The organism is Zobellia uliginosa (assembly GCF_900156625.1).
In the GTDB taxonomy this organism is placed as follows: Bacteria; Bacteroidota; Bacteroidia; order Flavobacteriales; family Flavobacteriaceae; genus Zobellia; species Zobellia uliginosa.
In genome coordinates this window covers 461,372-576,714 of record NZ_FTOB01000004.1, presented here as the reverse complement: position 1 = coordinate 576,714, position 115,343 = coordinate 461,372, and the positions used below count along the sequence as shown (strand labels likewise).

Here is a 115,343-nt window from a genome sequence, read left to right as displayed (position 1 = left end):
TGGATACATATTGAAAACGGACAGATACTTTGCTTAAAAAAGGCGGACGAGGACCTTTATTTCATTCCCAAAGGAATACGCACCATAGGCGAGAACGACGCCTTAAGCCTAGCGAAGCATACCAAGAGCATCCTCAATATAGAAATTGACATGCCCTCTATGCAATTCGTCGGGATCTTCGAAGCCCAAGCCAGCGGAAAGAAACCGGGTATTTTATCGCGAATGACCTGCTATACCGCCCAATACAAAGGTGAGCCACATACCGACCCAAAAATCAACCAAATAGCTTGGCTAAGCTATAAAGATAAACATCAACTGAGCGAAGTAGACCAATTGATTTTTGATATTCTGCACCGGAACGGTGAGCTTGCCTAAAATTGGTATATTTAGCTCTCATTCACCAAACCCGTTCAAATGTTCAGATATTTTTCCGCCCTGTATCTCTTATTGGGCCTTACCAACTTATCGGCCCAAACCCAAGACAGACCCAATGTATTGTTTATTTGCGTTGACGACCTCCGCACCGAACTGGGCGCCTACGGAAAGCACTATGTAAAATCGCCCCATATAGATGCCTTGGCCAAAACCGGGGCCCTATTTACCAACCACTATGTTCAAGTACCTACCTGCGGCGCATCGAGGCACGCTATACTTACGGGTATGCGTCCCTCAAAACCCATCCACCTATCGAACAACTCCATTGTTGAGGAAATTTCGGGCCAACCTGAAAAGGAGACTCCCGAAACCTTTATCCATAGATTCAAACAAGACGGATACCATACCGTAGGAATCGGAAAGATCAGCCATTCGGCAGACGGACTCGTATATGGCTACGAAGCGCAACCTTCGGAACAGAGGGAACTCCCCCATAGCTGGAGTGAACTTCTTTTTGACCCGGGCAAATGGAAAACCGGCTGGAATTCCTTTTTTGCCTATGCGAACGGAGAGAACAGGCAAAGCCTAAAAAAACAGGTAAAACCTTACGAAGCCGGTGAAACGGATGACCAAGGCTATCCCGATGGCCTAACGGCCGATCTTGCCATTTCAAAATTGAAGGAATTAAAAAAGAAGGGGCAACCCTTTTTTATGGGCGTAGGTTTTTTCAAGCCCCACCTTCCTTTTAATGCCCCCAAAAAATATTGGGACCTTTATGATGAAAACAGAATTCCCTTGTCCCCAAACCCGGACACTCCTAAAAACATCAACTTAAAAAGCCTGCACGGCAGCGGGGAGTTCAACCAATACGCCCTTGGCGAAGAAAAGGCAGGCCTCGATACACAGGTATCGGATGCCTATGCGCGAAAACTAAGACACGGCTACCTAGCGTCCATTAGCTATATAGATGCACAAATCGGTAAACTCTATCAAGAATTGAAGGCCTTGGAACTCGACCAAAATACCATTATCGTTATCTGGGGCGACCACGGTTGGCATTTGGGAGACCAACGGGTTTGGGGCAAACACACCCTTTTTGAAAACGCCCTGAAAAGCACGCTCATCATTAACTCCCCCCTACGCCAACACAAAGCGAAAAAAGTCCGTGCCATAGTCGAAAGTGTGGACGTCTATCCTACCCTTTTGGATATGTGCGGCATCGACCAAATAAAACCCACCGATGGCGAAAGTTTTGAAAAACATATGAAATATAACATTCCCGATACCGAGGAGGTTGCCTATAGCTATTTCAAGAACGGGATCTCAATGCGCACCAAAGACTATAGGCTGACCAAGTATTTCAGGAAAGACCAACCTATCATTGAACTATATGATCACCATAAGGCCAATGCCATAGAAAATAAAAATATAGCCGATGAAAAGCCCGAGATCGTAAAAAAATTGATGCCACTTTTGAACGTAGGCGATACCGGACTGTACAATGCTTCCGAATAAAACGGTTACACGGCCCGATCCTTCGATTACTCTCGAAACTTTTTGTTACTTTGCCCTCAAATAATCTAAAAAAACAAATAATGGAAGTTCTTGGTATAGATGTAGGTGGTTCGGGCATAAAAGGTGCCTTAGTGAACATAGAAACCGGCAAATTGGTTTCTAAACGCCATCGTATACCTACGCCTGTCGGGCGCAAGCCGGAAGACATGGCCAGCGTTATCGCTCAAATCGTAACGCATTTCGATTATAAAGGAAAAGTAGGTTGCGGTTTTCCGACCGTAATCAAAAAAGGAATCTGTAAATCGCCCGGAAACCTACATAAAAGTTGGTTAAACGTCAATGTTGAAAAACTCTTCGAAGAAAAAACCGGATTGGATTTTACCGTAGTAAACGATGCCGATATTGCGGGCTATGCCTGTATGAACTACGGTATAGGAAAAGGCATGGAAGGCTTGGTCATTATGATCACCATTGGTACCGGCCTTGGTAGCGGTGCTTTTTTAGACGGCAGGTTGATCCCTAATTTTGAACTAGGGCAAATTCCTTATAAAAAATACAAAAAAATAGAGCTTTGGGCCGCAGGATCGGCCAAAGACCGAGAAGGACTATCCTATAAAAAATGGGGAAAGCGTTTCAACAAGTTCTTAAAATATGTTGAATTACTGGTAGCTCCCGACACCATTCTTATCGGTGGGGGCGCGTCTAAGGATTTTGACCAGTTCAGGGAGTGCATAACGATAGAAACTCCGGTCATTCCTGCAGAGTTGCAGAACCATGCCGGTATTATAGGTGCGGCCGCCGCAGCCTTTCACACGGTGCCCAAGCACTAAATTGCACAACCTTTCGGATAAAAAAAGGCCTTGATCAAAGGCCTTTTATAATTTTTGCATCTTCCGGAACCTCGAAGAAGTCCTTGTCGATATCCTTTACAAAATGGATATCGGTGATATCGATTTGAGTGATATATTCGCCGGGCATACCTCCTTTAACCGTCCAATGGGTCTTGAGTTCCTTAGGCAACAATACCCCACTTACATTGACCAACTCCCCTACTTCCATGAATTTTTCAGGATTGTGACCGCCATCCTTAAAATAGGCCGGATAGGAAACGATATAGCGATTGGCCGTCAACAAATGTGTTTCTTTATCGAACTGTAAAATATAATAGTCATCGGGAGCATCGCCCGTACCTTCGGCGAAAGTCACTTTTACCACCTCGTTCACTTTGTCCTTATACTTTGTTTCGGGCAGCAACTCTAGGTGCACTCCCTCTCCATCCAACACAAACGGATGTCCAAAAAGATAAAGGGGCGTCAGTGCCCAAAATCGGGTATCATAGGCAAAGGCCGTAGAGTCTTTAGCCTGTACCCAAGCGGTGGCCCCATCCCAACCGAATTTTGCGGTGCTATCGACGGCACTGGTATGCACCGCCTTATTGCGCCATACATCTACCACCTGATAACTATCGCGTTGTGTACTCCCGTCTAAGGGCTGGTAATTAAAACGGAAGGCCAAAGCCCCGTTGCCGTACCAGTTTTTGAGTCCGCCATGGGCTTCCATAGCCGCCCAGACCACTTTGCCCGCGTCTGTTTTTTCAAGTTTGGCCTTAGCCTTTTCCACACGCTTGTTGACCCAAGCTTCGGGTATGGTATAATCGACCGCCTTTTCTTCCTTGGCCGTATCTACGATTTCCTTCTTGGCTTTCGGTTTCTCATTACAGGCCGATAACAAAAGGCCCGCCAATAAAAATCCTGCTATTCGAATATTTAATTTCATAGACATTGTTTTAGATTAAAAGCTATAGTCGCCCAAATTTACCCCTCCTTTCAAAAAGGGCAAAAAAAAAGCCCTGAACAACAATTCAGGGCTTTCGTATTATGCAATTTTATTTCTTTTCCGATCAACTTCCTTCAGATATATTTTTCTGAGTCGCAGAAAGTTCGGCGTTACCTCAACATACTCATCTTTCTGAATATATTCCAAGGCCTCCTCCAATGAGAATTTGATAGCAGGAACAATCTTAGCCTTATCATCGGCACCTGATGAACGTACGTTGGAAAGTTTTTTGGTCTTTGTAATGTTCACCGTCATATCATCTCCACGGGAATTCTCACCAATAACCTGTCCTTCGTAAATATCTTCACCCGGATCAACGAAAAACTTACCACGATCCTGAAGTTTATCGATAGAATAAGGAATAGCTTTTCCGTTCTCCATAGAAACCAAAGAACCGTTCTGACGTTGTGGAATATCACCCTTCATCGGTTGGTACTCTAAAAATCGGTGGGCCATAATAGCTTCACCTGCAGTAGCGGTCAACAATTGGTTACGAAGACCGATGATACCTCTTGATGGAATCAAGAACTCACAGACCATACGTTCGCCTTTCGCTTCCATACTGGTCATTTCACCCTTACGCATAGAAACCATTTCTACAGCTTTTCCAGAAACTGCTTCCGGTAGATCTATAGTAAGAGATTCAACCGGCTCACATTTAACACCATCGATTTCTTTAATGATAACCTGTGGCTGACCGATTTGAAGTTCGTAACCTTCACGTCTCATAGTCTCGATCAATACGGAAAGGTGCAATACCCCTCGACCGAAGACCAAAAATTTATCGGCACTATCGGTCTCGTTTACACGCAAGGCCAAGTTCTTTTCAAGTTCTCGCTCCAAGCGCTCCTTGATGTGTCTTGAAGTTACGAATTTACCATCCTTACCAAAAAATGGGCTGTCGTTAATGGTAAACAACATACTCATCGTTGGCTCATCGATAGCAATGGTCTTTAAGCCTTCAGGGTTTTCTATATCGGCAACGGTATCACCGATTTCAAAACCTTCAATACCCGTAATCGCACAGATATCACCGGTTGCGACTTCCTGAACCTTAAGCCTTCCCAGTCCTTCAAAGGTAAAAAGCTCTTTTACTTTTGATTTTACGATAGACCCATCCCTTTTAACCAAGGCAATTTGCTGTCCTTCTTTCAAGCTACCCCTTTGTAATCTTCCGATGGCGATACGGCCCGTAAAGGAAGAGAAATCCAAAGATGTAATCAACATTTGCGTATTTCCCTCGTTTGGCTCAAAAGTAGGAATATGCTCAATGACCATATCGAGAAGCGGTTCGATGTTTTCAGTCTCATTCTGCCAATCGTCACTCATCCAGTTATTCTTTGCCGAACCGTAAACGGTAGGGAAATCTAACTGCCATTCTTCCGCACCCAATTCGAACATAAGGTCAAATACCTTTTCGTGAACTTCTTCCGGAGTACAGTTTTCTTTATCTACTTTATTGATTACCACACAAGGTTTCAGACCTAGGTCAATAGCCTTTTGCAATACAAAACGCGTTTGGGGCATAGGGCCTTCAAAAGCATCTACCAACAATAGCACACCATCGGCCATGTTGAGAACACGCTCTACTTCACCACCAAAATCGGCGTGACCAGGGGTATCGATTATATTGATCTTGGTACCTTTATAAACTACGGAAACGTTCTTTGAAGTAATGGTAATACCACGTTCGCGTTCCAAATCGTTATTATCCAAAATTAGGTCTCCTGTGTTTTGGTTCTCGCGAAACAATTGACAGTGATACATAATTTTATCTACCAAGGTTGTTTTACCGTGGTCTACGTGTGCGATGATCGCAATGTTTTTAGTTATTGACATATGTAATTATTTAATAGCAGTCCGCCGCTATTTTGAGCGTGCAAAGATACTGCTATTTTTCTGCGCATAACACAAACTTATGTTATTTTTATCTTGTTGATTTCTAGCAAGTTCGACCCAAATACGCTCAAAAGCTTTAGGCACTGCCCTTTTCAAGGTAAAAAGGGGGTGTAAAAAAGTGGAATGCCGATCAACGCCGTTTTCCAAACGCCCAACCCACACGTGCCGCCAATAACAAGGCCAAACCATTTTCATTCTGAGTTTCAGAATACCCCAAACCACCTTCCAAACGATAGAAAAACCCTCGTTTATAGGTACGTTGAATTCCATAAACCGGCCCTACGGCAAGAATACTTTCGGACAAGGTTAAATCGCCAATAAAAGGATTTTGGTCTTGATATGCCATTAATACAGCAATATAGTTTCCTGAATTACCAGAAATATTTTTCCCTTTATCTAAACGCCTGTCCATGTTGTAATAATAACGGAACTGCCCTCTTAGAATGGGATAAATACCAAATTCGGTCTCGCAACCGGTACAACCTCTTAAACCAAATCCCGAAACAAACTCCACAGTAGCTGTTGTATTCCTACCCAATCCTTTCTCATAAAGGATGGCGGGCATGGGCAATCCTAACTGAATTTGATGGTTTTCTACATTTTTTTGGTGCTGTGCGTTTGCAAAAATTGTAAAAACGAAAAAAACGACTACGATATTGATGGTTTTCATAAGATGTTCAGCTATGATTTAAGTGCAAACAAGCATCAAATATCAGACCTAAAATAGATTTTTCCTAAACAATTTGTAAGAAAACAAAATTACAGCCTTGTTAAAATGACATCAACGCCCTACACACCATCGTTTTTCACTAATAATCCAGCCAATACTTAAGTTGGCTACAGGATAAACCCCACCTTCAAACTGCCCTGAATAGTAGGCTGCACCAACATCTACGGAAAAATTAAAACCAGAATCATAACTGCGCTGCAAACCTGTCACCAACCCCGCATAACCAAAAGCTCCTTTTACTTTTTCTTCATTAATTGTTCGAGAAGCAGGAAAAAAAACCGCTACAGCAGGTGCTACATAATTTGCAGAGTTACCATAAATCTGTCTTCTGTTTTGTTGCCTTTTTTCAAAGTTGTAGTAATACCGATACTGACCAGCGACGGCAGGGAAAAAACCTAATTCTTCGTAAACATTGGACCGTAACGGATCTAAACCCACTTGCATTCCTGCCTTAACATCAAAAGTAGTGTTCGTGCCAAGTGCCATTTCATACTCAAAACCAGGGTTTAAAAGATTGACTTTCATTTGTCTCAATTCACAATTTTTGCCGAATTGGGCATTGGCTTGGCAAATAAGTAATAGCAGTAAAAACAAGGGTAGGCATTGTTTAAGATACATGTAGATCTGGTTTTTATACAATCTTATGTAAAGACAACAGTTAGCCCCATAAAATAGTATCTTTGCTTAAAAATATTCGACGAATGGACTTATCCTTAATTCCTCAAATAAAACATACTGATAGCAATAACTTTTTTTTACTTGCTGGCCCTTGTGCCATAGAAGGTGAAGATATGGCACTGCGCATTGCAGAACATGTCGTAACAATTACCAGCGATTTAAAAATCCCATACGTATTTAAAGGCAGTTTCAAAAAAGCAAATAGAAGCAGGCTTGACTCTTTTACAGGTATTGGGGATGAAAAAGCTTTAAGGATATTAAAGAAAGTTTCTGAAACTTTTCAAGTACCTACGGTTACCGATATTCATACGGAACAAGATGCCGTTATGGCTGCTGAATACGTAGATGTATTACAAATTCCTGCTTTTTTAGCCCGACAAACGGATTTAGTAGTTGCCGCTGCGAATACAGGAAAAACCGTGAATATCAAAAAAGGACAATTCATGAGTCCGGAGAGCATGAAACACGCGGTTAATAAAGTTACCGAAACAGGTAACCAACAAGCTATTATTACCGATCGTGGCACCATGTTCGGCTATCAAGATATGATCGTTGATTTTAGGGGAGTACCTACCATGAAACAATTTGCCCCTGTTGTGCTGGATGTAACCCATTCCTTACAACAACCAAACCAATCTTCAGGAGTAACGGGTGGTAGACCTTCATTAATAGGTACCATGGCAAGAGCAGGAATTGCAGCTGGGGTAGATGGGCTTTTTATAGAAACTCACTTTGATTGCGCCAATGCAAAAAGTGATGGTGCCAATATGCTAGATTTAGGGCTAATGAAAAAATTGTTGACCGATTTGACAGCTATTAGAAAAACGATAAACGGCTTGCAGTAGATACAACAGTTGACCTAAACTACATTCTTGTATTGCTTGGGAGTCTTTCCGAAATGACGTTTAAAGGCCGCGCAGAAATGCGTAGCGTTTTTATACCCTACCTCTTCGGCTACCTCATAGACCAGAAGTTCGGTATTATCTAAAAGCATCTGTGCCTTTTCCATTTTTTTGGTGTGGAAATAGACCGTGACCGAAGCCCCGAAAATCCGTTTGAAATCGGCCTTCAAACTTTGGCCGTTCAACCCGAAAGTGATGCACAGTTCCTGTACCGAAAAGTTTTTGTGGAGGTTGTTTTCCAAATACCGCTTCACCGCATAAATTTTTTTTAGGGACTCTCCCAACCTTGGGGTTTCAGGAAGGGAGCGAAATCGGGTGTAATTGTTGAACTGTTCGGCCAATAATTCCAAAACCTTCGCTTTTAGAAAAAGCCTATCGGCCGGCCCCTTTATTTGATGTGACTCCAACACCTTTAAAGTCGCCTGTATACTAGGCGTAATGGGCACCATACGCACCTTGTCCCGAAACACCATAAACGCTTCATCCTTTAAAAATTCATTATCCTCTAAAAACGATCGGGACAACAAAACCACTATTTCTTTGTAATTCTTGTTTCCGGCAATACGCACAAAACCTTCAAAATTTCGAAAGCAGGTCATATAACAGTCATGACCTTCTTGGTAGAAATCTTCATGCCCTGTAACTTCCGAAAAGATCTTTTGTCCTTTTAACAAAAACGAAAGACGTATGCCTTTTCCATTTTGCTTCGGATAGCAGATAATATCTTTTATGAATTTACAACGCGCAGTGACCACCGAAAAGTCGGGAAAGGTTTTACAGCTTATCCGCCCCACACCAAACTCAGCCTTGATATGAGCCTTCCAAAGATGAACACCACACACCGTACACCCCTCTTTATCCCCGGTCAGATAAGCCGCCATCTTAGCCTCCGAATCGAGGTTTTTCGGTAAAATCTCACAGTTGGCAAATCGCGTCTTTTTTTCTCCATTTGGCGTCATTCCTTATAGCATTTCACAACTTACATTTGCATCAAATTTATTTAGACTAAATTTAAATAGCAATATTTTATGAAAAAGATTTACATGCTCCAATTATTCCTCACCCTAACCTTTGGAGCATTTGCCCAGACCGGTTCCCTAGAGGGAACCCTAGGCGTGAGCGACGGAAATCCCTTGCCCTATGCCCATGTGATGCTCGTAAAAACAAACTACGGCACTACATCTGACATTAACGGTCATTTTGTTCTAAAAAACATCCCTTCAGGAAGCTATACTTTGAAGATATCGGAACTCGGCTACCAAACCTTCAAAAAGAACATTTCGATACAAGCGAACACGACGACTTCCTTGCCAAAAATCGTTTTGGAAGAATTGATAGAGTCATTGGACGAGGTAGTGGTCAACGGTAACGGCAATAACAAATACGTCAACCGCGAACCTTCCACTTCATTGCGATTAAAAACCGAACTCGCCAAACTACCGCAAAATATACAGGTCATTAACTCCGACTTACTAAAAGACCAACAGGCCACCAATATCATGGAAGGCGTAACCAGAAATGTCAGCGGTGTGACCATGATCGAACACTGGGGACATTTTGCCCGTGTCAATATGAGGGGGTTTCGTTTACCCGCATTCAGGAACGGCATTAACGTTCAGGACACTTGGGGACCTTTATCGGAAGACATGAATACGGTAGACCGTATAGAATTTGTAAAAGGCCCCGCCGGTTTTATGATGTCGGCCGGCGAGCCTGGCGGATTTTACAATGTAGTCACCAAAAAGCCCACTGCCAACAAAATTGCCGAGTTATCATTTACTGCCGGAAGTTTTGACAACTACCGCGGAACGATCGACCTAGGAGGCAAACTGACCGACGACGAAAAACTATTGTTCCGTTTAAACGGCATGTACCAAACTTCCGATTCGCACCGAGGGAATGAAGATGCATCACGCTATGGTATAGCGCCCTCGTTAAGCTACCGCTTTTCCGACAAAACCATTATTACCACCGAACTGAACCTACAACAGGCGGAAAGTTTTATCGGGTCGTCTTACGTCTTTGCCCCTACCCCAGATGGTTATGCAAGCCTTGACCGCGACTTTAAGTATACCGATAACAATTATCCGGTAACCGACATTCAAGAAGTAACCTTCTTCACCAACCTAAGTCATAGCCTATCGGACCATTGGACCATAGAAAGTCAATTTGCCTATTTGCGTTATGACCAAGAAGGAAATTCCTTTTGGATAAGGGATATAGCGGAGAATGGTGATGTCCATCGATACATCAGCCTTTGGGACGCCCTCTCCACCGGCAAATACTTTCAGGCCTACCTTTATGGCGATTTTAAAACAGGGGCCATAAACCACTCGGTTCTAGGGGGCTTCGATTATACCCAAAAACATTACCTAGCCGATTTTTACCAAGCTTTCGATATCGACACGGCTACACCTTTCAATATCTACAACCCGGTTTATGACAATACCCCATCGCCCAGTTTTGACCGCTCATTGGCCTTACAAAACAGAAATGGCGGGCAACCCTATATGTATGGGGCGATCACAAAGGCCTATTATGCCCAAGATGAAATCGGGTTTCTCGATAACCGAATTCGCCTGACCCTTGCCGGAAGATATACCCAACTGGCCACCGAAGGCAAAGACGAACAAGACGAAAAATTCACCCCTCGGGCCGGAATAAGCATCGACATTCTACCATCACTTGCCGTATACGGCCTTTACGACCAATCTTTTATCGGCCAAAGCGGGGTGAGCTTTGCCGGCGAAACCTTTGACCCCGTAGATGCCATTGATATTGAAGGGGGACTTAAAAAGTCGTTTTTTGACGGAAGGCTAAAAACCTCGCTAGGGGCCTACCAAATAACCAAACAAAATGTATTGGTCGGCGACCCGGAAAACCCCAATTTCTCCATTCAACTCGGCAAGATACAATCCAAGGGAATCGAATTTGACCTTCAAGGCCAAGTAAGCCCCGAACTGAACGTGGTGCTCAATTACGCCAATACCAATGTTGAAATAACGGAAGACACCAACACCGACAACATCGGTAAGAGAATGGCCGGCCATGCCAAGCACGTGACCAATGGCTGGTTGAACTACCAGTTCAATCCCTCTTCTTCCCTAAAGGGCTTCGGTATTTCACTGGGTTACCAGTACCAAGTTGACCGCTCGTCATGGTCATGGGGTGCTGACAACCAAACCGACTTGCCCGATTACTTCAGATTAGACGGGGCACTATCGTGGAAAAACAACAAATTGAAGGTTCAACTGAACATCAACAACCTATTGGACGAATATCTGTATTCCGGTTCTAACTACGGCAGCTATCTGTACTGGCAATCAGAGCCCGGTATCAATGGACGCCTTACGGTAACCTACAAGCTTTTTTGAGTTGAGTTAGTTTGTTTGCAGTGCCCTTGAACGTCATTTTCGTCAAGGGCACTTTATCCCTTTTTCCAGTAACCTTTAATCCCTATAAAATGAAAAAAATCATCACCTTACTCGTATTGTTTTTATCGACCTCCCCTATCTTTTCGCACTATTTATGGATTGAAGCCGCACCACAGGGGCAATTGAACCAAGAGCACCAGATAAAAGTGCGTTTCGGGGAATACACCTATGGTGTGATCGAAAAAGTTGAAGGAGACGCCTTTAAGGGCGTCAGCAACTTTAGCTTATGGCTTATCTCTCCCGACGGCACCAAAACCGCCCTACCGGTTTCTGCCAAAGACGACTTTTACGCGGCCAGTTTTACCCCTAGCCAAAAAGGCACCTACACCTTGGCATTGGACAATAAGGATATGAAGGTATTGGACTTTACCCAGTACGATTTCGGCATATTCAAACCACAATATCACGCCAAGGCCAAAGTTGTTGTGGGCGATCGACCCGCTGCTATTGCCAAAACCAATATAGACGGTATTGAAATTATAGATGTCAGTCCTGATTCCTTTGGGGTTTCGAAGGAAGTCAGCCTTCAATTGCTTTTCAAGGGCAAGCCCTTGGCCAAAAACGAAGTAAGCGTCTTTGTCTCCGACCTATGGTCAAAAAAACTGAGCACGGACAAAGACGGAAAGATTTCATTTCAACTGCCATGGCCTACAAAATATACGGTCGAGGCAACCTATAACGAAACCGTACCCGGAACGTACAAAGAACTTGATTACGAATTCATTTGGCATTGTGCCACCTATTGTATTCCCCTAAAAAACAATAGCCAAAAACTATGATCACTTTATTGAGTCTACTCTTTTTTCTAGGTTTTTTTCAATTGTACGCCTCTTCCGAAAGGATGCCCCACAACCAACAAATGTTGGGAATCACATGGGTACAACAACACAAGTTGACCGCTAAGACCGTGGGAAGTTCCCTTGTGGTTCTTTCCCTTCTTCTTACGGGCATCCAATACGGTTGGGGGGCAGGACTTTTACTTGGATCGATCATGTTGATGACCATTGGAAGCCTTACCATATGCATCACCCCCTTACGGGTCATCGGAAGGTGGGGCATGCTGGCCTTGTTTTCAATTTCATTCAGCCTAGAATTACTAATCTTTTAACCCATGCCGGCAAACCCCAAATATCTCACTACATCAAAATGGCAGCGATTCGCCAAGATAAGCGCTGCCATTCTAGGTGGCTATCTTGTTTCCGTATCGATTCATTTATCCTTGGCCGCATGGCTCGACCGGGCCACCGTGCTTATTACCGGTAGCTATACCATATTCCTGTTATGGACGGCCTTGATGATCTTGTCCTTTTTGGCCAAGAACGGCTGGAAGTTATGGGGATTATACCTCATCGTTATTCTTATTTGCGGTATTGCCATCTACATTGGGCAGTCGCTTTATCCCCTAACCTCATAAAATTTATGGGCCAAAGAACTTACAACATTTTACTTCACACCCATACGGTAAGCGGCATAGTTATCAGTGTAGCGCTTTACGTCATTTTTTTCGCGGGGTCCTTTTCCTTTTTCAGGGACGAGATCGCCAATTGGCAACGCGGCCATAAAGTAAGTGTCAAAGACGAAATATCGGTACCCATAGGCCCCGTTCTCGACAGTCTGGCCTCGGAAAGGACTTTACTCGGCAGGGATATTGAATTTCGGCACTATTACAACGAACGCAAAATAAGCGTAAACCTAGGGGCTTCAAAAGACACCCTGTTGTCTGAGACCGAAAGGGCCAGGGCATTTTTTTATTTAGACACCCATGATCTGGGCACAACGGATTATATCGGCAATTATTCATTAGGTGAATTCTTGTACCGCCTGCATTTCTTTGCCCAAATCCCCTATCCCTTCGGGTATTACCTTTCAGGGTTTGTGGCTTTCTTTTTTCTCTTTGCCATCGTTACGGGCATAATCGTACACTGGAAAAAAATCATTCCGAACTTTTATCTTTTCAGGCCATGGACCAAAATGAAAACGCTGTGGACCGACGCCCATACCGCCCTTGGTGTCATTGGCCTTCCCTTTCAACTGGTCTATGCGGTAACCGGGGCCTTTTTTATGCTAAAGCTCATAGTAGTGGCCCCCAGTGTACTCACCCTCTATAAGGGAGACCAAACAAAAATGTACGAGGAACTCGAATACAGCCACCCCGTATTTGAAGCCGACCATAAACCCTTACAGTTCATTCCGAATATTGATGGCTTCGTAGCCAAGACCCAAGAGAAATGGAAGGATTTCAAGGTCACCGAAGTACATATTTTCAACTATGGCGACACCAACATGCAGGTTTCGATAAACGGGCAAATGGACTATAAGAGTAAACTAAACGGCGTGGGCCACATTATTTTCAAAGTCCTTGACGGAAGCAGTACGGTTGTCAAAGACCCCATGGGCACAAGCTCGTATCTAGACGGGGTAAAGAACATGCTCTTCAGGCTTCATTTTGGCGACTATGCCGGCTATGGCCTAAGGGTGATTTCATTTATTTTAGGGTTGGTTTCCTGTTTTGTGATCATCTCGGGAGTTTTAATATGGCTTACGGCCCGCGACAAAAAGAACGTTCCGGAAAAGAAAAGACGTTTTAACGAAGGCGTGGTACGCTACTATTTGGCCATTTGCCTAAGTATGTACCCTATAACCGCCTTCACTTTTATTATGGTAAAGGCCTTTAATGCCGAGGGAAAAACAATGATCTATTACTGCTATTTCTTAGGATGGTTGCTTTTATCGGTTTATTTTATCTTAAGGAAAAACAACGGCCTCACCCATAGGTATTGTTTATTATGGGGAAGCATTTTAGGCTTCTTTGTTCCTATAAGCAACGGTATGGTTTCGGGCAACTGGCCCTGGGTAGCCATGGCCGAGGGAAAGCATGATATCTTACTAGTCGATTTACTATGGGTTTTCCTGTCGGCCGCAGGGCTATGGGTCTATATGAAATCACTACAAAAACCCAAAAAAGTCCGTCTCAAAAAAGCTAAAACCAATACCATTGCGGTAAATTGATCACTTATAAAATTTAGCGTTGCGTACGGCATATGCTTCCTTTAGGACTTCCGTAAGCACGGAATCGTTTATACTTTCCAACGAGGTATAGCGCAAGGACTTCATGACTTTGCGCCCCTCGGTAACCATATGTTCTTGATGAACGGTCAGGTGGGCCGCCTTCCAAAACCCCAGATCAATATAATTTTTACTTTGGTTCAAATAACAAAAGGGACTTCCATTGATGTAATAGAAGGGAATTTTATATTTGAACTTTAAATCGGCATCGGGAACAGTTCGCTCTATGACCGATTGCAAATGCAACAAAATACCCCTAAAAGGTTCCGGTTGATCGAGGATATAGTTTTCTGCAGGGTTCATGGGCCAAAATTCGTAGTATCAACAACAAATATAGTTCGTTCCCGTTCTATAACATAGACCAAATCCCTTTTTTGTCCCATGATTCCCAGCGCTTTAAAAAACAATCTATTCCACAAAAAACTCCTCTTATTGACCGCATTGGGTACGGCACTTTTAGCCCTAAGGGTATATTGGACCCAATCTATCGACTTTACCTTTTTGTTGTGGAACCTTTTTTTGGCGCTCGTTCCCCTTTTTTTATCGAAGCAATTCCTGTTCAACGTACAGGTACAAAAGTCGAGGGCCTTACGAATTGTCATCTTGTTCCTATGGGTGCTTTTCTTGCCCAACAGCCCCTATATCATTACCGACTTTGTGCATTTAGACTCCGCTAGGCCTACCTTTTGGCTTGACCTTTTGTTGTTTTTTGTTTTTTCGCTAAACGGATTGATATTAGGGGTGCTCTCTATGATGGACGTTTTTAGCTATCTGAGAAAGAGGAACCACCCCGTTCTGGCCAACGGCATTCTACTCTTTGTGAGCTTGCTGAGCGGTTACGGTATTTTTCTAGGCCGCTTTCTGCGTTTTAACTCGTGGGACATTGTGACCAAGCCCTTGGTCTTGGCCGAAAGCCTTTTCAACTCCTTGTTCTTAGTCGATGCCTGGTTATGGATATTTGGTTTCGGAAGTTTTATTTGGGTCTCGTTCTGGGCGCTCAAACCATTTTTACGGGGTCACGGCACCTTAACCATAAACAACCCGAAAATTTAAGTTTACTTAATACCAGAGGTAATAGGACGCGATTCTTGTTGTATATTTTAGCAACATAAATCCACACCATGAAAAAACTGGCCCTTGTAGTCCTTCTGATCACGTTTCAACAAAGCTATTCGCAAACACATTCGCACGCCGGGGCAAAACCCATGAGCTACCCGGATATAGAAGGTTACAAAACCCTAAAGACCGATTTGCACCAGCATACCGTTTTTTCGGATGGAAAGGTGTGGCCGACCATTCGCGTACAGGAAGCCCTAAGGGAAAACCTAGATGCCATATCACTGACCGAACACTTGGAATACCAGCCCCATAAAGAAGATATTCCACACCCCGACCGGAACCGTTCTTACGCCCTGGCCCTGGCCGAAGCCAAATCACACAAGCTATTGATCGTACATGGTTCCGAAATTACCCGTTCGGCTCCCGTAGGCCATAACAATGCGATCTTTATAAAGGATGCCAACCAATTGAATGTAGACAAGGCCGAAAAAGCCTTTTCAGAAGCCAAAAAACAAGAGGCCTTTGTCTTTTGGAACCACCCTGCGTGGTACGCCCAAAGTCCTAAAGGAACCCCAATCTTAAGCGACTTTCAGAAAAAACGCATCAAGAAGGGCGAACTACATGGCATTGAGGTCATAAATACCGTAGATTATTCGGAGGAGGCCCTGACCTTGGCCCTAGAGAACGACCTGACCATTATGGGCACCAGTGATATTCACGGGATCATTGATTGGGACTATACCGAAAAAGGAAACCACAGGCCCATTACCTTGGTCTTTGCCCAAGACAAAACCATGGAAGGTTTAAAGGAAGCCCTATTCGCCGGCAGAACCGTTGCCGTTTACAACGACCTTATGGTGGGCAAGGCCGAATTTCTAAAGCCTTTATTACAGAAAAGTATAGCGATCGTTAAAGCGGAATACCGTGCAAAATCGCAAGTACTGGAACTTCAGTTAAAAAACATCAGCAGCAGCGACCTGCTTTTTGAGAACCAAATGGCATATAGCTTTTACGACAGTTCACCAGTGTTTGAAGTACCGGCAGGTGAAACCAAGCGATTGCTGGTAAAAACCTTGGAAACCAAAACCGAGATCGTTTTAAAGCTGAAGGCCTTGGGTTGTTTTATCGCACCGAGACAACAACCGATCATTGATTGGAAGATCGTCATCGATTAAGAACCTGATTATTTTTCGGGAGACATTGGGATTTATACTTTTCGCAAAGACCGCAATGGCGTATCGTCTGACAGGCTTACCTTTTTGGCCACTAGGTCTACATTGAAGTGAAAACAGGAAAAGTCGGAGCAAGCCTCCATATCGAAATTATCGATTAAGAACCTGATTATTTTTGGTCGAAATTCATATTCAAGCTCGATACATAGGCGGTGTAGTCTTTCATCGATCTCTCGCCCGGCAATCCAATTGAAGGTCATGTGTTTTGGTTTTAAACGCATGACAAGGTAGGCAATATTAACACTAAATTAACAAAAACGAAACCTTTTTTTAATCTTGGGTCAGTGCGACACGTAATCGGACAAATAGGCGTAACGCGCTGTAAGCTTTCCGTTTTTCGTCATTCTTGCCCGTTCTAAGACGCCATCTTTATCCCCATTGAAAAAGGCGGGAATCACGTTTTTTATAAATGCCTGCCCAAACCCTTCGCTAGCATCTTGTGGGATTTCGCAGGGCAAGTTATCAACGGCCATAACCGCTATGGCCGATTCGTTTTTAAAGTCGGTTTCAGACTCCGAAACGGGATCATAGCCATAGATGGGGTCCGCAATGGTCGAAGGTCTGATGGTGGTAGCCACGGGCCCATCGATATCGCAGCTTATATCGGCGACCACCTTTATTTTAAAATCGCTTCTCTTGGCCTCTTCACGGGTAAAAAGATAGGGTGCCCCCTGACCGTAAAAGTGTCCGGCTATAAAAAAATCGGAAACCTGTGCAAACCGGTAAAAGTTGCTTTTATACGCTTCGGGATTGGCGAAAAAATCGGCCTTATTGCCCCGTACCCCGTCTTTACGCCTGTTGTAATCGGAGGCATCTATCTGGCAATACACCGGCTCATTAAAAGTTTCTTCTAGGTATTGGGTAACGTTTACTTTTCTGATATTCATGGCATCGAGCATTTCCCGTGCGCCGTTGCCTACCCTGCCCCTACCCGTCAAGATGATCTTGATGTTGGGCAGCTGTATTTTTTTTAGTTCTTGGATCAGTTCTTGCTGATTGGCCAAGTTTTCGGCCTTAGGCAATTGATACAGGTCGTATTTGAGTCCGTATGTACGGAGTCCGTTATACGCCCCGACAATACCGGCATAGCGACCGAAGGCCACTAGGCGTTGTTCTTTGGCATTAGTAATGACCTCATGGTCGTAGAGTTCTATGTTCTTTTCGAGTACGGCCCGAAGCAAGTCTTTATTGTAGGGCTGTTGTTTGATGGTATGTGAAAAGAAAAAGTATTTTTTATTGGGAATCAAGTTGATGATGGGTACTTCCTTTACGCCCAGAAGCACGTCGCATTCTTCCATTTTGGAAGCTACCTCGATGCCTTGGGCCCTATAATCGTCATCGGAAAAAACGCGGATAGGTGAAGGTTCTACGACAATTTGGGCTTTGGGCTGTTGGGCCAGGACTTTTTGGCAGGCCTGGGGCGATAGTACCACACGGCGATCGGGCGGGTTTTTGCGCTCTCGAATGATTCCGAACTTCATGATCATGGGCTTTTATAACTTATAGGTCGACTGCGGTTTCAAATGTAACTTATGATTAGAGCCTATCAAAACTTTTTTTGGAATACTTTTTGGGGTATCTTTGCCGACCGTGGTGGTTTTTTCCCTAGTAGATTTTTGCGTTAGGGATAGTAGCGGTTACCCCACAGGTCCTATTGGCTTTTGCGAATTGGGCCGAGGAGTAAAAGCGGATAGCCCGCCCCTTTTGAGCCAAGAGCGAAAAAGGGAAACGCCACCGTTGAACTTCGCCGAGTATGACGAAGTAGTTCTTTGAAAAAGTAATTAAAAATAAGGTCCCGAAGTGAATTCGGGACGTAATTCGACTACGCAAATCGGAGATTTGCTGTCTCATTACGGGGCCGACTGGTTTTGACAGCGAGACCAATGGCATTGTAAGCATGTCGAGCGCTGGGGTACAGCTCGTTAATATCATACTTCACACTTTTAATTGGCGAAAATAATTACGCTCTTGCCGCTTAATCTGAATTATAGTAGGATTTAGCCTCGTTCCGACCAGGTCGGAAAGCGAGATGTCTCTGAACAGCCCTTGTTGGCGGCGGTTCATTTAGAGGCACCAGAAAAGTCAACATAAGGCCACTATTGCTTCGGTAGTGGCACCAAAACCTTAAGAAGCTAAGTGTATATTAGGCCGTTTCCGGTCAGGTATACATCGAAAACCAAGCGGAAACTAAACATGTAGAAAGCTCTGTTATTGCTTGTTTGGACGAGGGTTCGAATCCCTCCGGCTCCACAAAATAAAGCCACCTTCTGGGTGGCTTTTTTTGTTTCGCCTACGGGATATGAAGGCAAGCCTGCCATCTCGTCCCCGAAGCCTAGATTGTTTCTCCCAATAACCCATCCCTATTTTTTTCATCTACACGTTAACCTTTACCGCTTTTCTTGATTAATTGACAAAGAACAATTACGAATTAAACCATTTTATTATGAAAACTATGAAATTAAGTATGCTGTTATTTTTTGCTCTTGGAACTGTCCTTATTTCCTGTGACAAGGAAGGTCCCGAGGGCCCCATGGGACCTGAAGGTCCCCAAGGTGAACAGGGAGTGGCCGGATCTCAAGGGGAACAAGGCCCCCAAGGTGAATCCGGTGAAGATGGGAATGCCAATGTTTTATCTTCAGATTGGTTTGATGTTTCCTGGTCGTCTAGCCCCTCAACTTTTGGTTATCATGACCAAACCGCCATGGATATAACAGCCCAAGACTTAGAAGATTCGGTCATCCTTGTATATTTTGAAAATGCATCTTACGTTTACCCGCTTCCCATGGCTTGGTCAGCAACCTTAACAGTAAATTACGCTTTTCAAGCCGGGCGGATTAGAATTTATTTCAGGACGGAGACTAGTAGTACGCCGCCAGAAGGGCGGGCAAGGTATATTATTATACCCTCATCTACGGTGAGCAGCAAAGCGGAAAGCCTGAACTACTACAAAATGTCCTATCAAGAGGTAATGGACCACTTTGGGCTTAACTATTAGAGGCGGAATATCAACACACACGATAACCGGGGCGAAAGCCTCGGTTGTTTTTGGTATTGAAGGCTTTCCTGTTTTTAAAGGCTACACCTTCGCTAAAAAGGTCTACCAGACCTTTTTTTTAACGCTCGGGCGTCTCCGGCTCCACGACACTCAAGAAACCACGCCCAAAGGCGTGGTTTTGTGTTTTATGAAATGTCAAAACGAAGTTTTATAAATGAATAAAATACAAAACTGGAAGCGATAGCTTCGTGGTTTCTTATTTGCAACATTGGTCAGGAGGGAACACCGCAGGTAATCCTCCGGCTCCACAAAATAAAGCCACCAAATCAATACATGATTTTTCCGATGACCTGAACAAATCCGATGTAAACGGAACCATCGATAACGACCACTCCCAGGGCCTAAAGATGCCCTTTATCACTTCAATGGATTCTTTGAACAGCATCCGAAGACTAGAAAGAAATACTTAAAATGGAATACCTACAAAGACGAGGAATGGCTAAAATTATATGTATTAGCCGTCAAAAGAGTGGTCTAGGAGCAAGCCATTTAACTTCTGAATAACTTGAAATTGTGAATCGATATGGCCTTGTAAAAGATGGCTTTTTCCTAGAAAAATAGAAACAGGGCCGATGGACCTCTGCATATCCGAATCATATCAAAACTTGAAAAATGCATTTCTTAGCATATTTACGACCATCTCATGACTTTGTCCTCTCCCACATCAAAAGCTAACTTTTGCCCCTGGCTATACCTTTGTCCAGATTCGGTTACTGATATTCAGCTCGGTTATGAGGTTTTTGATTACGTTCAAGTCGTTATGGATATCTTCGATCGTATTCACTTGTATATCATCTTCACCGATAATGATATTTTCAAAGAAGTCTTTGCTCATGGGTGCTATCAAGTAAAGTTTTCCATCCTTTAAGGTCATCGACAAATCCCTTCCCAATCGTTTGTTGAGATTTTCTATAGCCTCTATAATCGAGGGACTTAAAACGTAGTATCCCATTTGGGTGTCTGATGCCTCTACGATATATTTTTTGTTTACAGACCTATTTTCAATACGCAGTCGTTTCAATTTCTTTGAAAAATTGAACATTTTTCTGGAAGCGAATTTCTTCTTGGTTCGAATATGTACGGTTCCTTCAAAATTCTTGTGGAAATCGGCATATAGGAAGAAGCCTTTGAAGTTCGTTTGAGTCCCGTAAAAAAAGGCTTTTTCGTCTACTTTAACATGGCCTCTGCCCTTTCCGAGGGATTGCCCATGGGAAACCGAATTCTTATCGCTAAAATCTAAATCACCAATAGAACCAAAAAAGTCTAAAAAACCCATAATAAAGTCTAAATTGGTTCTGAATGCAATGGCAAATATGAGTCCGATAACAGCCCAACCACCGGGTTTTATGCCTGTGGTCTTATAATAGAGCTCACAGAACTGAAATTCAACATTTTCGAGGTTTCCACTAAAATAGTCGTCCCCAAAAAACCAACGTTCCTTTAAGGACGAAAGCAGTGAAGGCGAAAAGAAATCCGATTCTAAAATATGCGCCTCATCTACAATACCATCAAACCTGTAGTCAAGATTGCTGTATTTCTCCGTGATTATCTCTGGTAAGATATCGAGTTTAAAATCTCTACGCAGTATTTCCGTATTCTTAAACCTGCCCAATTGTTTTTTATAGGAACTAATCAGGTAAAAGAAAAAAAACCACCCAATACAACTCGACCAAAACGAGAATTTTGCCATGCCGTACAAAAAACCGGAACCTACATGAAAAATAAAGAGAATAATGAAAATTACAAATGAAACCAAAGCCACCACAAAGGCCAACAGCGAAAAAAGCCCTAAAAAAGAAGCTCCTACCAAGCGTAATTTAGAGGGGGGTTTGATGTTGACCGCTTTGGCCCTTACGGCATCAAAGTGTTCGGAATAAGTAGTCATGAAATTATAAAATAGCGTTTAAGTCGGGATTTCTTCTTTCTTCTTCGTTGGCGATAATGGAAATATATTCTTCCTTAGAAAACCCGAATAATTTTGCCACAATGTTATTGGGAAAAACGGTAATGGAATCATTATAACTCAAAACCGCCCCGTTATAAGCTCTTTGGGAGGCCGAGATTTGCTCGGCATATTCGTTAATACTACGTTGGAGATGGATTACGGATTCGTTCGTTTTCAATTCGGGATAGTTTTCGACCGTAAGGTTAATGCCGCCAAGTAAATTAGACAATGCTTGTTCGGCCTCTAACTTTTCATTTCTATTCTTGCTGTTTTCTATCGCCGCGCGTAGTTCCGCTATTTTTTCGAATATTCCCTTCTCATGCGACATGTACTTTTTTAGAACCGCGACCAGGTTCGGCAAGGCTTCAAATCTCTTTTTTAACTGAACGTCAATATTCTTTAACGCAAAATCGATCTGGTTTTTGTTTTTAACAATCTTGTTATAGGTGAAAATCATACCTCTTTTATAATAAATATATTAATACCCAAATAATGAAGCTGTTCACGATGCCGTACAATACCAAGGCCAACCTGAACGGAAACTTCAAGGTTATAAAAGTGGCATTTACGATCTTGGCCCCTATTCCGTTCGTATCCATCTCCCCGGTTTCTTTATCCGATTCCACCTCATTGGCCATATCTTCCTTTACCAAAGCGGCCTGGGCCGACTTGCTCAAGAATATTTTCTTGAAAATAATATCGATCAACCAAGTAAAAGGCAGGGCAAACCATTTGATCCTTTTCGACAAAACCCCTTTTAAGGTCGGCCTTATCACATATAACGCCACCCCTTTAAAAACATCGGCAAAGGAATATTTTAACGCTACATTGTTCGTTCGCTGTTCTTTGAGTTTGTTCGCGTCATTATACACGTGTAATGCCGTATCCAATGTAATCGCATATACTTTTTCGAGATCCGATTTTATAGTACTAAAAAGGCGTATAACCGAAAATAGGATTACACTGGGCATTGTAACGACCAATGCTATTACAAAAAACAGAAAACCGGTAAACCAGTGATAGGTGCCATAAACCGTTAAAACCAACAACATGAGCAATACCGTAAGCAATACACTTCCTACTACCTTCGCTATATATAAGGGGAAAAAGACAGCATCTGAAACGGTCTCTACAAGTTCGTCTACTTCATATTTACTATAATCTAGACGTAAATCTTCTATTTTTTCACTACTCACTTCAAGACTACCCATAATATTGTATACATAAGAAAATCGCTTCAATAATAAAGCATATTTTCTACAAATAAAGTTGTAATATTCGATTCAATTCATCGTATACCATAACGACAATTCTAATATCTCAGTATATCCATCATTGATTATTGCGACTCCCCCCTTATATCAAGCCCCAAAAAACGCCTTACTAACACAAGGAGATTTTAAAAAGGAGACAATGGTCCCGATAGAGAAATGGCTCCAGAAATTTTGATTCAAAAAATTCAGTCCTGAAAATGAAGACATCGATGATCAACATAGGCAAGGGCCATACACTTGGCCCGAATGTAAAAGTTGCAGCCCAATCACAGCGCTACTTGAAGCATAAAACACCAGATAAGTATCCATCCACACTGCTTTTACGCCATTCTATACATAGAAGTCAAGGAACTGGTGATTTCCACCTATTTTCATGACATAAAGCATATAAAGATTATATTATGAAAATCAATTTAAAAATTACGCTGTTCCTACTCGTAGGAAGTGCCATTACCCTCATTGGGTGCTCTAAAGATGGTGAAACAGGGCCCCAGGGCGAACAAGGAATTCAGGGCATCGAAGGTGAACAGGGCACAAAAGGCGACCCAGGAAACGCGAACGTAGAACAATATAATTTTGTGGTGGCAACTGCGGATTGGAGTCCGAACCTTCACTTTGGGGCACAAAATATATATCGATATTATCAAGTTTCTACAGATAGTATCGGGGGGAGAGCCATAAGCCAGCTTTATGACGAAGGATATGCCATACTGGCCTATGCCCAACCTAATTACGCTTCCGAATCAGATAGAGAAACCGTAAAGAACCTTACAAAACTATTACCCTACACTACAATGGTCTCAACTTTAACGGATAAATTTGGTCTACTCATAGATCTGAATATCTCTAGCAATAGACTTTTATTGGCCAAAACCATAAATGGGTACGAGCCTGACCAAATTCCTGAGGAAGATATACCCACAACCATCAATTTCAGAATTGTACTCATAGAATCTTCAAATGCCATACCCAGTACCACTGCTAAATCCGACCTACTCGCGGACCTAAAATCTGCGGGAATAGATGTGGGCGATTACACTGCGGTGATGAAGCATTATGGAATAGCGTATTAGCGCAAAAAACACCCCGAAAAAATTAATTAAAGTTCAATTTTTACCTCACTAAAGGGCCTTATTGATTAATATCATATTTTTAATTCCATATGATGCTTAGCTTTGGGAATATCAAGATAGATGTGATATGAGAGGTAGTTCAAATACATTGATTTATGTGATTGCCGGCATAATTATACTTCATTTTGTCGTAGGCTTTATTTGGCTTATTTATAAAATGAACAAAAAGAAAGAGGATTAAATTCGATGTATTCGATTTCAACATAACACTTGGCCGAAGCCTTTCGATGGATCAGAACAACTCGCCTTTTTTTTTAGAGGTATTACAAAGGAAAAACCGAATTCGGCGAAAAACCCATTTTTAAAAACAAAAAGACCTTTCAAAGTATCCTGAAAGGTCTTTTCCGTTTGTATCTAAATTGAAAGAAGCCCCCTTGCCTATGTTACATTGCAGGCACCTTCTTTTTTCTAAAATAGGCCTTGACTTGGGTACCCATCCAAATCAGCAATAGGCTAAGCCCGAACAATGGAAACAAGAATCCCATAAAGATCAGTGCGATAACAACACCATAGCCCGCATTAAAGTTCTTTGATACTTTGGGCAGGCCCCAATGTCCCTTCCTTTTTCGCAGGCTATAGGAAACCAATGCGGAAATGCTCATAACCGCAAGTAAAAGTGCCACCAACAGCATCAAATACCAGTTCCATGCACCGAACTGGCCCTGATGGAATGCCATGACCCACATTCTACCCCTCATCAGCACGCCTACGTCGGCCCAAGTCTGTTTCAATACCGGTTCGCCACTAAATTGGTCGTAATGGTACTTGACCTGCTTTTCTAGGTCTCTATAATAGGTATTGGATATGCTATATACGCCCGTTTCACTTTTCGGAAAACCAATGCTCACCGTACCGGGTAGTTCCAATGTCCTTGCGGTTTCAACCATATCGTCTAAACTCACCTTCTTTGTACCCGTTTCGGATTTCAGTCCGATTCCCATCCAAGTATTGGGATATCCGGTCTGGGTTACGTCTTGCACCCATTTAAAATTACTGCCTACGACATCCGTCCACGGGAAGGCCCCGGCAAGTACCAAAAGTAAGAGGCCTGAAACCCAAAAGCCACTAATTGCGTGGACATCCCTAAAAAAAATGCGTTTACCTTCCTTTACCCTCGGAATAAAAAACGCCTTTAGTCCTTGGTTTCGGAAGGGCCAAAATACATACACCCCGGTCAAGATCAGCACGACCAGCCAACTTGCGATAAGCTCTACCACTTTGGTTCCGAAGCTCCCCATGAGCAGCTCACCATGCAATTTACGCACCTTATACATCAAGCCCTCATTGGCTTTTACGACACCTAAAACCTCGGCCCTATAAGGGTCTACGAACAGGCTTGTTTTATGCGAAAACCGCCCTGAAACGAATTCCGTTGCCTGATCGGGATTCATGGGGACTACCATGGCATTGGGCTTTTTTTCCATTCGCGCATTGGCCAATTCCCATTGTTTTTGATAGGAAATGGGTGTCCCTATGGCCTCTACGGTCGTAACGGGCGCTTGGATCGGTTTTTCATATTTGTCCTTAAAAAGGTAGATGCCCCCCGTAATGGATAGTACGACAATAAAGGGCAGGCTTATGAGTCCGGCAATGAAATGCCATCGCCATAACCATTGGTTCAACAATTTGTTCTTTTTCATCTTTGCTTTTATAAAAAATTCCGCCCGACCCTTAAGGCCCGGCGGAACAAGATTGGTTAAAATAAATATCTGACACCCCCGTGAAAGGCCAACGGATTTCCGATAGAATAGCTATTTTCTCCACTGAAACTACTATAAGAAGCCCTAGCGGCATAAAGCTCATCGAAGATATTCAAGGCATGGGCCCATAGCTCGATATGCTTTAAACGATATACCGCGCGAAGATTAAAAATGTTGTGGCCTTTGTAGGTAGAAGTTCCAAAGGTACCGTCCCCCATATCAATCTGCCCCTCAAAACTGGTATTGTACTCCCCTACCAATTCGTGCTCTGCGGTAATGCTCAAATTCTCCAAAGGGCGATAGGTAATACGGCTAAGCCCCAAAAGTCGTGGTGCGCTTTCCCTATCGGTATTCGAATAGTCGATGCCCCCATCGAAAAAGCTAATATACCGGTGCCTTGCATAACTCCCGTTATGGGTCAACGACAGTTTTGGCGAGGGCGTATAGGTAACACCGTACTCTATGCCGTATGACCGGGTCTTACCCGCGTTGGTATTGACGAATACATCATCATCGTCCCTAAGGGTAATCAAGGTATTTTTTCCGTCGATCATATAAAGGGCCCCATCGAGCTTTATTTTTTGCGCGATGTTGAAATAGCCTCCCAGTTCATAATTGTTGTAAATACTAGGTTTTATGTCCACCAATTCGTTACGGTTACGGTAAAGGGTAGAAACCTGCGGGGGCGTAAAGCCTTGGGAATAATTGGTATATATTCCGGATAGGGCGTTAAAATTATAGTTGAACCCAAGTTTTGGGGTCAGGTTGCCATAGGTATCCGTCGACCTTTGGTCACCTAAGCCCTCCATACGGTTTCTATAAGTATATTGAAAACGGTCGAAACGTACGGCAGCGGTCATCTTCAATTTCTCGATAACGGACACCTCATATTGGGCAAAACCGGCGTAGTTAAGAATATCGGCATTGTAATTGAGAATATAGCTACCACTTTGAAGGCTAAAATCAATATTTCTTCCTGTTTCGGGATCCACCACCACCCTTGTATTCTCGGCAATATAATCTTGAGGGGAAAAGTCGACCGTACCGCCGAATACCAATTGGGAGTCTTTAAAGTTAAAGTCCAATTTATGCTGTACCAGTCCCATATAACTGTTATAGCGATTGCTATTTAGCTCGCCGGAGCCTTCGCCGGTCAATTGTCCCCCTTCCCTGAACTGCTTAATCCGGTATGATGGGTTTTGTTCCATCTGGTTCTTTCTAAAGACCAGGTTAAAAGAGGTCTTGTTGCGGTCGTTCCATTGGGTTTCCAAGGTACTGCGAACGCGAAAGGCAAGAGCCTCTCGCTCCGTAAAGGTCTGATCGCTTTCAAAATTACCTCCGGAATAATCGGCCTCACTCAATGAGCCGGTCATATCGGAACGGTAATCGACCAAGTCGATAACATTTGTCCATTCCGACCTATCGGACAAGTCATAGACCGTTTTAAAGCTAAGGGCGAATTTTTCGTAATCGCTATATTCAATGGGGCCGTTTTCGCGTTGGACAAAATGTGTGCCCAAGTACAGGCCTAAACGGTCACTCGGCGAGTCTGAAATCTCCAATTCGTAGCGCGAAAGCCCTAGGTCATTACGCTGTAGGCCTACGCTACCGGTAAGGTCTTCGGTGGGTCTTTTGGTTATAAAGTTAAAACTACCACCTATGGCCTCACTACCATATATGCTCGATGCCGGCCCCTTGAGCACCTCAACACGCCCATAGGATATATCGTTCATTTCCAACAAGGCATTGTGGTTAAAAACAGAGGTGGGACGTATCTGCAGCCCATCCTCCAAATACAAAAAGAGGGCCTTGGTAGACAAGGGCGACCTTACGGCCATCATATGCTGTTCATTACTCGCTACGCGGGAGGTCATCATAAAGACCCCCGACACTTGGTTGACCACCTGATCGATACCAAAGGCCTTGGTCTCCGCTAGGTCCTTGCTATCGATAACCGAAATCGCAGCAGGTACCTCAGAGCGTTTTTGGCTTTCCCTATTTCCGGTTACGACCACCTCGTTCAAGTTGGTGGTGTTTTCCCGGAGAAGGGTTTTGTTAAAACCTTCCTTCAAGGTTTTTTGGGTCGTTAAAAAGCCCACATAACTAATGGACACCTTAGGGTCGTCCAAGACAATTTCGTAAATGCCTTCGGCATCCGTCATGGCCCCTATTGTTGTATCGGAAAGCGATACTATGGTCGCTCCCACAAGGGGCATCTGGTTTTGGTCGGTAACCTGCCCCCGATAAACGGTTTGGGCATTCCCCGACAGCCCCGCCAATGTAATGACGAGGACAAAAAGTATATTTTTCATCTATAGTATTGTTAAGGGTTCGGCACGGCCATATGCTGCAAAAGAACATACAAAGGCCTTTTCACGATGAAAATCGCAAATGCCAAGATTAGTTTCAAAAGCTATTTCTAGATGGTGAAGGTAGGGGGGTGAAAATTGGAGAAACTATACAGATAACAGTAATTGTCCGTTCGGAACAGAGGGGTCACGGAACGGTCTTCAAATATCGTTTTTAAGGGAACAACTACAATGTTTACAAAACCGATAGGATATTCACCTAGATTGATCTGCGGCAGGTTTTCTTGTTTTTCGCTTTCCTGTGCCTTGATCATCTGCATCAGGTAACACTTTCCGTTACAATCCAATTCAGGTTTATCGGTGTTGATACAAAGGAATTCGGCGATATAATCTTGATTGACAACAAATTCAAGAATAGGAAAGACCGGTCGCACCATAGCAACAAGGTAGAGCAGGGTCAAAAAAAGTGGGGCCAGACGCATCATTCTCTTTTCAAAGGCCCAAAAATAGCTAAATAAGCTATTCAGAAAAAAGGTTTATTATCATTAGTTTTCAGAAATCGGAGGTGATTGGGCTATGCTATGTTATTACTCTTTATCCCTTTTCATTAGAACCAATGTGGGTAGATATGCATCTTCCCCTACCACACCAGGCCTTGGAACCAAAGTGCGTGACCCCTTTACAATACCGACCTCTCGCCTATTTGCACTTACTTCAACCCCAAAATCCCTTAACATCCTTTGAAGTTTTTCAACTATTTTCGGATTTTCATCCGCAACATTTAACGACTCCGCCAAATCCTCCTTTAGATTATACAATTCCCCATTCGTCAACAACTTCCAGTCACCCGACCTGACTGCTGACAAATTTCCCTTTTGTTGATAAAAGAACCGGTCATGGGGTGTTTTTTCGCCTACCCTTCCTGCTAGAAGAGGCCATATGTCTTTTCCGTCAATAACCCGGTCATTGGGCAGGTCTATTTTCGCCAACCCTGCAAACGTGGGCAACAGGTCGATGGTACCCATTAATTCGTCGCATTCGCTTTCCGAAGGTATACGGCCCGGCCACCAGGCAATGGTAGGCACCCTATGTCCCCCTTCGTAAACCGAAGCCTTTCTTCCCCTTAAAGGCCCTGCAGAAAGGCCTCCAGCCGGCCCGTTATCACTGGTAAAAATTACCAGGGTATTTTTATCCAACTTCAAATCTTTCAGTGTTTCTAAAATTTGGCCAACGTTCCAATCTATTTCTTCTATTTGTCCTTCCTCGGCAGTTTTAGCGTTCGCCATAAATTCGGGGCTAGCCATTCGCGGTGCATGCACAAAGGCTTGGGGTATGTAACAAAAGAATGGTTTTTCCTTATTTCTCTTTATGAAGCTAATGGCTTCTTCGGTAAATCGGCTACAAAGTTTGGCCTGTCCTGCCATATCCTCAACCAGGTATTCAATCGTATTTCCTCTCATTACAGGCAAATCAGGAAATTTCCAATTCTTATTCCCTATCCACATATCGCTGGAATAAGGTATTCCGTAGAATTCGTCGAAACCTTGGTCCAAGGGCAAAAACCCCGGTTGATCACCCAAATGCCATTTCCCAAAGCATCCGGTGACATAATTTTTTGTTTTGAGCAGCTCAGCAATCGTAATCTCCTTGGGATTTAAGCCATGCGGGTCACCAGGAAAGAGCACAATATGGTCAGAGCCCCGGTTTAGACCAACACGCTGAGGATAACACCCGGTCATCAAAGAGGCCCGTGAAGGAGTACAAACGGGCGAAGCCACGTAAAAGCTTGTAAGTTTCATTCCCTCCTTGGCCATTTTTACAAGGTTTGGCGTATAGTTCGTAGTCGAACCAAAAGGCGTTATATCGCCATACCCCATATCATCGATAAAAATGACCACTATATTAGGAACTTTTCGGTCTTGTGATCGGGCAAAAAAAGTTACAAACGATACCACGAAGGCCAAAATTAACTTAGAATAATTCATATTTATTTGCTTCTAATTGGATTATCTAATTATCATTATTCTCCCAGACTATTACCAAGCGGTGTCAGGGCAAAAAGAGATTCCAAAGTCCCTTTACCTTATCCGGTCTGGACACAAAATCGAATGTTTTCGGACAGTTTTCAAACTGGGAGTAAATAGGAGTATTTTGTATCAGGCCGAAGTCCGCATATTTTTCAGGTATTTTCTCTATCAGTTTTTGCCTTTTATACCGGGCATTATACTGCCAATCCAACTTACCCGACTTCAATATGGGGTACCATGCCAAGCCCTGATGCTCCCGTACTTGGTCATATTCAAAACCATAATCGCGGTCGCACCAAGCACCAAAGGACAAGGCCTCATTAGGATCGGCACTGATAGTGGCATGCGCCCAGCCAGGGGGAACGATTACGACCTCCCCTGCCATGGCGTGTACGGCATAACACCTTCCAGGATTATCATTTGCCGTTTCCTGCATATAGATAACCGCCTTGCCCGACCAGATTTCATAAATTTCGGGAGTAGACCACCCTTGGGCGAAGGTCGATCGTCGATGTATATGCCCTTGACTTCTTATGGGCTCATCACCCAAGTTACCTGCGGCATAGATTACGGCCCCGTACAATAAATGTCTTTTTTGCAATAATTCCCGATGTTCATTCTTTCCGACGTCCATGGCAATGGCATAAACAATTTCAGGACCGTGGCACTTGGGATCCCTCAGACTGGGGCGTATACTGTTCAACGAACGGTGCTCTACCTTAGGTCCGAAACAGTTCTTGCCATATTCAAACCCTAAAGGGTCAAAATGGGGTACGATGTCAAAGCCTGGGTCTAGTTTTTTCATTATCAACTTCTTACATATGCCTTAAGCGTGGCGACCTCTAAACCTTCGCTTTCGCCATACGGGCGAATCGTGTATTCTTCCACTGAGGCCGGCACTATAAAAGTTTCCGCATAGTGTACCGCAAATGGTTCGAACAAATGATCAGGACTCTCCACTAAGACTTCCCGACCTTCAACCAAACTCAGTACATTTACCGTTCCTCCGGTATTATGCTTCACTTTAGCAGAGAACCAATGTCTCCTAGTTTCTATAAACTGTGATTTGTGTAAGCCTGTTCGTTCTTCGCGCCACCCTTCCCCTTCTTCGATCGGTTCCACTTGATCTATTAAATTTCCCTTTACCCATTGGGTTGCTCGGTTCCATTCAATATTTTTCTCACCATGAGCCAGGTTTATCGGTCTTGGCTTTCCGTCCATTCCCAAACGGCCCCAATCCCATAGTTTAAAAGTAAAAATATACGGTGTAGCACTAATTTCCAGCACCATAGAGTTCTTACCGGAACAATGTACCGTTCCGGCCGGAATGGAAATATGATCGTGCTTTTTTACCGGAAAGGTAGCCACATATTTTTCTGCATCGAAGGTTTGGTTTTCTTCTTGGGCCCTTTTAAGGTCACCGATAAGTTCTTGGGGATCAACCCCTTCCTTTACTCCTAGATAAACAAGGGCATTCTCGCCCACATCGAGCATATAATAGCTCTCGTCTTGGGTATAGTCCATATTAAAATGCTCCTTGATATAGGAAGTTGAAGGATGTACCTGAAAGCTTAGGTTACCACCTTGCATGGTATCTAAAAGGTCAAACCGAATGGGAAACTCTGTGCCAAAACGTTCATAGACCTTCTTCCCCAAGACCTTTTCAGGAGCATAGAGTACAAGGTTAATAGAAGGCATTTCTATGAGGGTATCGTTTATTTTCAGCAAAAGGCTGTTCTCTTCAGGAACACAATTGAAACACCAAGCATAGTTAGGTTTATCCTTATCCAAATCAAACACTTCCTTCATCCACTGACCTCCCCAGGGACCGGGATCAAAAAAAGGTACGACACTAAACGGCCTCTTAAGGGCGGCTTCCATTCCTTTGATCATGGTTTCCCCGGAAACCATTTTAGGCAGGTTCTTGGTATGGGTATCCAATACGAAATCGATTTTACCGAATAGATCGGCTTTAAGGGAATCACAGATGCGCCAATCGACAAAATATCCTTGCTTGTATAGGCGCATAAAATCCGTTTCACGATTGGCCAAGCCGATATTATCGACCTCTTTTCGCCTCATACGGGTTTGAATCTCCCAACGGGCCATATCTGCGTAAACGAGGCCATCATGGTTTTCTACCAACAAGAAAGCCCCAATACCTATCACCAAGACCGTTCCATTGGAAATTCGATCAATGGCCCTCCTTAATTTTTCGGTCTTGCCCCTATCGAAGTAACTATGCAGCCCGAGTTCTGTAATTCTCCCGAATATGCGGTCATCGGTAACATCGGCAAATACCATTTTTGAGATTTCGGCTTCGGTTTTAAAGGCTTCGGAAGATCTTATGATCCTTACGGGACCGAGATGTTTCTCGAGACCGTTCAATATTTCCTGCTCATCTACACCATGGTAACACTCCACCGCCAACACCTTTTTCTTACGGGGGACCTTATCAAGTACCGATTGTATTTCAGGGCCTATTTGCTCCCAACCGACATAGCAGTTTTGGTTTCCTGTTATAGGTACGAAAGGAGTCTTGTTAAAATTACTTTTCGTCATTTAAATTCAGTTTTTTCTCCATATCCTCTAAACTTATACCCTTTGTTTCGGGCATTACAAACACTACCCAAAGCAATTGCAATAGCATTGACACCCAATAGAATGTAAATATCTTTCCGCCCGATTCTTCGGCGAACATGGGAAAGGTCCACGAAATCAAGGCGGCCATAATCCACAAGGTGGAACTCGCCAACGAAACTCCCTTGCCCCTTACCTTGTTCGGAAATATTTCACTTATGAACACCCAAATAACCGTTCCTTGTCCGAAAGCATGTGCCGCGACAAACAGGAACAAGCTCCACATAATAATACTGCCCCCCGTAGCGGCCGATGCCATAGCCGATGCCATAGCCGATGCCAAATCGGAGCCATCGCGCAGGCCCTGTTGCAGCGCATGGACCAATCGAAATTCAGAATCATAGCTATAGAATGTCAAAGCGATGAGCCCAAGACTGACCAAATATCCTATAGACCCCAACAACATTAGTTTTTTACGGCCAAAGCGGTCAATAATGGAAATGGCAAACATTGTCACCACCAAATTGACCAGACCTACCCCAACGGACCCCAATAGGGCGGCACTTTCGCCAAAACCGGACATTCCAAAAATCCTTGGCGCGAAATACATAACCGCATTTATTCCCGACAGTTGGTTAAAGGCCGCTATTGATATGGCCAGGAAAAGCGGTTTATAATACCTTCGTTTAAAAATCGTCTCCCCTTTGTTCCGCTCGTCGGTTTTTAAAGTATTTTGAATTTCGGCCACTTCATCTTCAATACTACCGGAATCGGTCCCTACTTGCGACAATACTTTTTTGGCCTCGTCTACATATCCTTTTACCAACAACCATCTCGGACTGCGAGGTATGGTGAACAAAAACGAAAAGAACAAAAGGGCCGGAAGAGCCTCTACGCCGAACATCCAGCGCCAGGTAACCGCCCCTAGTTCAAATCCGGCTATAAGATAATTGGAAACAAAGGCCAGCAGAATGCCCAAAACGATATTGAATTGGGTTATGGCCACCAAGCGCCCCCGAAACTTTGCCGGTGATATTTCCGCAATGTACATGGGTGAGATGACCGATGCGCCTCCGACACCAACACCCCCGACGAACCTAAAAAGAACAAAGGAGGACAAGTCATAGGCCAGCGCACTACCGATAGCCGATATAAAATATAAAACCCCGATGATAATCAGCAGTTTCCGCCGTCCATAGGTATCTGCCAATTTCCCGAAGCGCATCGCCCCGACAATGGTCCCTATTAAGGCCGAGGCTATGGCCAAGCCGTGCCAAAAGTTTACGGTACCAAATACCTGGCTAAGCTTTTGGTACTCTCCATCGAACAACAGCCTGAGCGACTGTTCGGTACCTGATATTACAGCGGTATCAAAACCAAACAACAATCCGCCCAAGGCAGCGACCAAAGTGCATTTTACAAGATATTTCCGCATTCTAGGCTGGAGGATAGTTTCATTCATATTTATCAGAGATAGTGACCAAAGAATAACACCCTAACAATGCTGCCGTATCAAAATGTTGGGCCTTGCATATTTCAGGATACTCCCCAATCGTCCATAATTGTTTTTTAATATAAGCGTCCAATCTCGGAATGATGTAATCACCTGCTTTTATGACCGAACCGGCCATAATAATTTTTTGGGGATTGTAGGCGTAGATAAGGTTTACCAAAGAGGCTCCCCAATACATGATGCTTCGCTCTAAAATTTTAGTGGCGACACTATCGTTTAGGGCGTGGTCTTCAAACAATGCCGCATAATCTATTTTTTCCCTTTTCGCCAATAGACTGGTATGGAATCCCTCGGTTTTTCTGGCGATTCCCGGCAGTGCCCATGTACCGGTTTCACTTTCGACACAACCATTACCTGGGCAAATGCATTTGCTTCCCATAGGATTGACTACCATATGACCCGCTAAAATTCCAGCCGTAAAATTTCGCCCCTTTAGCGGTTGGCCACCGAGCACGACCGAGCTTCCGTACCCAGTTCCTAAAATTACATAGACCAAGTCTTGCACTCCCTTTCCGGCACCATAGTTCCACTCTCCCATACAGCCAAGGTTTCCATCAACTTCCAGTCTAATTTGCAAGCCGAATTTTTCCCTCGCCCATTGTTCAAAATCAATTTCGACCGCATCTTCATATTTATTATGGGCACAAGACAGTACCGTATTCTTTTTTGAATCAACCAACATTGGGAGCGCCATACCGAAACCGGCAAGATCAAGAAAACGCAACGAATTGTCCTCCACGAGCTGTTCCGCCATTTGTTCCATCAAAGGCATATAGGGCCTCAACCCCTTTATAGGCTCAGCCTTAATAGTTACAGAATCCATGACATGACCTTTTACCACTAAGGCCAAGGTAATATGAGACCCTCCAACATCGGCCGCTAAGACTACCGTTTCTTTAAGCATATTTTAATTTTTAAAAAACTATGGAATCGCCATTTGATTCACACAAGGAACTGAATGGATTTTTAGCGAAAAAGAAAAACACGAGTAGAAACCCGTGTTTCCCGAACTAACTAATTCAACTTAGCTGCCAAGATAGTCTTTGAACCATCAACGGCATCTATTTTAAAGGAAGCAGGTAGACCTATACCACTAAGCCTAGCCATCATATTTCTTGTTGTTTTATCTATCAATATTTATATTCATCGAAGCGTTCCGAATTTTTGGGATCGATGGGTCTATAATAGTTATTATTACTAGTACCGGTCTGGGCTACGGCATTCCCTCCTTTACCATGGGTAATGATATTATCGCTAATTACGCAATTTTTTGAATCGTTAAGCCGTACTACGGTCTGGGTCAAAATAGTATGCACTACATTGTTCGAAAAGAGCAGTTGATCTGCGTTATCAAATTGTATAAAAGAAAGACCATTGTTCTTTTCGTCAATAGTCTTGGTCCGTTTTCGGCTATCAAGATATTGGGAAATGGTGTTTCCCGTTATGGCCAGGTTACTGGATTTTTTTATGTGACAAAAAGCCCCATAAGCGGCGGCACCGGTCGATATCTTCCAATTGTACAAGGTGTTGCCGACTATCGTAGAGTTTTCAATATTATCGATTTCGAAACACTTGCTTACATAGGCAAAAGTATTGTTATGGAAGGAAGAGAAGCTAGGGTTTCCCAATACCATTGCCGTCTCAAGGTCGGCAAACAGATTATCCCCGACCATCATTCCTTGCCCGTTTTTATGAAGCCTTATGGCATAGGTCAACTGTCCGAACCAATTTTTATCGATATAGGTCACATCGCTCCCTGCTACATCAAGCCCGACATATAGATCTGTAAAATAACAGCCGGTCACCCTCAATAGCTCGCACTTCGCATGCCCTTTGCCCTGAGACGGACTTGGCAAGACAATGGCCCGCTGCCCCTCTGCCTCGACATCCTTGTACCGGTCTTTTGACGGGTACCAATGTAGCCCTCTAAAATTCGGCTCATCACCCCTGAAGCGGCTATAGCCATCAGCCGTATTTACCCCGGTGTTGTTGTAACCAACAAAGGTGAGGTTTTCTATTTCAACCTTTAAATTTCGATTATCCCATGGGGTTTCTCCGGATGGAAAAGCCTTGCTCCTTCCGGCATAATCAAATGTAATACAGTTGGGGCCCGTGTCTTTTCCAAACCTAAAAATACTCCCGCTTTCAATATTGGCGCCATGAATATCTATTCCCCCATGACCGTGCCCCATCATCTTGACACTTGCGATTTTCAGTTTTACCGGGCCGTTTAAATAATAGACCCCAGGTATGAACGAAAAGGTAGCGGACACATCCTTTATTGCCGAAATCTCATCAAAAATAGCTTGCAGGGCCTTTGAAACATCAACGGTTCCGGTATTGTTCAGGTGATAACTTCTCTTACCCGCATTCGTAATCACTTCTACCGTAGCCATTTTTGATTCGGAAACCCTTATATCCATAGGGTCTTGATATCCCTTTTGGGCACTGACCGTCGATAAAAACAAAATTAACAATGACGATAAAATTAGGGTTCTAGCTGGTTTTTTCATTTTTATGGTTTTTCAAGTATACAAAAGCAATACCTCAATTATTTCTTTAAAGTAACCAAAAAGGAAACATTCTTTCTTTATTTTCAAACAAGACCCTTAATTATCTGCATCGAGCAAAAGTGTTTCCCGGTTCGGATAGGGGTACAACAAGGATATATTTTGATAGGCATTGGTAGGAACATAACTTTTCAGCGCTTTTTCCTCCACGCCATGCGCCGTCATAGTTTCTTCCGCCTTATCCGTTCTTAAAAGGTCGAACCATCTGTGGTTTTCAAATGCAAGCTCGACCCTTCTTTCTTGGGCTACGGCTTCCCTAAAACTATCTTGGTCGGTTAATTCCGCAGATGTCAAATCAGCTAAACCTGCTCTTTGCCTGACCCGGTTCAATAGGTCGAACGCTTCTCCATCGGCCACATAGCCCTGTTCGTTTAGGGCTTCCGATAACATCAGAAGGACATCGGCATATCTGTAGATCGGCATATTGTCATCCATCCAAAACCGAAACGGCCCGGGGTTATTGAACTTTTTCACATAGGGTATATCCATTCCCGTTTGCGGGTTATTCCAGAATCCGATAGAAGCATCCTTTCTAAGGTCTTCGGCCTCGTAGGCCCCGATCATATCATTAGTGGGGGTATTGTGACCGGAATCGGAACCGTTTCCTGCGGCAAACCCAATGATTTCTTCACCCGCTCCCGAGTGCTGGGGTACAAAACGGTACATAAAATCACTGGCAAAATCTTCGGATCCCATGCCTACGGAATATTGGACTTCAAAAATAGATTCAGCACTGTTTTTATTGGCTGCATTCCAAAGTTCCCCATAGTCCGATAAAAGCGTATAGCCCGTAACGCCGTTTAAGGCGGTTATTGCTGCCTCAAAGTTCTTCAAGGTCATCTGCACCTCTCCTAAAAGGGTCAAGGCCGCACCTTTTGTAGCACGTCCAATGACATTACCGGTGTAGGAATCGGGAAGTAAGGCCGCCGCCTTGGTAGCATCGTCTACAATTACCGAATAAACCTCGGAGACACCGACCCTTTCCGCTGTAGCGAAGGCTTGCTCCGTATTATTTACGGGTTCTAAAACCAGCGGTATGTCACCAAAAACCCTGACCAAATGAAAGTAATACAGGGCTCGGAGAAAATAGGCCTGACCTTCCAATTGGTTTTTTATATCATCGTTCAACACCTCGGTCGTGGCTATATTCGAAAGCAATAAGTTCGCTCGCCCTATACCATCGTAAGACATTCTGAAAATTGTTGGGGGAAAAGTGTTTAATTCGGTAACCCGAAACTCATCGATTTCAAATTTCGAAACTCCGGAGCCATCCAAATTTTCATAAGAGGTATTGTCTGAACGCTGTTCGGCCAACAACCAAAAATTCCCGCCTTTGTACAAATCCCTAAGAGGCACATAGGTTCCGTTCAATGCCGCTACGAACTGTCCCTCATTTTTAAAGAAAGAAGTTGAGCCTAATGAGGTTTCGGGCGCCACATCCAAGAAATCTTCGCTACACCCCAACAAGAAACAAGTTAAGAGCATATATATATAATTACAATTTTTCATGATTACAGAATTTATAGTTTAAAATTTAACCCGATGGTAAAGATTTGTGGCAATGGGTATCCACCATAATTGATTCCTTGTTGCAAAGAGCTAGTCTCCCCAAATCCTGCGGTTTCAGGATGACCGTTCTTGTATTTGGTAAATACAAAGGGATTTTGTGCACTGAAGTAGAGTCGGAAACTCTTTAGGTATTCCGTGTTGAGCGTATACCCCAATGTAATATTCCTAATAGACACGTACGAAGCATCTTGCACAAAGAGCGAGCTGATATCTTGATTGGTAAAATCGTAAGGACTCGTTACCCTACCATAATTGGTATCGAAGGAAGCATTTGAAGGTCTGTACCGAGTGGCGACGTCTTTTTCCAGGTTCCAAAACCCGACAGATAATTGGGTGTGCCTTCTGTAAATATCCAATACTTCACCACCTTGTGACCCTGCCAATTGAAATGAGAAATCAAAATCACCATAGTTGAAGGTATTGGTCATGGCCCAATTATAATCCGCGTGCGGACTACCCACAACGGTGAAATCGGAAGAATTGATGGCACCGTCACCATTGACATCCTCAAATCTTGGCGTACCAATGGTGCTATTGGGCGCACTGGCCTCATCGAGCTGGGCCTGGTTTTCATAGAGCCCTAAAAAGTTATAGGCATAGAACAAGCCTAGAGGCTGCCCTGTCTTGGTAATGGTCTTATGGGGCCATCCTATGATAATTTCAGATTTATTGCCTAAGTCGAGCACTTCATTCTTATTGAACGAAATATTGAAATCTGAATTCCACCGTAATTTACCGGTTAAGATCCGTCCCGTAAGGGTAAGTTCCAAACCTTTGTTCCTCACCTTTCCGATATTTTCCTGGATACTGGAGAAGCCCGAGCTGGCAGGAATATCAATACCCTGCAGCATATCTTCGGTATCGATTACGTAGATTTCCGGACTTATAAAAAATCGTCCTTTTAGAAGCTCTAGGTCTATTCCCGCATTGAACTGTTTGGAGCTTTCCCAGCCCAGATCCACATTGGCCAAACTTGACTGTCGTTTCCCTGGGGCCAAAACGCCTCCAAACACATAGTCGTCGGTTATAACGGAAGAAATGGCGGTGTAGTTGCCTATTGCGTTGTTCCCCGTTAACCCGTAACTCGCCCTAAGCTTCAAGCCTGACACAAAACCGTCTTCGGGAAAGAAAGATTCTTCGGAAACCCGCCACCCCAAAGAAGCGGATGGAAACAGCCCCCAACGATTGTTTTCGCCAAATCTCGAAGAACCGTCCCTACGAATGGTAGCGCCGATCAAGTATCTTCCGTCAAAATTATAATTGAGCCTTCCAAAATAAGATACCAAGGTCCATTTATCAACAAGTTCCGAACTCTCTACGGTAGCTGCCGCATTGGGCGTAATAATATCATCGTTGAGCGGATAATTGCTTGCCAATATCGTTGACCTTTCAAATCGTTCCTGTTGGCTACTGAAGCCGGCCAATAGCTCTATATTGTGTTTATTGAAGGACTTTGTATAGCTTAATGTATTCTCATTAAGAAAATTGTTCAAGGTGTTCTTTTGAAATTGTCCACTAGGAATTGAGGGTGCCGGGTCTCTATAATTTCCGACAGCCGAAGGAAAGTACTGATCTCTGTTGGAATTATTGTGACTTACATTAAAGGTTGTTTTAAACCTCAGCCCTTCGAAAATTTCCGCATCCACATAAGCATTGATCAACAAGGATACCCCCTTGGTTTCATCCACAAGGTTTTTGAGTCGATTTACCGGATTGGCAAATTGAAAAGTACCGCCTACCCTATCACTGAATGGGCCTCCCACCTGAATATTGGGGTTGTAACTGCCATCAGGGTTATAAATTGGTCCGAAGGGTGGTGTTATAAACGTCTGGGTAATGATGGAATTACCATTATGCCCTTCCGTAGGGCGACTGTTCTGCTTGGTTAAAGTGGGTACTATATTTAACCCCACCTTTATTTTATCGGTTAAATCGGTCTCGAGGTTCGACCTAAAACTAAATCGTTCAAAATCGGTACCTAGAATAGTTCCTTCTTGATTGAAGTAACTTGCCGATATCACCGATCTAACTTTTTTCGTACCGTTGGTAATGGTTAGGTTATAGTTTTGCATAGGAGCCACACGCGTGATTTCCTTCAACCAGTTCACTCCTTCCCCGTTACTTGCCGGATTTCGGTAGATCGGATCTAAGGTATTGATATCGAAAGTGCTTAAATCGTTGCCTTCATCTACCCAAAAGTCTTGGGCTTTCTCGAGTTGAAATTGCGCGAACTCCGTTGCGTTCATCATTTGGGGAAAGAATTTCTGGGAAACCTGTTGCAGGCCTCCATAGGCCGTAAACTCTATGGACGATTTTCCGTTTTTCGCGCTCTTGGTCGTAATCAACACAACACCGTTAGCCCCCCTAGAACCGTAAATAGCGGTTGAAGAGGCATCCTTTAATACCGTAAGACTTTCGATATCATCGGGGTTAATGGTATTCAACGGATTAAAGCTTTTATCACTTCCCGCAACCAATGGAAAACCATCTACAATATACAAGGGGTCGTCACCTGCACCTATGGATCCCGCCCCCCTTATATTAACAACGGCGCCACTACCCGGGGCTCCGGAAATTTGCCTTACCTGAACACCAGCTACTTGTGCGCCCAACTTTTGGTCAATGGCCCCAAGTGACATATTCGCAAGCCGATCGACCTTGATGGTAGAAACGGCACCGGTTACATTGGCCTTTTTCTGCGTACCATAGCCCACAAGTACGACTTCATCAAGCGCCGAGGCACTTTCTTCAAGAGAAATATTAAAATGGGTCTGTACCCCAACTGCAATTTCTTGACTGGTAAAACCGATATAAGAAATTACCAGTACGGCATCTGAACTACTTACCTCCATAGAGAAGTTTCCGTCAAAATCGGCTTGGGTCCCGTTTGATGTTCCCTTTTCCAGAATATTTGCACCAGGCAAGGGCGCTCCATCCTCCGCAGAGGTAATCGAGCCCGATATTCCGCCCTGTGCAAAGAGGCACATAGGAGCTATGATGAATAGATATAAGAAAAGTTTTTGTTTCATAATTTGACGGTTTAGTTAAAGTTGGATTTATACATTTCTGCTATTTCATGAAAATGGCAATCTGAGTATTATAAGTTGGAAGTTTCGCAGAATACGCCCTTGTAGTGTTCGTTGTTGAGAACGACTAATAGTCACTAAGAGAATAGATGGATAGAGAACCACTTATAAAACGTGGTAAAGGAAAGGTATAAATCGAAAGAGTAATTGATAAAAAACGCATATAAAATGACAAAATGCGAATTTTACTTTTTGAATTTTTCACGATATTCGGAAGGAGTCATACCGGTCTCGTTCTTAAAGTAACGAGAAACACTTTCTTGATTGGAAAAATCCATTACGGCATAAATATCTTTGACCCTGATACTTTTGTCGTTCAATAATTTTTTAAAATGTGATATCCTGTACTTCTTGATTACATGAAGAACGGAAAGTCCTAGTTCCTTTTTGAACCGCATTTCCAACAACCTTCGAGAGAGGCTTGTCATTTTAACAACATCGGAAACCCTAATATTTTTTATAGGCGCATTTTCTATAATGAAGCGTACCGCCTTCTGAAGTTCAATATCCTTTACGGCTACGATATCGGTAGACTTGCGGGTAATAATACCTTCGGGAAGGGTTACAATGTTACCTGAACTCAATTGTTCCCCACGAATTAGACCGTGCATTGTTTTAGCTACCTCGAAACCCGCCCCTATAGCATTCATTCCAATACTAGAAATCTGTGGCTCGGCCAACTCGCAAATATGCACATCGTTATCGCAACCTAGCAATGCAATCTGTGAAGGACAGTGATACCCTGAAATTTCGATGGCCCTATTGGCAAGACTACTGAATTCGTCACAGGCGGCGAACAACGCCAAGGGCTTGGGCTGTACGGAGAGCCACTCGGCCAAAAGCTCGGGAATCTCGTACCAACTATTTTTTTTAATGAACTCAGGTGCCTTTTCATAAAACAGCCCCCTGCTTTTCACTTCTTTTTTAAAGGCCTTTTGCCTTTCATCAGACCAATGGTAATCACTGTTCCCTATAAAGGCAAAATTCTCAAAACCCAATGCCATAAAATAGTCCGCCGCCATTCTACCAATTTCACTATCATCACTATGAAAGCTGATTTCATTCTCAATAATCTTTTTATAGGGAGAAAGTATCACAGGAACTCCCAAAGTCTTAAACTGTTCCCAACCCGTAAACGTCCGTGTAATTACACCATCGGGAGACCACTTGATAATATTCTCAATAATCCTGTCCATATCATGGCCATGAATATAGTCAGGTGGTAAGTGATAGGTTGACCAATGCCCTTTTTGCCGACTAAAATCAATTATCCCCTTTAATACGTCACGATCATACCTTCGGGCCGAATCAAGTAATATGGCAATTCTATTTGGTTTGGTTTTGATCAACGGAAATGGATCCTAATAAATTATTGTACGACTTGATGTGTAAGCTTGGGCGCATAAAGCGTATTTACAAGCCCACACCTTAACTGCGGTAAAATACGTTATATTTTATCTATAACTTACCCCCGCCCCCGTTATTTTTTCCCTTGCGCCCACCAAAAGCTCCTATCAAAGGGGCTTAACTTTGCCTTTCTTAAACCAATCCGAAGGAAGAAAAGAACGGAAAGCGGCAAAACACAGGGGCCAAATCATCTCGCCCCTCCAATACCTACCTCAAAGAGAAGCTGAAACCAAAAACATGCCTCAGGTAGTACAAGATCTTCCCCTCCCTATGTTTTTTTTGATTACTTTGCGCACCATACTAATTAGTATCTTTTATGACAAAGGCATCGAATACCCGACATACCATTCTTCAAAAAGCATTTGACCTGATCTACAAAAAGGGCTACCAAACGACGAGCATTGATGAAATTATAGCCACTACAGAAGTTACCAAAGGGGCTTTTTACTACCATTTCAAAACAAAAGACGAAATGGGAATTGCCATTATCAACGAAATTGTCAAACCGACAATGCAAGATGCCTTTATCTTTCCCTTACAAAACGCTTCAAGTCCCCTTGAGGAGATATACCGAATGACGGAATCCCTGCTGTTCGATACCCCCTTCCTAAAGCTCGAATACGGATGCCCCGCAAGCAACCTCACCCAAGAAATGACACCTTGGAACGAGGCCTTTGCCCAAGCCTTGAACGAATTGATCCTAGAGTGGCAGACTACCATAGAAAAGGCCATTCAAAAGGAAATCGAAAATGGCACGGTACGCAGTGATATCAACCCCAAACAAGTGGCCTATTTTGTGATGTCGAGCTATTGGGGCATTAGAAATTTCGGCAAGGCCTATAACGACACCGATTGCTATCACGCTTATTTAAAGGAACTTAAACAGTATTTAGACCAGCTAAAATAAAAATTGCCTTTAAAACATACTAACTAGTATGTTTTTATATCTTTGCATCAGCATTTAATACTTTACTGATGTATCAAGCACTTACTTTTGGCCATTCGGTTGTACGTTGGCTCGTATTACTAAGCCTTCTGTATTCCATTTACCGGGCATACCGAGGTTATTTTCAAAATTTAAATTTTTCAAAGCACGACAACCGCGTCAGGCATTGGACCGCCACCCTGGCCCATATCCAACTTCTCATCGGCATCTTACTATACACCCAGAGTCCGATCGTCAGCTATTTTTGGAAGCATACCGATGAGGCCCTAGAACATATCGACACCACCTTTTTCGGACTCATACATATGGTTCTCATGCTCTTGGCCATTGTTTTACTCACCATCGGTTCGGCCCTGGCAAAACGAAAGCCTTCCGACCGAGAAAAATTCAAAACCCAACTGCTTTGGTTTTCAGTGGCCCTAACCATCATTTTTATAGCCATTCCCTGGCCCTTTTCACCGTTTGCCAACAGACCTTATTTCCGATAACTATGAAGAATCTATTGAAAACAAATATTGGCCGCCTCCGTATCATAGGCTTTCTAGAGGGTATTTCCCTATTGGTACTTGTATTTATTTCGGTACCCTTGAAGTATTACTTTGACTATCCGGAATTGACCAAAACACTCGGCCCGATCCATGGGGCCCTTTTTCTACTTTTCCTTTTTAACACCTTAAGCGTAGGGGTCGAGCAACATTGGAAATTCACAACGACTACCTGGAAAGTGCTATTGGCCTGTTTCATTCCTTTCGGCACCTTTTATATCGATAGAAGCATCTTAAGCAAACTCTAATACCAAGCTTTCCCTGAATTCGAGCCTTCCCTCTTCGGAATCACAAAACACGGCCCGATTTCAATGAAGCTGGATCATAACATCACAACCTATGATACACGTCTTTAAAACAAGCGTACGGACCAAGACCCAAATCAAAAATTTAAAACCCCACCTCGATCATTTACTGACGGAAAGCCATTGGAATTTTGACCTTGAGGACTGTGATAACATCTTACGGATAGAGAGCGACCATTGTTCGGAGCACAAGGTCATAGAACTCTTACAAAGGCAGAATTTCGATTGTGAAGAACTCGAATAAAAACAGAACGCCCCAACAGCTGCATAGGATCGCCCCCTTTTATCCACGATAATACTTGGCAAAAAAAAAGCTGCCTAGACCATAAGATCTAGACAGCCGAAAACACATGAAATGGAGGATTACTGTTTTAAGAATTGTATATTTTCCTTGTCGGACACGGAAATAATATACACTCCCGATTTAATATCATCTAAAGGAATGGTTTCTTCCAAAGATTTTACGTGTATCTCTTTTACAACTACACCACTCATATTTCTGATTTTAAGCCTATCGCCTACTTTTACGCCCGCCACCTTGATAAATTCGGTTGAAGGGTTAGGGTAGGCTTTGATAGCCGCTTCATCTACATTAAGACTGGCCGCTATCGGTAGAATTTTCCACTTTTGGTTGCCATTGTTGGCCCCGTAAGAATAGGTAATGACATTTGTATCGAGGGTGCCATTGTTCCTATCCAAGCCTTGATCGGAACAATGGTTGGGCTTAAGGCCGTAAATAGCATTGCCATTTTCGACTACTTTCCATTTTTGGTGGTCTTGTGCCGCACTGGTATAGGTAGATACCTGTACACTGTTTTGGCATTTTGCATAAGGCACCTCCAAGAAACGGCCATTGGCCTTGTTCTTTATGGTGTAGACGTTGTTCCCCAAATGGTTGAAAACCCATTTTTGATCAGCGTAGTCCCCAGGGTTTACCATTCTGGCATTGTAATTTTCCACGGCGCGTGACAATAATCGCTGGTTAGACGTAACCGATTCTATGGTATACGTTCCGTTTTCTATCAGTTGTGGATCTTCGGTCGAACCGCCATTTCCGCTTCCCTTGAGCAATACGATACTCGAATACGCCGGTACGGTAACACTTCCCGAATAGTTTTTATGCTTGGCATCCACATAGTTTTCCGACCCCAAGTTTACGGCTTTGGCGGTACCTGTGTTGTTTACCACAAACTTTATAAAGGTATTCGGGTCGACCGAGGCGTCGAACTTAACAGGGGCGTTTTTACCCTCTTTTTCATAATTGGGGTATTTGGTCCTGAATTCGTCCAAGGTGTACTCATCGGTTTTGCGGGCCAATGTTACACTTATTTGCTTTCTTCCGTTATAGGGCATACAGTAGTAATTGCTATTGACATCGCCCAAGAAGGTGTTAAATCCGGCATCGGTAATTTGGTTGGTGTAACCTGCCGAAACCTGGCTTGGTTTCTTAGAGAAAAATATATTGTTCACCACGGTGTTGTTGGTTGCCTTTGCCGTACTTCCCCCGGCCCCAAAGCTATTGTTATAGGTAGATAATACGAGTCCGTATTCACAATTGTAGACGGTATTGTCCCTAATGGTGCTTTTACTTGATAGGTTGGCCATCAATCCCCAACCGACGATGTTGTACACCGTATTTTCATATATCAATTGGTTTTGCGAGTCGTTATCAATATAGATTCCGGCCGTTTTTACGCCCCTTCCTTCAGGAATGCCCCTAATGGCTCCCGGACTATCATGAACGATGTTCCCGTACACACTGTTTTTCGTATTTCTGTTTCCTACGGAATATATTCCGCCCCCATCATCTTTGGTATAGCAATAGTTGCTAATATCATTGTAGCGTATCTTTAAATTATCACCGGCAAAGAGCATGGCGTGATATCCTATATTTTTTAAGGTATTCTTTTCTATCACGTTCACGGCAGACCCGGACCTACTGACAAACCTTGCCCCTGTATATCCAATAAAACTACGTGCCCCCATACCGGAGCGCATACCAATATTCAATATTTTATTGTTGGCAAAAGTGAGTCCGCTTAAGCCCTCCCATCGGATGGCCACGTTATTGCTCTGCTCAAAGGTATTATTCGTAGCGGTGATGTTGGTAAGGGTATATCCTAGGGACAAGTACTCGTTCCCGTTATAAATATGACAATTGGTAAGGGTCATGTTCGATGCCCCACTAATGGCCAAGGTATATTTCAAGCCGCCTTCCAATCTTAAATCCTGAACTTTTATATAGTCGCTATTGTTAAGGCTTAGGGCACTTTCCCCCGAAGGGATTTCCACATTCAAACCGTTCGGGTTCGTATTACTGTACAAATACAGTACGCCCGCATTGGTATCGTGGGCCCATTCCCCGTTTTTATCCAAGGTATTTACATGGTTCTGAAAAAAGTATCCGAAATTGTTTTCAATGGCATTTTCAAAGTTGGCACTTGGGTCCGACAGCCCAAAGTTTACCGTATTGCCGCTATGGGAAGTTACCGTTTCTACCTTTACGTTATCGTCCGTAGTCCTAATGGTAATTTCACCGCCTTGAAACCTGTTTGAAGCATAGGGCAAATTAGCCGCTTCCGATATGGATTTGTTATTGCCCGCGTGCGATTTGATCCTTCGGTATCCACCGTTGGCCGCATCAACATTGGGCTCCCTACCGATCTGCTGGGCCACACTGTTTAAAAATAGGGCCGGCGTCCTGCCGTTATCGACCTTAGCCAAGTTGGCCTTCCAGATATTTCCACTGTGACGTGTCCAGTTATTGATTTTCACCGATGCCCTAATAATGGCCTTGTTACCCGATCCGTACGATTTCAAGACTATAGATTTCCCCGAGGAACCCTTTTTGCCCTTTAGGTCGAGTGAGCCATAGAATACATCGCCCCTATTGAAATGAATAACATCGCCCGGTTTAATGGAATTCTTTACACTATTCAGCTTGTTTATCGTTTTCCAAGGCGAAGCCTCCGAAGTTCCGCTATTGGAATCGTTTCCGGAAGCACTTAGGTAATAATTGTTCTGTGCAAATGCCGTAGTGGCGCACAACATGAGAAACGCATATAAAACATATGCCTTCCGTCTTTGCTTTACTGGTACCATAATCGTTTTCTTTTTTTGTTTCACCTATAAACCGCCCTACCTGTATGTACCGGCAGGACGGCCTTTGTCTTACTCCTTAATAAATTGAAAGCTGTTTTTTCCTTGAACGGAAAGAATATAGTTCCCCCTTCTTAAACGGGAAACATCTAAAACGGGCTCGCTTTGTTTGGCAACTTCCCTTAGCACGATATTGCCTAGGAAATCGTACACGATTAGCTCTTCCCCAATATTCACATGAGACACGCTAATAAAGTTTCTAGAAGGATTAGGGTATACCTTGACGATGGGATCGCTTCCTACCGCTTCCATACTTAGGGCTACGTTTTCCGTAGCGGCATTGCAATCTGACCTTAGGGTCAGCTTGGGCGCATTGCTCCCTTCCTTAGACCAAAAGGATACATCGTTGCCACTGCTTTGTTTTACGATCAAGGTGATGGTTTCCCCTGCGCTTAGGCCCGACAAGGCCCATTCGTAGGTTTTTCCCTTGGCATAGGTACCTGTAAGAACGCCCAAGCTACTACCTTCCTGTGGTCTATTGGAGTTTGAAAGATTATCTTCGGTCCATTGGTTCGACTTCCCTTTTACAATCTCTATCCTTCCATTTCCACTATCGTTAGAAACCGTCAAACTTAATTTGGCCTCGGTAATCGTAGCTAGATCGGAAGGAAGGGTAAACTGAAGATAAGACAGCCTTTTGGCCTTTTCTACCCTAAGCTGGGTTGTATTGAACCTGGAAGTTCCCTGTAAATAGGCATCCTCGGTGGCAAAAACGGTTTTGGAAGCGTCACAGTTATTGCCCCCTCCCGTATTACCATTCAAAACTATGGGGTAGAGCGTCCCTCCAGATGGGGTTAGGCTTCGGGGAAGTGCCGGGAAATTCGTAGCGGGATCCGCCGGTTTGACTTCCTTCGGCCCCTTATACAATAAATTAGGGTCTGACCAAGGTTTTTTATTGCCGTGGTTTTCTTCCAGACACTTGTTCTTGAATATAAAATTGGGCTTCTCGGAGTTTTCGTGCTGAATGGACCAAGGCCCCATAATGGCGTAATAATTGGGTTCCTTATTGCTATTATAGGCGGCATTGGGCGTATCTGCCTTCGAGTTGGGCATATCATAGGGCAAGGTAATCCTGTTATTCTCGATTAGGTTGTTCCCCTTATCGCCACTGTGAAAACTTACCTCTTGCCTAAAATCGTTATCATACACTACATTGTATTCTACATTGCCCCCTTGAAGCGATATGTGTCGCAAACGGGTAACCTTACAGCCCGTAACCAGGTTATAGGCCCCTTGTATAAAAAAGTATCCTTGGGCCCCTCCGGCTTTTTTATGTGCGCCGTCTACCCGCAAATCGCGTAAAGTAATATGATTGGAAGGCACCCTTACAGGATCCTTGGCGCAATTGATAATATCGACCTTGTCTAACCAACAATCTTCCGATTTGTTGAACTTCACCGATATATTATCATTATTCTTTAGTTCGTCGTTGGCATCCAAGCTATAATTCCAATCGTATTTGGGTTTGCCCCAACTACCTTGGATCGTTAAGGTATATATACCGCTTTTTTTAACCTTGTAAAAGCTAAAGGCATCGCCATTGTTCATCTTTATGATACACTTTACCCCCGTTCTACTCTCCCCTATCAAAGAGACATTCGATTTCATCACCACCCGTTGATCAATGGAATAGGTTCCGTTTTTTAAAAGTACGGCCACCAATCCACTTGTTTTTGAGGCGTCGACGATGGCTTTGTTGATGGCTTCACTATCGGCACCACTCGTAAGGATCTTTACGACCTTGACATCCTTTAGAAAGGGAATCCCACCTCGAACTCCTGCCTTTTGCCATTCCTTCATCTGTGGATAGCGGCTGTCATACTTGCCTGCATCAAAAGTCACCCCTGGGTCACCTACCCTTAACTGGGCACTCACATGGTACACCGTACACATCAGCAAGAACAAAGTGCAAAGCACCTTAGGCCGAGTATGGTGTTTATAAAAATTAACTTTCATAACACATTGTTTTTTTTATCTATTAACAAAAAACAACAAGCCTTTTTTTTCGATGGATTCTTATATTCTACCATGCACAAAAAGGCTTATTGTACCCTATAAAGATGTAAGGGCCATTCGGGATAGGGTACCCGAAATAGCCCTTAATTTTCTTATTCCTTAATAAACTGTAGACTCTTCTCCCCTTGAATGGAGATGATATATACGCCTTTTCTTAGGCGGTTTATATCTAGAGATACATCGGTACTTTGAGACACTGTTTGAAGCACCCTATTTCCCGAGTAGTCATATACCACCAATCGGCTTCCTGGCTTAATGCCCGAAACGGTAATATAGTCTTGGGCCGGGTTAGGATAGGCCACAAGTTTTACTTCCGCAGTCGTATCGGCCGTAAAAAGGGCACTTGCCGCACTATCTTGCTTATTAAAATCAAGATGGTTTACATTGAACAAATAGCCCGTACCTCCGGTAAAATTGAGCTTAAGGTTTTTCTCGCCCGCCTGCAGGTCAACAGTGGTCGTCAGTGTCGTCCATGTTTGCCATCCGCCTGTATTGCCAACGGTAAACTCACCTACTTTTACACCATCTGCCTCTATGTTGATCTTGCCACCGGCCGTTTGGCTCGCTACCCTTGCCTTTACTTGGTACGTACCGGCCTCGGCAATATTGACATTATAGGTTACATAATCTCCATTTTCTATATAGCCGATATTCGCACCTCCATTGGCATCGGTAGTATCCTCTACCTTAATCCCTGATTGTGTATCGAAGTTTTCAACCTCTAAAAGTCCGGGAATGGCTATGGAATTATCTATGGCCCCACCGTCATCTTCACACTCTAGTTCTAGAATCAGTTTTGGGGAATAGGAACCTTCCTTTGAAGAGAAAGACACATCGTTGCCGCCCGTTTGCTTCAAGACCAAGGAAATGGTCTGGCCGGGAGTAACACCGCTCAGGTTCCAAGTATAGGTAGAGCCTACACTATAGGTGGTGTTCAAGGATCCTAATTTTGCGCCTTCCGCGGGTTTGTTGCCACTAGAAAGATTGGTTTCGGTCCAGCTATTTGAGCCTCCTTTATAAACGTCGATCAAACCACTGCCCCCATCGCTACCTACGGTAAGTTCCAATTTGGCATTGGTTACCGTTTTGGTGCTTGCAGGTACCGTAAACATAAGGTAAGTGACCCTGTTTCCGCTTTCAACCCTAAGTTCACCGCTATTAAACCTGGTGCTGCCTTGCAGATACGCATCTTGGGTCAATGTAGCATTAAGCTTGTTATCACAGTCATCTACATTGCCATCGCTATTCTTGCTGGTGATCAGTGCAACCCAGTCATTGTTGTCAGGGGCCACCAAATTAGAGCCTAGCGTTGTTTTGCCCGTTAGGTCGCCTCCCGTTCTTGGGTTGAACCATTGTACATCGTACTTGTTGTTCCCTGCCGGTAAACTCAAAGAAGTACTACCACCGTTGGGTCTGTAAATTGCGTATATCTTTCCTTCCTTGGCAAAGACATAGTCCTTGTTATCTCCGGTAACGCCATCTGCCGAAACCATGTCCGTAAGGTCTGCCAAAAGATGGTCTTTAAAGAATTTTAGGGCATAACTTCCCTCTTTATACTTCACCCCTCTTTTTCTGTGGTCTTCTCCGTTAAGGTCTCCATCGTCGCTAGTATAGCCGCTGTAATATTCGACACCGGCCCCACCGGCCAAAAAGGTGGCCCATAGCACTTTTTCACGAACGACTTTATCGGAAACCCTGATCCCTTCGGTGGCACTGCCTTGCTCATCGTTGGCAACGACCCATTTTCTCCCGGCATTCTTAGACTTTTCCACCCATCGGCGTACATCATTATGCACGTTGTTCTTGGAAGTCTGCACGGATATCCCGGTAAGATTGGACTTGTTCCCGATCAAAGGATCGTACCTTTGGTCTTGTTGCCCAGGATAGGTGTGCAATACAATATGATGGTCGTATGGATCCACATCTTTAATGTAGTTTACGGTAGCTTTGACCACAGCGTCTTTGAGCGTGGTTTCTTCCGATAGGTTCCAGTTCAAGGCCAAGTGGTGTCCGAACCTTGCGATCAACTCACGGTAATAGAGTTTTCTTTCCCTTCCAAAAGTATGCCCGTCCATTTTTTCACAATTTTCGGTCTCCATGGTCTTAAAGTGCAGGTAAAGTCCCTTTTTATCGGCATATTCCATTACTTTTTCCCATTGGGCCAGTTTGGAAACATCAAAGCGATCTTTGTGCAATTTGTCCCATTGCCCTCCTTTTCCACTGCTGGCATATTCTTGGGCAGAAACTTTTAAAACATGGGGAAAAACGGCACCATCGTCACCTCCGGCGGCCCAGGTTAAGAAAGACATTACATTGGCACCTTGACCCGACAGGTAATTTACAGATCCCAAAATTCCTTTACCCTTACCACCATTCCAGGTATAGGCACTTGCGTCGGAAGCTACATAATCCCTTTCGTGTGCCTGCCAGGTTTTGCTCTTGCTACCACCGGCAACGGCACCCGGGGTACCATCAAAATCGACATAATGAAAACGGTTCTCGGGAGAATCCGCCCCCACTTTTAAAAACCAAGGGCCATTAGGTGCTGCCGGATTTGTTCCAATATGCTTTAAATAGTGTTCTCCCACGTATTTTAACCTTCCTAGGCCCTTACTTCTAAAATCCCTTCCAGATTTGTCCGACTCGGCAATACTAAATGAACCGGTCGCCCCATCCATAAAGCCGCCACTCGATCCTCCGCCATTGATCGCTACATTTGTTCCCGACTTAAAGCTGGCGGTCCAATTCCAATTTCCTACATCATCAGGGGCAAAATGCACCCGCCATTTATTACCCGAATCACAACCTGTGTTTTCGGCATCGCCACAAGCGGCGTAATACCCAGGAACCGTATAGCTCCTCCCACTGCCACCATGGGTAAAGGTTACCTCTAAGCTATAATCGGAAAACGGATTTGGGTTCGATGTTTCCGTAGTGCTAGGTCCATTAAAAGTCAGCGATAACTTATGCCACCTTTTTAATTCACCTTCAGGAGTCTGCGCGTTCGACACTGTAACCAACAGTAGAAACGCCATGAATAAATTCGATTTTAAAAAATTCATAAAACACAAAATTTAATATTGTTTAATAAGTTTTCCAATGAACCGCTTACCACTATCATCCAAGAAGAACAAAGCTTTACGAGGTATTTTACCCCTTAGAGACATACTCCTCCCCTACCACTTAAATTTATTGGTCAAATAGCCTGAAAAAACAAGTATCTAACACCCATGTTTCAATAAAGAAAATGGCGGACATAATGCTACAATTCATTACAATAGAAAAGAGTCGTACCGGAAAGCACACCGTCTTAAAGATCCATGACGATTGGTAAAACCTGCTGTAATCGCAAAAAAACGATTTGGAACAGACCTCACTAGGTTCTAGCTTACAAGGAAATGGAAACTGCGCTAGCTTCAATTCAAAAATGCGCACATCCAGACCCCTATCATTTCGCGTATACTAAATACACCCATGAAGGCACGAACCAGAAAAGGATCATAAATAAGTGGGTACCGCTTTCGGTAAAACAGTTAGACTAGCAAATCAATTTTAAGTTAAATTGATCTTGATCAAACTTGCCTTGACAAGTTCTACACGCACTAGTGTAAATAAAGTAGGTTTTAAGTAATAATTTTCTCATTTCATCTTATAATTAAGTTCATAATAAAGGGCGATCAAATTTAAAGAAATTTCTTACCCGTCAAAACTTATAATTGTTAATTTTACACAATTCCGTAAACTACAGCACTTTAAATAAATCAGCCCTAAAACCATAAAACACTACAAAACATTTATTTATGATTAAAAAAAGACCTAAATATCGCATAAAACGCAACTTTTATCTTTTCTTAAAATCATAAACCCATCACAAAAAAATAATGCTATACAAATAAAACAAAACCTATACTATTGTAGGAATTAACCTAGTTTAATACAATGCTAATTTACCGATAGATAGAAGGATAAAACATTCCATTGGCCCTAAAAAAATACCTAAACCAAGCCCTCCCCATAAAGACGAGCAGAAAGGACACCCCGAAGCCATGTATAAAAATAATACTACTTTAGTGGTATCGTCAAAGCTAGGGTCCCCCCAAGTATCGAGATAGACGCACACACCAAAAAAACTTCCATGTACGACCGTAACAATCGATTTGAACCGTGAAAAAATCTATAGGCACCACCCTTCTATTTTTATGCTTAATGGCATGTCATTACTCAAACCAACTGCACTCAGACCGGGTATTGACCGAAAAAATCGAAGCGGAATTCAGCTCGGGAAAAAACATAAGCGACTTGGGCAAAATTGACGGTTTTGAATGGACCGAACTCCTGATCCTTGCCCCATACACCTCCATAGATACCGTTGAAAGCGAACTCGACCTCAACCTAGAATCCTTAGGAGAACATGCCATTGAACACCTCGACTCCATATACCTGCTTGTATTTTTAAACCATAGGAAACCCGTTAAAATTGCGGAAGTTTCAATCCGTATCGGAGGCTTTACCAACCCGGGGCAAATTATCGGCAGGAACAAAGCCCAATTCACAAAGACCCAAAGCGGAAGCAATCAACTGATCGAATAAGGCAGGTTTTAAAATGGAAAGCAAGCATCCCCACCAAAACGGAAAAAGAATAGAGGTCCCCAAAGGTTTCCAAGACGTCTTCACCCATTTCTATAGGGCCGAAAATCAAACGGAACAGTGCATAAACCACACCCTTCTCCCCCACTTTCAAATTATCATGGTCTTTAGTTTGGGCACCCCGATTCAATTTAATACGGCAGATGACGCCCAAATAGGCATTGAAAAATGTCTTGTCCTCGGCCCCATAAAACGGGCCTTTGATTACACCCTGCCCCCCGGTGCCGACATGCTGGTGGCGAATTTTAAAGGCGACGCCTTTTATCGCTTCTTCGGGAAGGTTATCTTGTCCGACTACCTACCTATACACCCAGATGCGCTCTTGGGCGAAAATTGCTTTACCAACCTCTGGCGGCTAGTCAAAAACGCAAGCCCTAAGGAGCGGGTCGACCTGATCCTCGATTTTTGCAAACCCTATCTAAGGGAGAGCGATACGGCTTTTCAGAACATTTCAGAACATACGGAAGACTATACCGTATTCAACCCCATTAAAATTATTGCCCAAGAAACCCAACAGAGCGAAAGAAGCATTCAGCTCAACCACAAAAAATACTTTGGCTATACCGCCAAGGAAAAAGGCCGGTACGAGAAATTCGCAAAGGCGATCGGACTGCTACAAGAGCCACCCTCCAAAATAAACTGGTTCGACATCATCGAGGCTTGTGGCTATTACGACCAAAGCCAGCTCATACACGACTTCAAACACTTCACCGGCCATACGCCGACCCAATACCTCAAATTCCAACAGCATATCTGCCGAGCGGAATAGCATTTCGTTTTCTTACAATTACGGCCCAAAGCCTTGGACTACATTTGCTTCATCAATCTAAAAATCTACAGAAAATGAAGCATCTTATCATCTACGCCCACCCCAATTCGGGCAGTCTCAACCACCATTTTAAACAGACCCTTGCAAACACCTTGTCGCGACAAAATCACGACCTAATCATCAGGGATCTCTACGACCTCGGTTTCAACCCCGTTCTTTCCTTGGCCGATATGTCAGGGCAGCGCAAGGGAGAGGTTTCCGAAGATGTTCAAAAAGAACAAGAATACATCACCTGGGCAGAACACATCACCTTTGTCTACCCGATTTGGTGGACGGGAATGCCGGCCATCATGAAAGGCTATATCGACCGGGTCTTTAGTTACGGCTTTGCCTATCGCTACGACGGGGGCGTTCAAAAAGGACTCCTCAAAGGAAGGCGAGCGACCCTTGTCAATACCCATGGAAAATCGCAGGCCGAGTACAAAGGCATAGGTATGGACAAGGCCCTTTCCCTAACCTCCGACACCGGTGTGTACGGGTATTGCGGACTCGAAATAGCGCAACACTTCTTCTTCGACCAAGCGGACAGACCATCGCCCGAACGCATTCAAGAATGGACGGAAATGCTCATAGCTTCCTACCCATACTAATTCCATGGGCCTAAAGTGTTGGGAATTGGTATATTTATACCTCTGTGCGGCTTTACCAAAAGTTGGCCACAGGAGACCACAACCTATACCTAAACCCACATGAAACGAAGCATTACCCTAGTACTGCTGACCATCGGACTTTTTACGGGCGCTGCCCAAGACGATACCCAAGTCTATTTTACCACCGGATTCAAAATTGGGGAAGTAAGCGATACTTCCGCCATTCTTCTTACCCGGCTTTGTAAATCGCCCCAGCCCGTGGCCGTCTACCACAAGCAACAGGATAAGGTATTTAGGCCTCCCATCGACTTTGACAACAACATGCCCATTTCTAAAATGGAAGGCGCGGTAGAGGGCTCCTCGGGACAGGTAAAGATCGGCCTAAAATCAAAGGACACCCTGATCAGCACGGAATGGACCTATGTTTCGGGCTATAGGGACTTTACCCTAAAACGAAAGTTTGACGGCTTACGCCCCAACACCCATTACGACATACAGATCCAAGGGAGAAAAAATGCGGAAGCCCCGGTAGCGGAAATAAGGGGATCCTTTACGACCGCCCCGGCCGCCGACCAGGTGGTGCCGGTATTTTTTACCTCATCGACCTGCCAGTTTTATTGGTCGCATGACGATGCCGTTCGCGGTTTTAAAATCTACGACAGCATGCGAAAACTAAACCCGCTCTTCCATTGCCAAACGGGAGACTATGTGTATTACGACAAACCCGGCCCCATGGCCTACACCGTAGAATTGGCACGACACAAATGGCACGCCATGAATTCGTGGCCCGCCCTCTTCGATTTTTATAAAACAACCCCCGCCTACCTACAAAAAGACGACCACGATCTACTGAAAGACGATGCCAATCCGTATTCCACGCCCTTTGGGGAATTGAGCTATTCGGATGGTCTGGATATTTGGCGGGAACAAGTGCCCATTATCGACCAACCCTACCGCACCTTCAGGTGGGGCAAAGATCTACAGCTATGGAACGTAGAGGTAAGGGAATTCCGAAGTGACAACAAATCACCCGACGGAAAGGAAAAAACCATTTGGGGAGAGGCACAGATCGCTTGGTTCAAAAAAACCGTTGAAGCTTCCGACGCTACGTTTAAGATCTTGGTCTCGCCTACGCCGGTCGTAGGGCCCGACCGCGCCAAAGGCAAGTATGACAACCACTCCAATACCTCATTCGCCACGGAAGGCCAATGGCTGCGCCAGTACCTGGCCGACCAAAATATATTGGTCATTAACGGTGACCGACACTGGCAATATGTTTCCGTAGACCCCGCAACCGGACTACGTGAATTCAGCCAAGGGCCGGTAAGCGATTTTCATGCCCAAGGATGGAAGCAGGAAGACCGTCGCCCCGAGCATCAATTCCTAAGGGTAAAAGGAGGATTCTTAGCGGTAAAGGTCTACCGCGAGAAAAAGGATGCCGTCATTGAATTCATCCATTACGATGTAGACGGAAACGAAGTGAACAAGGAGGTCATAAAGAAAGGGGTATAGCTTCTTTAAAACCTCTAATGGGTATTACAAAGGAAGCTCCCTGTTCAAGACTTTCAGAATAAAGAAAACGGACAGGGAAATAAAGAAACATACGACCATCGCCAAGGTGTCCCCTCCTTCTATACGGGTCTTAAGCTTTATATACATGGCTTTCATAACACATAATTTGCTACAAAGTTCCCGTTTATTTCAGGGCAAGGGGCAGAAAGCCGACCAAGTGGACCTATAGAAGATAAGCGGCATAGGGAACATACATGGTCGTAAAACCGATACCGCACAGCGAATTTATTCCCCTGGCCAAAAAATGAGGCCCTAAACCCCAAAATCACCGCTACATCCCTACCCTACAGGTTTTTAGGATTCACCCCAATGGAATGGAACAATTTGGCCTTGGCCGAAAAAAACTTGTTCCGTACGGCATTCCTTTTTAGTTCGGCATCTATGAGTTTGCTTTCCCTAGAATTTACTAAAAACAAAGAACTCTCCCCAAAACCGAACTTGCGTTCTTCGGCGGCGACCATGGTATTGTAATTAAAAACCACATCGTCTATCAAAACGTTTTGCCTTTCAAAGGATTCCAGTTCGCGGTAGAGCCCCACAATCTTGTTCTTGATCCGTATTTCGGCATCGTCCATTTCAAACTCGGCGTTTTGCAATTTGATCTTGGCCAGTTTTAGATCGCCCCGTTCCTTTCTTAGAAAAAGGGGGACGCTAAAAGCCACACCGCCTTTATAGGCTTCGGTGGTAAAACTGGAAATATAGTCCGGTTTTTGCGTCAGAAAGTTGTACTGCAATTCTATTTTCGGCAAAAGTTTGTTGGCCTTTAAGCGCTTTTCAACGGTGAGTCCATCGACCTTATAAGCCAGCGACCTTAACTTCGGGTGCTTCCCTATGGAAAAACTATCCAAGGGCATGCCCCTAATTTCCAAGGTGGTATCGATCTCACCGGCCAAATTGCTTTCCGGCCTTACGTTAGCCTGTAGTTCCACGGGCATGTTATCGCCCATCCACAGAAAATTGGAAAGCTCCAAGGCACTTTTGATAAAGCGGACTTTCGCCTGCTCCAGATTCAGCTCGCGATCTTGCATAGCTATTTTCGCCTCTACGGTATCGATGGCGGCCACCTCCCCTACTTGGGCGCTCTTCTTCACTCCTTCAAAACGCATTTCGGCATTCGCCAAAAAATCGGCGTATACCCGTGTATCTTGGTAGGCATGCAACCAATCGAAGTAGGCCAAAGATGCCTTGTAAAGCACCTCGTTTACCTGCAGGTCGCGCTCCACCAAGGAACGTTCCCTAAAAATCTTGGCCTGTTTTAAAGTGGCCATACGCTGGTTGATCCATAGTCCCTGCCCTACCGACATGGAGACCCCGGCACTGTACAATCCGTCCTCGGGAAGGGTCTGGTCCGGATTCAGGTATACCCCTTCGTTTTGCCCAAAATTTCCCTTGAGCTCAATTCCGTACCAGGTCGGTATTTTAAACGTGGCGTTCAGGCGGTCGTAGTACTCCGTCCCCTTAAATTCCTTACGGTCGTAATCGACCTCGATCTTGGGATCGAAGCCCCCGCGTGCGCCCATCAGTTGCGCCTGCCCCCTTCCTATGTTCAGTTGGGCCTGCTTGGCTATGGGGTGGTACTTTTTTACGTAGCCCAGGTATTCGTTAAACCCCAATACCACCTCTCCGGGCTGTTGGGCCTGCCCCCCGGAAAAGCACACTACAAAGAGAAAAAATAGTATGTTCTTCATCATTTTTCCTTTTTAGCGGTCGTTTGTTTTGGCTGGTAATAGTTGGGCGGAAATCCGTTGATCTGTCGCCATAGCTCATACCAAATGGGCACGTCTTCCAATAGGGCTATGGTATTCGCCCCCGAGCCTACCCGAATCTCCTTGGGCCACTCTTGCTCTTCGGGATCGGGCGCGATCAAGACCCGGTACTTTCCATTGGTGCCGATAAAGGTTTCCACGGCTACGATCTTTCCTCCGAAAGTCCCGTAAGAAGCATTGGGCCATCCGCTGAAAACGATGGCCGGCCACCCATCGAACTGTACCCGCACCTTCTCGCCCACATGCATCAGGGGCAAGTCCATAGGCGCCACATAGGTTTCTACGGCCATATCATAATCGGCGGGCATGATCCCTACCAAACGATCGCCTTCCTTAAAGTTTTCGCCTATACCGCCTTGTATGGCCTTATTGATGTAGCCGCTCTGTGGGGCCTTGATATAGTACATGCCCGTACGTACCTCGTAATTGGCAAATTGGTTCTCTAGCTTGCTTACCTGGGCCTCGGAATCGAACTGGTTGGACTGCGCCGTATACATATCGCTACGGGCCTTCGATATCTTGTCCGTATACGCGACGCGTACGCGGTTGATTTCCATTTCGGCATTGAGCACCTCGTTTTTGGCCGCCAATAGTTTGTTTTCTTGGGAAATAAGCTTGGCCTGGGTTTCCTGGAGCTTTAATCGCTTTTCCTCTACATCGGTCATGGCCTTTAGGCCCTCTTGCTGTAGTTGTTCGATACGGCCATACTGCCGTTCGGCAATACCCAAGTTGGTCTTGGCGGCTTCCAGGTCGATGCTATCGCTCTTTACCTTGAGCTTCGATTGCAAAAATTTGTTCCTGGCCTGCTCCAGTTTTAGGTTGCGCTCGCTGCCCAAGGCCGAAATCTGATTGTTCAAGGCCCCCACCTTGCCCTGGTACGATGCTACCGACATGCTCTTCGCCTTGATCTGCTGGCCGGTCCGTTCCATCAATCGGGGGTCGAAGTAGTCGTTCTTTACCTCGGAGATATGTAAGATGGTATCGCCCTTCGCTACGTAATCGCCTTCCTGCACGTACCATTTTTCAATACGTCCGGGTATGGGCGATTGTATGGTCTGCGGCCGGTGCTGTGGACTCAAGGTGGTCAGGTTGCCCGTGCCGCGCACACTCTGCGTCCACGGTAAAAAGAGGAGGATAAAACCGAAAAGGGCGGACCCCATCAAGAACCGGTTAAAGTGCTTGTAGTGCCTTTTGTGAAAGACCCTATCGGTCGATTTATAACCCGTAAGGTGCACCGTTTTATTGAGGGGGTTGTTAGAAATATTCAGCATAGCTTCTTATTTTATGGAAACGATTCGCCCCTGGTTCATAGTAATTATATTCTGGCAGTTTACCGCCCATCTCAGGTCTTGGCTTACGACCACCAAGGCCCACGGATTAGCGGTATCGGTCAAAAAGGTCATCAGACGCTGTGCTTCCGGCTCATCGAATTGGTTCAAGGGGTCGTTCAACAACAACAGCTTGGGCTTGCGTACGATACTGCGCGCCAGCACGATCTTTCGGGCCACGGTATAGGGTATCTGCTGCCCCTCTGGGTGGATGATGGTATCGAGACCATTGGGCTGCTCCTTTACGAACTGCAATAGGCCCACGCTCTCCATGGCCCAATGCAGGTCTTTGTGCGAAATACTTTGGTCCCCAAAAGTGATGTTCTCCAAGATCGTTCCTTCGAAGGGACTCTCCTCCGTCATCGACTGCCCCAAGAAAGAACGGTAGTGATTCGAGTTGATCCCGCTCAACGAAAAATCGTTGACATAAACCGTACCCTCGTTAGGTTCAATAATGCCCGCGATCAGACGTAGTAAAGTGGACTTGCCCGAGCCGTTCGCCCCTACGATCAACTGCCGGCTGCCGGGAATAATCCGTAAGGAAATATCGCTCAGAATGTTATCCTTGCTATTGGTGCGGAAGGAAACCTTGTTCAGTTCTACCGTCAAGGGCTCGTTTTCGTCCAAGGGATAAGTGCCCTCTTGGTCCTCCAGGTCCTTATCGACCACTTGGCCCAATTTTTCCAAGGAAGTCAAAAGGTCGTAAAAGGTTTCAAACCCCCGGATCAGTTTTTCCACGGAAGTGATCACCAAAAGAATAATGATCTCGGCGGCCACGAACTGCCCGATATTCATTTCTTGGTTCAGCACCAGAAGTCCGCCAATAATCAAAAGGCCCGCCGTAACGAGAACCTTAAAGCCGATCAATTGTACGAACTGCATCAAGAGCACCCTAAAATGGCTTTCGCGCGCCTTTAGGTAATCGGTTACCAAAACATCGTTCTTATCTACGGCCAGGCTGGTCCTTCCCGAAAGCTTAAAGCTCACTAAGGAACGGGCCACCTCTTGGATCCAATGCGCCACCTTGTACTTGCTCTTCGACTCGTCTAAACTGGTATCCATCCCCTTTTGTACCGTAAAGCGGAACACCAGATACACCAAGACCAATAAGAGAATACCGTAGATGATAAAGAAGGGATGGTAGAAAGACAGCAGCAAGAGCCCAAAAACGATCTGCAAAAGGGCCGCGGGAACATCGAGCAAGAGTTTGGAAAGTCCCTTTTGTACATTGAGCGTATCAAAAAACCGATTCGCCAGTTCGGGCGGATAATAGTCCCGCAGTTCGCTCATCTTGATCTTCGGAAAGCGATAGGTAAACTCAAAGGAGGCCCGGGTAAATATTTTCTGCTGCATATTCTCTACGATGCGCATTTGCATGATGCGGAGAATACCCGCAAAGGCCACGCCCCCGGTCACCAAGACCACCAAGATGATCCACGAGGTACTGATCTCGGCGCCCTGTATAAGGTTGATGATGGACTGTATACCGAGCGGAAGCGAAAGGTTCACCAAACCCGCAAAAATGGCATAATAAAAGGTCTGCAAAACATCCCTTCTGTCGAGTTTTAGCAGACCCATAAGGCGTTGCCATGCGGTAAGTACGTTTTTAGCCATTCGGGGTCGTGTTTAGGGCATTAAATACCAGTTCGATAAAGTAGTCGGTCGGGTCGCCTTTTTCGTGACAATCGGTCAAGGAGGCAAAATGGTCTTTTAGAAAATGTTGGTGCAGGGAGCCTTCCAATACGGTACTGGCTAGACTGCTGGGATATTTGTAAGCCGCATCTACCGCGGCGATCATGGTGCTTAGGCGGTTGACCAAGCGCTTGTAGATCACAAAGTAGCCCTCCTTGTTATCGGCATCGACCTCCTTGGTCAAGTATGACTTGGAATACTCGTTAATGACGATCTTGCTCAAGAGCACCTCGTCGATATGCGAGAAGTTCGAATCGACCTCTGCGGCCTGGGTAACGATGGTCAAGGCCGTTCTTAATTTTTCACGGGGCTCGGTTATGCTATTGGTAGCGAACACCAATTTGTATTCGAGCCAACCCCAATACCACGAGGTCAGGTATAAGAGCAGTTTGTGCTTGTTTTCAAAGTAGCGGTAGATCGAACTTTCGTTGCTGCCGATCCGCTGCCCCAACTTTTTAAAGGTAAAGGCCTCGAAGCCTATTTCTTGGATCAGCAAAATACTCTCTTCAACAATGCGCTTGCCCAAGGTGGTCGACTCTGGGTCTTTGATATAAATTTTTTCGTTGATCCCTATTTTGACAAACTTCAATAGCCGCTCCATATGATTAAAATAAAAGTTTCCATCGCAAAGATAATAGCATTACTATCATTTTATAATAGTTTAACTTTTATTTTTGACCTTATTACTATTATTTATAGTCACACCCCTAGTATTTTATGAGGATAATAAAAAAGAAGGTGTTTTTTAAAGAATGTACAACCAAGGCCCTACATCTATAAATTCCTACGCTTTATCGAAAAGGCTTACAAAAAGAAGGAATTGTAAAACGCACACTTGCTTTTTAGATGCTGATAGTGCGATATTTAGTGTTCTGTAGGAAAAGGATGTTGGGGAATGCTGGAAAAATAAAAATGATCCTATGGATTACAGCAGTAGTTTTCCTTAAGATTTTAGCTACATTTTTTTGGGATTACGCTTTTACGTAAGGTAGTAACCTTCAAAACCGAGATATTTGTAGCGTACCGTTTAAGCAACCGTGTTTTCACAAAATCAGGAACAGCGCTGGTGTGCCCTATATCATACATAGTTTAAAAAAAATATAAAATTTATACCAAATACGGTGGTTATGCGGCAAATGCCGTATATCCACTAGTTGGCAGCAAGCCAAAAAAAACACCGAATAAACTGAATGGATATAACAGCATTTGAAACAGCATTAAAAAATCTTGACAATGGATGGATTTTCGAAGATTTCTCACATAATTTTCTATCTGCAAGACTTGGCTATGAATTTATTCCAGTTGGTGGAAGTGGAGACAAAGGAATTGACGGTTTTGAACATTTATTTCACAGAAAATCTAATGAAAAAGAACTGTATCAAATCTCAACTGAAAAAGCTGACCCACAAAAAAAAATTGAAAATACAATCGATAAATTAATTAAGAACGGAAAAACAATTTCGAGATTAACATATATTTCAAATAGAAAAATAAATAACAAAGACAGTATACAAGATAGTATTCTTGATAATAAAAGTACAAGTGTTAGAATTTGGGATAATGATTGGTTTAAAACAAATGTAAATCATTCAAATGCTACCGAAAGAGTTTATGAATCGTTTCTAAAAGCTAATTATCAAGAATATAGTAAACCTGGGAAATCTTACGTACTTTCTAATTTAGATGATGATTCTCGCCTATTTGTATTTTTAAGGCAACAAATTGAAGATAATACTGACACTAAAGGTTTAAATGATAATCTAATTGATTCACTAATTCTTTATCATCTAGAACCAACAGACCCTGAAAAAGAAATAGTTATATCTAAAGATTCTATATTAAAATTTGTCAAAAACTTTCTAAAAAAAGATGATTCTTCTGTAGATGAATTAGTTGACCAAAGATTAGAGGTTATTCAAAAGACTAAAAGTAAAAAAATACAATACCATAAGAAATTAGACGGTTATTGTCTTCCTTATTCTACAAGAAAAGAAATTACCGAAAGAAACTTAAGGGATATAAATCTTGAACAAGACTTTTCAGAGCAAACGACAATTAAAATAAAAGAGTACTTAAAAGACGAGAAAATAATTGTTCAAAATGTATCAGATTTAGTAAAAGAAATCGTTCGCACTATATTTTATGAACAAGGTTTAGAGTTTTCAAATTTTTTAATTAATAAGAATAGTGATAACTGTATAGAAAAGCAGTTGATTGATGTTGTTACAAAAGTGGTTAATGATAGTTCTATCAAAGCAGAAAATCAACCTAAAGTCAAAGAGTGCTTAATTCACGCCATTAGAGAAATTGTATACAATGGTACAATTGAGCAAAAGAGGTATTTGAAATCACTTTCTAATACTTATATGTTAATGTTTCTTCTACAATGGGACCCAAAAGTTGCTATCTATTTTCAATCTTTAGCCGATAAATTAACTTTATTTATAGGTAACTCAATTCTAATACCTGCATTTTCAGAGTATTTTTTAGAAGACATCAACAAAAGACATTGGAATTTGTTAAAAGGAGCAAGTAAAGCTGGAGTTACGTTAGTAGTAAGCGACCCAATTATAGATGAACTAGTTTCTCATTTTCAAATATTGCGTAATTCATATTATTCAAACATTCAAGAATCAGAAGATTTTTATTTAGATGATGAATATAATTTAACTGCGATACCTCATATTATTATGCGAGCATATTTATATGCTAAAAAAAGAGGTAAAATAAATTCATTCGATAAATTCATTAATCACTTCGTTACACCTGATTTGAAAACGGCTAAAATTGATTTTATTCAATTGTTAAAAGAAATGTTTGGAATAGAATATATACCTGAAAATGAACTTAATATTAATATTGATGAGAATATTAAAACTAAACTAACAGAGGAACTTACCCATTCCAAAGGTGGTATGTCAAAAAAAGCAGAAGTTGATGCACAATTAATTTTGTCAGTTTATGCGTTAAGAGAAAAAAATAACGAAACTAAAGACACGAGTATTTTTGGTTACAAAACTTGGTGGCTTTCCAAAGACACTACAACCTTCAGAAAAGTAAAAGAAGTTTTAAATGAAAAATATCACGAAAGTTGTTACATAAGACCGGATTTTTTATATAACTACATTGCTTTAGCACCAAATCATGAAGATGTAAAAGAAGTTTATGATGAATTATTCCCTTCATTACTTGGAGTTAATTTAAGTTACCATCTGCCAAACGATGTAGCCGAAAATGTGCAAAAATCTATAAATGACCATAAAGATTTACCTCATTATAGAAAACAAGCGACATTAAGAAGATATACTGATAAGCTAAAAACCGATGGTACTTTGAGGAAGAAAAAGAACTTGAATACATTTTTTGACAATGACTTTAAGGAATAATAAATACTGTGGCAACACGGTATAAAAATAATTGCGGTTTAGTGCTAAAACAAAGGTAGTTGCGTGTTTGTTACGTCTGAATTTCCTTCGGAAATTCCTCGCATACAAACCCGTAACTATTCTTATACATAAAAGTTGGGGGTAATTAAAAAAGAGACAATAACTGATGCCATTTAGTAAAGAAATACAAGAAAGCATTGATACTTATGTAAATCAGCATTTACCTGATGAATATTGGTTTGAAAATTATTTTGACTACATCACTGATAGTCAACTTTCAAAGAGATTAGCCGAAGAGTTCAAAGCAATTAGATATATCTACAAGTTACTTGAAGGAATGCAAGCTGATGATTATCTGAAAATTGCTCAGGTTCGCATCCAAATTATTTATTATGCCTCCATATATGAAGCTGTTCTTCATCATCTTCTGTTTGACGTTTTAAAAGAAAGACAAGAAGTCAAAGATTTGTACCTAACGGAAAATTTTAAAAGAATTTCTGTGAGTAAAGACCTTGATTCGTTAGAACATGATGGAAAACGAATTTTCACAGTGTACAGAGACACATTCACTAGAGATATTAACCAAATAAGGTTTGAATATAAAGTTGACGCATCAGTCAAACTTGGATTACTTGAACCTAGTCTCGGTGATGAACTGAAAACAATTTATACTTTGAGAAATGCTATTCATCTACATGCTGAAATCAGAAAAGGAATTAATTATGAAATTGAAATGTCTTTAGTAGCATATAGAAGAATGAAAATATTTCGAGAGCAAATAATTGAAGGATTAAACAAACTAGGAATTTTATACAACAGCCTGTAACAGCTAAATTGAGGCAATTAAGAAATGAACAAGTACTTAGGAGATTATATTCCAGTAAGAACTGAAATTTTAAATAAATTCGAAGATCACAATGACTTCATGCAGTTTGTAAAGCGGGTTCGCGTTGATTTAAAAAGTAATGAAATACGAAAAGAGAAATATGACAAAATCCTAGATGAAGAGCACCTGAATAAACTAAAAAAAAACTAACAGGTAGTATATACTTTAACGACTATGTAAAAAAACACTTATTAACAATTAAAAATGGAATGAAATAACCTCAACAAGACTTGCGAAATAAATTTACAGTTCGCATAATCACCATACCGAAAAGACGTACAAACATCAAGTCCAAACCAAATAACCACATTATGAAAAAACATATTTTAAGTACATTTTTTTTAGCTATTGTAATAAATCTATCTGCTCAAGAAACAGTTTACCAAGTTGACAACAATAATCATATTTTCTTTGAAGAAGTCATTGAGTTTCCTAATAGGAGTAAAAAAGAACTAAGCGATGAAATTACCAAATATCTTAAAGTCAACGATTTTACTATTCAGTATCAAGATGAAAATGAAATCTACGCTACTGGAAAATTTGACGCTCGATATCGCGGTCATTTTCTAATATTTTTCAACACGAAAGAGTTTAATTGTGTTTATGATTTGAAGATAAACTTAAAAGACAATAAAATTCGCTTTCAAGGTACCAATTACATTTTGTTGTATAAAGATGTAAGAATTAATTCTTACAGCTGGTTTGGTAATGGTTCAGCTATAGGGAGTTCTGCTTGGTCAACAACAAAAATACCGACTGATGTCCCGAAAAAAACAGTTGAGCAATTTTACCCTCGTAAAACAAAGACAAGAAATCTTTTATTTCCAGGATTAAATCGTAATATGACAGAATTAAAAACTGGAATAGTCTCTACTGTGGAGGAATCGGAAGACAATTGGTAAGCTTATATACCAAAAAGAAGAAGGAGTTGTAGTTCAAAAGTGTTTGCAAACTAAAACTAAACCCCAATGGAAAAAGACTCCTGCTAACTGTAATACAACTATGTGCACTGACATATCCAAAAACCAATGAAAACGAAGCAAGTAATTACGTTGTTAAAAAAAAAAGAAAATGCCTTTTTAAAAATTAATTCATTCTCTAAACTTCCCGGGATATATGCAATCTTCTACATAGGAAATGATTTTCCTATATTAGGAAATTCGGTTTCCAAACACCAAATTATTTATATAGGAAAAACCGAATCAAGCCAAGAAAGCAGGGATGCCAAAACTCATTTTGCGACTGGAAAAACTGGAAGTTCTACTTTAAGAAAATCAATTGGCTCAATACTCTTTGAACAAGAAGACTTAAAGCCTATTCCAAGAAATGAGACAGACTACAAAATAAATAGGGTTAGCCATTTTAAATTTGACAATCAGAGTGAAATAAAAATCACCGATTGGATGGAAAAAAATTTGGCATTATCCTTTTACGAATATCCCAAAACTAAAAAAGAAATTGAAGATTTAGAGATAGAAATAATTAACGAATTGGTTCCTATTTTAAACATCTCTAAAAACCCAAAAAACCAGTTTAAAACGACTCTGCAAAGTTTGAGAAAGAATTGTGCTTTAACAGCAAAGACTAATTTTGGAATTAAAGAAAAAAAATTAGAGAAGAAAGAAATAACTATTAAAACTCTGAATAATAAAATGTCAGATGATTTTTCATCATCCGATTCAATCTACATCAATAACATAACAAAAAACGATTTTGAAAAGCGAAATATTAGAATAACCGTTCCTAACAAACACCTATTCCCGTTGGAAAAACCAAAAGAACCAACTTCTTATACTTTAAACTTTAAAGCAGGTGATATTGACTTCTTGGCAGAATATAAGATTGGCTCACTAGATGGAAAGTCAAGAAGTGGCATTCTAAAACTTGGAGATATAATTTATCGAGAGACGTTAAAAATACAAGAAGGAACAAATTTAAAAATCACAAAATTAAAGGTGAATACCTATCATATCGACAGGCTATATGATGACCGAACTTCCTAACTAAAATTGGCCTCTCCTCTACCGCAAGCGTCACGCTCGTGCCAAACCAGCCGTACGAACTTGTAACCCCCAGACATATCAACTAAAGTTTATAAGCTAGACCTTTGGTTGTAATTTAAAAAAACACAATGGCAAGAATTTATGGAACAATAGAATCACTAAAATCCCTAAAGTCCGAATTAGAGGGTAAAGGAATTTCAAGGTTTAGTTCTGTAAAAGAAATTAAGGATTTTCTAGCCAATTATAAGTCAGAAAAGCAATCAATTCTCGATGACACTTCAGCGCAGTTGGATGCAGAATATTTTAAGACTTGCAAAAGCATAGAACTTAAAAACAAGAAAAAGACTGAAATAAACAATTTCAATGAAGAGTCAATCAGCAATAAAACCAACGAAATACAGCGAAAAATAGATGTAATCAAAAATAAGAAGGGTGAGAACTTATTCAAAAAAATAGTTTCGAGTATCAAACTTTACTATCTAAAAAAAGAATCCCATCGTTTTCAAAAAAAGACAACTGAACTGGCAAATTCAGCTCTTAAAAACATATCTAGAAGTATTGAAAAGGATGAAGTTTTTATAAAAGCATATGAAACTGAAAAACCTTCTCTTATTGAAAAAAGGGCAAAACCCAAAACCGAAAAATTAGAATATACCCTGAGCGTAATAGAAAATTCAAGAAATCTAATTTCAGGGGCAATTGGGGAAAATCTGGTCGTTAAGGAAATAAAAAAACTATCAGATGATTATGTTTTAATTAATGACTTTAACTTGAATTTTTCTCGTCCCATTTTTTATAAAAAACATAATCAAAGAATCTATTCCATTCAAATCGACCATCTTTTAATATCCAAAGCAGGTATTTTTATAATTGAAACAAAAAACTGGAGTAAATCATCAGTAGAGTCAATGAGTTTAAGGTCACCAATAGAACAAATCGAAAGGGCAAATTTTGCACTTTACATCTATATTTCAGAAAACATTACTTTAAATGGACATCATTGGGGGGAACAACAAATTCCAATACGAAATCTTATTGTTATGATTAATAACAAACCAAAAGGTGTGTTCAAATATGTAAAAGTCAAACTCTTGAACGAAATAAATGATTACATAAAATATTTTGAACCTGTTTTAACGGAAAACCAAGTAAACAGAATAGCTAATATTTTAAATTGATAAAAAATTAGTGCTAGCAATGGTAACCGTTACACAAGCCGTTGATTCTCCACGGACCGGATTCATATAAGCCCCTTGAAGGGGCTTTTTTTATGTCCAATCAGAAACGGAACTCTAATTTTGGATGTTTGGCAAAGCGGCCCCGTACCTATTGAAGGGCATTTTCCGGGAACAGTTGACGGGTCTTACTTATCGTACCGTGCCCGGGGAGCTACTCGTCGATATCCTAACCGATAAAGTAAAGGATGTCCAACCGCAGGGAAGAATGCGCCATAAGCTTAGGGTCGCTGACGATGTTCTCCAGATTGCCCTGGACTACCATCTAAAAAGACGTATCAAATTAGGTTGGAAGCCCGAAACCAGGGAAAAACACCGAAAAAACCTCCTTAAAATGTTCCTTTTCTTCCTTATAAGACCGAAATATGCGCTCTTGGACCCTATATCCATATTTATGAAAATCCAATCTTCTTTCAGGCCGATATCCATTGTACCACAAATTGCTTAAATTTATTAAAAGTCAAAGCTGGTTTTGAGACAGGCTGCCTTTGTAAGCAATTTAACCAATCAGAATTAAAAGACACATCAATGAAAAAATTTAAGCTATTGACAATCTTAATTGTTATTTTGACAATTTTATCTTTTAAGACCAAATCATCTGACAATACTCTTTCTAAAAAAGACTTCGATATTCATCATATTAATAAAGACAAAAACGGCATTATTGGAACTTGGATCAATAGCACTAATTCAAAAAAGTCTAAAAAATCAATAGCCGACAATATTCTAGAAATAAAATTTAAAAAAAATTTGACAGCAAAAATTAAAGTTTCCGACTCTAACGGAATAAGAGTTATAACTGGAAAATGGAGTTCGACAGAAACCGAAAATTTCAAGAAAATAGCAGGTAACAATGTGAATTTACCTTCTAATAGTATAATACTCGAATACCTTAGAAACGGAAAAGGAATGAACTTAATCACACTTTCAAAAGTAATAAAAAACGGAAAAGTTCAGCTAAAATCTAGAGAAGTCATATTTGAAAAAAAATAAAAAATAGCTTACAACACCAGTAACCGTCGCACAACCGTCATCAGCAATAAATTGATGGTTTTTGAATTATTCGAAATAATAAAAACCCAATATATCTGTTAGTTATATTTTACTAGAAATAACCTAACAAGTACGTGTTGATGGAATTCATAGCTGCGCAACAGGCCCAATGTATAACCGCAATTTATTCACAGCTCGCTGTTTTTCCCAAGGTCTTCATCGGTCGCTTCGCCCAGTCGGCAGATTCGTCTATCCCGAAACAAGTTCGGGAAATCCACTCGGAATTGCCAAGGTCTGTGCCATACCGAAAATAATCGCTAATTAACCCGTAACCGATGGTCATACGAGACCGCTAGATGTAATTTAAATAAACATTTATGACAAAAATTTTTATCCTACTCCTGTTATTCTCAAATCTAGCTATGAGCCAGGTAGATTCTGAAATCAAATATTTTAAAGATAAATATGGTAAAACAGAAGTTGAAAGTGGACCATATATGCTGGAAATAAAAAAAATTAATGACAGCGTTACAAATCATATTTTCTCAAAAACGAAAAAAGGTCAGAAAATTTGGTCTAAATCCTACTTGGGAAAACAACCCTATGGGTTATGGACACGATATGATAAAAAAGGGAATATTGAATCGACTAGAGACTATAATTTCACTCTAAAATATGGCGAATTTATTCCTGAAAACGCCATTAGATACTGGGAATTGGGAACAGCAACTCAATCTGATCCGAATAACCAAAAAATTCAGCAACATATCATAAAGCATTTTAGATATCCAGAGATAGCCGTAGAAAACGGAATTGAAGGAAGGGTTACTGTTCAATTCACCATAGATGAGACTGGAAAAGTCGATCATCTAAGCATTACGGAAGGCGCTGACATTGTATTAGATACCGAATGTTTTGCAATTATGAATTCTTTAAAACAATTAGAACCTTATAAAAAAAATGGACAAAGTGTATTAGTCTATAAAACAATCCCTATTACATTCAAACTGAAATAACAACTACTGCCGACAAAACCTGAACGAAATGCGGACTTCCATCCTAAATCGAAGGGTACTGTATATTTATAAAGTCCGCTAAATTGAAAATTACGCGACAGCGAAATATTTAATTTTGGCTTTGCAACAAAAAAGTAAAAATCAAAACCCGCCCGCCCGACAAGGTCGTAAAAAAATCATTGGGGCGGCCCTAAATCCAAAAATGGAAACCGTAAAAATACTTTTCTTCGTTTTAAGTTCCTTTTTCAAGACTGAAGGTGGGCAAATTGCCGCCGATACGACTACCGTTACCATAGATCCCAAGAGTCGGGAAATAGAAATTGTCCAAGAAAACCTATTTACGGTTATGCAATCGGAAAGCGACTCCATATTGGTTTCGGAACAATGGAAAAAGTTAAGCGATCCAAAAGCGGGCGCATATACTTGGGCAAGGGACCTGGACGCTTTCCCCATCAAGGACTTTGGTATTGAGGCGGTAAACAATAATCTCCAAACCCGTTTAAAACTTACCTATGCAAGCGAAAACGATTTACGTGTGATGGGCATTTGGTACGATGAAGGGAAAAATCAATTTTCCGTCAACCATACCCCCGAACAGCATATCACGACCAAGGAAGGACGGTTAAATGACAATTACTGGCTTTTTGATGGAGACCGTACTTTTAGTTTTACCCTGGAACCCTTTTTGGAAATGCCGGAGCGGTTTAAAAAATTTAAGAAAGGCCTGAACGAAATCATCGACGAATAGGCCATGGCAAGCCCGTCATACACGAACACGTGAGGACAATAAGGGCCCACTGCCCTACTTTGAATGCCCAATGAACGGATTTTTAAAAATAATACCCCTTTTTCTTCTGACACTTACCGTGTGTAGCGCACAGGATAAGGAAGCTTCCGATTTTATTCCCGAAGGATATACGGAATTTGAAAGCTTCCATGGGGATCTAAATGAAGATGGATTGAATGATTGTGTGCTGATCATCAAAAAGACCGATAGCGCCCAGGTGGTCACCAACCGCTTTGGCAAGAAAGTGGACAGAAATCGACGTGGGATCCTGGTCTTGTTCAAAACGGATAAAGCTTATCGGCTTGCCGATAAAAATTACGCCTGCTTTTCGTCGGAAAATGAAGATGGCGGGGTGTACTATCCTCCCGAATTATGGATTGAAATCAAAAATGGAAAACTGTATATACATTACAGTCATGGCAGGTATGGATCTTGGGTGTATACCTTCCGGTTTCAAAACTCCGGTTTTGAATTGATCGGCTACGATTCCAGCAGTAATCGTGGCCCCGTTACGAATAAGGAAACGAGTATCAACTTCCTGACCCAAAAGAAATTGATCAAGGAAAACACAAATTTGGACGCCGAAGGCGGGGATGAGACCTTTAGGGAAACCTGGAGTACCGTTGACATAGAAGACCTGATCAAACTATCGGAAATAAAGGACTTCATCGATTTGGAAATGTACCGCTATTAAACCCATACGACCCACGGAGCCCGGCAAAGCGATCGGGATGTAATCGTTTGACTTTTATTTTTGGCCTTATTACGATTATTTATGGTTTCACCCCAGTAGTTTATAAGGGCAGCAAATAGAAGGTGTTTTTTTTTAAAGAATTCATAACTAAGGCCCTACATCTATAAATTCCTACGCTTTATCGAAAAGCCCTTCATATAGATCTGGGCCCTTCTTTTTTGTAGGGCCATTTTGCGATATTTAAAGTTCTGTAGGAAAAGGATGTTGGGGATTGCGTGAAAATGGCCCTATGGATTACAGCACTAATTTTCCTTAAGATTTTAGCTACATTTTTTTGGGGATTACGCTTTTACGTAAGGCGGTAACCTTCAAAACGGAGATATTTGTAGCATGCCGTTTAAGCATCCGTATTTTCACAAAATCAGGAACAGTGCTATTACGCCCTATATCATATATAGTCGAAAAAAAGTATAAGATTTATACCAAATATGGTGGTTACGTGGCAAATGCCGTATATCCATTAGTTGTGGCGAATTGCCTTCGGCCGCGTCCCTACATCGAAAAAAGCAAGACGGGCAACACTCCGTACCCATACCTTTTTTCGATTCCCGGTGCGCTCAATACGCCACAACGGCCCGGGAAGGGCGGCGCAAAAATATAGGGAGCGACCTCCGAGAACCGTAGAGACCTCCCGAAGGAAAACGAAACACAACAAGGGATAAGCCCCACGGATGCGCAGCCCAGACCCTTAACGCGTTTGCTGCGCATCCGCAGGGCCTAGTCCCGGGCCGTTGGCACCAATGCTAGGAAAGAACATTACAATATGAAAATATACGCTGAAGATAGACTCGATAATTTACTTGGAAGTAAAAGACATGAATTAAAACAAAGAATTGAATCTGAAACCGAAGATTATATTCTTAACGTCGGGGAGGAACAATATGTTGAATATTTGAAATCAGAATTCACACTTGATATTCCAGAGATTCATACAGATAAAGTATATGCTGATACTTATGAAAGAGAAATTCATGCAAGTAGATTCCCTGGAGAGTTTATGATTACGAATCCAAATCAATCTTTTAAGAAAGATATAATTGTTTACCACATTCCATATTCGGGTTCGATTGACCTTTTAAAATTTCGACCAAGCTCATGGACTACAATGGCGGGTTATGAAATCCAAATAGACAGAAGTTCACGAACGATAGTGTTAGAGTATGTTAATTTCTATAATGACCCTGAGAAAATTAAACGGTCATATGATGATTCAGTAAGGTATATTTTTGGTTCTTATCAAGCTTTAAAAAGTGATATTGAAGGTTATAACAATTCTTTAGAAGGTTTTATACGCTCCACTTTGAATTCTCGAAGACAACAAATAGCACAAAAATCAGACTTTCTTTCTTCACTTGGAGTACCAATAAAAAAGAAAGGTAATACATCACAAACTTTTGCAGTTCCACAACCAAAACTTAAACAGAAAATTCAGGTTAGACCAGTAGTTCACTCAAAAGGATTTAAACCAGAACCAACCTTGGATAATGATAATTACTTTAAAATTCTAAAAATCATAAATGATGTAGGAAAGAATTTTGAAAGATTACCATCAGTATATTCTGGAAAATATGAAGAGCATTTACGAGACCATATTTTATTAACGCTTGACCCAAATTTTGAATTTGGAAGTGCTAGCGGTGAGACTTTCAACAAAACTGGAAAAACGGATATTCAATTACGATATGATAGCTCTGTTGTATTCGTTGCAGAATGCAAGTTTTGGACAGGCGAAAAGGGATTTTTAAGTACAATTGACCAGTTGCTTGGTTATTTGACATGGCGTGATTCGAAAACTTCAGTAGTAATCTTTGTAAGCAATAAGAATTTCACATCAGTTCTTGACACATCTAAAGAAGCGATTAAAAATCATCCAAATTATATTAGTGAAAAAGCAGCAAGTGATAATAACTGGACAAATTATAGATTTTCATTACCTGATGACCCAAATAAGGAGATTCAAATGGCTTTACAGATGTTTCATTTACCTTAATCAATAAAGCACAGGTGCCAACACGCAATATACGTAAGCTGGGCGATGTAGCGAATTTGAGCCTTTGTGCATTTACTCAAAATCACAACGGTTTGATAGGAACGTGCTTCGAAATCCCAGCCTCCGCATATTGCCACCGTTGTATGCAAGCTAAGAATTAACAGATATGATAAAGAGCAAAGAAGAATTTTTAAAAGAATTAGTGACTTATCCTGAACTAAAGGATAATGTTATAGCCTATGTCTTTGCTGCAAATCCTGACCTCAATATTAGTGACAAAACATCCTTTTTTGACAACGTCAAAAATTACTATGAGCAATACAAGAACCAGAAACCCGATATTGAATTTATTCAAGAACAAGGAGAGGACGAGATAGAGAAATGGAAAGGAATTGACCTGCGTATTAAATCAATACGGTTAAAATCTGTCAGAGGGTTTCCGAAAAGTGAGTTGCCTTTCGGAGTTGATTTGGTAAACGAAAAAGACGAACCCCAAAGTATGGTTATTCTTGGCGGTAACGCTACAGGTAAATCATCCTTGTATGATGCTATTGAATTTGTGTATTGCGATGCTATAGGTGAGGCCCAACTGAGACATTTCGAAAAAGGAAATGAAGATCGATACAGACTTTTCTTAGGACACTTTGAAAACGGCATTGAAAATACCTTTTGTGTTCTTGAAACGGTGGACAAAAAGTTGGACCTGCAAGAATCACCGAACATCCCAGAATCAGTAAAGAGAAGGATTAACCCAAACACTCATTTTATAAGCGATTATGATGTCTATGAAAATGGGCAATTGAATTATGAAAAAAATGTTCTGCGTTCATTTCACAATCAAATAGCAAAAAGTATTGGTTTAGAAGATTTGCTTGAATTTAATAAGCGTCTAAAGGCATTTGTACTGTATAGGCGGTATAAAGAAAGTAAGGGTATCAACGCTTCCAAAAAAAATATTGAAACTCAGAAACAAATAGTTGAAACGAACAATAAGGCAATAGCGGAAAGAAAAGTAAAGCTTGAACAGCTTAAAAAAAATCAAAAAGCAAATCCAGAGGAAAACGCTATTAAAGGTTTGATTGAAACATTGGGACAATTAAAGCAAAATCGTTTTTCATTGCCGTCACTCAATAACCGTATAAAGGAATCTAAAACACAATTTGAAAATGCCTACACCGACTTTGTTTCCAAACAGGTAAAAAGCGCAGGTTTAAATGAGCTACAATTTCTAAATCTTGGTAAGGAACTTTTGAATAAGTATGAAAACTGCCCATTCTGCGAAAATTCAAAATCCCAGAAAGATGAAATAAAGTCAAGTGTCAATCTGCGTATTGAAAGGATTAAAAGCCTTAATGAGGCTGCACAAAAAGTTCAAAAAGCGCAAGGAGATATCGTAGAATTAATCACTCATTTTTATTCCCAGTTGAACAGCCTGAAAAATGCTATCACACGAGAAATGGGGGCTCTGAAAGATAAAGCTGAACTTTCCGAATTAAATCAAAAAGAAAGTATCTTTTTAGGCTATTTATCAAATCTTTTGGCGAATGACTTCTTTACTGATATTTCAAATTTTGAAGAAAATCCGAATTACTTAAAAGACAAAAGCAAGTATGTTGCAGGCCTTTTAAAAAGACACTCTGAATTTCTTAACTCCATATCAGAGATAGAATCAAAGACAACGGATTTTTTTGAAGAAAGGAATGGTGAGCTCCAGAAAATTGATGATCTTATTAAAAGTAAAACGCAGACTAAAAGTGTTACTGAACAGATTATTGAATTAAACAAGGAAGTCACCGACTTTGAAGCTCAAGTCCGGACAGCCAATCAGGTAATTACTACAGAACAAAAAAATGTGGAAGAACTTGAAAAGATTCAGTCTCTTTTTAACGAAATAAAGGAAGCCACTAAGGAGTACGAGAAACACGCTTCCCTCAAAATAAATGAAGCAGTCAATGTAGCCTTTAATCCCATAAAGCTGATAGTGGAAGAAGTGCTTGAAACGTACTTTAAAATGGATAATCGGAATATTGATTTAATCATTTCCAAAGTACCAGATGAGTATGATGAAGAAACCGGAGAGATACTCAGTGAAGTCATTACTGCACAGATAAAGCCTAAGAACCAGAACATAGAACCACAGGCAGTCGGAAAGATTCTAAATACATTTCACTACCGGTTATTTTCTACAATGGTAGGCATTGCAATTGCTATTGCCTCGAGAAAAAATACACAAATCAACCTACCGTTAGTTCTTGATGATATTTTTTACGCAAGCGATTTCGAAAATCGTGCTACTGTGGAAACATTCATTGAAGCTTTGTTCAAGATGTTTGGAGATTTCACCCCTGAATTACCATTACAGTTGATTCTTTTTACACATGATCAACTAATATTCGAGAGTGCGGTCAAAGTACTTAGTGAGAAAAGGTCTAAACATGATACTGCATTTGCAAAACTATTTCCACATTCTGTAGCTTCAAAAGCAGATGGATACAATAATATTATTTACAAGTTTCCAGTTTATTATCCCAATAAACTGATAAATAAATCTATTAAAGTTTGATGAGGACATTTTTTAAAATACTGTTAGTGGCTTTGTCACTTTGTGCTATTGGAGTATTAGTTTGGAGGAATAATGTAAATGAACTTCAATTACAGCAACAAAAAGAAGTTACGGAAATAATTGAAACCTCCATCGAAAATGAAGTTCAAAATGGATCGCTTTTGCCGGAAGTAGTCTTTATCAGTGCCGATTCCTCAAGAAAGCAAGAACTGACAGATTCATTATTAAAACAGATAACTACTGTCCTTACAGACAAATACCTATATAACCGAGAATTATCGATTGATGAAATTACTTTAAAACCATTTTTTATATTACCTAATAAACCTGATAGCTCTGGCAACTACATCTTGACTGAAAAACAACTTAATGAGCTGAAAGCCCATATTGATTTTCTTACTAAACAGGTTGAAAAGGAGGTTGATCGAACCAAAGAGGAAGTAGGCCGTGATATTGATAGGCTCAATACATGGGTTTCCATTTGGATAGGAGTAATTGGCTTTTTAGGGATTTTTATTCCAATTGTGCTCAATCTTGATGTTTCAAAACGAGCATCAGAAGCAAAAGCTTACTCTGAAATGGCTAAAAGTGATGCTAATAAAGCTTCTGAACGAGCCAATAAAGCCTTAGACATAATAAATAATGCCCAACCTCAAATAGATAAAATAGACGGCCTAGAAGAAAAAGTTACGAATGCGGACAGTAAATCGAAATCTGCTTTTAGTAAAGCAGAAACAGCGATAACTGATACTATTGAAGTTAAGCGCAATTTGTCCGTGATTATTGCAATAAATAAATTAAAAGAATTTGGCCCTCAAACGCTTATCCGGCTTAATAAAGATCAAGCATTACCTTATTATGTCAATATGCTGAAGGAAATTTTAATAGAGATGAAAAATAATGCTGAACACTTTGAGAATGAGCTAATGAAGAATTGGCTTGAACAAATAGCCATTAATAATCAAAGTCTTTCACTATACCGGTTTATAAATCCTGAACAAACACGATTGCTGAATAATTATGCGGTACTAGTAATTAATTCACTTGAAAATTATAACCGACAAAAGTATGATCAAATTGTTAATGGTTTAGAAGAATTGATTGCTAACCTAAATACGAACGATTAAAATCCAGCATATAACAACAGTAACCCTTGCTCAAGCCGTTGATTCTCCACGGAACGAATTCATATAAGCCTCATAAAGGTGCTATATCACAGGTATTAAAAAGAAGGATATTTATGAAAATCCAACCTTCTTTCAGGCCGATAGGCCGTATATCACAAATTGCGTATGTATTCAAAATCAAAGGTGGTTTTGAGACAGACTGACTTTGGGCGTCATCTAAAAATAGCACTCTGAAAATCAATAAATAAAAAAAGGAAGGTGTTACTTTCCAAATAAATTATTTTTTTGTCCAGTTTATTAGTTAAAAAACTGGACATTTTTATTAGATTTGAATAAACAAAAAACTTTGAAAGTAACTGAATATATTAGAAATACGATAGACCGATTACCAAAAGGATATATCTTCACCTATGAGGACTTTGATATTGATGTGAACAAAAAAGAAGCTATTATCAAAGCCTTAAATCGTATGGTAAATTCAGGCAAAATTGAAAAACTATCAAAAGGAAAGTACTTCAAGCCTGAAAAAACCCCTTTCGGTACTCTTCAACCTAGTCAAGAACAAATAGTTAAAGACTTAATAAATGAAGATGGAAAAGTGGTTGGGTACCTAACCGGCTATAGCATATATAATAAGCTAGGATTAACAACTCAAGTTAGTAATATAATACAAATAGGAAAAAATCAAACACGTCCTAAATTCAAACGAGAGCGTTACACGATATCATTTATCAAACAAAAAAATATAATTACCAAAAAAAATATTCCTCTATTACGGATTCTAGATTCAATTAAGTATGTAAAGAAAATACCCGACACTACCATAGAAACATCTTGTTTAAGGTTTTTGGAAATAATTAGAAAATTAAGTTTAGATGATAAAAAAGAATTAATACGACTGTCTTTAAAGTATCCACCATCTACAAGAGCTTTATTAGGTGCATTATTAGATGAAATACAAAATAAATCAATAACGATTAGCTTGAAAGAATCCCTAAATCCAATTACTAAATATGAGATCCCTGGTGTAAAAAAAGTATTAACTAAAGCTTCTAACTGGAATATCATATGAAACTTCATCTAGACAAAAAGCTATTTAGACAAGCTATACAGTTTACATCTGACCAAATGCAAATACCCGCAATATTTGTAGAAAAAGACTATTGGGTGACATATGCACTTTTTACAATATTCAATGATAAAATTGGTAGTGATACAGTTTTCAAAGGTGGAACAGCATTATCTAAATGTTACAACATAATTGAAAGATTTTCAGAAGACATTGACCTAGTTGTCTTAAGAAGAGAGGGAGAATCAAATAATAAACTTACCACTAAAATAAGAACAATTAGTAATGTAGTGAGCAATGTACTGCCAGAAATAGAAATAGCAGGTTTAACTCACAAAATGGGAATGAATCGTAAAACAGCACACTCATACAACAAAGAATTTAAAGGAGATTATGGTCAAATAAGAGATGCTATTGTGGTGGAAGCTACTTGGCTTGGATACTTTGAACCCCATATAACTAAAAGTGTTTGCTCTTTTATAGGTGAAATGATGATGAACAATGAACAACGTGAAATCGCTAAAGAACAAAATTTATTACCATTCAATGTACTTGTTTTAGAACCAAGTAGAACTATTTGTGAAAAAATTATGAGTTTAGTTCGGTTCTCATATGGAGAAAACCCAATTACAGATTTAAAGAATAAAATTAGACACGTATATGACCTAAACCAACTTCTTTCTGTAAAAGAACTGCTTACCTATTTTAAATCAAAAGAATTTGACATTATGCTATTAAAAGTTGCACAAGATGATGTAGCTAGCTTTAAAAACAACAATGAATGGCTGAAAAATCATCCTATTAATTCATTAATATTTGAAAACCCAGCAAAAGTGTGGACTGATTTGAAAATCGTATATGAGTCAGACTTTAAGAACTTGGTTTATGGTTCTTTTCCAGATGAAACAGAATTATTAAATACTTTAATCCTCATTCAGGAAAGAATAAAAACGATTGATTGGAATATCAAATTGGAAAACAAATAAAGACGAACGCACAATCGAGTAGACGGGTCCGCCCCTAATTAGGGACGGACTGCGCCTCTCACACCACCTGCCATACGGGTCTTCCCGCAGCCGGTGCGGAACGGGCCGTATACGGCGGTTCGCAATCCATCTTTCCCATCGTTCTTTACAACAATTGAAACTATTCCATACTTTAGAATAGGCTACAAATTTTCTTGGAAATCGGTCCCCCAATTAATGAAAACTCGCTTTCTTCAGATGTAACCTCGCGGTTACCACCCTTGCGACTTACTAATGGTTCAAGGCGTTACCCCTGCCCATAAGGGACTTGCACCCTCTAGATTAATTAACTACATTTCTGTAGCGTAAAAGATGCCCATACTGGGCACACACAACACCTATACGCAATGCCCTTCGGGACACTGCGCATAGCCAAACCGTTGGCAATAATTATGAATCATATCAAATACTTCATCTTTTTAATCTTCATTTTAGTTTCTGTGAATGTCAATTCTCAAGACACTTTGGCTATGGAAGAAGTCTATATTGAGAATGATTTAGTTTATAGATATTCCGATGATAATCGTTTTACGGGGGTTGCCCAATTAACAAGGCGGAATGGAGAGGTTTATTTAGAGGAAGTTTATAAGGACGGAGTAATATTATTTGAATATCAATACTTCAAGGGAACTGAAAAAAAGTTAATGTACAAGACGGACTATAATCGATATAAGCTTTGGTCTAAAGAAAAAGAGTATTACTATCCAAAATCAGGTAAATGGACTCAAATAACAAGCTTTGATGAAAACGGAAAAAAGGTATTAATTGAACAGTTTGAAAAGGAAAAACTAACCTATAGTTGTCAATATTCTGGGAAAAAGAAAAATGGACAGGAGCTTTGTTATGATGATGATGGAAATCAATTGACTTTCGAGTATGTTAACGGAAAAAAAGTGAAGGATAAGAAACGAAAAGCAAAACAGGGCGAAAAATAACTATTGCCAACACAAGTAACCCTTCCACAACCCCTCATCAGCAATAAATTGATGGTTTTTGAATTATAAAAAATAATAAAAACCCATTATATCTGTTAGTTATATTTTACTAGAAATAACCTAACAAGTAGGTATTGATGGAATTCATGCTTGTGCAACAGGCACAAAATCACTCTTACTTTTAAACTAATAGATTCTTATAAATATTCTACCTTCAACTCAAGAAACAAACATACGAACCCAAGCATTAGGCAGAAGCCGCTACGATATAGAAACATCCTTTACACATTTTTAGATTACAATTTGAAGCAAATTCAAATGGTAGTCTTAGAAAGATTTAACGATTATGAAACAGAAAATTTTATTGATTTTTATGATTGGGTTTTTAACCCAAATTTATTCACAAGACAAGAAAACTGAAATTCAATTATCTCTTGGCCCAACATTTTCAATCCCAAAAACGAGTGAATTAGCTAATACGAATGTTGACGGAAGCCCTGAAATCAAATCCTCAGTACATATTGGAGCATATATTTTACCAAGTGTAAACTATTCGCTCAATGAAAAATCCTCTCTTGACTTTGGAATTGGATTTTATCTGGATCGGTTTTCTATCGAAAACAAAATTGGACCGGTCACCAACAAAGGAAACCGAAGTATTAGCCAAATTCAAACGCCAATAAACTTTAACTTCCATTTTGGTCAAGATAATTCTTATCAACTTGGAATTGGAGGATTTGCAAGTTTTCTATTATCTGCCAAAGAAAAAGGAGATACCATAACCGACTTTTCGCAACTTGACATATTTAACCCGAACGACCCAAATTTTAATAATAACGCTACAATAAGTTATGACAATAACCTTAAGGATAATTATAATTCAGTTGGTGTTGGTGCATTCGTTCAGTTAAAGAAAAGTATATCCTTTTCGACTGATAAAAAGGGGTTTATACTTCTAAGAATCAACCAATATTTTAATTCCATAAAGAACAATGACGCTGATTCGAACCAATTTATTGAATTTAAGAACGAAAAAGAGCCTACAACAATAAATTTAGGTATTGGAATAATATTATAACGTAGGCTGACAACAGATATACCCTAATGGACCTTTTAAGCCTCTTGCTGCTTTCCATCACGGGGTATATGCTCTACCAAAACGAGCCTGTGGAAGCCATCCTCTCCCTTGTCGGGACCTTTGCATTGATCTATGGCTTCTGCCTATACCTCAACCTTTCCACCCAATACACGATCAGCGACAAGGGCTGCTTAAAGCTCAAATGCGCTCTACTGTACAACAAAACCTTCGATATCGACCGGTTCACCTCCATTCGCAAGTCCAATAACCTGATGTCATCCCCTGCGCCTTCCCTAGACCGGATCGAACTGGCTTATGGAAAATTCGACCTGCTCATTATTTCCCCCAAAAACAAAAAACAATTTGCAGAAGACGTGTTGAGCATAAATCCGAAAACCGAAAACCACTTAGCGGAATAAAAGGGGAGCAACGGAGGCCATTGCTCCCTAGTTTGTGCTTCCCTAACCATAAGAATTTACAGGCCATACCAGGGTTTTGCCCTCAAGCCCTGCGGGACACCTGCCCTATACCCCTGAAGTTTTTAAGCGACTAGGAAGGTAATTGTACTTTCGTTTAAAGGCCGCCGTAAAATGTTGCGGATTCTTATAGCCGACCCTATAGGCCGTTTCGCTAATGGTACACCCCTCGTCCCGGGTCAGTTTTTTAGCCTCCTCCATTCGCAACTCGGTCACATAGGTAAAAATAGGCTTCCCAAAGACCCATTTAAAATTCTGCTTCAGCTTAAACTGGTTAATTCCCGTAATCACCGATAGCTCTAAAATCGTAGGCGGGTTTTGAAGGTTCTTTTTTAGTACGCTTTCCGCATAGAGTTTTTGAATAGTCCTCTTGGGGCAAGCGGATGTAGTCAAGGCCAACAAACAATTAAATAATGTTGACAGTATTAAAAACTACTTGGTTCGACTATGGTAAAAAGGAATATTGCGGAGAAACACTCGGACGACAAATTCTCATTTATCAAAGCATATAGACTATTTATTGACTTTGCCAAGGAAGGAATAAAAACTGAAACAAATCAATAACAAAGAAAATAGAATGTCAAGTATTATGTTTCGTTTACTTGACAAATAATTAAAATGTCGTACTTTTGTTTTTAATGAAAATCACTCAAAAAATAGAAAAGCGAATCAACAAGATAAAAGAAGGTACTACTTTTAAGTATCAACAACTTCCTATTAAATCAAACGAATATAGTGCAGCTGCAAAGGCAATTGAACGTTTAATTAAAAAAGGAATCATCAAAAGAGTTTCAACAGGAGTTTTTTATAAACCTAAACAAACCGTTTTTGGAGAATTAAAACCCAATGAAGAAGAATTATTGAAAGCTTATTTGTTTCAAAACAATAAAAGAATCGCTTACATAACAGGCATTTCTTTATACAACAGAATGGGTTTAACAACCCAAGTTCCAAGAATTATAAAAATTGCAAGTAGAGATAAACGAATAACAGTATCAATTGGAAATATTAAAGGGAATCCAGTAAAAAGTTATGTAGATGTAACAGATAGAAACTACATTCTGTTAGAAATTTTAGACGCCTTAAAAGATTTTAAAAAAATACCTGATTTAGACAAGGGTTCGGGAATCAAAATTATTTCGAACCAACTAAAAAAACTAAACACAAAAGAGATAAAACTACTCATTAACTGTGCATTATCTTATCCACCTAGGGTTAGAGCTTTTTTGGGTTCTTTACTAGAACAAATAGACTTATCAATTGAACTCAAAACATTAAAAAAGAGTCTTAATCCCCTTTCTGAATATAACTACGGAATTGATAAAAAAATACTACCAACCACAACTAATTGGAATATGAAATGAAACTACACGAAAATAAAGAACTATTCCAAGATGCTATAATCGCAACTGCTCAACAAAAAGAAATTCCAGAAATCTATATTGAAAAGGATTATTGGGTAACATTTGCTTTGTATGCCATTTTCAACAGTGAGATTGGAAAAGAAACCGTTTTCAAAGGAGGCACGGCACTGTCTAAATGTAATCAGTTAATCGACAGATTTTCAGAAGATATTGATTTAGTAGTTTTAAGAAAGGAAGGAGAATCAAACAATCAACTTAAATCGAAAATTACAATGATTTCAAAATGTGTTACCGATGTGATTCCAGAAATAGAAATTGACGGAATAACTCACAAAATGGGTATGATACGGAAAACTGCTCACAGGTATAAAAAGAGTTTTGATGGGGATTTTGGACAAGTAAGAGACAATATCATTGTAGAATCTTCTTGGCTAGGACATTTTGAACCATATACTAAAGGCACAGTATCATCCTACATTTACGAAATGATGTTGAAAGCTAACCAAGAGGATATCATTAATCAATATGCAATGAAACCTTTTGATGTTTTAATATTAAGTACCAAAAGGACTCTATGCGAAAAAATAATGAGTTTAGTTCGCTTCTCTCAAACAGAAAACCCCATAACTGATTTGAGCAATAAGATTCGACATACTTATGATATTCACATGATGTTAAAAGATGATGAACTCAACTCATTTTTCAATTCTACAGCATTTGACGTAATGCTATTAAAAGTAGCCAATGATGATGTGCAAAGCTTTAAAAACAATAATAATTGGTTATCAAACCATCCAATAAGCACCATATTATTTTCAGACACAGAAAACACTTGGAATCAAATCAAAGACACTTATGAAACCCGTTTTAGGGAATTAGTTTTTGGCGAGTTTCCATCAGAAAATGAAATCATGAATACCATAAAAGTAATTGCCAAAAGACTAAAAACAGTTGAGTGGAACATTGAAACGGGAAAATAGCCAACGCTTAAAGCCATACTCATTTGCAATTAGCATCTAACATGAGATGTGATAAAATCACAAGATTATTTAACCATTAACTTGATTTAAAATAAACTACGCGGTATAAAAACCAATAGCACAAAGGTTTTTGAAAAGAGTCCAACAAAGCATTAGATAAATCCATCCCTATTTTCTTACATTAGAGAAATGAACTGTTTCCTGTAAGTAGAATGAAATACGAAATAAAAATACCGAAACCTTGTAGTTCAAAATGGAGTGAAATGACTCCTACGGAAAAAGGTGCGTTTTGTTTCAACTGCCAAAAAGAGGTCATTGATTTTACCGGTAAGTCTCACTATCAACTGGCCCTACTCTTAGACAGCGAGCATAAAATGTGCGGAAAATTCCTGCCCACACAGCTAAACAAGTCCATCTCATCTGCTCAGAACCATCGGTTCCCAAAAACAGGACTTCTCATGGGTATAACCACCCTACTCTCCTTATCGACTCCTGCATTTAGCCAAAGTGAACCCACTGAAAGCCGTAAAATCGAGCAACGAAATACAATAGGGGAAGAAACGCTTGTACCTGGGAATACCTCAGATTCCGTTCAGATAAAAGGAAACGTATTTGATGAAAGTGGTGGTTTACCCGGTGCAAGTATTAGGATAAAAGGCACTTCCTACCGTGCGGAAACCGATTTTGACGGGAATTTTTCAATACCCATCAGCACTAAAGAATTGGGTAAGAACCCCACTCTAGTCTTCTCTTATATTGGATTTGAAACCCAAGAGATAAAAGTCACTTCCCAAACAGGGTTTCTAAAGGTGAATATGTTAGAAGATCCCGCCATACTTGGGGAAGTAGTTATTATGAAAAAACAGAACATTTTTAGAAGAATAGGAAATCTGTTCAGAAAAAAAGAAAATAGAAGTTGCCACTAAAGCCCCCTTACAGATACATAAAAACCCATAGCTCAAAATTCGAATATACCCTAATGGGCCCTTTGAGCCTCTTGCTGGCCAAGCGTGGAGACACCGTAAAATCAAAGCTTTTACACCAGATCAACATTGAGCTGCACCCCAAGAACACCTACCTAAAACACAAAGACCCGTTCACCAAAAAAGAATAGCACATCGATTTTAAAAACTTCCCTACCGTGCCCCCATTTGCTTTTTTTCATAACTTGTACCATGGCCAGTACGATCCGATGGAATGAAAAATGCAGATTAAGGAATTAAAGATATACAGCTCGAAGATCAAGGAACAAAGCGAATTTTACGCCCAGGTCTTGGGATTGCCCCGGATCGGGGAAAGCGCGAACAAGGTCTCCTTTCAATGTGGCAAATCGATACTCCATATCGAGTTCAATGCCGATACCAGCCCTTACCATTTTGCCATCAACATTCCAGCCAACAAAGAGGTCGAGGCCTTGAATTGGCTCAAATCGAAAGTGAAAATTCTAAAGGATGGGGATCGTGAAATACAGGATTTTGATTTCTGGAACGCCAAGGCCATTTACTTTTACGACAACGACCAAAATATAGTAGAGCTTATAGCCCGCAAAAACCTGAACAATCCATCAGACCAAAAATTTGGCCTCGACCAGTTTCTTGAGATTTCTGAGATAGGCATGCCCACTACCGATATTCAAAAGAATTATGAACAACTGGCCCGTTTGACCGGTATTGAAATCTTCGATGGCGGATTCGAGAGGTTCTGTGCCATTGGCGATGAACACGGACTTTTCATATGTATCGACAAGGCCATAAAAGATTGGTATCCTACGAACGACAAAGCCTTTTCCTCTCCCTTCGAGATCGAATTGGTCGAAAAGGGCAAGGCCTACCGACTGGCCTATAAAAATGAGGAAATCACGGACCTAGGGAAGCCAAACTCTTAAAAAACCCATTCCACATCGCGTGCAAGTCGCTTTAAAAGGCTTCCTTTCCCTATCTTCTTATGGCGCCCGAAGTATCGCCCTGCATCAGGCTCAAGACGTTTTCCAAAGACACCATATTGGCATCCCCGGGAAGGGTATGTTTGAGCGCACAGGCGGCCGAAGCAAACTTCAAGGCCTCTATATCCCCATAATGCAATAGGCCATAGATGAGTCCCGCTGCAAAGGCATCGCCCGTACCGACGCGATCGATCACGTGGGTAATGTTCAGTCTTTCGGTCTTTACGTACTTTTCGCCGTCCCACATCTTGCCGTGGATCTGCTGGTGCGAGGCACTAATGGATTTGCGGGTCTTCCCTACGACTTTTTCGATCCGGGGAAAGGTATACATGAGCTGCTCGGCCAAAGTCCGGAATCTATCACCGGCCTTCCCCAGTCCGAATATTTCGCGTATCCCGCGGCTACTGCTAATGACCACATCGCAATTTTGAACCAGTTCGGGCATGACTTCCTGCATGCTCTTGCCAAACTTCCACATGTTCTTTCGCGAGTTGATATCGCCCGATACCTTGACGCCCATTCGGTTGGCAGTTTTTATTCCCTCAAGGCAACACATGGCGGCCCCTTCGGAAATAGCGGGCGTAATACCCGTCCAATGGAACCAATCCGCATCCTTGAGCACCGCTTCCCAATCGACCATGCCCGGTGCTATCAAGGAAAAGGAAGAGCCCTCCCTTTCATAGATCACCTCACTGGGGCGGTGTACCGCGCCCTTTTCCAAAAAATACTTGCCCAGCATATCACCGCCGTAAAAAACGTGTTCGGTACTCAGCCAGTGTTTACGAAGGAATTGGGTAGCGGCCTTCCCCAAGGCATTATCGGGAAAGCGGGTTACATGGGCCGCCTTCATGCCCAAATAGGCCAGTGAGATGGCTACATTGGCCTCTCCTCCCCCATAGGCCAGCTCAAAAGAGGTCGCCTGGGCAAATTTTGAATATCCCGGGGGCGATAAACGCATCATTACTTCTCCGAAAGTGATCACTTTTTTAGCCATAGCATAGATTTTAATGTCATATCGTTAGTAGATCCTTGGCATACGCTTGTATGGAATGGCACCTCCATTGCATCCGTATACCGACTATCGCCGTGGCGGGCCAAAGCAAAGAAAAGCCCCGAAACCCAAGAAGCTATACCCGCCCGTTCGGAAGCCCATACGATTTTACCTGCCTTTTAGGCCACAAAATTTGATAGTTGAACAAATATACATATATTTGGTTAACCAATTTGGTTAACCAATTAAAGCAACGTATGAAAAAGCACAATTACATCGTCATTTTAGTAGGGGTTTGCGGTTCGGGAAAGCGTTCCGTAGGCGAAAAGGTCGCCCAGCGATTGGAAATTCCGTTCTTTGATGCGGAAAAGCTGCCCCTTTCCAAAGCACTACCCGAGGGCCAATTGCCCCAAGACGTAGACCTTGAAAAATGGTTGATGTCCATTAAAGAAATCATTATTGCCGAATCGGCAAAAAAAGGCTGCGTGATCTCTTGTTCGGTATTGAAGAAAGAACACCGTTTATTTATCGCGGACCAAGTAGACCACGAATTGGATTGGGTCTTTATGAACGGTTCGTACGAACACCTGATCCAACGTGCGGAACAAACGGAAAACCACGACCGTCCGGCCTCTATGATCAAATCGGATTTTGAGGCCCTTGAAATACCCAAACGCGCCCTGACCATCGATATCGCTTCGCCCGAACCGGAAAATATCGATACTATCTTAAAATACCTCGCCCGTAAATACGGATGATATCCTAGTTTTAGGCGCTGTTTTTAACAGGAATACCCAACTGTGTTTTTCATACGGAAGGCCTAAGTTATGCCAAGTGGATAGCTCTCGGTTCCCCCGAAACCTTCCCCTATATTGCCCCTAGAACCCGAAGCGAGACCGCCTCAAAAGAAAGGTCTTTGCCTTCGGTGTATTTCTATATACCGAGGTCAGGACCTATAATCTTTGGCGGCCATGGCGATCAGCTGCCCATATCGTTTATCGGGGTCGTATTTACGGACCAGTTCGAACAACTGACGGATCAAGCCGGGATCGCCCCGTTTATATCTTGTTTCGGCCCCCTCCTCTATTTTTATGATGGTCTTCTGCACCGTACACCGCAATCGTTCTCCCTTCGACAAGACAAAACCCCGAAAACCGAGGCCGTCAAAAAAACCATCCGTGGCACTTTCCTCCAAGGCTTCAATGGTATGAAAAAGCCCCATGAATTCATAGGGCCCTATCTCAAATTGTGGATTCTGTCCGCCTGAAAGTATATCCAGTTCCAGTTTGTATACCTCCATGGCCGTCTTATTTAGATAATGGACACACTTTTGCCCGCATAAAAATAATCACAAAAATCGGTATAGTTCAAAGTGGAGCCCGAACCTCGGTCGCAAGTCTCGGGATCGGTAATGAGATTACCGCTATTATCGGTGTTCTTGGCAGGGGTTCCGCCAGGCTTATGCCCCCAAAACCCACCGTCTTGTTTTCTGTACCAGTGGTAATCGACGCCCGGGGCAATGACCAATGCCATCAACCTCCTCGGATATTCGCTTTGCGGAAGGCAATCACATCGCAACTTCAAGCCATCGCGAAGGGAAGCCGCCTTGACCTCGCTACAACTCATCGCTCCCGCGGTTTGGCCCGAGAACCGGCCGGGCTGGGCAAAGGTGTTGGTCTTCCAGTTCCTCCCGTAGTTATAGCAATTGTTATTGCGTCGCACATGGCTGTCGGCATTCCAAAAATTCGGGTTGAACTTGCTTTCCTCGTATTTACAATCACAGCAAGAGGCATCGTCTACGGTAACCCTTTTGGAGTTTTTAGGAAGTTTGGGATAGCGCTTTTTTATCACCTTTCCAATTCGTTCAAGGTCCAGTTGATACTGTTCGATACTCGCCAAGATGATCTTCTGAATGTGTTTGTCTATGGGCGTCAGCCTGTGCGAATCGAGGCTCAACTTGCTGTAGCGGGTCATTTGCTCCACGATCCTACTGGCGATTCCAATACTGGTTTTTTGGTCTTCGGCCGTACCATCGGCAATTTTAAAGGAATTGGGTATGCCCCGCAGTTTTTCATCGCTAATGACCTCGATCTCTATGCCCCTGAACCCCAAACCGTCGTAACCGGCATTGGGTTTGGAAATGATCTGTTTCTCTTTTGCTATCTGCTTAAGGATTTCTTCCCCATTGGCATCGGCCATGATCCAACTCGGATTGGGGCGACCTGAAAATAAATCGGCTGTAACTCGTATCATCTTTTTCTGTTTTAAGGTGTATAAAGCATTTTTTTTAGCGTCGCCACAAGCTCTTACCTTATGGCGATACGACTACAATAAATCTAGTAACCAGAGAGTTACATATTCCTTTAAAATGTATGGGCGGTAGCGATACACGTGTCAATGACGCATTTTGCCCCTTACCGATTTTGAATTTTCAATGCTTTTGGGATGGGGTTGGGGTTGGGGTTGGGGTTGGGGTTGGGGTTGGGGTTGGGGAAACATATCGGATAAGAATACAGCACAGCCCTCCTAAAAAGAAGGGCTGTGCTTATCCTTTACGCAATAATCATCTACTCTATAATTATCTTTTTTGAAACCGTAGTGCCCTCCGAGGCGATGTTCATAAAATAAATCCCTTCCCTAAACTTAGCGGTGGGTATCTGGATCGGCCCTTTATCGAAGCTTTCCCTATAGACCAATTTCCCCGACATATCCCGCATTGAGATTTGTACACTGGGGTCCTTCGTTTCGGTTTTCACCTCTACACGAATCAGGCTATTTTCGTTAACGGGGTTCGGATACACCCGTACCTTATCGTTTTCATCCGACAAAAGACCATCGGCTTCACCCATTCCCATGGCCGCAGTATTTCGGGCATCGGTATAGTTCTCTACCTGCAAGACCACGGAACTCACATGCCCGCCTTGATCCGGAAATTCAACCTCAACCCTTACGTTCTTACCATCGCTTTTTAATCGGTCCATGGCTACGGGAATCTCAAGGGTGCCAAAAAAACTGCTTCGCGTCCCTTGATCATATCCACGAACAACATCACCGCTATAGTCCACTTGCCGATGGTTTACATATATTTTGGGCCTACGGTTTTTGGCATGGGCCCTACCGATACTGACCCTAATGGTGGCCACACCCGTTTTTGCGGTCACGTTCTTAAAATTAAAGACCAATTTTTTATTGGCTTCAATGGCTTTCAAATACGAATCCGCATAATATTTTTTGCTCGTGATCGTATTGTTCAAAGCTATTTCGGTATCAAAAGTATAGGTCAACACCACCGATTCCCCATATTCAAGACTCACCTTTTTCGGAGCTGTATCTTGGGAATGTTGCGTTATTTCGGCCGGCCTATCGAGAAATACCTTGAGCCGTTTTATCGCCACCCCTTGCAATCCGCTTTTGTTCAAGAGATTTAAATCTACCGTTTGCGTTTCATCGTTCAGGTTGTTCAGCACTACATATAACTTTTTTTTGTTTACAAAGGCTTGTGCCTGAACATCAATATTGCTGGAGTTGATCTGCACTCTTTTGCCCCTGACATTTTTCCATATCTCAAAGAATTTTACCCGTGGCGTATATTCCCACACATCAGGATTTCTTGAAACCCGGTTCCAGAGTCCCGATTTTGAATATTTGGCCGTAGGGGGAGTTTTTGCCATGGTAAAGGGAATGCTATATACGATATCGCCGCCCCGCTCTATAAACGACATGGCCATGTGCATTTGCGAACGCAAGGCCTGGGAGTTTTCCACCGGGTCATAGTTAGACACCCCGTCTCCGGGCCAACCGGGGCGATCCGCTACCAAACGGCCGTATTCAGTAACGGCAATGGGTTTGACCGTATTGAGTTTTAGTTTGCTATAGGTTTCCACCATATCCAATATCGCCTCTACATTGGAGCCCGATCTACGCCCCCCACTATTGTTTACCCCTACACCATCATACAGGTGCAGGCTAAAGACATCTACATCCTTACCCGCTATATCAATAAATCGCTTGTATCGATTGGTCCACAGCCTAAAATCATTCGATTCGAACATCGGAAAGGCCGAAGCATAGCCGGCAACCTTCATATTTGCCAGTTCCGGGGTCGCATGGATCTTTTTCCCAAGTTCACGGTGAAATTCCGAAACCCGTGTATTTATAATATTGATCTTTTCCGACAAATACTTTTTGGGGGTCGCCCTTCCCTCAGGATAAAAATCTACGGCATGGACCATGGGTTCGTTCAAAGGTTCTATATACTTTGGTACTTGTTCTTCTTCATATCGATAGTAATCCCTTATATAGTTTGTTAACCGGTCGATATAATCCGTCATGTCTACCTTTGAATAATCGGCTTCTCCGTCATAAAAGAAATCGTTCGGAAAACCTGAGGCAAAACGGTCCTCTACGGAACGTACTCCCGTAAAGCGTTTGTTGACCGCCGGGAAGTTTCCGTTCCTTCCTTTTTTCATGGGACTGTCTAACAAGCGTCCCCCTCGGTAACTATCGGCCATTCCATAAGTGGTTTTAAACTTTTTAAAATCGGGATCATCGGGATCGGTCAATTGGTGGATATTAAAATATTTCTTCCGTTTAAAAAAAGATTCCCCATTGACCACACGCTTGGTTTTGTGATCAATTGTTACTTCTCCCTGGCTGTAAAGCGAGGTAAACATAAGACAGAGACAAAAAGTAAGCGATAGCTTTGCTGTAAAATAAAATAATTTCATAGGTGTAAGTTTTATACTATAAATATCGAAAAAGATAAGCATCCATTACCTTACATTTGATTTATTTTAAATCACATATGATTCATCCATACCACAAACCATATCTTCTATCCTTCCTATTTCGGGTTTCAAAAAAACACCGTTCAAGCTTTTGTTTGCTCCTTGGCCCAAGAGCTATAAAATAGGCTTTTCACCCACAGCGCCCTAGAATGAAAGACTGTGCCCAAGGCCTTCCTCTCTCCCTATTTTATAGCGCCTAAACGATAGAGGCACAAGCCCGTACCTTAATTTTGTTTGCCCCCTTAAAGTTGGAAAATCCCTCTAGATCTTCGACCTTAGTTCTATAGGTGTTTTAGTAGATCTTAGCGCAACCTATGACCCTATCGACCATCTGTTCAACAAAACATGATATCTATGACCAAGAATCTCTTGAAATTTTTAGTACTCGCCTTATGTATAAGCTGTAATACGGAAAATAAAAACGCCGAAAAACCGGTGGAGATAGACCAAGCCACCTTGGCCAAACATATAGAGCGCTTGGCTTCGGATGCCTTTTTAGGGAGGAAGCCCTTTACGGAAGGCGAGGTAAAGACCGTGAATTACTTAAAGGATGAATTTGAAAAACTCGGACTTTCACCGGGTAACGGCGATAGCTACTTTCAAGAGGTGCCCTTGGTAGAAATCGATGGTAGCCCTTCGGAAAAAATGGTGATATCGGGAAAAGACGGAAGCTTTGACCTCAAGGTCCTGAGCGATTTTGTAGCCACTACCAGCCAAGTGGAGACCGAAATCGGCCTTGACCGCTCCGAGCTGGTCTTTGCCGGCTACGGCATCGTGGCCCCCGAATACGGATGGAACGACTACGAAGGTATCGACTGGAAAGGAAAGACCGCCGTGGTCTTGGTCAACGACCCGGGATTTCAATCGGGCGACTCTACCTTGTTCAAGGGAAACGCCATGACCTATTACGGGCGTTGGACCTACAAATATGAGGAGGCCGCAAGACAAGGGGCCGACGGACTTATTATCATTCACGATACCGAACCGGCTTCCTATGGCTGGAACGTGGTCGAATCGGGTTGGAGCGGTGCCAAATTGATCATTGAAAGCGACCTGCCCCTCTTAAAGGTCGAATCTTGGGTAAACCAAGAAAGCGCCCAAAAGATCTTCGATGCCTCCATCATGAAAGGGGAAGACTATAAGGTATTGGCCCGAAGCAAAGGCTTTGAACCCATCCCCTTGGGCCTAGACGTTTCGGTTTCCATTCAAAACAAGATCAAAAAAGACGTTTCAAAAAACGTAATCGCCCTTATTCCGGGTACGGAAAAAAAGGACGAGGTCATCATCTACTCGGCCCACTGGGACCACCTTGGCGTAGGTAAGCCCATTGATGGCGATTCCATTTACAACGGTGCCATAGACAATGCTTCGGGTACCGCGGGCCTTCTTGCCATTGCCGAGGCCTTCAAGAAAAACGGTCCCACAAAACGTTCCGTCGCCTTTATAGCGGTTACCGCGGAAGAGCAAGGTTTGCTAGGCTCCGCCTACTATGCCGAGAATCCGGTTTTCGACCCTAAAAAAACCGTAGCCAATATCAATATGGATGCCTTGGGCAGTCCCGGAAAAATGAAAGACCTGACCATAACGGGTTACGGCCAGTCGGAAATGGACCAATATGCCGAGGAGGCCGCACGAAAACAAGGGCGTTATATCATTCCCGATCCCCATGCCGAAAAGGGGTACTTTTTTAGATCGGACCATTTTAATTTTGCAAAAATCGGTATTCCCGCCCTCTACGCCAGTGGCAGTTACGAAGCTTTCGACCAAAGTAGGGAATCGATAAAAGCCACCTTAGACGACTACAACACCCATAAGTACCATCAACCTTCGGATGAATACGATCCCGAAACCACCGAATTGAGCGGGGTAAGCTTCGACCTGCAGTTGTTTTTTGAGGTGGGAAGAAAATTGGCGAACGAGACCTATTTTCCAAAATGGTACGAGGGCAGCGAGTTTAAGGCGGCCCGGGAATAGGAATAAGATGTAAAGTAAAAAAAGAATCGAATGAAGAACCGCCTGTCCTTAAAAGTACTGCCTCCTTACCTTTTTTTCTTGGCCCTGCTTTCCTTGGTCTCTTGCCAGGAAGCCGGCCCTAAAGCAGACCTGATACTCACCAATGCCAACATTTGGACGGGCAGCGAGTCCCAGCCCAGTGCGCAGGCCATAGCCGTATTGGCCGATACCATTTTGGCCATCGGATCCAACGGCGAACTCGAAAAATACAAGGGCCATACCACGGAAATAATAAATGTAAACAACCGTTTTATTACACCTGGTTTTATCGATTCGCACGTACATCTACTCATGGGCGGCAACAGCTTACTCAACGTAGAGCTCCGCGATGCGCAAACACCGGAAGAATTTACGCGGCGCATCGCCGATTTTGCCAATACCCTAGACCCCGGAACCTGGATCATGGAAGGCAATTGGGACCACACCCTTTGGGGTGGTGAACTACCCAAAAAAGAATGGATCGACCCCTATACGAAGAACAATCCCGTAGCCGTCTACCGTCTTGACGGACATATGGTCTTTGCGAATTCCGCCGCCCTCGATTTTGCCGGTATAGACAAAGACACCCCGGATGTCCCTAATGGCGAAATCGTAAGGGATGATAACGGCATACCGACAGGAATATTAAAGAGCAATGCCATGGGACTTTTGCTCGACAAGATTCCCCCACTGACCAAAACACAAAAGAAAAAGGCCCTTAAAAAAGCTTCGCACTACTTTTTGTCGCACGGAGTGACCTCCGTGCACGATGTGGATAGTTTGGGCACCGCCGAAGTAGCCCAAGAATTACTAGATGCCAAGGAACTCTCCCTGCGTATTTATTCCGCAAAACCCCTAAATCGATGGAAAGAGGCACAAAGAAAAATAAGCACAGACGAACTGTGGTTAAAAACGGGAATAGTCAAGGGCTTTATCGATGGATCCCTGGGATCTCATACCGCTTCCTTTATGGAACCGTATACCGACAAACCCGCCGACAGTGGATTATTTATTAATAGTGAAGCGAATCTATACCAATGGATTTCGGAGGCAGACAAGGCCGGCCTTCATATTCAGGTCCACGCCATAGGCGATAATGCCATTCACACCTTATTGGAAATCTATGAGCGCATCGTCAGGGAAAACGGGGAAAAGGAACGCCGACCGCGTATTGAACATGCCCAACACATCTCAGAACAAGACCTGCACCGATTTGGCGAACTAGGCATCATTGCCAGCGTGCAGCCCTATCACGCCATTGATGATGGAAGATGGGCCGAAGCCTTGATCGGGCCCGAACGGATCAAGACAACTTACGCTTTTCAATCGCTCTTGGAAGCCAATACGATATTGGCCTTTGGCAGTGATTGGCCCGTGGCCCCTGGCAATCCCCTTACGGGCATATATGCCGCCGTTACCCGAAATACCTTAGATGGTAAAAACCCGAATGGCTGGGTGCCAGAACAAAAGATAAGTTTGGAAGAAGCCTTGCGGGCCTATACCCAAAATGGGGCCTACGCCTCTTTTGACGAAACGGTAAAAGGCACTCTTGAACCCGGAAAACTAGCGGATTTCGTCATCTTAAGCGAGGACATACAAAAAATAGATCCAAAGAAAATCAGGGAAGTCAAAGTGATGGCCACCTATCTCGGAGGAAAATTAGTATACGAAAACGACCCAACGGAAAATTAGGCAAGGACCTCGATCTGCAAAACACTACGACCTGGGAAGGAAGGCCAAAAAAAATCGGAAATTCCCAATTCTTTCCAAAATCTTGTAGCAATTTTGCAAGGTGAAGATTTTAGTAATAGAAGACGAACCTCAGCTGCAGAACAGCATAACGGAATCACTGGAAAAAGAAAATTTTTTAGTGGAGACCGCGGCGGACTACCATACCGCTACGGAAAAGGTCTTCGTCTACGATTACGACTGTATCTTACTCGATATTATGCTGCCCAACGGCAGTGGATTCGACATTCTAAAAGAACTGAAAAAAGAGGGCAAGAGCGGGAACATCATTATCATTTCGGCCAAAGATTCCCTAGATGACAAACTCAAGGGCCTTGAACTTGGGGCCGACGACTACCTTACCAAGCCCTTTCACCTTGCCGAGCTCAATGCGCGTGTCAAGGCCGTCCTCCGAAGGAAAAACCTCAATGGAAAAAACAGCATTGAATTCGGCAATACGGTTTTGGACCTGAGCGAACGTAAATTTTCCGTAAACGGAAAGGACACGCCCCTTAACCGCAAAGAGTTCGATACCCTTAATTACTTCCTTCTCAACAAAAAACGACTGGTCACCAAAACCGCACTGGCCGAACATGTTTGGGGCGACAATACCGATCAAGTCGACAGTTTGGACTTTGTATACTCACAGATCAAAAACCTACGGAAAAAACTGCAGCGCTCAGAAGCCGATATAGAAATAGCCTCCGTTTACGGGGTAGGCTATAAACTTGTTGAAAAATGAAGCTGCTCAACCAATCGCTAAAATACCTGTCCATTTCCATTTTGGCCATCGTTACGGTATGGAGCGTGGTCTTTTATATAAGCATGCTCAACGAGATCAAAAGCAGCATCGATGAAGGCCTGGAAAACTACAAGCGCATCATCATAGAAAAGGCACAGACCGACTCCACCATTTTAACCAAACGCGGTTTTGACGAGAGTTTCTTTACCCTACAAAAAATCGATAAGGCAAGGGCGCTTTCGGCAAAGGACCAATACGTCGATACGATCATCTACATGCAAGATGCCGACGACAAAGCACCCGAACCCGAACCGGTACGCATGCTCATCACCTCCTTTGAAGTAAAGGGACAGTACTACGAGCTAAAAGTGGCCAACTCCATGGTGGAGGAAGACGATCTGATCGACGAACTGTTCTGGGATGTGGTCTGGCTCTACATCATCTTAATCGCCAGCATCACGCTCATTAACAATGTGGTATTGAAAAAGCTTTGGAAACCCTTTTACGACTTCTTGCGCCAACTAAAAACGTACCGGCTCGGAAGCACCGAAAAACTTCCGGCGACTGCCACAAAAACCAAGGAGTTCAAAGATTTGGAATATGCCGTAAACACCTTGTTGCAACATAGCATATCGGCATTCGAACAGCAAAAGGAATTTATCGGAAATGCCTCCCACGAGCTACAAACCCCCTTGGCCATGGTCATCAACAAGCTCGAACTGCTCTTGGAAAAAGAAGACCTGAAAGAAGCACATGCGCTAAAGATCGCCGAAATCTTTCAGATTGTCGAACGCTCGGTCCGACTGAACAAATCCCTGCTCCTACTTTCCAAAATAGACAACAAACAGTTTTTTGACAATCAGCCCATCCACTTAAACCCCATCGTCAACCAAACCTTGGGCGACCTTGAGGAAATCAGTAGCTACAAAAAATTGAAAACAACGGTTTCCGAAACCGATGAACTAGAGGTACACCTAGACCCTACCCTTGCCCAGATCATTGTGTCGAACCTACTTAAAAATGCCATCCTCCACAATTACGGGAACGGTACGGTAGAAGTGCATATTTCGAAGGATACGCTTACCGTCCGCAATACGGGAAAAGACCAAACCTTAGACCAGGGCAAGGTATTCAGCCGATTTCATAAAACCGACGCAACAACAAGCGGAAGCGGCCTGGGGCTGGCCATTGTAAAAGCCATTGCCGACCTATATGGCTTCCCCGTAAGATACGCCTTCGACAAAGGCGTGCATTCCTTCAGTATACGCTTCTCCACCATGTAAGTCCCCCAACTTCCGGCATTCCCAATTGTTTCCAAATTCACATGCTTTTTTTACGGTATAATTTAAAACAGTATACACATGCAAAAGCAAATTTTATTCTTAGCGGCATTGGGAACCCTCAGTTTTTCACAAGCCCAAGACCTTCCTAAAAGCCAGGTTCCTTCCGTAATCTTAAATCGGTTCAACAGCCAATTTCCAAAAGCCACGGATGTGGAGTGGGAAATGGACGGCACCCTATACAATGTGGAATTTGAAATTGGATGGAACAGGGATCACGACGTATGGTACGATGCCGAAGGAAAGATGGTAAAACAAAAGGAAGAAATAGCTTCAAAGGAATTGCCCCAAGCCGTACACAAAACAATCGAAACCGATTTTGAGGGCTACTCCACCGACGATGTGGAACGCATAACCGACGAGGGAAAAATCTTCTATAAGATGGAATTGAACTCCTTGCTCAAACAAGACTGGGAAGTGGTCTTCGATGCCAATGGAAATATATTGAGCCAAATTGAAGACTAAAATGGAAAGAAGCATTTGTAAAGTCATCCCCCTTCTTCTTTTCGTACTTATGTCCCATTCCAAAGGCCTTGCCCAATTTTCCCCTCCGGGATTGGGCGAGGTCCATACGGCCGCGTGGTTGGCCCTAGGGGCAAAGCAAGACCTTGACCAAAAAGGGACTACAGTGTCGTCCACCTATTTAGGATTTGGTAGTGTAAGTGACCCGAACAACTACAATCCGGTAGAAAAACCATCGATTTACGTGATAAACCAAGAAGTCACACACCGCTTCAAACCCCATTGGAAGTATGCCCTCGCATTGAGTTACCGATGGCAAAACAGGTATACACCAAGGCCTCCTTACGACTACGACACCCCAAAAGCACGTCAAGAACTGCGGGCTTACGGCAGTATCTCCTATCTCAATTCCTTTAAAAAAATCAACTATGCGTTCACTTACCGCCCTGAGGTCCGACGCTTTTACGATCCCGATTTCACTTTAGCGACCGAATCTTTACAATTCCGCTCCCGTTTCAAGGCCAAACTTTCCTTTTATCTCAACGGCTCAAAAACGCAGCAGATCAGCACCGCCGCAGAATCGCTATTCGCCATGGGAAAAACGGAAAACTGGAGCAAATTCACCTATAAGGAAAGTCGCTTTTCCCTCTACTACTCCCTTACCCTGCCCCGACAAGATATCACCCTTAATATGGGCTACATGAACAACCTCTTGGGAAGGGATTTTTCCAAAGACGCCCATTATCTCGCCTTTGATGTGGCAATCAACAACCCCTTCCACCACAAGTCGGGGCAGGGAAGCCATTCGCAGTAATTCCGGACTATGACTTTTCCTTGCCTTTTAAAAACATCCATGCATCAAAACGGGCCTTGTACTCCTTATCGGTAAGCGGATAAAGCCCCATAATCGACTTCCCTTTTTGGACTTCCTTCATCACATAGTCTTCAAAAAGGGTCATTTTTGTGCACTCCTCCGCCACGCTTTCGGCCAGGTGGGCCGGTATTACCATGACCCCATCATCATCGCCGACAATAAAATCCTCGGGAAATACCGCCACATCGCCACATGCAATAGGTTCATTAACGCCAATGGCGTGGTGCAAGGTCAAATTCGTAGGCGCCGATGGCCGTTGGTGATAAGCCGCAAAATCAAGATCGGCAATCTCGGTGGAATCACGAAAGCCGCCATCGGTTACCATACCCTCTACCCCGCGCACCATTAAACGTGTTGCCAAGATAGAACCCGCCGAAGCCGCACGGGCATCTTTTCTACTATCTATGACCAGAACATATTTTTCGGGACATTCCTCTACCGCAACACGCTGTAGGTGTCTCCGGTCTTGAAAAGCCTCTATAGGGTTGAGATCTTCGCGTGCCGGTATGTACCGGAGCGTATAGGCCCTCCCGACCATTGTAGGCCGACCGGACCTTAACGGCCTAACCTTCTGTATAAATTGGTTTTTCAACCCCCTTTTAAACAAACAGGTGGCAATAGTGGCCGTACTGACCTTTCTCAACTTCTCTATGGTACTCTCTTCTTTTTTGCTCATACTCCGGTTAGTTTAATTTATATTATTCGGCGGTTTTCCATGCCTTCCTTAAAAAAGTCAAATCCTTTTTCATCTTGGCATAGACTACTTTCTTGTCGACACTTATTTGTTTGGCACCATGTTCGGCTCCCCCTAGATCGTATTCCAAGTGCAGCGATATGGGTACGTTTATCCCGTATTTTTTCAGCAATGAAAAATAATGATCAAAGTCCACCATACCCTCACCAAGCGGCGTATTCACCGGTTTCCATTGGCCTTCTTGCATTCCCCATTTAAAATCCTTTATCACGATCGACCTTATATATGGTGCTATAAGCCGAAGGTCAAGTTCCCAGCTCATACCACCTTCGACCACCGCATGCCGTATATCGTATTGACTGCCCAAATGTTTGCTTTGTGGACCGGGCAGCATAGGGGGCAAATCCCAAATAGGGGCCCCAACGTGCTTGCCCGCATGGTTTTGATAACAGCCTATCAAGCCCCACTTTTCGTTCGCCGCTTCCAAGGATTTGAAAAGGGACTTATAGATTTCTTGGCTTTCTTGAATACTTCGGTCTTCAGGATAACTGAGCCATCCGGTCCTATAATGGGTCAACCCTAGCTTACTGGCCGTTTTCAACACCTGTTGGTCTATTTCCGCATGGGCATCGAGCACCTTAGTGGTCATCATTCTAGGTTGCAGTCCGTATTTTCTCATGGCCTCAACGGCCTTGGGCAGGTCATCTTGCACATTTTCCGGCAATACATGGCCTTTCGGCCTTACGGTCAAATCCAATCCGTCAAAACCGATATCTGCGGCAAGCTCCGACATTTCTTCGTAGCCCAAAAACTGTAAGTGCTTAGAAAAAAGATGTACCTTAATATCCTCTTCCGATGTATGGGAAGATAAAGCGTTCCATTCATGTAATGGCATAAAGGGCACACTGCACAATGCGGCGGCCGTCCGTTTTGAAAAATGCCTTCTTGATATATGATTATATCCTTTCCCCATAACACCTGCTTAAATGATTAAATACCCCCACTAACTGTTAAAAATTTGTTAGTTCCACAAATATACTTATTTTTGGTCAACCAATTTGGTTAACCAATTTTACAATCCATATGAAGTCGCCATTCGTCCCTAGTATTTCTTTTGTGGCTTCCATTGGTGATATCGGTGCAAGACAAACCGACTATACAGGTTCGACGAATGGGTTGTTCCTTAAAAATGCCCCAGCCTCTATATTTGGCAATGTGCAGGAAAAAGATAGTAAAAAGAAAACATATAACGATAGTAGGACCATTAGCATGCACTTGGTCGTCGGTAAGCCCATAATTAACATCAGCAACTATGCCCAGGGTATTTCTGAAACGTCAAAAGCGACCGATGGCCATTTTTTTTCACTCAAGGGTTTCATTTAGGCCCAACACCTCATCAGATATGAAAATGATCAAATACATACCCGTACTGCAATTCTTCGCCTTCGCCCTGTTGGTTTCCTTCAGTGGACGTTCGCAAGAACACCCCAGCCTGATATTGACCAAGTCAGGAGTAGAAAAAATAAGGGCCGAATTAGGTAACATCCCCATTTTTGACGCCACCTTGGAAAAGGTAAAGGCCGAAGTGGATGCCGAAATCGCATTGGGCATAGATACGCCCCTACCCAAAGATTATTCCGGAGGCTATACCCATGAACGCCATAAGCGCAATTTTTTGATCCTTCAAAAAGCAGGGGTATTGTATCAAATTCTAAACGACGAAAAATATGCCCTCTACATAAAGGACATGTTGTTTCAATACGAAGGAATGTACAAAGACCTTCCGGTACACCCACAAACGCGTTCCTATGCCAGGGGTAAGTTGTTCTGGCAGTGCCTAAACGATTCCAACTGGCTGGTATACGTGAGCCAGGCCTATGACTGCGTATATGACTACCTTTCGAAAAAAGAACGCAAGCAACTTGAAAAAAACCTTTTCAGGCCTTTTGCCGATTATATATCCATAGACAATCCGCAATTCTACAACCGCGTACACAACCACAGTACTTGGGGCAATGCCGCCGTAGGAATGATCGGTTTGGTAATGAACGATGAGGAGTTGATCCAAAGGGCGCTCTACGGTATTGAAAATGATGGCTTGCCCATTGGGGCCAAGGACAACGACGGTGGGTTCATTAAGGTGGAAGGCCAAAAAGCCGGTTTTCTAGCCAATATAGACGAGCCTTTTTCCCCTGACGGATACTATACCGAAGGCCCTTACTACCAAAGGTATGCCATGTACCCCTTTTTGATCTTTGCCGAGGCCCTGCATAATGTAAGACCCCAACAGAAAATATTCGAACATAAGAATGGCGTATTGCTGAAATCGGTAAATACGCTTTTGAGCCTCTCCGATGCCGATGGCGAATTCTTTCCCTTGAACGACGCCCAAAAAGGAATGTCATATCACTCTAGGGAACTGGTCACCGCCGTTGATATCGCCTATCACTACGGAAACCACAATCCGCAATTGCTCAGCATAGCCGAAGAACAGGGCCAAGTTTTATTGGACGATTCGGGGCTGGCCGTAGCCTTGGGTATCAGGGAAGGAAAAAGTGAGGCCTTCGATAAAAAATCGATCAAGCTTAGCGATGGGGCCAAGGGCGAACAAGGGGGCGTGGCCATACTCAGGTACGGCAACGAAGCCATGACCTTGGTCTACAAATATGCGGCGCAAGGGCTAAGCCACGGGCACTACGACAAACTATCGTTCTCACTTTACGAAAAGGGAACGGAAGTATTACAAGATTACGGTCTTGCCCGTTTTGTCAACATCGAGCAAAAAGGTGGGGGCAATTACCTCAAGGAAAACACGACCTGGGCCAAACAAACCATAGCCCACAACACCCTTGTACAAAACGAAACCTCGCATTTTGAAGGAAAGTACGAAGTGGGAAGCCAACACCATTCGGAGCTCTACTTTTTTGATGCTTCCAATCCAGAAGTACAGGTGGTGAGCGCCAAGGAACAAAACGCCTATCCGGGTACGGAAATGCACCGGACCATGGCCCTGATAAAAACCGATGGTTTTGAAAAACCCTTTGTACTCGATATTCTAAGGGTCAGTTCGAATGCCGCAAACCAATACGACCTTCCCTTCTACTTTAAGGGTCAGGTGATGCAAAGCAATTTCGATTACACCACCCCAAAAAACTTAGAACCCCTAGGTTCCGATAACGGCTATCAGCACCTTTGGTCAGAGGGACTTGGCCAGCCCAAAGGAGACAACTCCCAGCTCAGCTGGTTGGAAAAGGGACATTTCTATACCCTGACCACGGCAACGAACAACGATGACGAGCTACACTTTGTGCGCATCGGGGCCAATGATCCGGAATTCAACCTGAGAAGGGATGCCGGTTTGATCATCAGAAGAAAGAACACAAAGAACACCACCTTCGTATCGATACTAGAATCACACGGCCATTATAGTCCTGTTTCAGAGTTTTCGGTAAATGCGAACAGTTCAATCTCTAAAATCAAGCTTATGTTAGATACGGAGGAGTACACGGCAGTACTGATCGATGCCAAGTCCAGCACCGAACAAACGCTATTCATACTGGCCAATGAAAACAAAAATGTCAATAAAGAGCATATTATAGAAATCAAGGGCAAGGAATACCGTTGGACGGGGCCCTTTCAATTTATTAAAATCAATTAAAATTAAACTATGGAAAGTTTTGGATCAAGTAAGGAGTTTTTAATCGGGGACGAAATCCCTTGGGAAACCGTAGGCGAAGGCGTGCAACGTCAAATTATGGGCTACGATGATAAGATCATGCTCGTAAACGTAAAATTTGAAAAGGGCGGTATAGGCCCCATGCACGAGCACTACCACTCACAAGTAACTTACGTGGTAAGCGGAAAATTCAAGATGACAATAGGTGAAGAGACCAAAATGCTAAAAGGAGGCGATTCATTTTACATTCCTCCCCACGTAATGCACGGAACCGTTTGTCAAGAAGCAGGCGTATTAATAGATGTTTTCAGCCCGATCAGGGAAGATTTTATGACTAAATAATAACTATGAATTTAAAAGGAAAAATTGCCGTTGTCACAGGCGGAACAAGGGATATTGGCAAGGCCATTTCACTTAAATTGGCAAAAGAAGGCGCCAAGGTAGTAGTCAACTATTACAACAACGAAGCCAATGCAAAGAAGACCCTTGATGAGATAAGGTCATTCTCGGGCGAAGCTATAATCGTTAAAGGGGATATGACCCAAAAAGCCGATGTCGACCATTTGGTATCGGAAGCGATAAAGGCATTTGGCGGTACCATTGACATCTTGGTAAACAATGCCGGCGGACTGGTAGCCCGTAAGAGTATTGCCGAAATGGACGAGGCCTTCTTTAACAAGGTCATTGCCTTGAACCTCAACTCTACCTTTCTGGTCTCACAAGCCATATTGCCCCATATGAAGTCGGGTGCTTCGATTATAAACATTGCATCACAAGCAGGCCGTGACGGCGGCGGCGGCGGTTCTTTGGCCTATGCCACTTCAAAAGGGGCCGTTATGACCTTTACACGAGGTTTGGCCAAAGAAGTAGGCCCCAAGAATATTCGCGTCAACGCCCTTTGCCCAGGAATGATCGCCACCACCTTTCACGACACTTTTACCACGGGCGATGTACGTAAAAAGGTAGCGGGAGCCACCCCATTACGCAGGGAAGGTACGGCTGAAGAGATAGCCAATACCGTAGCTTGTCTAGCTTCCGACGAAACCACTTTTATTACCGGGGCCAATATTGACATCAATGGCGGACTCGCCTTTTCATAGGCTAGAACCACCACAAATTGCCGATTTGGCATCTTAGACCCCTTTTAAGTATTAGATACCTAAAATTAACATCACAAATTTTGACATTAATTTTTTTTTAACAAACTATTAAGTTATATTTGGTAAACCAAATTGGTTAACCAATATGGAAAACCAATTAAAACTTGAAGAAAATGCTAATACTAATAAAAGAAAAACACTAATGATACCATAGCCTATTTTCAATAAAAAAAGGATGGGTGCACGCCCATCCTTTTAAAAAAATTTACTTCATTCTGAAGGGAAGTAATACTAAGAACATGTACACTTTACTATACACGCTCATTACAAAAGTACAAAATTCAGGGACATTAATGAGTAACGTGCACTAGTAAGTTGAAGAACAAATGCGATTCCACACAATCTCATTTAGGTATCGGACCTTAACCGATAAACATTACTAACTTAACATTATTACAAATGAATTTAAAAACTCAACTCACACTAATAGCATTATTGTGTCTCAATATATCGCTATTTGCCCAAGACGGTTACACACTGTCAGGCACGGTTTCCGATGCGGACAATGTTCCAATACCGGGAGTTAACGTCATAATCGCCAATACAACCAAAGGCACCTCAACAGATTTTGACGGATTATTTCAAATAAACGTTTCAGAAGGCGATATTCTTCAATTTTCATACATCGGCTACGTTACACAAACCATACCCATAACGGGTCAGACCGAGTTAAATATAACCATGGCCGAAGACGCCAAACAATTAGACGAGGTAGTGGTTATTGGTTATGGGGGAACCCAAAAGAAATCACATTTGACCGGTTCGATCTCAAAAGTAGTCAACGAAAACCTCGATCAAATAGCAGTAGCCCGTGTCGATGACGCCTTGGTCGGGCAGGTATCGGGGGTAAATATCCAAGCCACCGATGGCGAAGCCGGAGCCGCTCCTACCATAAATATCAGGGGTGTAGGCTCTATGGCCGGTGACTCTACCCCATTGGTCGTTGTCGATGGTGTAATTGTAAGTTCAGACTTCCTAGGTTCATTGAACATGAACGATGTAGAGTCTTTCGAGATTTTAAAGGATGCAGCATCATCTGCCATTTACGGTTCAAAAGGTGCCAACGGTATTATCATGATAACCACAAAAGGTGGTGTTGAAGGTAAGACCCGTATCAACTATAGTACCTATACCGGTTTTAAAGAAGCCAGACATAGTGAAGCCTATACCTTTTCAATAGAAGAAACAGCACAAGCCCAATTGGCCGCCACCGGCTCATTATCCGACAGAACGAAATACAAACAACTCATAGGTGTTGACCGTTCTTGGCAAGATGTCATTTTTGATGGTGGTACCATTACCAGTCATTCCCTATCGGCTCGCGGTGGAAGTGAAAAAACCAAGTATAGCACCGCCCTTAACTACTCACATGACGAAGGTGTCTTAATTACCGACGATTTCAAAAAATACGGATTAAGACTTAAAGTAGATACCAAAATAAACGATAAGTTTTCCTTTGGTGTAAACTTTACCCCTTCTTACACCAACAGAAGAAGGTTTGATGGAAGTACCCACGATATATTAAGACAGACCAATTGGCTGCCTCTCTATCATGATGAAAATACGATTCAATTCGTAAACAGGGTTCAAGATAATGGGGCATGGGCCGATATTAAGGTCGGTGATTACGCGCAACAATATCATTTTGATGGTTACGACCTAGATGCAGGTGCCCCTGCAGATTCTGGCGGGGTAAGCATCAGTAACACATCGAACGCCAACCCAGCGGCCAAAGTATTGGAGCGCGAACGTTACGACAAAAAATTCAAAATGTTCGGTAGCGTTTACGGTAATTACAACATCATTGACGGTTTAAGTTTCCGATCTACCCTTTCCGGTTCGTACCAAGACACCAAAAGGACAAGGTGGCAAGGTACCCTATCCAGCAGAAACGGTGCCGCCGGTGCCTCAATGGATGAATATTCACAAAAAGAGATCTATCTTATTACCGACAACTTCCTATCCTTTAACAAGAGTTTCGGCAAGCATGATCTAAGTGTAATTTTAGGGGTAACCGCCGAAACGAAAAAATCGTTTTATTCACAAATTAGCGGAACCGGTTATACTTCCGATGCCGTTAAGCAAATCACCAACGCTACGACCATTTCAAATGCAGATGCCTTTGAATGGGAAAAGAACGGCCTATCATACGTTTCCAGACTGAACTATGCCTATGACGATAAATACCTAGCCTCATTTAGCTATAGAAGGGACGGTAGCTCTATCTTCGGTCAAGATTTCAAATACGGTAATTTCACCGCTGCTTCCATTGGTTGGAACGTTGCCAAGGAAAACTTTTTACAGGATAGTGATATCGTAAGCACTTTTAAATTGAGGGCCAGTTACGGTCTAACAGGAAACGATTTGCTCAACGTAGGTAGTGTTGATCCCGATACCAGTAGTAGTACAAGTTCTTTGAGCACAGGTAATATTTTGGTAGACAACTACCCCTACTTGGCCCTTTTAGGCTCAACGACCTATTCGGTAGACGGTTCATTACAAGCGGGCTTTAACCCTCTGAACATAGCCAATGCGGGACTTCAATGGGAGCGTTTGAGAGAATTCAACCCTGGTCTGGATTTCGGCTTTTTCAACAATAGAGTATCGGGGTCCGTTGATTATTACCAACGAACCAGTGACCAACTATTATTGAACAATCCAATTTCAGTAACTACAGGTTTCAACAGTGCCCTTGTTAATTTGGGTGAAGTCAAAAACGAAGGTTATGAAATTGAACTGAGAACAAAGAACATTGCTACAGAAAACTTCAGGTGGGCCTCGACGATCATCGCTTCAACGAACAAGAACACTTTGGTCGATTTCGCCGACTCTAACGGTCAAATTACAAATGTAGACTCTAAGAGGGCAGCAGAGTGGATCAACCTTGAAGGACAACCGATTTCCACATTCTATGGCTGGGTCGTCGACAAAGACATTCCGCTTGAATACTTGAACGATGCTTTCCACCCCGTAGGTGGCGAAGCCCAAGATGTTTACGTAAAAGATTTAAATGGCGATGGTATTATTGATGATGAAGACAAAGCTGCTTTAGGAGACCCATATCCAGAATTGGTCTGGAGTTTCACCAACGAGTTCAATCTTGGCAAGTTCGATTTTAGTTTTATGTTCCAAGGTTCACATGGTGCCGAAATCAGAAACATGGGAGACCAGTACCTGTTCAACCATTTTAATTCTTCCCAAGATTTCAATCCTGAAACAACTCCTAACCAAGAATTTATCAAAGAAAAAATATTCACCGATGATATTATTCAAGACGCTTCGTACCTAGCATTGAGAAACGTAAATATTGGATACAACTTCCCAAAAGACGTTTTGAGCGATTATGGTGTGTCTGGTTTAAGGATATATGCTACTGGCCAAAACCTTATGTATAAGACGGCAGATGACTATACAGGTTTCAATCCTGAATCCATAGATAGGACAAGTCCGACATCTTACGGTTACCAAAGGGCAGGTTCCCCTATATATAGAACGATTTCTATAGGACTTAACCTTGATTTTTAATCAGAACAGTATAAACAAAATTCACGATATATTATGAAACAATTCAAACTAATAACGATGCTTCTGGTGGTAGTCGTATCCTTTACGGCCTGCGAAAAGGACTTCTTGTCTCCCGCACCAACATCAGGGGTATCTTCGGAAACCTACTTCTCTACGGAAGAAGAACTAGAAACCGCTTTGATCAACATGTATGACGGTATTCAAGGAGTAAATTCGACGGATCCCGATGACAGACATGGCATTCAATACGAATTCTACATCACCGAAATGCGGAGCGACAATACCCGTACCAAAAGTAGCGAGGGTGAAGCAGCGCAGTTCGAAAGTTATAACATAACACCGAACAACGGTATTATTGCCAATTATTACGAGAGCTATTACAACATCATCTATAGGGCCAATGTAGTATTGGACAATCTTGATGTAATAGAAAACGCAGCGACTAAAGCATCATATGAAGCCGAAGCTAAATTCGTTAGAGCCTATGCCTATTTCAATTTAGTGCGCCTCTATGGCGATGTTCCTTTGATAGATAGAGTAGTCGGACCTTTGGAAACCGATGTTCAATTTGCCCGTGTTGCCGCATCGTCTATATATGACTTTATCAAGAGCGACTTGTCTACTGCAGTTAACGGGCTAGACAACACCTACCGCACTAGAGCGTCCAAAGCTGCTGCACAGACCCTATTGGCAAAAGTATACTTGACCTTGGGAGAAAACTATTCAGAAGCCCAAACCCTATTGGAAAGTGTTATGGCTTCAGGCTATTCCCTAGAGCCCGACTTTGGAGATGTATTTTACAACGAAGAAAACAATGAAGTTATCTTCTCGATAGGCTACCTTCCAAACCTAAGTTCAGACAGTCAAAACTTTTCGGCCGAATGGTTGAACGGTGTAGGTAGAACTTCAGGGGTTAACTATGTAACCAGTGAGGCCGTTGCCGTATTAGATGAATTTGGGGGTGACAGGACCGCAGTCTCATATAGGCCGGACCCTTCACAGGTAGGTCAGTATCAGGTAACCAAATACCTTCCGAACGGCGAAGATGGCGGTTCGAATGGAAAAAGCTTTGATAGCGACCCGACACTTGCGGGCAACGATTGGATCGTAATCCGATACGCCGATGTACTTCTTCTCCATGTAGAAGCCATTATGGCCGGTGGTGCCAGTACTACCGCTTCAAAAGCTTTGGCCTCGTTTCAGGCTGTACGCAACAGAGCGGGGCTTACCGACGCGGTTACCGAAGTTACAAAAGAAGATTTGTTGTTGGAAAGAAGGGTCGAATTAGCCTTCGAGAATCATCGCTTCTTCGATTTGCTTCGATTTGGTCAAGCGGAATCGGTTTTTTCCGCCTTCTCCTCAGCTAATAACCTTGGGTATTCTTCAACCGACTTGTTACTGCCTATTCCGCAAAACGAGATTAACCTGAGCAACGGATCAATGAGTCAAAATCCGGGATACTAATCACTTGGTTTACCATAAAAACTGTAAAAAATGAAACATATTTTAAATATCGAAATATTGAAAAACAAGTACTACGGATTTCTATCGCTCGTCGTAATTCTATCCGGTATTGCTTGTGAAGACACCTTCGAGTACGAACTGCCCGAAGCAAATTCAAAGGCTGACCTGACCCCTCCATCGGCAAGTTTTTCAATCTCGCCGACCGATGACTTCCTGACGTTTACCTTTGGTAACAACTCCAATAGTGCCACCGATTATGTATGGGATTTTGGTGACGGTAATACATCTACCGATGTAGATGGCACCAATACCTACCCAGATGAAGGAACCTACACGGTTACCTTGACCGCAACCGATAAGTTAGGTGTGTCAAGTACGGTTTCACAAACCATCGAAGTTATTGAGCCCGAGGTACCATTGGCCATCACACCAAAAATTGGCGGAGCCGCTTTTGATGACGGTGTTGATGACAGTTGTCTTGACAGTAGGGATTGTTGGAGAATTGAAGGGGCGACCATTCACCAAACCACCAGTGACGGGGAGGCTGATACAAGAGGTGCCAAATACCCCTCTGGAAGCGATAATAACCGTGTCACCTATCAAGCCGTTAAAGTTTCACCGAACACCAAATATGTCTTGACCGCCAGATATGCATTGCAAGCCGACGGAGACAGTGTTCGGGCAAGTGTTATCGATGGACAACTGGGTAATTTCAGTGAGTTTGCCGACGCTACCTTATTGGCTCAAGAATCAGGAACCGTAAATGAAGGCAAAGGCAACTTTAACACGCTTACGGTAGCCTTCGAAACAGGTGCCAATGGTGAGATAAGCATTTTGTTCGACCACGACGGTAACGCAAAGGATTCCTACTTGGATAATGTTGCCATTGCTCCGGTAGAAGAACAACCTTAAAGAAAAAAATGCAGTTTTTAAGCAACTTTTTTAGAGCTTGTTATTTGAGTTTAGTTTTGGTTTCTGCCGGAAACTGCCAAGACAGTAATGACTTGGCAGTTGCGGCAAATCAAGATGGGCCCTATGCGAATATAGACACCCCGGAAACCGAGAGTGTCGATATCAAGAAATATAAGTTACCCAAAATAGACCTGAGTCATTGGAAGCTTACCCTTCCTGTTGGAAAACCAACAGAAGTTGAGCCTCCCGAAATTCTGGACTATGCTACGAATGAAGTCGTACGTCCCTATTTCTATAATGATTCCACCGATGGTTCAGTGGTATTTTATGCTTTTCCGAATTCAACTACGGCCAACACCAAGTATTCAAGAAGCGAGCTACGCGAGCAAATGGTACCTGGTGACAACAATGTAAATTGGACATTTGAACAAGGAGGAAGGATGAAGGGAACTTTGGCGGTAGATGAAATCACCAAAGACACCAGTGGCAAGTACCATCGAACCATTATCATGCAAATCCATGGCCGATTGACCAACGAGCAAAAAGAGCGCATTGGGGCAAAAGACAACAATGCCCCGCCCATTCTAAAAATATATTGGGACAAAGGCTATGTGCGGGTAAAGACCAAGGTACTGAAGAACAAAAGCGCTTCAGATCAAGAAATTTTACACGAAGAAGCCTGGGGCGACGATGAGGGATATACCTTCCCTGACTATGTTGGATTTAAAAAGTTCAAACTTGAGGTCAAGGTTTCCAAAGGGAAACTGGTAGTCATTATGAACAATACGGAATATGCGGTCTATGATGATGTCAATATCAAAAGGTGGGGAATCTTCGAAAATTACTTCAAGGCAGGAAACTACTTTCAAAGTAAGGATGAAGGGAGTTACGCCAAGGTGAAATTTTACGATTTAGAAGTTGCACACTAGTTGGTTTTTCTATAAAAACGAAATACCTACTACATAAAATAAGAATTAAAATTATGTTGTTTTGAGTTAGATTGGCAGTAATTTTGCCGACCCGCTCACCACGGGTCGGTAAAATTCAAAAATCGCTTCAACACCCCATAAAAGCTGATTTTTATTAAACAAAAAATACTTTTTTAGTAGATTATTTTTTTATAATTTTAACAAACCAATCTGGTTAACCAATTTTGAACCGCTTACGCTATGAAACTAGAAATATTGACCAAACACGAAAACAGGAATATCCAAAATGGGATCATATCCAAGATTCGTGACCTTATCAATTACAAAAACCTCGAACCTGGGGATAAACTACCTGCAGAGCGGGTTCTCTCAGAAAAGTTCGGTGTTAGTAGAAGTAACGTTCGCGAAGCCATTCAAAAATTGGAGTTCTACGGCATATTGAATTCTAAACCCCAAAGCGGGACTTTCATCGCCAATATTGGCCAAATTGCCATGAACGGTATGATCGACGATATTCTTAGCTTGGAAGAGCAAGATTTTAAATCACTGGTCGAAACCCGTATTTTACTTGAACTCAAAACCGTGAAATTAGCGGCCATCAGAAGAACCGAGGACGACTTAGAACGCCTTAAACAAGCCTTTAAGGCCTACAAAACAAAAATGATAGCCGGTGATGATTGCCTTGAAGAAGATTTACTCTTTCATTTGGCGATCGCTTCGGCAAGCAAGAACAGCACCATGAACACCCTCATGCTATTGATAACCCCCGAGATTATCGTAGCCTATGACCAAGATCGCGTTTGTGATGGCGATGTAGCCTTGGCTGAGGTAAAAAAGCATGAAGACATCTATATGGCCATTAAGGACCAAAATCCACAACTCGCCAAGGAAAAGATGAAATTGCACTTTAGCAAATTGTACGATTACATCTATGGCAAAGACCGTGAAATTAAAATTGGAAAAGGATAGAAGTGCACGATTTATCCTGATCTCAAATACTGAAGGGAAGACTAATAATACTAAAAAACAACTTATCCTATGAAGGTAGACGGCTAAGCCGCCCATACCATATCCTATTTATATAATACGTATTTAAAAGTACCTTAAATACAGGTATCCTGAATTGCTTGTTGCCTATTCCAAAAGACTAGGCCAGTTACTCGTATGCCTAAATACATTGAATAATTTAAAAGAACGAAGATGAAAGTCAAAGGTTTAAGATGGTGGGTTATCGCCCTAATTTGTTTGGCAACGGTCATTAACTATATAGACCGTACCGCTTTTGGTGTTATGTGGCCTGAAATGGGTAAAGATTTGGGTATGGACGAGTCCGACTACGCCATAATGCTCAATGTTTTTATGATCACCTATGCCGCCGGTAAGTTTTTATCGGGCAAACTCTATGATATCATCGGCACCCGTATGGGGTTTGTGGTCTCTATTGTAGTGTGGTCCGTAGCATCAATTTTCCATGCTTTCGCCAGAGGTTTGGTTTCATTAACGCTCTTCAGGGCCATGTTGGGCTTGGGAGAAGCCGGAAACTGGCCAGGAGCAGTAAAGAGCAACGGTGAATGGTTCCCCGTTAAACAGCGGGCCATTGCACAAGGTATTTTCAACGCGGGCGCTTCACTAGGAAGTGTTATCGCCCCGGTACTTATCGCCTATTTATACGGGCATTTCGGCTGGCGTACCACCTTTATCATCATCGGTACCATCGGCTTGCTTTGGGTCATTCCTTGGTTGGTTATCAACAAGGCCAAGCCTGAAAACCACCCTTGGATCACCGAAGAAGAACAAAAGATCATCCTTGCCGATCAAATTGCCTTTAGTTCGCCAGAGAAGAAGGAAAAAGGACTTTCGGTACTTAAAATATTGAGTTATAAGGAATCTTGGGGCGTACTCATGTCCCGTTTTTTCATCGAACCGATATGGTGGCTCTTTGTAGGATGGATGCCCCTCTACCTCAACTCGAAGTTCGGTTTCAGTATCGAAGAAATAGGATCTACCATCTGGATCTCGTATTTGGGCGGTATGGCAGGAAGTATTGTCGGTGGCTGGTACAGCGGTAAATTAATGGAAACCAAAACGGTAGATGCCGCGAGAAAGATTACCATAACCATCGGGGGAGCACTGATTTTCTTAGGCTTGTTGGGAATCATATTCCTCGTT

The 115,343-nt window shown here is 42.3% G+C and carries 100 protein-coding genes and 1 other RNA gene (2 of these 101 running past the window's edge); 63 read left to right on the top strand and 38 right to left on the bottom strand.

Going from position 1 to position 115,343, the window contains the following annotated elements; genetic code table 11:
• The 3 genes from BW980_RS22185 to ppgK form a co-directional block, all read left to right on the top strand.
• A protein-coding gene (locus tag BW980_RS22185; RefSeq protein WP_083690493.1) for an NUDIX hydrolase crosses the window boundary here: on the top strand, positions 1-375 show its final stretch. The gene continues 441 nt to the left of window position 1, outside the view; 375 of the gene's 816 nt are visible here — the last part of the coding sequence; its start codon lies beyond the left edge, outside the window; it ends in the stop codon at positions 373-375.
• Positions 376-414: 39 nt separating this feature from the next.
• Entirely contained in the window at positions 415-1,890 is a 1,476-nt protein-coding gene (locus BW980_RS15050; protein WP_076456004.1) for a sulfatase, read from the top strand.
• An 80-nt stretch (positions 1,891-1,970) separates the two neighbouring features.
• The gene (gene ppgK / locus BW980_RS15045) at positions 1,971-2,720 is read left to right on the top strand and encodes a polyphosphate--glucose phosphotransferase (RefSeq protein ID WP_076456003.1); all 750 of its coding nucleotides are present in this window, start codon (positions 1,971-1,973) and stop codon (positions 2,718-2,720) included.
• A gap of 34 nt (positions 2,721-2,754) precedes the next feature.
• Here ppgK and BW980_RS15040 read toward each other — a convergent pair whose 3' ends face one another.
• The 4 genes from BW980_RS15040 to BW980_RS15025 form a co-directional block, all read right to left on the bottom strand.
• Positions 2,755-3,666: a hypothetical protein gene (locus BW980_RS15040; RefSeq protein WP_076456002.1), complete on the bottom strand. Its 912-nt coding sequence runs from the start codon at positions 3,664-3,666 to the stop codon at positions 2,755-2,757.
• Between the two features lie 99 nt (positions 3,667-3,765).
• On the bottom strand, positions 3,766-5,565 hold the full coding sequence (gene typA, locus BW980_RS15035) for a translational GTPase TypA (RefSeq protein ID WP_076456001.1): 1,800 nt from the start codon (positions 5,563-5,565) through the stop codon (positions 3,766-3,768).
• A 190-nt stretch (positions 5,566-5,755) separates the two neighbouring features.
• Positions 5,756-6,295, bottom strand: coding sequence for a hypothetical protein (locus BW980_RS15030; RefSeq protein ID WP_076456000.1), 540 nt, complete (start codon positions 6,293-6,295; stop codon positions 5,756-5,758).
• Positions 6,296-6,406: 111 nt separating this feature from the next.
• The gene (locus tag BW980_RS15025) at positions 6,407-6,973 is read right to left on the bottom strand and encodes a DUF3575 domain-containing protein (protein WP_076455999.1); all 567 of its coding nucleotides are present in this window, start codon (positions 6,971-6,973) and stop codon (positions 6,407-6,409) included.
• Between the two features lie 83 nt (positions 6,974-7,056).
• Here BW980_RS15025 and kdsA point away from each other — a divergent pair, with 83 nt between their 5' ends.
• Entirely contained in the window at positions 7,057-7,878 is an 822-nt protein-coding gene (gene kdsA / locus BW980_RS15020; RefSeq protein ID WP_076455998.1) for a 3-deoxy-8-phosphooctulonate synthase, read from the top strand.
• 14 nt (positions 7,879-7,892) lie between these two features.
• On the opposite strand, the gene BW980_RS15015 is transcribed toward kdsA, so the two are convergent.
• Entirely contained in the window at positions 7,893-8,894 is a 1,002-nt protein-coding gene (locus BW980_RS15015; protein ID WP_076455997.1) for a helix-turn-helix domain-containing protein, read from the bottom strand.
• 69 nt (positions 8,895-8,963) lie between these two features.
• On the opposite strand from BW980_RS15015, the gene BW980_RS15010 reads away from it, so the two are divergent.
• The 5 genes from BW980_RS15010 to BW980_RS14990 all read left to right on the top strand — a co-directional run bounded on the left by BW980_RS15010 (position 8,964) and on the right by BW980_RS14990 (position 14,378).
• Positions 8,964-11,309, top strand: a complete 2,346-nt coding sequence (locus BW980_RS15010) for a TonB-dependent receptor (RefSeq protein ID WP_076455996.1) — start codon at positions 8,964-8,966, stop codon at positions 11,307-11,309.
• Positions 11,310-11,398: 89 nt separating this feature from the next.
• Positions 11,399-12,148, top strand: coding sequence for a DUF4198 domain-containing protein (locus tag BW980_RS15005; RefSeq protein ID WP_076456286.1), 750 nt, complete (start codon positions 11,399-11,401; stop codon positions 12,146-12,148).
• A complete protein-coding gene (locus BW980_RS15000; RefSeq protein WP_076455995.1) occupies positions 12,145-12,477 on the top strand; it encodes a hypothetical protein in 333 nt (110 codons plus the stop codon). The genes BW980_RS15005 and BW980_RS15000 overlap by 4 nt, the downstream gene beginning before the upstream one ends.
• A gap of 3 nt (positions 12,478-12,480) precedes the next feature.
• Entirely contained in the window at positions 12,481-12,783 is a 303-nt protein-coding gene (locus BW980_RS14995; protein ID WP_076455994.1) for a hypothetical protein, read from the top strand.
• A 5-nt stretch (positions 12,784-12,788) separates the two neighbouring features.
• Entirely contained in the window at positions 12,789-14,378 is a 1,590-nt protein-coding gene (locus BW980_RS14990) for a PepSY-associated TM helix domain-containing protein (RefSeq protein WP_076455993.1), read from the top strand.
• Here the strand turns inward: BW980_RS14990 and BW980_RS14985 are convergent, their stop codons facing one another.
• Positions 14,379-14,738, bottom strand: coding sequence for a DUF1801 domain-containing protein (locus tag BW980_RS14985; RefSeq protein WP_076455992.1), 360 nt, complete (start codon positions 14,736-14,738; stop codon positions 14,379-14,381).
• A 78-nt stretch (positions 14,739-14,816) separates the two neighbouring features.
• On the opposite strand from BW980_RS14985, the gene BW980_RS14980 reads away from it, so the two are divergent.
• Positions 14,817-15,488, top strand: a complete 672-nt coding sequence (locus BW980_RS14980; RefSeq protein ID WP_076455991.1) for a DUF1361 domain-containing protein — start codon at positions 14,817-14,819, stop codon at positions 15,486-15,488.
• Positions 15,489-15,556: 68 nt separating this feature from the next.
• Positions 15,557-16,669, top strand: coding sequence for an Sb-PDE family phosphodiesterase (locus tag BW980_RS14975; RefSeq protein ID WP_076455990.1), 1,113 nt, complete (start codon positions 15,557-15,559; stop codon positions 16,667-16,669).
• A gap of 32 nt (positions 16,670-16,701) precedes the next feature.
• Here the strand turns inward: BW980_RS14975 and BW980_RS14970 are convergent, their stop codons facing one another.
• Positions 16,702-16,926, bottom strand: a complete 225-nt coding sequence (locus tag BW980_RS14970) for a hypothetical protein (protein WP_139327699.1) — start codon at positions 16,924-16,926, stop codon at positions 16,702-16,704.
• Positions 16,927-17,007: 81 nt separating this feature from the next.
• The gene (locus BW980_RS14965) at positions 17,008-18,207 is read right to left on the bottom strand and encodes an NAD(P)-dependent oxidoreductase (protein ID WP_076456285.1); all 1,200 of its coding nucleotides are present in this window, start codon (positions 18,205-18,207) and stop codon (positions 17,008-17,010) included.
• A gap of 373 nt (positions 18,208-18,580) precedes the next feature.
• Here BW980_RS14965 and ssrA point away from each other — a divergent pair.
• From ssrA to BW980_RS14945, 3 genes are all read left to right on the top strand, one after another.
• Positions 18,581-18,979, top strand: a transfer-messenger RNA (tmRNA) gene (gene ssrA, locus BW980_RS14955).
• 190 nt (positions 18,980-19,169) lie between these two features.
• Entirely contained in the window at positions 19,170-19,721 is a 552-nt protein-coding gene (locus tag BW980_RS22950; RefSeq protein WP_139327698.1) for a collagen-like protein, read from the top strand.
• A 248-nt stretch (positions 19,722-19,969) separates the two neighbouring features.
• The gene (locus tag BW980_RS14945; protein ID WP_139327697.1) at positions 19,970-20,191 is read left to right on the top strand and encodes a hypothetical protein; all 222 of its coding nucleotides are present in this window, start codon (positions 19,970-19,972) and stop codon (positions 20,189-20,191) included.
• 278 nt (positions 20,192-20,469) lie between these two features.
• Here the strand turns inward: BW980_RS14945 and BW980_RS14940 are convergent, their stop codons facing one another.
• Genes BW980_RS14940 through BW980_RS22180 form a run of 3 tightly spaced genes read right to left on the bottom strand, consistent with a single transcriptional unit; the run spans position 20,470 to position 22,967 of the window.
• A complete protein-coding gene (locus tag BW980_RS14940) occupies positions 20,470-21,666 on the bottom strand; it encodes a DUF3137 domain-containing protein (protein WP_076455985.1) in 1,197 nt (398 codons plus the stop codon).
• A gap of 4 nt (positions 21,667-21,670) precedes the next feature.
• Positions 21,671-22,183 (bottom strand): LemA family protein, encoded by a 513-nt coding sequence (locus BW980_RS14935; protein ID WP_083690492.1) that lies wholly within the window; start codon positions 22,181-22,183, stop codon positions 21,671-21,673.
• 7 nt (positions 22,184-22,190) lie between these two features.
• Positions 22,191-22,967: a hypothetical protein gene (locus BW980_RS22180; protein WP_139327696.1), complete on the bottom strand. Its 777-nt coding sequence runs from the start codon at positions 22,965-22,967 to the stop codon at positions 22,191-22,193.
• Between the two features lie 434 nt (positions 22,968-23,401).
• Between BW980_RS22180 and BW980_RS14930 the strand changes: the two genes are divergently transcribed.
• Positions 23,402-24,073: a collagen-like triple helix repeat-containing protein gene (locus BW980_RS14930; RefSeq protein WP_076455984.1), complete on the top strand. Its 672-nt coding sequence runs from the start codon at positions 23,402-23,404 to the stop codon at positions 24,071-24,073.
• 443 nt (positions 24,074-24,516) lie between these two features.
• Here BW980_RS14930 and BW980_RS14925 read toward each other — a convergent pair whose 3' ends face one another.
• The 12 genes from BW980_RS14925 to BW980_RS14870 form a co-directional block, all read right to left on the bottom strand.
• Positions 24,517-25,773, bottom strand: a complete 1,257-nt coding sequence (locus tag BW980_RS14925) for a PepSY-associated TM helix domain-containing protein (protein WP_076455983.1) — start codon at positions 25,771-25,773, stop codon at positions 24,517-24,519.
• Positions 25,774-25,829: 56 nt separating this feature from the next.
• Positions 25,830-28,145, bottom strand: a complete 2,316-nt coding sequence (locus BW980_RS22945) for a TonB-dependent receptor (protein ID WP_076455982.1) — start codon at positions 28,143-28,145, stop codon at positions 25,830-25,832.
• Between the two features lie 107 nt (positions 28,146-28,252).
• Positions 28,253-28,627, bottom strand: a complete 375-nt coding sequence (locus BW980_RS14915; RefSeq protein ID WP_076455981.1) for a hypothetical protein — start codon at positions 28,625-28,627, stop codon at positions 28,253-28,255.
• A gap of 102 nt (positions 28,628-28,729) precedes the next feature.
• Positions 28,730-30,127 (bottom strand): sulfatase family protein, encoded by a 1,398-nt coding sequence (locus BW980_RS14910; RefSeq protein ID WP_076455980.1) that lies wholly within the window; start codon positions 30,125-30,127, stop codon positions 28,730-28,732.
• A gap of 64 nt (positions 30,128-30,191) precedes the next feature.
• Complete coding sequence (locus BW980_RS14905) at positions 30,192-30,974, bottom strand: glucose-6-phosphate isomerase family protein (protein ID WP_076455979.1); 783 nt, start codon at positions 30,972-30,974, stop codon at positions 30,192-30,194.
• Positions 30,975-30,976: 2 nt separating this feature from the next.
• Positions 30,977-32,731, bottom strand: coding sequence for a class I mannose-6-phosphate isomerase (locus tag BW980_RS14900; protein WP_076455978.1), 1,755 nt, complete (start codon positions 32,729-32,731; stop codon positions 30,977-30,979).
• Positions 32,718-34,211 (bottom strand): sugar porter family MFS transporter, encoded by a 1,494-nt coding sequence (locus tag BW980_RS14895; RefSeq protein WP_245800063.1) that lies wholly within the window; start codon positions 34,209-34,211, stop codon positions 32,718-32,720. Before BW980_RS14895 ends, BW980_RS14900 begins: the two co-directional genes overlap by 14 nt.
• Positions 34,204-35,166, bottom strand: coding sequence for an ROK family protein (locus tag BW980_RS14890; RefSeq protein ID WP_076455977.1), 963 nt, complete (start codon positions 35,164-35,166; stop codon positions 34,204-34,206). The genes BW980_RS14895 and BW980_RS14890 overlap by 8 nt, the downstream gene beginning before the upstream one ends.
• A gap of 226 nt (positions 35,167-35,392) precedes the next feature.
• Positions 35,393-36,775, bottom strand: coding sequence for a right-handed parallel beta-helix repeat-containing protein (locus BW980_RS14885; protein WP_217694809.1), 1,383 nt, complete (start codon positions 36,773-36,775; stop codon positions 35,393-35,395).
• A gap of 96 nt (positions 36,776-36,871) precedes the next feature.
• Positions 36,872-38,341, bottom strand: a complete 1,470-nt coding sequence (locus tag BW980_RS14880) for a RagB/SusD family nutrient uptake outer membrane protein (RefSeq protein WP_076455976.1) — start codon at positions 38,339-38,341, stop codon at positions 36,872-36,874.
• A gap of 11 nt (positions 38,342-38,352) precedes the next feature.
• A complete protein-coding gene (locus BW980_RS14875; RefSeq protein WP_076455975.1) occupies positions 38,353-41,430 on the bottom strand; it encodes a SusC/RagA family TonB-linked outer membrane protein in 3,078 nt (1,025 codons plus the stop codon).
• A 242-nt stretch (positions 41,431-41,672) separates the two neighbouring features.
• Positions 41,673-42,683 carry a DNA-binding transcriptional regulator gene (locus tag BW980_RS14870; protein ID WP_139327695.1) on the bottom strand — a complete coding sequence of 337 codons (1,011 nt, stop codon included), beginning with the start codon at positions 42,681-42,683 and terminating at the stop codon, positions 41,673-41,675.
• 527 nt (positions 42,684-43,210) lie between these two features.
• Between BW980_RS14870 and BW980_RS14865 the strand changes: the two genes are divergently transcribed.
• The 4 genes from BW980_RS14865 (at position 43,211) to BW980_RS14850 (ending at position 44,934) form a co-directional block, all read left to right on the top strand.
• On the top strand, positions 43,211-43,801 hold the full coding sequence (locus tag BW980_RS14865) for a TetR/AcrR family transcriptional regulator (RefSeq protein ID WP_076455973.1): 591 nt from the start codon (positions 43,211-43,213) through the stop codon (positions 43,799-43,801).
• A 68-nt stretch (positions 43,802-43,869) separates the two neighbouring features.
• Positions 43,870-44,328, top strand: coding sequence for a hypothetical protein (locus BW980_RS14860; protein ID WP_076455972.1), 459 nt, complete (start codon positions 43,870-43,872; stop codon positions 44,326-44,328).
• A 2-nt stretch (positions 44,329-44,330) separates the two neighbouring features.
• Positions 44,331-44,633, top strand: a complete 303-nt coding sequence (locus BW980_RS14855; RefSeq protein ID WP_076455971.1) for a DUF3817 domain-containing protein — start codon at positions 44,331-44,333, stop codon at positions 44,631-44,633.
• Positions 44,634-44,724: 91 nt separating this feature from the next.
• Positions 44,725-44,934: a hypothetical protein gene (locus tag BW980_RS14850; protein WP_076455970.1), complete on the top strand. Its 210-nt coding sequence runs from the start codon at positions 44,725-44,727 to the stop codon at positions 44,932-44,934.
• A gap of 119 nt (positions 44,935-45,053) precedes the next feature.
• On the opposite strand, the gene BW980_RS14845 is transcribed toward BW980_RS14850, so the two are convergent.
• The 3 genes from BW980_RS14845 to BW980_RS14830 form a co-directional block, all read right to left on the bottom strand.
• On the bottom strand, positions 45,054-47,792 hold the full coding sequence (locus tag BW980_RS14845) for a right-handed parallel beta-helix repeat-containing protein (RefSeq protein ID WP_139327694.1): 2,739 nt from the start codon (positions 47,790-47,792) through the stop codon (positions 45,054-45,056).
• 69 nt (positions 47,793-47,861) lie between these two features.
• Entirely contained in the window at positions 47,862-49,805 is a 1,944-nt protein-coding gene (locus tag BW980_RS14840) for a CBM96 family carbohydrate-binding protein (protein ID WP_083690489.1), read from the bottom strand.
• Positions 49,806-49,957: 152 nt separating this feature from the next.
• Entirely contained in the window at positions 49,958-52,900 is a 2,943-nt protein-coding gene (locus BW980_RS14830; protein ID WP_175609901.1) for a carbohydrate-binding protein, read from the bottom strand.
• A gap of 1,171 nt (positions 52,901-54,071) precedes the next feature.
• On the opposite strand from BW980_RS14830, the gene BW980_RS14825 reads away from it, so the two are divergent.
• The 4 genes from BW980_RS14825 (at position 54,072) to BW980_RS14810 (ending at position 57,443) form a co-directional block, all read left to right on the top strand.
• Complete coding sequence (locus tag BW980_RS14825) at positions 54,072-54,455, top strand: hypothetical protein (RefSeq protein WP_076455965.1); 384 nt, start codon at positions 54,072-54,074, stop codon at positions 54,453-54,455.
• 13 nt (positions 54,456-54,468) lie between these two features.
• Complete coding sequence (locus tag BW980_RS14820; protein ID WP_076455964.1) at positions 54,469-55,281, top strand: helix-turn-helix domain-containing protein; 813 nt, start codon at positions 54,469-54,471, stop codon at positions 55,279-55,281.
• A 74-nt stretch (positions 55,282-55,355) separates the two neighbouring features.
• Positions 55,356-55,931: an NAD(P)H-dependent oxidoreductase gene (locus tag BW980_RS14815; RefSeq protein WP_076455963.1), complete on the top strand. Its 576-nt coding sequence runs from the start codon at positions 55,356-55,358 to the stop codon at positions 55,929-55,931.
• 99 nt (positions 55,932-56,030) lie between these two features.
• The gene (locus BW980_RS14810; protein WP_076455962.1) at positions 56,031-57,443 is read left to right on the top strand and encodes an alkaline phosphatase D family protein; all 1,413 of its coding nucleotides are present in this window, start codon (positions 56,031-56,033) and stop codon (positions 57,441-57,443) included.
• A 24-nt stretch (positions 57,444-57,467) separates the two neighbouring features.
• Here the strand turns inward: BW980_RS14810 and BW980_RS22940 are convergent, their stop codons facing one another.
• The 5 genes from BW980_RS22940 to BW980_RS14790 all read right to left on the bottom strand — a co-directional run bounded on the left by BW980_RS22940 (position 57,468) and on the right by BW980_RS14790 (position 62,890).
• Entirely contained in the window at positions 57,468-57,599 is a 132-nt protein-coding gene (locus BW980_RS22940) for a hypothetical protein (RefSeq protein ID WP_262508150.1), read from the bottom strand.
• A 188-nt stretch (positions 57,600-57,787) separates the two neighbouring features.
• On the bottom strand, positions 57,788-59,194 hold the full coding sequence (locus BW980_RS14805; protein ID WP_317042200.1) for a TolC family protein: 1,407 nt from the start codon (positions 59,192-59,194) through the stop codon (positions 57,788-57,790).
• Positions 59,191-60,540, bottom strand: coding sequence for an HlyD family secretion protein (locus tag BW980_RS14800; RefSeq protein ID WP_076455961.1), 1,350 nt, complete (start codon positions 60,538-60,540; stop codon positions 59,191-59,193). The genes BW980_RS14805 and BW980_RS14800 overlap by 4 nt, the downstream gene beginning before the upstream one ends.
• A gap of 6 nt (positions 60,541-60,546) precedes the next feature.
• On the bottom strand, positions 60,547-62,211 hold the full coding sequence (locus BW980_RS14795) for a peptidase domain-containing ABC transporter (RefSeq protein WP_076455960.1): 1,665 nt from the start codon (positions 62,209-62,211) through the stop codon (positions 60,547-60,549).
• Entirely contained in the window at positions 62,204-62,890 is a 687-nt protein-coding gene (locus BW980_RS14790; protein WP_076455959.1) for a TetR/AcrR family transcriptional regulator, read from the bottom strand. Before BW980_RS14790 ends, BW980_RS14795 begins: the two co-directional genes overlap by 8 nt.
• A gap of 589 nt (positions 62,891-63,479) precedes the next feature.
• On the opposite strand from BW980_RS14790, the gene BW980_RS14785 reads away from it, so the two are divergent.
• The 18 genes from BW980_RS14785 (at position 63,480) to BW980_RS14690 (ending at position 83,555) form a co-directional block, all read left to right on the top strand.
• Positions 63,480-65,675 carry a hypothetical protein gene (locus tag BW980_RS14785; protein WP_076455958.1) on the top strand — a complete coding sequence of 732 codons (2,196 nt, stop codon included), beginning with the start codon at positions 63,480-63,482 and terminating at the stop codon, positions 65,673-65,675.
• A 166-nt stretch (positions 65,676-65,841) separates the two neighbouring features.
• Positions 65,842-66,501: a hypothetical protein gene (locus BW980_RS14780; RefSeq protein WP_076455957.1), complete on the top strand. Its 660-nt coding sequence runs from the start codon at positions 65,842-65,844 to the stop codon at positions 66,499-66,501.
• 371 nt (positions 66,502-66,872) lie between these two features.
• Positions 66,873-67,463 carry a DUF4468 domain-containing protein gene (locus BW980_RS14770; protein ID WP_139327692.1) on the top strand — a complete coding sequence of 197 codons (591 nt, stop codon included), beginning with the start codon at positions 66,873-66,875 and terminating at the stop codon, positions 67,461-67,463.
• Positions 67,464-67,589: 126 nt separating this feature from the next.
• A complete protein-coding gene (locus BW980_RS14765; protein ID WP_076455954.1) occupies positions 67,590-68,564 on the top strand; it encodes a GIY-YIG nuclease family protein in 975 nt (324 codons plus the stop codon).
• A gap of 128 nt (positions 68,565-68,692) precedes the next feature.
• Positions 68,693-69,742, top strand: a complete 1,050-nt coding sequence (locus BW980_RS14760) for a nuclease-related domain-containing protein (protein WP_076455953.1) — start codon at positions 68,693-68,695, stop codon at positions 69,740-69,742.
• A gap of 151 nt (positions 69,743-69,893) precedes the next feature.
• On the top strand, positions 69,894-70,247 hold the full coding sequence (locus tag BW980_RS14755; protein ID WP_139327691.1) for a hypothetical protein: 354 nt from the start codon (positions 69,894-69,896) through the stop codon (positions 70,245-70,247).
• An 80-nt stretch (positions 70,248-70,327) separates the two neighbouring features.
• Positions 70,328-70,792, top strand: a complete 465-nt coding sequence (locus BW980_RS14750; protein WP_076455951.1) for a hypothetical protein — start codon at positions 70,328-70,330, stop codon at positions 70,790-70,792.
• 377 nt (positions 70,793-71,169) lie between these two features.
• Positions 71,170-71,808 carry an energy transducer TonB gene (locus tag BW980_RS14745; RefSeq protein ID WP_083690488.1) on the top strand — a complete coding sequence of 213 codons (639 nt, stop codon included), beginning with the start codon at positions 71,170-71,172 and terminating at the stop codon, positions 71,806-71,808.
• Positions 71,809-72,010: 202 nt separating this feature from the next.
• On the top strand, positions 72,011-72,556 hold the full coding sequence (locus tag BW980_RS14740; RefSeq protein ID WP_139327690.1) for a hypothetical protein: 546 nt from the start codon (positions 72,011-72,013) through the stop codon (positions 72,554-72,556).
• A 70-nt stretch (positions 72,557-72,626) separates the two neighbouring features.
• Positions 72,627-73,289, top strand: coding sequence for a hypothetical protein (locus tag BW980_RS14735; RefSeq protein WP_076455948.1), 663 nt, complete (start codon positions 72,627-72,629; stop codon positions 73,287-73,289).
• An 823-nt stretch (positions 73,290-74,112) separates the two neighbouring features.
• Entirely contained in the window at positions 74,113-75,339 is a 1,227-nt protein-coding gene (locus BW980_RS14725) for a hypothetical protein (protein WP_076455946.1), read from the top strand.
• Positions 75,340-75,505: 166 nt separating this feature from the next.
• Positions 75,506-77,902 (top strand): AAA family ATPase, encoded by a 2,397-nt coding sequence (locus BW980_RS14720; RefSeq protein WP_076455945.1) that lies wholly within the window; start codon positions 75,506-75,508, stop codon positions 77,900-77,902.
• 26 nt (positions 77,903-77,928) lie between these two features.
• Positions 77,929-79,029 (top strand): hypothetical protein, encoded by a 1,101-nt coding sequence (locus tag BW980_RS14715; protein WP_139327689.1) that lies wholly within the window; start codon positions 77,929-77,931, stop codon positions 79,027-79,029.
• 346 nt (positions 79,030-79,375) lie between these two features.
• The gene (locus BW980_RS14710; protein ID WP_076456281.1) at positions 79,376-80,101 is read left to right on the top strand and encodes a type IV toxin-antitoxin system AbiEi family antitoxin domain-containing protein; all 726 of its coding nucleotides are present in this window, start codon (positions 79,376-79,378) and stop codon (positions 80,099-80,101) included.
• Positions 80,098-81,084: a nucleotidyl transferase AbiEii/AbiGii toxin family protein gene (locus BW980_RS14705; protein WP_076455943.1), complete on the top strand. Its 987-nt coding sequence runs from the start codon at positions 80,098-80,100 to the stop codon at positions 81,082-81,084. Before BW980_RS14710 ends, BW980_RS14705 begins: the two co-directional genes overlap by 4 nt.
• Positions 81,085-81,593: 509 nt before the next feature.
• Complete coding sequence (locus tag BW980_RS14700; protein ID WP_139327688.1) at positions 81,594-82,058, top strand: hypothetical protein; 465 nt, start codon at positions 81,594-81,596, stop codon at positions 82,056-82,058.
• A 346-nt stretch (positions 82,059-82,404) separates the two neighbouring features.
• Positions 82,405-83,136, top strand: coding sequence for an outer membrane beta-barrel protein (locus BW980_RS14695; RefSeq protein ID WP_076455941.1), 732 nt, complete (start codon positions 82,405-82,407; stop codon positions 83,134-83,136).
• A 26-nt stretch (positions 83,137-83,162) separates the two neighbouring features.
• The gene (locus BW980_RS14690; RefSeq protein WP_076455940.1) at positions 83,163-83,555 is read left to right on the top strand and encodes a PH domain-containing protein; all 393 of its coding nucleotides are present in this window, start codon (positions 83,163-83,165) and stop codon (positions 83,553-83,555) included.
• A gap of 105 nt (positions 83,556-83,660) precedes the next feature.
• On the opposite strand, the gene BW980_RS14685 is transcribed toward BW980_RS14690, so the two are convergent.
• Positions 83,661-84,005, bottom strand: a complete 345-nt coding sequence (locus BW980_RS14685; RefSeq protein ID WP_175609900.1) for a helix-turn-helix domain-containing protein — start codon at positions 84,003-84,005, stop codon at positions 83,661-83,663.
• Positions 84,006-84,250: 245 nt separating this feature from the next.
• Between BW980_RS14685 and BW980_RS14680 the strand changes: the two genes are divergently transcribed.
• From BW980_RS14680 to BW980_RS14665, 5 genes are all read left to right on the top strand, one after another.
• Complete coding sequence (locus BW980_RS14680) at positions 84,251-84,976, top strand: DUF6088 family protein (protein ID WP_076455938.1); 726 nt, start codon at positions 84,251-84,253, stop codon at positions 84,974-84,976.
• The gene (locus BW980_RS14675) at positions 84,973-85,956 is read left to right on the top strand and encodes a nucleotidyl transferase AbiEii/AbiGii toxin family protein (protein ID WP_076455937.1); all 984 of its coding nucleotides are present in this window, start codon (positions 84,973-84,975) and stop codon (positions 85,954-85,956) included. The genes BW980_RS14680 and BW980_RS14675 overlap by 4 nt, the downstream gene beginning before the upstream one ends.
• Before the next feature lie 263 nt (positions 85,957-86,219).
• Positions 86,220-86,882, top strand: coding sequence for a carboxypeptidase-like regulatory domain-containing protein (locus BW980_RS14670; protein ID WP_175609899.1), 663 nt, complete (start codon positions 86,220-86,222; stop codon positions 86,880-86,882).
• 53 nt (positions 86,883-86,935) lie between these two features.
• Positions 86,936-87,070, top strand: a complete 135-nt coding sequence (locus BW980_RS22935; RefSeq protein WP_262508149.1) for a hypothetical protein — start codon at positions 86,936-86,938, stop codon at positions 87,068-87,070.
• A 90-nt stretch (positions 87,071-87,160) separates the two neighbouring features.
• A complete protein-coding gene (locus BW980_RS14665) occupies positions 87,161-87,841 on the top strand; it encodes a VOC family protein (protein ID WP_076455935.1) in 681 nt (226 codons plus the stop codon).
• A gap of 49 nt (positions 87,842-87,890) precedes the next feature.
• On the opposite strand, the gene BW980_RS14660 is transcribed toward BW980_RS14665, so the two are convergent.
• Positions 87,891-88,892 carry a sugar kinase gene (locus BW980_RS14660; protein ID WP_076455934.1) on the bottom strand — a complete coding sequence of 334 codons (1,002 nt, stop codon included), beginning with the start codon at positions 88,890-88,892 and terminating at the stop codon, positions 87,891-87,893.
• Between the two features lie 254 nt (positions 88,893-89,146).
• On the opposite strand from BW980_RS14660, the gene BW980_RS14655 reads away from it, so the two are divergent.
• Complete coding sequence (locus tag BW980_RS14655) at positions 89,147-89,647, top strand: shikimate kinase (protein ID WP_139327687.1); 501 nt, start codon at positions 89,147-89,149, stop codon at positions 89,645-89,647.
• A 188-nt stretch (positions 89,648-89,835) separates the two neighbouring features.
• Here the strand turns inward: BW980_RS14655 and BW980_RS14650 are convergent, their stop codons facing one another.
• The 3 genes from BW980_RS14650 to BW980_RS14640 all read right to left on the bottom strand — a co-directional run bounded on the left by BW980_RS14650 (position 89,836) and on the right by BW980_RS14640 (position 93,616).
• Positions 89,836-90,189 (bottom strand): hypothetical protein, encoded by a 354-nt coding sequence (locus tag BW980_RS14650; protein WP_076455932.1) that lies wholly within the window; start codon positions 90,187-90,189, stop codon positions 89,836-89,838.
• An 11-nt stretch (positions 90,190-90,200) separates the two neighbouring features.
• A complete protein-coding gene (locus BW980_RS14645) occupies positions 90,201-91,142 on the bottom strand; it encodes a hypothetical protein (RefSeq protein WP_076455931.1) in 942 nt (313 codons plus the stop codon).
• Between the two features lie 314 nt (positions 91,143-91,456).
• A complete protein-coding gene (locus BW980_RS14640; protein ID WP_175609898.1) occupies positions 91,457-93,616 on the bottom strand; it encodes a T9SS type A sorting domain-containing protein in 2,160 nt (719 codons plus the stop codon).
• Positions 93,617-94,030: 414 nt separating this feature from the next.
• Between BW980_RS14640 and BW980_RS14635 the strand changes: the two genes are divergently transcribed.
• The 6 genes from BW980_RS14635 (at position 94,031) to BW980_RS14610 (ending at position 100,754) form a co-directional block, all read left to right on the top strand.
• A complete protein-coding gene (locus BW980_RS14635; RefSeq protein WP_076455929.1) occupies positions 94,031-95,650 on the top strand; it encodes a M28 family metallopeptidase in 1,620 nt (539 codons plus the stop codon).
• Positions 95,651-95,680: 30 nt separating this feature from the next.
• Positions 95,681-97,360 (top strand): amidohydrolase, encoded by a 1,680-nt coding sequence (locus BW980_RS14630; protein ID WP_139327686.1) that lies wholly within the window; start codon positions 95,681-95,683, stop codon positions 97,358-97,360.
• Between the two features lie 100 nt (positions 97,361-97,460).
• On the top strand, positions 97,461-98,138 hold the full coding sequence (locus tag BW980_RS14625) for a response regulator transcription factor (RefSeq protein ID WP_076455928.1): 678 nt from the start codon (positions 97,461-97,463) through the stop codon (positions 98,136-98,138).
• Entirely contained in the window at positions 98,135-99,421 is a 1,287-nt protein-coding gene (locus BW980_RS14620) for a sensor histidine kinase (RefSeq protein ID WP_076455927.1), read from the top strand. The genes BW980_RS14625 and BW980_RS14620 overlap by 4 nt, the downstream gene beginning before the upstream one ends.
• Before the next feature lie 78 nt (positions 99,422-99,499).
• A complete protein-coding gene (locus BW980_RS14615; RefSeq protein ID WP_076455926.1) occupies positions 99,500-99,943 on the top strand; it encodes a PepSY-like domain-containing protein in 444 nt (147 codons plus the stop codon).
• Position 99,944: 1 nt separating this feature from the next.
• Positions 99,945-100,754, top strand: a complete 810-nt coding sequence (locus tag BW980_RS14610) for a DUF2490 domain-containing protein (protein WP_076455925.1) — start codon at positions 99,945-99,947, stop codon at positions 100,752-100,754.
• 7 nt (positions 100,755-100,761) lie between these two features.
• Here the strand turns inward: BW980_RS14610 and BW980_RS14605 are convergent, their stop codons facing one another.
• Together BW980_RS14605 and BW980_RS14600 are read right to left on the bottom strand one after the other, a co-directional pair.
• Positions 100,762-101,490 carry a ribonuclease activity regulator RraA gene (locus BW980_RS14605; protein ID WP_076455924.1) on the bottom strand — a complete coding sequence of 243 codons (729 nt, stop codon included), beginning with the start codon at positions 101,488-101,490 and terminating at the stop codon, positions 100,762-100,764.
• A 22-nt stretch (positions 101,491-101,512) separates the two neighbouring features.
• Positions 101,513-102,481, bottom strand: coding sequence for a sugar phosphate isomerase/epimerase family protein (locus BW980_RS14600; RefSeq protein ID WP_076455923.1), 969 nt, complete (start codon positions 102,479-102,481; stop codon positions 101,513-101,515).
• A gap of 110 nt (positions 102,482-102,591) precedes the next feature.
• Between BW980_RS14600 and BW980_RS14595 the strand changes: the two genes are divergently transcribed.
• The 10 genes from BW980_RS14595 to BW980_RS14550 form a co-directional block, all read left to right on the top strand.
• A complete protein-coding gene (locus BW980_RS14595) occupies positions 102,592-102,891 on the top strand; it encodes a hypothetical protein (protein WP_076455922.1) in 300 nt (99 codons plus the stop codon).
• Positions 102,892-102,910: 19 nt separating this feature from the next.
• Positions 102,911-105,166, top strand: a complete 2,256-nt coding sequence (locus BW980_RS14590; RefSeq protein ID WP_076455921.1) for an alginate lyase family protein — start codon at positions 102,911-102,913, stop codon at positions 105,164-105,166.
• Between the two features lie 9 nt (positions 105,167-105,175).
• Positions 105,176-105,526, top strand: a complete 351-nt coding sequence (locus tag BW980_RS14585; protein ID WP_076455920.1) for a cupin domain-containing protein — start codon at positions 105,176-105,178, stop codon at positions 105,524-105,526.
• A 5-nt stretch (positions 105,527-105,531) separates the two neighbouring features.
• Entirely contained in the window at positions 105,532-106,284 is a 753-nt protein-coding gene (locus tag BW980_RS14580; RefSeq protein ID WP_076455919.1) for an SDR family NAD(P)-dependent oxidoreductase, read from the top strand.
• Positions 106,285-106,743: 459 nt separating this feature from the next.
• On the top strand, positions 106,744-109,869 hold the full coding sequence (locus BW980_RS14575; RefSeq protein WP_076455918.1) for a SusC/RagA family TonB-linked outer membrane protein: 3,126 nt from the start codon (positions 106,744-106,746) through the stop codon (positions 109,867-109,869).
• A gap of 33 nt (positions 109,870-109,902) precedes the next feature.
• A complete protein-coding gene (locus BW980_RS14570) occupies positions 109,903-111,333 on the top strand; it encodes a RagB/SusD family nutrient uptake outer membrane protein (RefSeq protein WP_076455917.1) in 1,431 nt (476 codons plus the stop codon).
• Between the two features lie 30 nt (positions 111,334-111,363).
• Positions 111,364-112,245, top strand: coding sequence for a PKD domain-containing protein (locus BW980_RS14565; RefSeq protein WP_083690484.1), 882 nt, complete (start codon positions 111,364-111,366; stop codon positions 112,243-112,245).
• 8 nt (positions 112,246-112,253) lie between these two features.
• Complete coding sequence (locus tag BW980_RS14560) at positions 112,254-113,174, top strand: polysaccharide lyase family 7 protein (RefSeq protein WP_076455916.1); 921 nt, start codon at positions 112,254-112,256, stop codon at positions 113,172-113,174.
• 240 nt (positions 113,175-113,414) lie between these two features.
• Positions 113,415-114,143, top strand: a complete 729-nt coding sequence (locus BW980_RS14555; RefSeq protein ID WP_076455915.1) for a FadR/GntR family transcriptional regulator — start codon at positions 113,415-113,417, stop codon at positions 114,141-114,143.
• A gap of 231 nt (positions 114,144-114,374) precedes the next feature.
• Positions 114,375-115,343: the 5' portion of an MFS transporter gene (locus BW980_RS14550; RefSeq protein ID WP_076455914.1), read on the top strand. It continues 309 nt past the right edge of the window; only the first 969 of its 1,278 coding nucleotides appear in the window; the start codon lies at positions 114,375-114,377; its stop codon lies off the right edge, out of view.

Bases quoted from the DNA above. Each gene is read 5' to 3' on its own strand.
- BW980_RS15050 (WP_076456004.1), top strand. From the start codon at position 415: ATGTTCAGATATTTTTCCGCCCTGTATCTCTTATTGGGCCTTACCAAC.
- ppgK (WP_076456003.1), top strand. From the start codon at position 1,971: ATGGAAGTTCTTGGTATAGATGTAGGTGGTTCGGGCATAAAAGGTGCC.
- BW980_RS15040 (WP_076456002.1), bottom strand. From the start codon at position 3,666: ATGAAATTAAATATTCGAATAGCAGGATTTTTATTGGCGGGCCTTTTG.
- typA (WP_076456001.1), bottom strand. From the start codon at position 5,565: ATGTCAATAACTAAAAACATTGCGATCATCGCACACGTAGACCACGGT.
- BW980_RS15030 (WP_076456000.1), bottom strand. From the start codon at position 6,295: ATGAAAACCATCAATATCGTAGTCGTTTTTTTCGTTTTTACAATTTTT.
- BW980_RS15025 (WP_076455999.1), bottom strand. From the start codon at position 6,973: ATGTATCTTAAACAATGCCTACCCTTGTTTTTACTGCTATTACTTATT.
- kdsA (WP_076455998.1), top strand. From the start codon at position 7,057: ATGGACTTATCCTTAATTCCTCAAATAAAACATACTGATAGCAATAAC.
- BW980_RS15015 (WP_076455997.1), bottom strand. From the start codon at position 8,894: ATGACGCCAAATGGAGAAAAAAAGACGCGATTTGCCAACTGTGAGATT.
- BW980_RS15010 (WP_076455996.1), top strand. From the start codon at position 8,964: ATGAAAAAGATTTACATGCTCCAATTATTCCTCACCCTAACCTTTGGA.
- BW980_RS15005 (WP_076456286.1), top strand. From the start codon at position 11,399: ATGAAAAAAATCATCACCTTACTCGTATTGTTTTTATCGACCTCCCCT.
- BW980_RS15000 (WP_076455995.1), top strand. From the start codon at position 12,145: ATGATCACTTTATTGAGTCTACTCTTTTTTCTAGGTTTTTTTCAATTG.
- BW980_RS14995 (WP_076455994.1), top strand. From the start codon at position 12,481: ATGCCGGCAAACCCCAAATATCTCACTACATCAAAATGGCAGCGATTC.
- BW980_RS14990 (WP_076455993.1), top strand. From the start codon at position 12,789: ATGGGCCAAAGAACTTACAACATTTTACTTCACACCCATACGGTAAGC.
- BW980_RS14985 (WP_076455992.1), bottom strand. From the start codon at position 14,738: ATGAACCCTGCAGAAAACTATATCCTCGATCAACCGGAACCTTTTAGG.
- BW980_RS14980 (WP_076455991.1), top strand. From the start codon at position 14,817: ATGATTCCCAGCGCTTTAAAAAACAATCTATTCCACAAAAAACTCCTC.
- BW980_RS14975 (WP_076455990.1), top strand. From the start codon at position 15,557: ATGAAAAAACTGGCCCTTGTAGTCCTTCTGATCACGTTTCAACAAAGC.
- BW980_RS14970 (WP_139327699.1), bottom strand. From the start codon at position 16,926: ATGACCTTCAATTGGATTGCCGGGCGAGAGATCGATGAAAGACTACAC.
- BW980_RS14965 (WP_076456285.1), bottom strand. From the start codon at position 18,207: ATGAAGTTCGGAATCATTCGAGAGCGCAAAAACCCGCCCGATCGCCGT.
- BW980_RS22950 (WP_139327698.1), top strand. From the start codon at position 19,170: ATGAAAACTATGAAATTAAGTATGCTGTTATTTTTTGCTCTTGGAACT.
- BW980_RS14940 (WP_076455985.1), bottom strand. From the start codon at position 21,666: ATGACTACTTATTCCGAACACTTTGATGCCGTAAGGGCCAAAGCGGTC.
- BW980_RS14935 (WP_083690492.1), bottom strand. From the start codon at position 22,183: ATGATTTTCACCTATAACAAGATTGTTAAAAACAAAAACCAGATCGAT.
- BW980_RS14930 (WP_076455984.1), top strand. From the start codon at position 23,402: ATGAAAATCAATTTAAAAATTACGCTGTTCCTACTCGTAGGAAGTGCC.
- BW980_RS14925 (WP_076455983.1), bottom strand. From the start codon at position 25,773: ATGAAAAAGAACAAATTGTTGAACCAATGGTTATGGCGATGGCATTTC.
- BW980_RS22945 (WP_076455982.1), bottom strand. From the start codon at position 28,145: ATGAAAAATATACTTTTTGTCCTCGTCATTACATTGGCGGGGCTGTCG.
- BW980_RS14915 (WP_076455981.1), bottom strand. From the start codon at position 28,627: ATGATGCGTCTGGCCCCACTTTTTTTGACCCTGCTCTACCTTGTTGCT.
- BW980_RS14910 (WP_076455980.1), bottom strand. From the start codon at position 30,127: ATGAATTATTCTAAGTTAATTTTGGCCTTCGTGGTATCGTTTGTAACT.
- BW980_RS14905 (WP_076455979.1), bottom strand. From the start codon at position 30,974: ATGAAAAAACTAGACCCAGGCTTTGACATCGTACCCCATTTTGACCCT.
- BW980_RS14900 (WP_076455978.1), bottom strand. From the start codon at position 32,731: ATGACGAAAAGTAATTTTAACAAGACTCCTTTCGTACCTATAACAGGA.
- BW980_RS14895 (WP_245800063.1), bottom strand. From the start codon at position 34,211: ATGAATGAAACTATCCTCCAGCCTAGAATGCGGAAATATCTTGTAAAA.
- BW980_RS14890 (WP_076455977.1), bottom strand. From the start codon at position 35,166: ATGCTTAAAGAAACGGTAGTCTTAGCGGCCGATGTTGGAGGGTCTCAT.
- BW980_RS14885 (WP_217694809.1), bottom strand. From the start codon at position 36,775: ATGAAAAAACCAGCTAGAACCCTAATTTTATCGTCATTGTTAATTTTG.
- BW980_RS14880 (WP_076455976.1), bottom strand. From the start codon at position 38,341: ATGAAAAATTGTAATTATATATATATGCTCTTAACTTGTTTCTTGTTG.
- BW980_RS14875 (WP_076455975.1), bottom strand. From the start codon at position 41,430: ATGAAACAAAAACTTTTCTTATATCTATTCATCATAGCTCCTATGTGC.
- BW980_RS14870 (WP_139327695.1), bottom strand. From the start codon at position 42,683: ATGGACAGGATTATTGAGAATATTATCAAGTGGTCTCCCGATGGTGTA.
- BW980_RS14865 (WP_076455973.1), top strand. From the start codon at position 43,211: ATGACAAAGGCATCGAATACCCGACATACCATTCTTCAAAAAGCATTT.
- BW980_RS14860 (WP_076455972.1), top strand. From the start codon at position 43,870: ATGTATCAAGCACTTACTTTTGGCCATTCGGTTGTACGTTGGCTCGTA.
- BW980_RS14855 (WP_076455971.1), top strand. From the start codon at position 44,331: ATGAAGAATCTATTGAAAACAAATATTGGCCGCCTCCGTATCATAGGC.
- BW980_RS14850 (WP_076455970.1), top strand. From the start codon at position 44,725: ATGATACACGTCTTTAAAACAAGCGTACGGACCAAGACCCAAATCAAA.
- BW980_RS14845 (WP_139327694.1), bottom strand. From the start codon at position 47,792: ATGGTACCAGTAAAGCAAAGACGGAAGGCATATGTTTTATATGCGTTT.
- BW980_RS14840 (WP_083690489.1), bottom strand. From the start codon at position 49,805: ATGAAAGTTAATTTTTATAAACACCATACTCGGCCTAAGGTGCTTTGC.
- BW980_RS14830 (WP_175609901.1), bottom strand. From the start codon at position 52,900: ATGGCGTTTCTACTGTTGGTTACAGTGTCGAACGCGCAGACTCCTGAA.
- BW980_RS14825 (WP_076455965.1), top strand. From the start codon at position 54,072: ATGGCATGTCATTACTCAAACCAACTGCACTCAGACCGGGTATTGACC.
- BW980_RS14820 (WP_076455964.1), top strand. From the start codon at position 54,469: ATGGAAAGCAAGCATCCCCACCAAAACGGAAAAAGAATAGAGGTCCCC.
- BW980_RS14815 (WP_076455963.1), top strand. From the start codon at position 55,356: ATGAAGCATCTTATCATCTACGCCCACCCCAATTCGGGCAGTCTCAAC.
- BW980_RS14810 (WP_076455962.1), top strand. From the start codon at position 56,031: ATGAAACGAAGCATTACCCTAGTACTGCTGACCATCGGACTTTTTACG.
- BW980_RS22940 (WP_262508150.1), bottom strand. From the start codon at position 57,599: ATGAAAGCCATGTATATAAAGCTTAAGACCCGTATAGAAGGAGGGGAC.
- BW980_RS14805 (WP_317042200.1), bottom strand. From the start codon at position 59,194: ATGATGAAGAACATACTATTTTTTCTCTTTGTAGTGTGCTTTTCCGGG.
- BW980_RS14800 (WP_076455961.1), bottom strand. From the start codon at position 60,540: ATGCTGAATATTTCTAACAACCCCCTCAATAAAACGGTGCACCTTACG.
- BW980_RS14795 (WP_076455960.1), bottom strand. From the start codon at position 62,211: ATGGCTAAAAACGTACTTACCGCATGGCAACGCCTTATGGGTCTGCTA.
- BW980_RS14790 (WP_076455959.1), bottom strand. From the start codon at position 62,890: ATGGAGCGGCTATTGAAGTTTGTCAAAATAGGGATCAACGAAAAAATT.
- BW980_RS14785 (WP_076455958.1), top strand. From the start codon at position 63,480: ATGGATATAACAGCATTTGAAACAGCATTAAAAAATCTTGACAATGGA.
- BW980_RS14780 (WP_076455957.1), top strand. From the start codon at position 65,842: ATGCCATTTAGTAAAGAAATACAAGAAAGCATTGATACTTATGTAAAT.
- BW980_RS14770 (WP_139327692.1), top strand. From the start codon at position 66,873: ATGAAAAAACATATTTTAAGTACATTTTTTTTAGCTATTGTAATAAAT.
- BW980_RS14765 (WP_076455954.1), top strand. From the start codon at position 67,590: ATGAAAACGAAGCAAGTAATTACGTTGTTAAAAAAAAAAGAAAATGCC.
- BW980_RS14760 (WP_076455953.1), top strand. From the start codon at position 68,693: ATGGCAAGAATTTATGGAACAATAGAATCACTAAAATCCCTAAAGTCC.
- BW980_RS14750 (WP_076455951.1), top strand. From the start codon at position 70,328: ATGAAAAAATTTAAGCTATTGACAATCTTAATTGTTATTTTGACAATT.
- BW980_RS14745 (WP_083690488.1), top strand. From the start codon at position 71,170: ATGACAAAAATTTTTATCCTACTCCTGTTATTCTCAAATCTAGCTATG.
- BW980_RS14740 (WP_139327690.1), top strand. From the start codon at position 72,011: ATGGAAACCGTAAAAATACTTTTCTTCGTTTTAAGTTCCTTTTTCAAG.
- BW980_RS14735 (WP_076455948.1), top strand. From the start codon at position 72,627: ATGAACGGATTTTTAAAAATAATACCCCTTTTTCTTCTGACACTTACC.
- BW980_RS14725 (WP_076455946.1), top strand. From the start codon at position 74,113: ATGAAAATATACGCTGAAGATAGACTCGATAATTTACTTGGAAGTAAA.
- BW980_RS14720 (WP_076455945.1), top strand. From the start codon at position 75,506: ATGATAAAGAGCAAAGAAGAATTTTTAAAAGAATTAGTGACTTATCCT.
- BW980_RS14705 (WP_076455943.1), top strand. From the start codon at position 80,098: ATGAAACTTCATCTAGACAAAAAGCTATTTAGACAAGCTATACAGTTT.
- BW980_RS14700 (WP_139327688.1), top strand. From the start codon at position 81,594: ATGGAAGAAGTCTATATTGAGAATGATTTAGTTTATAGATATTCCGAT.
- BW980_RS14695 (WP_076455941.1), top strand. From the start codon at position 82,405: ATGAAACAGAAAATTTTATTGATTTTTATGATTGGGTTTTTAACCCAA.
- BW980_RS14690 (WP_076455940.1), top strand. From the start codon at position 83,163: ATGGACCTTTTAAGCCTCTTGCTGCTTTCCATCACGGGGTATATGCTC.
- BW980_RS14680 (WP_076455938.1), top strand. From the start codon at position 84,251: ATGAAAATCACTCAAAAAATAGAAAAGCGAATCAACAAGATAAAAGAA.
- BW980_RS14675 (WP_076455937.1), top strand. From the start codon at position 84,973: ATGAAACTACACGAAAATAAAGAACTATTCCAAGATGCTATAATCGCA.
- BW980_RS14670 (WP_175609899.1), top strand. From the start codon at position 86,220: ATGACTCCTACGGAAAAAGGTGCGTTTTGTTTCAACTGCCAAAAAGAG.
- BW980_RS22935 (WP_262508149.1), top strand. From the start codon at position 86,936: ATGGGCCCTTTGAGCCTCTTGCTGGCCAAGCGTGGAGACACCGTAAAA.
- BW980_RS14665 (WP_076455935.1), top strand. From the start codon at position 87,161: ATGCAGATTAAGGAATTAAAGATATACAGCTCGAAGATCAAGGAACAA.
- BW980_RS14660 (WP_076455934.1), bottom strand. From the start codon at position 88,892: ATGGCTAAAAAAGTGATCACTTTCGGAGAAGTAATGATGCGTTTATCG.
- BW980_RS14655 (WP_139327687.1), top strand. From the start codon at position 89,147: ATGAAAAAGCACAATTACATCGTCATTTTAGTAGGGGTTTGCGGTTCG.
- BW980_RS14650 (WP_076455932.1), bottom strand. From the start codon at position 90,189: ATGGAGGTATACAAACTGGAACTGGATATACTTTCAGGCGGACAGAAT.
- BW980_RS14645 (WP_076455931.1), bottom strand. From the start codon at position 91,142: ATGATACGAGTTACAGCCGATTTATTTTCAGGTCGCCCCAATCCGAGT.
- BW980_RS14640 (WP_175609898.1), bottom strand. From the start codon at position 93,616: ATGAAATTATTTTATTTTACAGCAAAGCTATCGCTTACTTTTTGTCTC.
- BW980_RS14635 (WP_076455929.1), top strand. From the start codon at position 94,031: ATGACCAAGAATCTCTTGAAATTTTTAGTACTCGCCTTATGTATAAGC.
- BW980_RS14630 (WP_139327686.1), top strand. From the start codon at position 95,681: ATGAAGAACCGCCTGTCCTTAAAAGTACTGCCTCCTTACCTTTTTTTC.
- BW980_RS14620 (WP_076455927.1), top strand. From the start codon at position 98,135: ATGAAGCTGCTCAACCAATCGCTAAAATACCTGTCCATTTCCATTTTG.
- BW980_RS14615 (WP_076455926.1), top strand. From the start codon at position 99,500: ATGCAAAAGCAAATTTTATTCTTAGCGGCATTGGGAACCCTCAGTTTT.
- BW980_RS14610 (WP_076455925.1), top strand. From the start codon at position 99,945: ATGGAAAGAAGCATTTGTAAAGTCATCCCCCTTCTTCTTTTCGTACTT.
- BW980_RS14605 (WP_076455924.1), bottom strand. From the start codon at position 101,490: ATGAGCAAAAAAGAAGAGAGTACCATAGAGAAGTTGAGAAAGGTCAGT.
- BW980_RS14600 (WP_076455923.1), bottom strand. From the start codon at position 102,481: ATGGGGAAAGGATATAATCATATATCAAGAAGGCATTTTTCAAAACGG.
- BW980_RS14595 (WP_076455922.1), top strand. From the start codon at position 102,592: ATGAAGTCGCCATTCGTCCCTAGTATTTCTTTTGTGGCTTCCATTGGT.
- BW980_RS14590 (WP_076455921.1), top strand. From the start codon at position 102,911: ATGAAAATGATCAAATACATACCCGTACTGCAATTCTTCGCCTTCGCC.
- BW980_RS14585 (WP_076455920.1), top strand. From the start codon at position 105,176: ATGGAAAGTTTTGGATCAAGTAAGGAGTTTTTAATCGGGGACGAAATC.
- BW980_RS14580 (WP_076455919.1), top strand. From the start codon at position 105,532: ATGAATTTAAAAGGAAAAATTGCCGTTGTCACAGGCGGAACAAGGGAT.
- BW980_RS14575 (WP_076455918.1), top strand. From the start codon at position 106,744: ATGAATTTAAAAACTCAACTCACACTAATAGCATTATTGTGTCTCAAT.
- BW980_RS14570 (WP_076455917.1), top strand. From the start codon at position 109,903: ATGAAACAATTCAAACTAATAACGATGCTTCTGGTGGTAGTCGTATCC.
- BW980_RS14565 (WP_083690484.1), top strand. From the start codon at position 111,364: ATGAAACATATTTTAAATATCGAAATATTGAAAAACAAGTACTACGGA.
- BW980_RS14560 (WP_076455916.1), top strand. From the start codon at position 112,254: ATGCAGTTTTTAAGCAACTTTTTTAGAGCTTGTTATTTGAGTTTAGTT.
- BW980_RS14555 (WP_076455915.1), top strand. From the start codon at position 113,415: ATGAAACTAGAAATATTGACCAAACACGAAAACAGGAATATCCAAAAT.